At 58.3% G+C, this 115,343-nt stretch carries 97 protein-coding genes (2 of these 97 running past the window's edge); 56 read left to right on the top strand and 41 right to left on the bottom strand.

From position 1 onward, the window contains the following. The 8 genes from HUV30_RS18360 to HUV30_RS04955 form a co-directional block, all read left to right on the top strand. On the top strand, window positions 1-1,191 hold the 3' portion of the coding sequence (locus tag HUV30_RS18360; RefSeq protein ID WP_174404327.1) for an ATP-binding protein. 306 nt of this gene lie to the left of the window's left edge; only the last 1,191 of its 1,497 coding nucleotides appear in the window; the start codon falls outside the window, past its left edge; it ends in the stop codon at window positions 1,189-1,191. Next, window positions 1,176-2,585 carry a sigma-54-dependent transcriptional regulator gene (locus HUV30_RS04985; RefSeq protein WP_174404326.1) on the top strand — a complete coding sequence of 470 codons (1,410 nt, stop codon included), beginning with the start codon at window positions 1,176-1,178 and terminating at the stop codon, window positions 2,583-2,585. The genes HUV30_RS18360 and HUV30_RS04985 overlap by 16 nt, the downstream gene beginning before the upstream one ends. Window positions 2,586-2,966: 381 nt before the next feature. Beyond that, window positions 2,967-3,362, top strand: coding sequence for a response regulator (locus HUV30_RS04980; protein ID WP_174404325.1), 396 nt, complete (start codon window positions 2,967-2,969; stop codon window positions 3,360-3,362). Next, window positions 3,359-4,780 (top strand): sensor histidine kinase, encoded by a 1,422-nt coding sequence (locus tag HUV30_RS04975; protein WP_174404324.1) that lies wholly within the window; start codon window positions 3,359-3,361, stop codon window positions 4,778-4,780. The genes HUV30_RS04980 and HUV30_RS04975 overlap by 4 nt, the downstream gene beginning before the upstream one ends. Next, window positions 4,777-5,160 (top strand): sigma-54-dependent transcriptional regulator, encoded by a 384-nt coding sequence (locus HUV30_RS04970; protein WP_174404323.1) that lies wholly within the window; start codon window positions 4,777-4,779, stop codon window positions 5,158-5,160. Before HUV30_RS04975 ends, HUV30_RS04970 begins: the two co-directional genes overlap by 4 nt. 133 nt (window positions 5,161-5,293) lie before the next feature. Next, entirely contained in the window at window positions 5,294-6,529 is a 1,236-nt protein-coding gene (locus tag HUV30_RS04965; protein WP_243452074.1) for a sulfite exporter TauE/SafE family protein, read from the top strand. A 3-nt stretch (window positions 6,530-6,532) separates the two neighbouring features. Beyond that, window positions 6,533-7,237: a hypothetical protein gene (locus tag HUV30_RS04960; protein WP_174404321.1), complete on the top strand. Its 705-nt coding sequence runs from the start codon at window positions 6,533-6,535 to the stop codon at window positions 7,235-7,237. Window positions 7,238-7,256: 19 nt separating this feature from the next. Further along, window positions 7,257-9,896, top strand: coding sequence for a PEP/pyruvate-binding domain-containing protein (locus tag HUV30_RS04955; protein WP_174404320.1), 2,640 nt, complete (start codon window positions 7,257-7,259; stop codon window positions 9,894-9,896). Here the strand turns inward: HUV30_RS04955 and HUV30_RS04950 are convergent. Beyond that, window positions 9,893-10,525 carry a substrate-binding periplasmic protein gene (locus HUV30_RS04950; RefSeq protein WP_174404319.1) on the bottom strand — a complete coding sequence of 211 codons (633 nt, stop codon included), beginning with the start codon at window positions 10,523-10,525 and terminating at the stop codon, window positions 9,893-9,895. The genes HUV30_RS04955 and HUV30_RS04950 overlap by 4 nt on opposite strands. A 473-nt stretch (window positions 10,526-10,998) precedes the next feature. Between HUV30_RS04950 and HUV30_RS04945 the strand changes: the two genes are divergently transcribed. Next, complete coding sequence (locus tag HUV30_RS04945; protein WP_174404318.1) at window positions 10,999-11,475, top strand: phosphatidylglycerophosphatase A family protein; 477 nt, start codon at window positions 10,999-11,001, stop codon at window positions 11,473-11,475. A gap of 420 nt (window positions 11,476-11,895) precedes the next feature. Here the strand turns inward: HUV30_RS04945 and HUV30_RS04940 are convergent, their stop codons facing one another. The 4 genes from HUV30_RS04940 to HUV30_RS04925 are packed head-to-tail and all read right to left on the bottom strand — an operon-like array spanning window position 11,896 to window position 16,142. Next, window positions 11,896-13,230 (bottom strand): NAD(P)/FAD-dependent oxidoreductase, encoded by a 1,335-nt coding sequence (locus HUV30_RS04940; RefSeq protein WP_174404317.1) that lies wholly within the window; start codon window positions 13,228-13,230, stop codon window positions 11,896-11,898. Continuing rightward, window positions 13,227-14,969, bottom strand: coding sequence for a chemotaxis protein CheA (locus HUV30_RS04935; RefSeq protein ID WP_174404316.1), 1,743 nt, complete (start codon window positions 14,967-14,969; stop codon window positions 13,227-13,229). The genes HUV30_RS04940 and HUV30_RS04935 overlap by 4 nt, the downstream gene beginning before the upstream one ends. After that, the gene (locus HUV30_RS04930; protein ID WP_174404315.1) at window positions 14,966-15,715 is read right to left on the bottom strand and encodes a histidine kinase; all 750 of its coding nucleotides are present in this window, start codon (window positions 15,713-15,715) and stop codon (window positions 14,966-14,968) included. The genes HUV30_RS04935 and HUV30_RS04930 overlap by 4 nt, the downstream gene beginning before the upstream one ends. Window positions 15,716-15,749: 34 nt before the next feature. Further along, a complete protein-coding gene (locus HUV30_RS04925; protein ID WP_174404314.1) occupies window positions 15,750-16,142 on the bottom strand; it encodes a response regulator in 393 nt (130 codons plus the stop codon). Window positions 16,143-16,327: 185 nt separating this feature from the next. Between HUV30_RS04925 and HUV30_RS04920 the strand changes: the two genes are divergently transcribed. From HUV30_RS04920 to HUV30_RS04910, 3 genes are all read left to right on the top strand, one after another. Beyond that, window positions 16,328-17,584 (top strand): HDOD domain-containing protein, encoded by a 1,257-nt coding sequence (locus HUV30_RS04920; RefSeq protein WP_174404313.1) that lies wholly within the window; start codon window positions 16,328-16,330, stop codon window positions 17,582-17,584. A 1-nt stretch (window position 17,585) separates the two neighbouring features. Then, complete coding sequence (locus HUV30_RS04915; protein ID WP_174404312.1) at window positions 17,586-19,721, top strand: sigma 54-interacting transcriptional regulator; 2,136 nt, start codon at window positions 17,586-17,588, stop codon at window positions 19,719-19,721. Window positions 19,722-20,218: 497 nt separating this feature from the next. Continuing rightward, entirely contained in the window at window positions 20,219-20,686 is a 468-nt protein-coding gene (locus tag HUV30_RS04910) for a YbbN family protein (protein ID WP_174404311.1), read from the top strand. Window positions 20,687-20,989: 303 nt separating this feature from the next. Here the strand turns inward: HUV30_RS04910 and HUV30_RS04905 are convergent, their stop codons facing one another. Then, window positions 20,990-23,122: a methyl-accepting chemotaxis protein gene (locus tag HUV30_RS04905; protein WP_174404310.1), complete on the bottom strand. Its 2,133-nt coding sequence runs from the start codon at window positions 23,120-23,122 to the stop codon at window positions 20,990-20,992. Window positions 23,123-23,347: 225 nt separating this feature from the next. Continuing rightward, on the bottom strand, window positions 23,348-25,339 hold the full coding sequence (gene acs / locus HUV30_RS04900; protein ID WP_174404309.1) for an acetate--CoA ligase: 1,992 nt from the start codon (window positions 25,337-25,339) through the stop codon (window positions 23,348-23,350). A 476-nt stretch (window positions 25,340-25,815) separates the two neighbouring features. Here acs and HUV30_RS04895 point away from each other — a divergent pair, with 476 nt between their 5' ends. The 4 genes from HUV30_RS04895 (at window position 25,816) to HUV30_RS04880 (ending at window position 30,692) form a co-directional block, all read left to right on the top strand. Beyond that, window positions 25,816-28,503, top strand: coding sequence for a bifunctional acetate--CoA ligase family protein/GNAT family N-acetyltransferase (locus tag HUV30_RS04895; RefSeq protein WP_174404308.1), 2,688 nt, complete (start codon window positions 25,816-25,818; stop codon window positions 28,501-28,503). Between the two features lie 3 nt (window positions 28,504-28,506). After that, complete coding sequence (locus HUV30_RS04890; protein WP_174404307.1) at window positions 28,507-28,869, top strand: DsrE family protein; 363 nt, start codon at window positions 28,507-28,509, stop codon at window positions 28,867-28,869. Between the two features lie 108 nt (window positions 28,870-28,977). Next, entirely contained in the window at window positions 28,978-29,784 is an 807-nt protein-coding gene (locus HUV30_RS04885; protein WP_174404306.1) for a ZIP family metal transporter, read from the top strand. A 119-nt stretch (window positions 29,785-29,903) separates the two neighbouring features. After that, window positions 29,904-30,692: a substrate-binding periplasmic protein gene (locus HUV30_RS04880; RefSeq protein ID WP_174404305.1), complete on the top strand. Its 789-nt coding sequence runs from the start codon at window positions 29,904-29,906 to the stop codon at window positions 30,690-30,692. A gap of 105 nt (window positions 30,693-30,797) precedes the next feature. Here HUV30_RS04880 and HUV30_RS04875 read toward each other — a convergent pair whose 3' ends face one another. Then, window positions 30,798-34,163: an ATP-binding protein gene (locus HUV30_RS04875; RefSeq protein ID WP_174404304.1), complete on the bottom strand. Its 3,366-nt coding sequence runs from the start codon at window positions 34,161-34,163 to the stop codon at window positions 30,798-30,800. A 588-nt stretch (window positions 34,164-34,751) separates the two neighbouring features. Here HUV30_RS04875 and HUV30_RS04870 point away from each other — a divergent pair. The 9 genes from HUV30_RS04870 to HUV30_RS04830 all read left to right on the top strand — a co-directional run bounded on the left by HUV30_RS04870 (window position 34,752) and on the right by HUV30_RS04830 (window position 48,054). Further along, window positions 34,752-35,903 (top strand): sulfite exporter TauE/SafE family protein, encoded by a 1,152-nt coding sequence (locus HUV30_RS04870; RefSeq protein WP_174404303.1) that lies wholly within the window; start codon window positions 34,752-34,754, stop codon window positions 35,901-35,903. 197 nt (window positions 35,904-36,100) lie between these two features. Further along, window positions 36,101-36,796, top strand: a complete 696-nt coding sequence (locus HUV30_RS04865; protein WP_174404302.1) for a hypothetical protein — start codon at window positions 36,101-36,103, stop codon at window positions 36,794-36,796. A 16-nt stretch (window positions 36,797-36,812) separates the two neighbouring features. After that, the gene (locus tag HUV30_RS04860) at window positions 36,813-37,784 is read left to right on the top strand and encodes a phosphate/phosphite/phosphonate ABC transporter substrate-binding protein (protein ID WP_174404301.1); all 972 of its coding nucleotides are present in this window, start codon (window positions 36,813-36,815) and stop codon (window positions 37,782-37,784) included. Then, window positions 37,784-39,901 carry an ATP-binding protein gene (locus tag HUV30_RS04855; RefSeq protein WP_174404300.1) on the top strand — a complete coding sequence of 706 codons (2,118 nt, stop codon included), beginning with the start codon at window positions 37,784-37,786 and terminating at the stop codon, window positions 39,899-39,901. The genes HUV30_RS04860 and HUV30_RS04855 overlap by 1 nt, the downstream gene beginning before the upstream one ends. A gap of 3 nt (window positions 39,902-39,904) precedes the next feature. Continuing rightward, the gene (locus tag HUV30_RS04850; RefSeq protein ID WP_174404299.1) at window positions 39,905-40,264 is read left to right on the top strand and encodes a response regulator; all 360 of its coding nucleotides are present in this window, start codon (window positions 39,905-39,907) and stop codon (window positions 40,262-40,264) included. Window positions 40,265-40,332: 68 nt separating this feature from the next. Next, entirely contained in the window at window positions 40,333-42,807 is a 2,475-nt protein-coding gene (locus HUV30_RS04845) for a PEP/pyruvate-binding domain-containing protein (protein WP_174404298.1), read from the top strand. Window positions 42,808-42,809: 2 nt separating this feature from the next. Next, window positions 42,810-44,054: a protein-tyrosine phosphatase family protein gene (locus tag HUV30_RS04840; RefSeq protein ID WP_243452073.1), complete on the top strand. Its 1,245-nt coding sequence runs from the start codon at window positions 42,810-42,812 to the stop codon at window positions 44,052-44,054. Between the two features lie 76 nt (window positions 44,055-44,130). Beyond that, window positions 44,131-44,910 carry a DUF4197 domain-containing protein gene (locus HUV30_RS04835; protein ID WP_174404297.1) on the top strand — a complete coding sequence of 260 codons (780 nt, stop codon included), beginning with the start codon at window positions 44,131-44,133 and terminating at the stop codon, window positions 44,908-44,910. Between the two features lie 414 nt (window positions 44,911-45,324). Beyond that, window positions 45,325-48,054 (top strand): methyl-accepting chemotaxis protein, encoded by a 2,730-nt coding sequence (locus HUV30_RS04830; RefSeq protein ID WP_174404296.1) that lies wholly within the window; start codon window positions 45,325-45,327, stop codon window positions 48,052-48,054. Between the two features lie 129 nt (window positions 48,055-48,183). Here the strand turns inward: HUV30_RS04830 and HUV30_RS04825 are convergent, their stop codons facing one another. Then, on the bottom strand, window positions 48,184-48,969 hold the full coding sequence (locus HUV30_RS04825; RefSeq protein WP_174404295.1) for a tetratricopeptide repeat protein: 786 nt from the start codon (window positions 48,967-48,969) through the stop codon (window positions 48,184-48,186). A 343-nt stretch (window positions 48,970-49,312) separates the two neighbouring features. Beyond that, entirely contained in the window at window positions 49,313-50,329 is a 1,017-nt protein-coding gene (locus tag HUV30_RS04820; protein WP_174404294.1) for an elongator complex protein 3, read from the bottom strand. Between the two features lie 339 nt (window positions 50,330-50,668). On the opposite strand from HUV30_RS04820, the gene HUV30_RS04815 reads away from it, so the two are divergent. From HUV30_RS04815 to ald, 3 genes are all read left to right on the top strand, one after another. Next, window positions 50,669-51,097, top strand: a complete 429-nt coding sequence (locus tag HUV30_RS04815) for an HIT family protein (RefSeq protein ID WP_174404293.1) — start codon at window positions 50,669-50,671, stop codon at window positions 51,095-51,097. Between the two features lie 33 nt (window positions 51,098-51,130). After that, complete coding sequence (locus HUV30_RS04810; RefSeq protein WP_174404292.1) at window positions 51,131-51,424, top strand: integration host factor subunit alpha; 294 nt, start codon at window positions 51,131-51,133, stop codon at window positions 51,422-51,424. Between the two features lie 627 nt (window positions 51,425-52,051). After that, a complete protein-coding gene (gene ald, locus HUV30_RS04805) occupies window positions 52,052-53,158 on the top strand; it encodes an alanine dehydrogenase (RefSeq protein ID WP_174404291.1) in 1,107 nt (368 codons plus the stop codon). Between the two features lie 174 nt (window positions 53,159-53,332). Here ald and HUV30_RS04800 read toward each other — a convergent pair whose 3' ends face one another. Continuing rightward, window positions 53,333-53,803, bottom strand: coding sequence for a PACE efflux transporter (locus HUV30_RS04800; protein WP_174404290.1), 471 nt, complete (start codon window positions 53,801-53,803; stop codon window positions 53,333-53,335). A gap of 285 nt (window positions 53,804-54,088) precedes the next feature. On the opposite strand from HUV30_RS04800, the gene HUV30_RS04795 reads away from it, so the two are divergent. The 8 genes from HUV30_RS04795 to HUV30_RS04760 all read left to right on the top strand — a co-directional run bounded on the left by HUV30_RS04795 (window position 54,089) and on the right by HUV30_RS04760 (window position 61,090). Then, window positions 54,089-54,979, top strand: coding sequence for a LysR family transcriptional regulator (locus HUV30_RS04795; RefSeq protein ID WP_174404289.1), 891 nt, complete (start codon window positions 54,089-54,091; stop codon window positions 54,977-54,979). A gap of 377 nt (window positions 54,980-55,356) precedes the next feature. Next, on the top strand, window positions 55,357-56,091 hold the full coding sequence (locus HUV30_RS04790; RefSeq protein WP_174404288.1) for a transporter substrate-binding domain-containing protein: 735 nt from the start codon (window positions 55,357-55,359) through the stop codon (window positions 56,089-56,091). A gap of 112 nt (window positions 56,092-56,203) precedes the next feature. Then, window positions 56,204-56,875: an amino acid ABC transporter permease gene (locus tag HUV30_RS04785; protein WP_174404287.1), complete on the top strand. Its 672-nt coding sequence runs from the start codon at window positions 56,204-56,206 to the stop codon at window positions 56,873-56,875. A gap of 38 nt (window positions 56,876-56,913) precedes the next feature. After that, complete coding sequence (locus HUV30_RS04780; RefSeq protein WP_174404684.1) at window positions 56,914-57,642, top strand: amino acid ABC transporter ATP-binding protein; 729 nt, start codon at window positions 56,914-56,916, stop codon at window positions 57,640-57,642. Between the two features lie 101 nt (window positions 57,643-57,743). Then, window positions 57,744-58,325: a TetR/AcrR family transcriptional regulator gene (locus HUV30_RS04775; protein WP_174404286.1), complete on the top strand. Its 582-nt coding sequence runs from the start codon at window positions 57,744-57,746 to the stop codon at window positions 58,323-58,325. An 81-nt stretch (window positions 58,326-58,406) separates the two neighbouring features. Beyond that, window positions 58,407-58,952: a carboxymuconolactone decarboxylase family protein gene (locus HUV30_RS04770; protein WP_174404285.1), complete on the top strand. Its 546-nt coding sequence runs from the start codon at window positions 58,407-58,409 to the stop codon at window positions 58,950-58,952. Window positions 58,953-59,257: 305 nt separating this feature from the next. Continuing rightward, window positions 59,258-59,959 (top strand): FadR/GntR family transcriptional regulator, encoded by a 702-nt coding sequence (locus HUV30_RS04765; RefSeq protein WP_174404284.1) that lies wholly within the window; start codon window positions 59,258-59,260, stop codon window positions 59,957-59,959. A 108-nt stretch (window positions 59,960-60,067) separates the two neighbouring features. Continuing rightward, window positions 60,068-61,090 (top strand): alpha-hydroxy-acid oxidizing protein, encoded by a 1,023-nt coding sequence (locus HUV30_RS04760; protein ID WP_174404283.1) that lies wholly within the window; start codon window positions 60,068-60,070, stop codon window positions 61,088-61,090. Window positions 61,091-61,250: 160 nt separating this feature from the next. Here the strand turns inward: HUV30_RS04760 and HUV30_RS04755 are convergent, their stop codons facing one another. The 3 genes from HUV30_RS04755 to HUV30_RS04745 form a co-directional block, all read right to left on the bottom strand. Continuing rightward, the gene (locus HUV30_RS04755) at window positions 61,251-61,556 is read right to left on the bottom strand and encodes a hypothetical protein (RefSeq protein WP_174404282.1); all 306 of its coding nucleotides are present in this window, start codon (window positions 61,554-61,556) and stop codon (window positions 61,251-61,253) included. A gap of 63 nt (window positions 61,557-61,619) precedes the next feature. Continuing rightward, window positions 61,620-62,405 (bottom strand): ABC transporter permease, encoded by a 786-nt coding sequence (locus HUV30_RS04750; protein WP_174404683.1) that lies wholly within the window; start codon window positions 62,403-62,405, stop codon window positions 61,620-61,622. Beyond that, entirely contained in the window at window positions 62,405-63,103 is a 699-nt protein-coding gene (locus HUV30_RS04745; protein ID WP_174404281.1) for an ABC transporter ATP-binding protein, read from the bottom strand. Before HUV30_RS04745 ends, HUV30_RS04750 begins: the two co-directional genes overlap by 1 nt. Before the next feature lie 67 nt (window positions 63,104-63,170). Here HUV30_RS04745 and mutL point away from each other — a divergent pair, with 67 nt between their 5' ends. Together mutL and HUV30_RS04735 are read left to right on the top strand one after the other, a co-directional pair. Next, the gene (mutL, locus tag HUV30_RS04740; protein ID WP_174404280.1) at window positions 63,171-65,345 is read left to right on the top strand and encodes a DNA mismatch repair endonuclease MutL; all 2,175 of its coding nucleotides are present in this window, start codon (window positions 63,171-63,173) and stop codon (window positions 65,343-65,345) included. 127 nt (window positions 65,346-65,472) lie between these two features. Continuing rightward, entirely contained in the window at window positions 65,473-66,942 is a 1,470-nt protein-coding gene (locus HUV30_RS04735; protein WP_174404279.1) for a response regulator, read from the top strand. Between the two features lie 67 nt (window positions 66,943-67,009). Here HUV30_RS04735 and rfaD read toward each other — a convergent pair whose 3' ends face one another. The 4 genes from rfaD to HUV30_RS04715 form a co-directional block, all read right to left on the bottom strand. Next, window positions 67,010-67,981: an ADP-glyceromanno-heptose 6-epimerase gene (gene rfaD / locus HUV30_RS04730; RefSeq protein WP_174404278.1), complete on the bottom strand. Its 972-nt coding sequence runs from the start codon at window positions 67,979-67,981 to the stop codon at window positions 67,010-67,012. 59 nt (window positions 67,982-68,040) lie between these two features. After that, window positions 68,041-68,730: a YkgJ family cysteine cluster protein gene (locus tag HUV30_RS04725; protein ID WP_174404277.1), complete on the bottom strand. Its 690-nt coding sequence runs from the start codon at window positions 68,728-68,730 to the stop codon at window positions 68,041-68,043. A gap of 215 nt (window positions 68,731-68,945) precedes the next feature. Beyond that, on the bottom strand, window positions 68,946-70,388 hold the full coding sequence (locus HUV30_RS04720; protein ID WP_174404276.1) for a protein kinase domain-containing protein: 1,443 nt from the start codon (window positions 70,386-70,388) through the stop codon (window positions 68,946-68,948). Window positions 70,389-70,408: 20 nt separating this feature from the next. Then, window positions 70,409-71,140 carry a metallophosphoesterase family protein gene (locus HUV30_RS04715; protein WP_174404275.1) on the bottom strand — a complete coding sequence of 244 codons (732 nt, stop codon included), beginning with the start codon at window positions 71,138-71,140 and terminating at the stop codon, window positions 70,409-70,411. A 166-nt stretch (window positions 71,141-71,306) separates the two neighbouring features. On the opposite strand from HUV30_RS04715, the gene gnd reads away from it, so the two are divergent. The 11 genes from gnd (at window position 71,307) to HUV30_RS04660 (ending at window position 84,150) form a co-directional block, all read left to right on the top strand. Next, window positions 71,307-72,203 (top strand): phosphogluconate dehydrogenase (NAD(+)-dependent, decarboxylating), encoded by an 897-nt coding sequence (gnd, locus tag HUV30_RS04710; RefSeq protein ID WP_174404274.1) that lies wholly within the window; start codon window positions 71,307-71,309, stop codon window positions 72,201-72,203. Window positions 72,204-72,216: 13 nt separating this feature from the next. Then, window positions 72,217-73,824 carry a glucose-6-phosphate dehydrogenase gene (zwf, locus tag HUV30_RS04705; RefSeq protein WP_174404273.1) on the top strand — a complete coding sequence of 536 codons (1,608 nt, stop codon included), beginning with the start codon at window positions 72,217-72,219 and terminating at the stop codon, window positions 73,822-73,824. 268 nt (window positions 73,825-74,092) lie between these two features. Further along, window positions 74,093-74,749, top strand: a complete 657-nt coding sequence (locus tag HUV30_RS04700) for a phosphatidylserine decarboxylase family protein (RefSeq protein ID WP_174404682.1) — start codon at window positions 74,093-74,095, stop codon at window positions 74,747-74,749. A gap of 36 nt (window positions 74,750-74,785) precedes the next feature. After that, complete coding sequence (gene pssA, locus HUV30_RS04695; protein WP_174404272.1) at window positions 74,786-75,550, top strand: CDP-diacylglycerol--serine O-phosphatidyltransferase; 765 nt, start codon at window positions 74,786-74,788, stop codon at window positions 75,548-75,550. A gap of 290 nt (window positions 75,551-75,840) precedes the next feature. After that, complete coding sequence (locus HUV30_RS04690; RefSeq protein ID WP_174404271.1) at window positions 75,841-77,364, top strand: 2-isopropylmalate synthase; 1,524 nt, start codon at window positions 75,841-75,843, stop codon at window positions 77,362-77,364. 1 nt (window position 77,365) lies between these two features. Next, window positions 77,366-78,622, top strand: coding sequence for a 3-isopropylmalate dehydratase large subunit (leuC, locus tag HUV30_RS04685; RefSeq protein ID WP_174404270.1), 1,257 nt, complete (start codon window positions 77,366-77,368; stop codon window positions 78,620-78,622). A gap of 149 nt (window positions 78,623-78,771) precedes the next feature. After that, window positions 78,772-79,266: a 3-isopropylmalate dehydratase small subunit gene (locus HUV30_RS04680; protein ID WP_174404269.1), complete on the top strand. Its 495-nt coding sequence runs from the start codon at window positions 78,772-78,774 to the stop codon at window positions 79,264-79,266. A gap of 315 nt (window positions 79,267-79,581) precedes the next feature. After that, window positions 79,582-80,655 (top strand): 3-isopropylmalate dehydrogenase, encoded by a 1,074-nt coding sequence (gene leuB / locus HUV30_RS04675; RefSeq protein ID WP_174404268.1) that lies wholly within the window; start codon window positions 79,582-79,584, stop codon window positions 80,653-80,655. A 202-nt stretch (window positions 80,656-80,857) separates the two neighbouring features. Next, the gene (locus tag HUV30_RS04670; RefSeq protein WP_174404267.1) at window positions 80,858-81,454 is read left to right on the top strand and encodes a hypothetical protein; all 597 of its coding nucleotides are present in this window, start codon (window positions 80,858-80,860) and stop codon (window positions 81,452-81,454) included. 25 nt (window positions 81,455-81,479) lie between these two features. Continuing rightward, on the top strand, window positions 81,480-82,295 hold the full coding sequence (locus tag HUV30_RS04665) for a substrate-binding periplasmic protein (protein ID WP_174404266.1): 816 nt from the start codon (window positions 81,480-81,482) through the stop codon (window positions 82,293-82,295). A gap of 115 nt (window positions 82,296-82,410) precedes the next feature. Then, the gene (locus HUV30_RS04660) at window positions 82,411-84,150 is read left to right on the top strand and encodes a 6-hydroxymethylpterin diphosphokinase MptE-like protein (RefSeq protein ID WP_174404265.1); all 1,740 of its coding nucleotides are present in this window, start codon (window positions 82,411-82,413) and stop codon (window positions 84,148-84,150) included. Window positions 84,151-84,211: 61 nt separating this feature from the next. Here HUV30_RS04660 and pspC read toward each other — a convergent pair whose 3' ends face one another. The 3 genes from pspC to pspA all read right to left on the bottom strand — a co-directional run bounded on the left by pspC (window position 84,212) and on the right by pspA (window position 85,709). Next, a complete protein-coding gene (gene pspC / locus HUV30_RS04655) occupies window positions 84,212-84,730 on the bottom strand; it encodes an envelope stress response membrane protein PspC (RefSeq protein WP_243452072.1) in 519 nt (172 codons plus the stop codon). Next, a complete protein-coding gene (locus HUV30_RS04650; RefSeq protein WP_174404264.1) occupies window positions 84,723-84,944 on the bottom strand; it encodes a hypothetical protein in 222 nt (73 codons plus the stop codon). The genes pspC and HUV30_RS04650 overlap by 8 nt, the downstream gene beginning before the upstream one ends. Window positions 84,945-85,028: 84 nt before the next feature. Next, window positions 85,029-85,709 (bottom strand): phage shock protein PspA, encoded by a 681-nt coding sequence (pspA, locus tag HUV30_RS04645; RefSeq protein ID WP_174404263.1) that lies wholly within the window; start codon window positions 85,707-85,709, stop codon window positions 85,029-85,031. A 186-nt stretch (window positions 85,710-85,895) separates the two neighbouring features. On the opposite strand from pspA, the gene pspF reads away from it, so the two are divergent. The 7 genes from pspF (at window position 85,896) to HUV30_RS04610 (ending at window position 93,492) form a co-directional block, all read left to right on the top strand. Beyond that, window positions 85,896-86,939: a phage shock protein operon transcriptional activator gene (gene pspF / locus HUV30_RS04640; RefSeq protein WP_243452071.1), complete on the top strand. Its 1,044-nt coding sequence runs from the start codon at window positions 85,896-85,898 to the stop codon at window positions 86,937-86,939. A 70-nt stretch (window positions 86,940-87,009) separates the two neighbouring features. Next, a complete protein-coding gene (locus tag HUV30_RS04635) occupies window positions 87,010-88,956 on the top strand; it encodes a molybdopterin biosynthesis protein (RefSeq protein ID WP_174404261.1) in 1,947 nt (648 codons plus the stop codon). Window position 88,957: 1 nt separating this feature from the next. Then, entirely contained in the window at window positions 88,958-89,413 is a 456-nt protein-coding gene (locus HUV30_RS04630; RefSeq protein WP_174404260.1) for a YbhB/YbcL family Raf kinase inhibitor-like protein, read from the top strand. A 241-nt stretch (window positions 89,414-89,654) separates the two neighbouring features. Then, window positions 89,655-90,269, top strand: a complete 615-nt coding sequence (locus HUV30_RS04625) for a winged helix-turn-helix transcriptional regulator (RefSeq protein WP_174404259.1) — start codon at window positions 89,655-89,657, stop codon at window positions 90,267-90,269. Beyond that, window positions 90,266-91,342, top strand: a complete 1,077-nt coding sequence (locus tag HUV30_RS04620; RefSeq protein ID WP_174404258.1) for an N-acetylneuraminate synthase family protein — start codon at window positions 90,266-90,268, stop codon at window positions 91,340-91,342. The genes HUV30_RS04625 and HUV30_RS04620 overlap by 4 nt, the downstream gene beginning before the upstream one ends. A gap of 12 nt (window positions 91,343-91,354) precedes the next feature. Beyond that, on the top strand, window positions 91,355-92,533 hold the full coding sequence (locus HUV30_RS04615) for a glycosyltransferase (RefSeq protein ID WP_174404257.1): 1,179 nt from the start codon (window positions 91,355-91,357) through the stop codon (window positions 92,531-92,533). Window positions 92,534-92,535: 2 nt separating this feature from the next. Further along, window positions 92,536-93,492 (top strand): UDP-glucuronic acid decarboxylase family protein, encoded by a 957-nt coding sequence (locus HUV30_RS04610; protein WP_174404256.1) that lies wholly within the window; start codon window positions 92,536-92,538, stop codon window positions 93,490-93,492. 55 nt (window positions 93,493-93,547) lie between these two features. Here the strand turns inward: HUV30_RS04610 and HUV30_RS04605 are convergent, their stop codons facing one another. The 20 genes from HUV30_RS04605 to HUV30_RS04510 form a co-directional block, all read right to left on the bottom strand. Further along, a complete protein-coding gene (locus HUV30_RS04605) occupies window positions 93,548-94,582 on the bottom strand; it encodes a GDP-mannose 4,6-dehydratase (RefSeq protein WP_174404255.1) in 1,035 nt (344 codons plus the stop codon). A gap of 3 nt (window positions 94,583-94,585) precedes the next feature. Further along, window positions 94,586-95,818 carry a glycosyltransferase family 4 protein gene (locus tag HUV30_RS04600; protein WP_174404254.1) on the bottom strand — a complete coding sequence of 411 codons (1,233 nt, stop codon included), beginning with the start codon at window positions 95,816-95,818 and terminating at the stop codon, window positions 94,586-94,588. A 3-nt stretch (window positions 95,819-95,821) separates the two neighbouring features. Then, window positions 95,822-96,793 carry a glycosyltransferase gene (locus HUV30_RS04595; RefSeq protein ID WP_174404253.1) on the bottom strand — a complete coding sequence of 324 codons (972 nt, stop codon included), beginning with the start codon at window positions 96,791-96,793 and terminating at the stop codon, window positions 95,822-95,824. Next, complete coding sequence (locus HUV30_RS04590; protein WP_174404252.1) at window positions 96,790-97,836, bottom strand: radical SAM protein; 1,047 nt, start codon at window positions 97,834-97,836, stop codon at window positions 96,790-96,792. Before HUV30_RS04590 ends, HUV30_RS04595 begins: the two co-directional genes overlap by 4 nt. Beyond that, complete coding sequence (locus HUV30_RS04585; protein WP_174404251.1) at window positions 97,833-99,749, bottom strand: glycosyltransferase; 1,917 nt, start codon at window positions 99,747-99,749, stop codon at window positions 97,833-97,835. The genes HUV30_RS04590 and HUV30_RS04585 overlap by 4 nt, the downstream gene beginning before the upstream one ends. 12 nt (window positions 99,750-99,761) lie before the next feature. Next, window positions 99,762-100,802 (bottom strand): polysaccharide pyruvyl transferase family protein, encoded by a 1,041-nt coding sequence (locus HUV30_RS04580; protein WP_174404250.1) that lies wholly within the window; start codon window positions 100,800-100,802, stop codon window positions 99,762-99,764. A 1-nt stretch (window position 100,803) separates the two neighbouring features. Next, the gene (locus HUV30_RS04575) at window positions 100,804-102,174 is read right to left on the bottom strand and encodes a Coenzyme F420 hydrogenase/dehydrogenase, beta subunit C-terminal domain (protein ID WP_174404249.1); all 1,371 of its coding nucleotides are present in this window, start codon (window positions 102,172-102,174) and stop codon (window positions 100,804-100,806) included. A 9-nt stretch (window positions 102,175-102,183) separates the two neighbouring features. Beyond that, entirely contained in the window at window positions 102,184-103,047 is an 864-nt protein-coding gene (locus HUV30_RS04570; RefSeq protein ID WP_174404248.1) for a methyltransferase domain-containing protein, read from the bottom strand. Window positions 103,048-103,068: 21 nt separating this feature from the next. Continuing rightward, on the bottom strand, window positions 103,069-104,085 hold the full coding sequence (locus HUV30_RS04565; RefSeq protein ID WP_174404247.1) for a radical SAM/SPASM domain-containing protein: 1,017 nt from the start codon (window positions 104,083-104,085) through the stop codon (window positions 103,069-103,071). Further along, entirely contained in the window at window positions 104,078-104,758 is a 681-nt protein-coding gene (locus HUV30_RS04560) for an acyltransferase (protein ID WP_205245191.1), read from the bottom strand. The genes HUV30_RS04565 and HUV30_RS04560 overlap by 8 nt, the downstream gene beginning before the upstream one ends. Beyond that, window positions 104,749-106,503 carry a hypothetical protein gene (locus tag HUV30_RS04555; protein ID WP_174404246.1) on the bottom strand — a complete coding sequence of 585 codons (1,755 nt, stop codon included), beginning with the start codon at window positions 106,501-106,503 and terminating at the stop codon, window positions 104,749-104,751. Before HUV30_RS04555 ends, HUV30_RS04560 begins: the two co-directional genes overlap by 10 nt. 106 nt (window positions 106,504-106,609) lie before the next feature. Continuing rightward, complete coding sequence (locus HUV30_RS04550; RefSeq protein WP_243452070.1) at window positions 106,610-107,440, bottom strand: glycosyltransferase family 2 protein; 831 nt, start codon at window positions 107,438-107,440, stop codon at window positions 106,610-106,612. A 1-nt stretch (window position 107,441) separates the two neighbouring features. Next, window positions 107,442-107,879, bottom strand: coding sequence for a hypothetical protein (locus HUV30_RS04545; RefSeq protein WP_174404245.1), 438 nt, complete (start codon window positions 107,877-107,879; stop codon window positions 107,442-107,444). Beyond that, window positions 107,879-109,003 (bottom strand): N-acetyl sugar amidotransferase, encoded by a 1,125-nt coding sequence (locus HUV30_RS04540; RefSeq protein ID WP_174404244.1) that lies wholly within the window; start codon window positions 109,001-109,003, stop codon window positions 107,879-107,881. The genes HUV30_RS04545 and HUV30_RS04540 overlap by 1 nt, the downstream gene beginning before the upstream one ends. 12 nt (window positions 109,004-109,015) lie before the next feature. Then, window positions 109,016-109,642: an acyltransferase gene (locus HUV30_RS04535; RefSeq protein WP_174404243.1), complete on the bottom strand. Its 627-nt coding sequence runs from the start codon at window positions 109,640-109,642 to the stop codon at window positions 109,016-109,018. Continuing rightward, window positions 109,635-111,479: an asparagine synthase (glutamine-hydrolyzing) gene (gene asnB, locus HUV30_RS04530; RefSeq protein ID WP_174404242.1), complete on the bottom strand. Its 1,845-nt coding sequence runs from the start codon at window positions 111,477-111,479 to the stop codon at window positions 109,635-109,637. Before asnB ends, HUV30_RS04535 begins: the two co-directional genes overlap by 8 nt. Window positions 111,480-111,482: 3 nt before the next feature. Then, window positions 111,483-112,790 (bottom strand): DUF4910 domain-containing protein, encoded by a 1,308-nt coding sequence (locus HUV30_RS04525; protein ID WP_174404241.1) that lies wholly within the window; start codon window positions 112,788-112,790, stop codon window positions 111,483-111,485. Continuing rightward, window positions 112,787-113,698, bottom strand: coding sequence for a class I SAM-dependent methyltransferase (locus HUV30_RS04520; RefSeq protein WP_174404240.1), 912 nt, complete (start codon window positions 113,696-113,698; stop codon window positions 112,787-112,789). The genes HUV30_RS04525 and HUV30_RS04520 overlap by 4 nt, the downstream gene beginning before the upstream one ends. 28 nt (window positions 113,699-113,726) lie before the next feature. Next, the gene (locus HUV30_RS04515; RefSeq protein WP_174404239.1) at window positions 113,727-114,743 is read right to left on the bottom strand and encodes an N-acetylneuraminate synthase family protein; all 1,017 of its coding nucleotides are present in this window, start codon (window positions 114,741-114,743) and stop codon (window positions 113,727-113,729) included. After that, a protein-coding gene (locus tag HUV30_RS04510; protein ID WP_174404238.1) for a GNAT family N-acetyltransferase crosses the window boundary here: on the bottom strand, window positions 114,740-115,343 show its 3' portion. The gene runs 167 nt beyond the window's last position; 604 of the gene's 771 nt are visible here — the last part of the coding sequence; the start codon falls outside the window, past its right edge; it ends in the stop codon at window positions 114,740-114,742. The genes HUV30_RS04515 and HUV30_RS04510 overlap by 4 nt, the downstream gene beginning before the upstream one ends.

The following is a 115,343-nucleotide window of genomic DNA, read 5'->3' as shown; positions in this document are numbered from 1 at the left end:
GGCGGACGCGACATTCTCAACGAGATTGAATCGCAATACATCCGTTACGTGTACGCGCGTGAGCAGGTCATAGAACACTACAAGAACAACCGCCGCGACGACGGCGCACGCCTGCACTGGACCATCCGCGAGCGTTTCCACAATATTCTCACTCTGTGCGATGAATTTCGCGCGCTGCATGAACAGAGCATCCAGAAGCAGCGTGCATCCTACCTCAGAGAATCCGCAATGCTCGTGGCACTTGCTGTCACGGGCATTTTGCTTTCCGCCTTTGCGGGTGCATGGCTTGCTTCGGTGCTGGTGCAGCGTGTGCTCAATCCCATACGTGATATGGCCGTACACACGCTTGAGGTCATGGACCCGGGCCACAAGAAATCCGGCACCAAAGTCGATAACGAGGTGGAAGCACTGGGCGAAAAGCTGCGCACCCTCATATCCGACGTGGGCGATGTGCAAAAACAGCTTGATGCCAGCCGCGAATCACTCATGCAGTCGGAAAAGCTCGCGCTGGTGGGCAAACTGGCCGCAGGCGTTGCGCACTCCATCCGCAATCCGCTTACATCCGTAAAAATGCGCCTTTTCTCGCTGGAGCGCTCGCTCGTGCTGGATGAACACCAACGCGAAGACTTTGAGGTGGTCAGCGAAGAGATTTCCCACGTGGAAAGCATTGTGAAGAATTTTCTGGAATTCGCCCGCCGCCCCAAGCTGCGGCCACGCAAGCAGAGCCCATCAGACGTAGTGGACATGGCGCTCAAGCTGCTGCGCCACAGGCTGGAATCCAGCGGAACTGAAATTGTGCTCAAGCGCACCAGCAGGCTGCCCGAACTGCCCCTTGATGCGGATCAGCTCAAGGAAGTTTTTGTCAACCTGATCATAAACGCCTGCGATGCGCTTGTGACCGGCGGCACCATAACAGTGACCGAAGAAACCGGGCTCATGGAGCCCATGGGTGAAGTGGTTGTCATCCGCATTGCGGACAACGGACCGGGCATTCCGCCCGACATACTGGACAGGGTTTTTGATCCGTTCTTCAGCACCAAGGAAGAAGGGTCGGGCCTCGGACTCGCCATCGCCCGACGTGTAGTGGAAGAGCACGGCGGCTGGCTGCATGTGCGTGCCGGCGACGAGGGTGGCGCAGTATTTGTCATTGCCCTACCGGGCAGCAGGAGGTCTACATGGCTACGATCCTAGTGGTGGACGACGATCCGCAGCTCCGCCAGAGCTTCGAGCGTCTCCTGAAGGCCGAGGGGCACACCGTGCTCACGGCACCGAGCGGAGAAAAAGGGGTGGAAATCGCCTCAGAGTCAGAACCGGACATGGCCGTACTTGATGTACGCCTGCCCGGTATGAACGGACTGGAAACATTCAAGGTGCTGCGGGGTATGTATCCCTCACTGCCGGTTCTCGTCATGACGGCTTACGGCACCACCGAAACAGCCATCGAAGCCACCAAGATGGGGGCCTTCGATTATGTCATGAAACCCTTCAACGTTCCGAATGTTCTTTCCCTTATCGGCCGTGCCGTTGAGGTGCGCGCCCCGAGGCCGGTTTCAAACGACTCGGTCGCCACCTCAGACGCCCTGCTCGGGCGCAGCGTGGCCATGCAGGAAGTCTGCAAGCAGATAGGCCGCGCCGCTCCCACGCAGGCCACAGTTCTTATCCGCGGGGAATCCGGCACCGGCAAGGAACTTGTGGCCCACGCCATACACAAGCACAGCAACCGGTCTGACCACCCCTTCTGTGTCATCAACTGCGTTGCCATTCCCGAAACCCTGCTGGAAAGTGAACTCTTCGGGTACGAAAAAGGCGCCTTCACCGGAGCCAGCAACCGCAAGGCAGGCAAGATTGAACAGGCCAACCGCGGCACGGTGTTTCTCGACGAAATAGGCGACATGCCGCCCCCCATTCAGGCAAAGATTCTGCGCCTGCTGCAGGAACGCCAGATAGAACGCCTCGGGGGCAAGCTCCCCATTCCCGTGGACGTGCGCATCATCGCCGCCACCAACCGTGATCTTGAAAAGGCTGTGGCTTCCGGCGAGTTCCGCGAAGACCTCTACTACCGGCTGAACGTGGTTTCGCTCACGCTGCCCCCCCTGCGGGAGCGGCGTGAAGACATTTCCCTGCTGGGCGCCCATTTTCTGGAAAAGTTCGCCAAGGAACTCAACATGCCCAACCCCGGGCTCACGGACCGGGCCAAGGCCGCCCTGCAGGACTTTCCCTGGCCGGGCAACGTGCGCGAGCTTGGCAACATGATGCAGAAGGCCCTTATCTTCAGCCGCGGCCTGGCCATAGATGCAGAAGACATAGCCGCCCTGCTCGGCGGTGCCGTTTCAACGTCCGGCGGACTGGACGAGAACACGGAAGAATCCGTGGTGCGCTGGGTGCGCCATGCACTGCTTGCGGAACCCGGCGACGGGCTTTTCGAATCGCTGGGCGACAGGTTCTGCGCCATAGTCATACGCGAGGCACTCACGCTTACCGGAGGCAACCGGACAAGGGCATCCAAGCTGCTGGGGATGTCACGCCCCACGCTCATAGCACGCATTGAAAAATACGGACTCAAGGTAGAAGCCTCTGTCAGCTGAGGCAGCTTCCTGCAATAACGCTCTGCTCTTCACTATCATATACCCCGTCGGGCACTCATTATGCGTGAACAGTCGTGATCACTGATCCTGTTCCGCTGCAAGTTCCCGGCACCGTATGCACCAAAATCCGGTTGTGTACCTAACAACCGGTGCGGCGGCCCGCGCCCCTCTGACAGGCTTGCACCGTCAGCCTGCATGACACCTCTCTCCTGCTGTCCATATCCGGACAGACAAATCGTAAAAAAGACTGACACCACAGGCGGCCCCTTATCAGGGCCGCCTTGCTCGTGAAAAAGATAACATGCTGTTATTTCGTATTTTTATTTTCTTCTCTCAACCCTGTACTTTTGGCACGGCGGTTGCGTTTACAGTGCCATGAACATGTCTCAGGTCATAGACAAGGGTGCCTGCACCATACTCATAGCGGAGCGTAACAGCCGTATAGGCTCGCTGCTGGAGAAAGCCTTTCAGAACAGGGGCTATCCGGTATTGCTTGCATCTAACGGTTACGAAGCCGCAGAGATTTTGCGCAGGGAAAACCCCGCCCTGCTGGTGCTGGACCCTGACCTGCCGTACCTGTTCGCCCTTCTGGAAGCCGGCAAGGGCATTCTGACAGAAAGAGTGCCTGTCATCCTGCATCCGCTCTCCGCCGGACAGGATACCGGAATTACCATGCCGACTTCCGGAACAGTGTATAAGGAAGCAGACCCTGAAGGATTGCTTCTGGCTGTTGAATCCACACTGTCCGGCCAGGCCACGCGGGAGGTTCAGCGATGACCCTAACCCAAAACCCACATGACTCCTTCCGCTGGCTGGCCGCTAGGGTGGTTCTTCTTTCTGCTACACCAGTTGTGCTGCTGGCCCTTGTGGTCGCGAGCCTGCTGTTCTCAGCATATGGCAACGATGCGCAGCGTCCCTTCGGCGCATTGGCCCATGCCGCCATCAGGCAGTCCGAATCCGTGCCGGAAGCGATGCGCAACGCACGCAGCGTATTTCCTGCGGCTACCCTTATCTATATTGAGAACGGCGCCATCGTGCAGTCTGACGGCGAAGTCATAGAGGCTCCCGTCGCCGAAGAAGCCACACAGCTCGCCGCCTCGCTGGGCGGTACAAAGGAATGGGAGATCAAGACCGTCACGCCTCCCTTCCCCGGCAGCATTGCCATGGCGGCTGTCGCCCTGCACTTCACCGCACCTGAGGCACTGACCAGAGCCGTGGTTGTAGCCACTCCGCTCGGGCACCTCTTCCCGCAGATGGAATTTGCATGGGGCATGACCCTCATCGTTTCCGGGGTGCTGGCCATGCTGCTCGCCTACAACTCGCTGGTCTTCTCCGGATACGTGCAGCAGAAGCTGTCTTCCGAAGAACTGCGCCGCCGCGCCCTTGAACGCCGCATGGTTGAGGCAAACCGCCTCTCCTCGCTCGGCACACTGGCTGCGGGCATAGCGCACGAAATCAATAATCCGGTTTCCATCATGACGCAGGAAGCCGGCTGGATAGAAGATCTTACCGAAGACGACCTGCCCCGCGAAGAACTTGCGGAAAAGGTGCGCGCTTCCGCCCAGACCATCCGCACGCAGGGTGCACGATGCCGCGATATAACCCACAACCTGCTGCGTCTTTCCAGACAGGGTGCTGTGGAAGCCGCCCCCGTGGACCTGAACAGCATTGCGGAAGAAGTGGCAGCACTGAGCAGACATCGCAGCACACGGCAGGGTGTAACGCTCACCGTCCGCCCGCAGCCCGGCCTTTCCATGGCCTTTGCGGCACAGGCGCACGTGCAGCAGATTCTCATGAACCTTGTGGGCAATGCGCTGGACGCCATGCAGGAACAGGAACGCGGCATGCTCTCTCTGTTCACCTGGGAAGAAGCGGACCACGTCTGCGTGGCAGTGGCTGATACCGGCCCCGGCATGAGCGAATCGGTACGATCCAGAATTTTTGAACCCTTCTTCACCACCAAGCCTCCCGGCAAGGGAACCGGACTTGGGCTGGCAATCTGCTACGGACTTGCAAGACGCAACAAAGGTTCGCTGACAGTACGCAGCACGGAAGGAGAGGGAACCATATTCGTCCTGACCCTGCCCCGCATGGAGACCGACGAGGACATGCTGACAGAACAGGACACCGAGGATGAAATCAATGCTCCCGCAGAACCGGAGCAGAACCGCCGACATGAAGGAGACCTGACATGACAACCGAATCCATGACCGTATTGCTGGTGGACGACGAACCCGACTTCCTGTCCGTCGTGGCCCGCAGGCTGGAGCGGCGCGAAATGAAGGTGCACTCCGTAGGGTCAGGTGAAGAAGCTCTGGCGCTGCTGGAAACGCATCCGGTCGATGCTGTTGTACTGGATGTGAAAATGCCCGGAATGGACGGAATAGAAACTCTCAAGCGCATCAAGGCGGCGCACCCCGAGGTGGAAGTGATTATGCTCACAGGCCACGCCGACCTTGAAGTTGCCATAAGCGGCATGGCGCTTGGGGCTTTCGACTACCTGCTCAAGCCGGCAGACATTGACGAGTTGATGTTCAAGCTGCGGGACGCCTCCCGCACAAGGCCGCGTGTCTGACAGACCACCTGTTCTACCGTGCGGTACGGCAACGTGTGGCACGCCCCCGGCACGCTGAACCGGGAAGGTGCAGGCACCCTTGAAACGAACGTTCTTACTGAGGAAGGTTAACGCGATGAGGAAATTGTATTCAATGATGATGGCGGCATCTGCCGCACATGCGCGGTGGGACTACGAGCAGTCCATGAGCATTCTCAAGAGCCGCAAGAAGATGCTGATTCTTATGCTTCTGGCGCTGCCCGCTCTGCTGGTTTCCCTGGCCGTTGCAGGCGACGTCATGCCCCAGATGCTGGGCGGCAAGTCTGCATACAGCCCGGCGTATTACACGCCTTCGGTATTTCTCGTATCCATTCTCATCGGCCTGTGTGCCGGTCTGATCACCGGCTGCATCGGTGCGGGTGGCGGCTTCATCATCACCCCCGCGCTCATGAGCGCCGGTATCAAGGGTATTCTGGCAGTGGGTACCGACCTGTTCCACATCTTCGCCAAGGCGATCATGGGTACCGCGGTACACAAGAAGCTGGGTAACGTTAACACCAAGCTTGCCGTGGCCTTCCTTGTGGGTTCCGGCGTGGGTGTTACCGGCGGCGGTCTTATCAACCGCGCCCTGTACGAACTGAACCCCGTTCTGAGCGATACCTTCATCAGCGCCATCTACGTGGTTCTGCTCGGCTTCCTCGGCTTCTACTCCATGGCCGACTTCCTGAAGCTGCGCAAGGCTGGCGACGGCGGCTGCGCACACGGCGGCCCTGCTCCGACCGAAGGTACCGGCCTGCCTGCAAAGCTGCAGTCCATCAATCTTCCGCCCATGATTACCTTTGACGAAGACCTCGTACCCGGCGGCAAGAAGATCTCCGGCGTCATGGTTGCCGTCAGCGGCGTATTCGTAGGCTTCCTCGCTGCCATCATGGGTGTGGGCGGCGGGTTCGTAACCTTCCCCATCTTCGTATATGTTCTCGGCGTATCCAGCTTCACCACCGTGGGCACGGACATCCTGCAGATCATCTTCACCGCAGGCTATGCTTCCATCACCCAGTACGCCATCTACGGCTTCATCTTCTACACGCTGGCAATGGGCATGCTGCTCGGCTCCCTGCTGGGCATCCAGCTCGGCGCACTGACCACCCGCGTGGTCAAGGGCATCTACATCCGCGGTTTCTACGCCATCGCAATTCTTGCCGGCTTCGTGAACCGTCTGTTCGACCTGCCCTCCAAGCTGGTATCCATGGAGATCATTGACCTTCCCGCTTCGCTGGTTTCAACCCTCTCAACCGTGGGCAGCTACCTGTTCTTCGCAGTAGTAGCCGCGTTCGGCCTCTGGGTTATCTCCACCTTCATCACCAAGATTCCCGCACTCAGGGAGGGTTAAACCATGTTGATAATGAACAAGAAATCGTTCTCTCTGGGCGGCATAATGCTCCTTGGGTTCTCCGTGGTGTTCATCGCCATGTTCACCCCCAACTTCGGTGACGGCAACAACGCCTTCCACGCTGCGGACAAGCTGTTCAACTCCATCTCCAAGGGTTCCACCTACTACATCCCCGCCATCCGCGAAGCGGCCAAGGGCGGAGACAAGCAGGTAACCCTGAAGCTGCACATGAGCAGCGAAGCAGAAGCCGCCAAGGTGGCAACCATCTTCGGTTCCGTGGCTGACGCAGCCGTCAGCGGCGTGGATGTGAACGTAGCCGGCAACCTTGCCACCATCCTCAACCGTGCCATTGACGACAGCGACGCCATGTTCGCCAACAATGAACAGCCCCTGCAGTCCGCCTACAACCTCGGCGGCAAGGAAGGCATGTACATGTGGTGGAAGGGCCTGAAGGCCGCTGAAAGGAATCTGAAGAAGCAGGAACTGTTCAAGGAAGCCGCTCTGGTGAACAACATCATCAACCGCGGCGTGGAAGTGGGCTACAACTACTTCGGCGTACAGCCTGAAAGCGCATCTTCCCGTACCGGCATCCTTGCTTTCTCCCTGATCTTCTATGTAATATACACCCTGTGGTTCGGTTATTCGATCTTCTACCTGTTCGAAGGCTTCGGCCTCGCCATGAAGGGTGGGAAGAAGAAGGAAGTATAAGGACACAGGTATATACCCGATGACGTCCCCTGACAGCGCGCTGGCTCGAGCATGGGCCGTCATAGCAACAACAGCCCGGCGGCTTTCCGGTTCCGCACCCTACTCGAGTGCGGAAGAGGAGAGCCTCCGGGCTTCCTTTCGTGAAGCCTGCGGGCGTTTCAAGCGCCTTATCAGCGCCAACAACAAGGCGCTGGAGGCCATGTCCCACATGGAGCAGGCGCTGGAGGGCACGGCCCCCTACGACCTTTCCTACGTGCGCACCCAGAGCACCCGCATTGTCTCTTCCGTCTATCAGATGATCGAGGCCATGGAGACAATTGCCCCTGGCCGCTATGGGGCGCTCAGGGAACGATTTGAAGCCATCCGCGCAGAAATTTCTCCCCATCTGGAAACCACGCCCGAACCAGCCGATGGTCCGCTGGTGCTGCCGTTTTCCTCCCTTGGCTGCGAGCACGCCCCGCAGGTGGGAGGCAAAGCGGCCAACCTTGGCGAACTGCGCAACAAGGCCAACCTGCCTGTGCCGGACGGTTTTGCCGTTACAGCACACGGATTCTGGGCCTTCATGCGCCACAGCGGCCTTGATGAAGAAGCCGACAGGCAGCTCAGGCTTGCAGACCCGGACAGGCTGGACAACCTGTATGCCATGTGCTCACGCATACAGCAGCAGATTATACGATCCCCCCTGCCTGACGAGCTTGTGCAGGCCCTGACCCGTGCCGAGGCCGAACTGCGGGAACGCACAGGCTACACCGGCAACCTCGCCGTGCGCAGCAGCGCGCTGGGCGAAGATATGCCCGGGCAGGCGTTTGCGGGCCAATACCGTTCACTGCTCAACGTGCCTTCCGAAACGCTTGCCGAGGCATGGCGAGAAGTGGCAGCTTCCAAATACGGCGCAGAAGCCGTGGCCTACCGCCTGCGCTGCGGCCTGAGCGACAGGGACACGGCCGTGAGCGTTGCCGTTATGCCCATGCTGGGCTCTGTTGCCGGTGGCGTCCTGTACACCCGCGATCCCGTGGACGTGCGCAGCGAGGCCATTATCATCCACGCCGTGCAGGGCCTGCCCAGAGGCGTGGTGGACGGCAGGCTGCCCACCGACCGCTTTGCCGTGCAGCGCACCGCCCCTTTTGCTATTGTGGAACGCCATGTAGCCTTTAAAAAAGAACGCTATGTCACCGCCCCCGGTGAAGGTGTGGCCAAGGTGGATTCCCCGCCGGAAGAGGCAGCACTGCCCAGTCTGACGGACGAGCAGTTGCAGCAGCTGGCGGCGCTGGCCGAACGGGTGGAACAACACTACGGCACCCCGCAGGATGTTGAGTGGGCCATGCTGCCGGATACCAGCTTCATGCTGCTGCAGTCGCGCCCCCTGACCATGCCCTCGGCGGACGCCATTGCACGGCGCCTCACCCCGCCCACCTTGCCGGAGGGGACTGTCGTTCTTGTTCAGGGGGGCGAAACCGCCTCTCCCGGAACAGGAGCAGGCCCCATAGTCCAGATCCGCAAGCAGGCCGAGGCACTTGCCTTTCCCGAAGGCGGAGTTCTGGTCGTCCCCTACGCCGCCCCCCGCTGGGCTCCCCTGCTCTCGCGCGCTTCCGCCGTCATAGCAGGTACGGGGTCATCCGCAGGCCATCTTGCCAATGTCGCCCGCGAATTTGGTGTGCCGGCTCTCTTCGGGACAGGCTGGAAGGCAGATTCGCTTGAAACTGGCACGCTCGTCACAGTGGACGCCGACGCAGGGCTGGTGCTTGAAGGGCGTGTGGAATCGCTGCTCACGGCCCCCAAGCCGCGCAACGTCATGCAGGGCACCTCTGTCCATGCAACGCTGAAGCAGGTGCTCTCGCACATAGCCCCGCTCTCGCTCACCGATCCCGACTGCCCCGACTTTCGGGCTGTGAACTGCAAAACAATGCACGACATCACCCGCTTCTGCCATCAGAAGGCGGTTGAAGAGATGTTCCGCGACGGCAAGGATGCCCGCTTTCCCAAACACCTTGCACGGCAGCTCTATCACGGCAGGCCGCTGCAGTTCTGGGTTGTTGATCTGGACGACGCCTTCCGCTCGCCGCCCGCAGGCAAGCTGATTCCGCTCGAAAACATAGCCTCGCCGCCCATGCATGCCCTGTGGCACGGCATGATGCATATACCGTGGCAGGGGCCGCCTCCGGTGCATGCGCGCGGGTTCCTTTCCGTGCTGGCAGAGTCGGCGCTGGACCCCGGTTTCGAGCCTTCCAGCGCGTCCATCTACAGCATGAAAAACTATTTTCTGGTCAGCAGCCGGTTCTGCACGCTGCAATCGCGCTTCGGCTACCATTTCTGCACAGTGGAAACCCTTGCAGGCGATGTGGATGCAGAGAACTTTGCGGCGTTCCGCTTCAAGGGCGGGGCAGCCGATGCCGACAGGCGGCTCATGCGCGTGCGGCTCATTGCGGATATTCTGGAAGAGAACAACTTCCGTGTGCAGGTAATACGCGACAGCCTTGCCGCGCGCATGGAAGGCTTGCCGCTTGAGCACATGCTGCGCGCCTTGCAGGTGCTCGGCTATCTCGCCATGCACACACGCCAGCTGGACATGGTCATGTCCAGTCCGGAAGCCGTGCAGCACTACCGGGACAAGATTGCAACGGAACTGCAGGAAGTGCTGGGCTCTCACACCACGTTCTAGAAATCTGCCCGGGCCAGCTTTCCCCTTCCTGAACCGTAAAGGCTGGCGCCTTTTCGCACGTCTTCTGCGGGGCAGAAAGATTCATTCCAGATGCTGTCAAACTCGCCGTTCCGCTTCAATTCAGCCAGCCCCGCATTAAAGATATCCAGCAGCCTTCCGGCATCGGGATAGCTGCGGGAGACTGCCAGGGCGTATTCCATTGTGATGACGGTATTCCGGCTCATCTGAAACAACGATTCCTGCTGCGGAAAATATTTGTGGATAAGGTACCACCCCACATTTCTATCCGTCAGCAGAATATCCGATCTTGCCGAGTACAGCTTCTTGAAGGAGCATTCCTCATCCGGTGCCAGATCCACATCCACCGCCGCCGTGTACAGGCGGTCAGTCAGAAAATCACCGAGCGATCCGGCCACGGTGTAGCCCCTGAGCGACTTGATGCCGTGGTATTCAAAACCGGGAAAACGCTGTTCCATGAAAAAGGCATGTGTTTCACCCCTGAACAGGGGCTGCGAAAAATTCCAGCGTCGCTTGTGGCGCTCGGAAATGGGGTAAGGGAATGAGGCAAAGGCGATTCCGCCATCCAGCATGGCCTCGCATCGTTTCCACGGAAAAAAGCGAAACTGCACGGTTATGCCGCCCAGTTCAAAAGCCCGGTGTATAATGCGCGCTGCAGGGCCGAACTCCTGCATATGCTCAGATACGTATGGAGGCCGCTCACCCGTTACGATGACCAAAGGCTTCGTGACCAAAGGCGTTGCGCCGGGCGGCGTTGCCAGGGCCGGACTTCCGGATACCAGAGAAAGGCTGGCCAATAAAAGCCACAGAGAGGTCAACCAGATGCGGGTGCTATCCAAGCCACGCCTCCACCGCTTTGCTGTTCTCTTGAAAATGCAACTGACTCCAGTAAGTACTCAGTACAACAAGTCAGACGACACAACAAGAGATCATACCAACACTCGCACGATCAAGAGCAAGAACACCTGCCCGCACTCACCTTGAGCATGTGCCGGATTGACTTTCCGCCCGCCATCTGTAGCATACGGATCATAGACGTTTTTTCTCTACCGATACTCACGCTTACAGGATAGCAAACACTCCCATGAATGAACGTACTTTTTCGGACGAACTCTGCCTGCAGGCCAGCAGGCTCGGTCCCTGCGGGCTTTCGCCCAAGGCTCCCGGCACTGTCGGCTCTGCCGCAGCCGCACTTACTGCCCCGTTGTTCTTTCTGCCGCTTTCTTTTGAATGGCGGGTGCTCATTCTCGGGCTTATCTTCATTTTCGGCAGCCTGATCGTTACCCGTGCTGAAAAAATGCTCGGTAAAAAAGACCCCGGCGAGATTGTCATAGACGAACTGCTCGGCATGTGGCTGACCATGCTGCCCTTCGCCAGCCTCGGCTGGGAGTGGATTATTGCGGCATTCGCCCTGTTCCGCTTCTTTGACATTTTCAAGCCCTATCCCATCCGCGATGCCGAACACTGGCTCCCCGACGGCTGGGGTGTCATGGTCGACGACGCCATTGCAGGCCTGTACGCCATGATGACCCTGTGGGGAGTGCGGCTCGTTCTTCTATAGTGTTCGCAACATAGCTATTCATCTGCATTCACAAGGTAAAAGCCCTGAAATTACTTCAGGGCTTTCTCTTTTTTCCACAGCCTGCACCGGTCAATCTGCATTCAGCAACCGTATATGCCAGAAGACTGTTCGCTTCTGCCTGTGGAAAATGTTCATAACACAACAACTCGCTAAATTATTGGCATTAGTTTCAAACAACATATGTGCGCTTCATGAACGCAAAAGTCTGAAACAGGGATACCATGCACCTGTTTTTGGCCTGTTTTCTGCCTGTTCCGCATCAAATCCGCACATTGGGAACAGAAATGTTCCCCAATTTGTTCCTATCAAACATAATAGTCTGAATTAAAACAAAAAAGGCAGGAACATATCCTGCCTTTGGCGATGCCTTTTTCTCTGACCGACCCTGCTACGCTCCGTTCATTTGCCGGAGCCTTGTGACCTGTTCTCATCATCTCCCACACAGGAAGCCGGAGAGTGCCTTTGCCGTTCAATCCACGGAATACGAGGAAGAATAAGCCGCACGGACCGCTCGAAGAACAGATAGTCCCATGCCCAGTTGACCATGACGAACAGTCTGTTGCGGAACCCGATAAGGTAGGCCAGATGGACAAACAGCCACAGCCCCCAGGCCACAAAGCCCGTTGCCGTGTGCGTACCTATGCGCACCACCGCGCTGGATCTGCCGATGGTCGCCATGGCTCCCTTGTCGCGATACTTGAAGGGCCGGACTTCTTCCCCTCGTATATGACGCAGAATATTCTCCGCCGCCAATGCGCCCTGCTGTGTGGCATTGGGAGCTATCATGGGTGATTCACCGGAAGACGGAAGCGCAAGGTCTCCCGCTGCGAACACATGCGGATGCTCCGCAATTTGCAACGATGGCAGCACAGTCACACGCCTGCCCCGCCCGAGCGGAAGCTTCATGGCGTCTGCCGTTCTGTTGCCCCGTATGCCAGCCGACCAGACCACCGTTTCCGTTGCCACAGGCGATGCCCCCTTGAGCAGCACCTGATACGGCTCCACGCTGGCAACCGTGCTTTCAAGCCGTACATCCACCCCCATACGCGACAGTCGGCGGAAGGTGTATTGGCGTAACTTTTCAGGATACCCCGCCAGCAGGCCGCTGCCTGCCTCAAGCAGCACCACGCGGGCCTGACCGGTATTGAAGTCGGGAAAATCCTTGGCAATGGGGTTGCGGATCAGTTCTGCCAGCGCTCCGGCATATTCCACACCGGTAGGGCCGCCGCCCACAACCGTGAACGTAAGCATGCGCCGCTGGATATCCGGGTCCGGCTCATGGGCCGCCATCTCGAACCGTGTGAGAATGTGGTTGCGCAGCCCTATGGCCTGCTCCAGCGACTTGAGCCGGAAGGCGTGTTCATCCGCCCCCGGCACGCCGAAAAACTCGGTATTGCTGCCCATGGCGAGCAGCAGATAATCGTAGGGAACATCGCCCCCGTCCGTATGCACGATGCGGGCATGAAAATCCGCTCCGGTAACGCAGCAGAGACGAAAGTCCACATTGTCCAGCGAACGGAACACCCCTCGCAACGGATAGGAAATCTGCTCCGGTTCAAGCTCCGCCGCTGCCACCTGATACAGCAGCGGCAAAAAGGTGTGGTAGTTGTTCCTGTCCAGCACCAGCACGTCCACCGCAGCCGAGCGGGAAAGGGCACGGGCTGCCCACAATCCTGCGAATCCGCCTCCGGCTATGACGACCCGTTTGCGGTCGGGAGAACGATAGGCACTCATGAAACCCTCCGTACCTTGGAGGAAAGCCCTCCGTCCGATGCCTTGAGGCGGTCTATGAGATTTTCCACATCCACCACAAGGGCATCCGTTTCGCCCAGCATACCGAACCCGAGGATGGGAATCTGGTAGATGCTCTGCAACGGTATGGTGAAGCCTGTCACCACGGCCTGTTGCTGGGTGATGACCTCGTCTATGAGCAGGGCCGCGCTGGCATCGCCCACCCGCACCACAATGGTGTGCAGGTAGCCGTCCGCATTGGGACGGGCAATCAGGCCGAAATAGTCTGCCAACGGAATGATGGGGAAGGTTTCGCCCCGCACGCTCACGGCTCTGGAGCCATCCGGCAGTTCCACGGTATCCGACTTTTTCGCCGCAAACACTTCGAGCACGTCACGGCTGGGAATGATGAAGATTTCCGTACCCACGCGGGTTATAAGGGCATCCACAATACCTTCGTTCACCGAGCGGGCCAGCGGAATGGAGATGAGAAAGGTAGTTCCCTTGCCCAGTTCGCTGTCCACGCGCACCTCGCCGTTCAACTGTTCCTTCACCGCGTTGAGCACGGCATCCATGCCCACGCCACGCCCGGAAATATCCGTCACCGTCTCGGCTGTGGAAAAACCCGACGCCATGATGAACTGATAGAGTTCTTCATTCGTGTACGTTTTGCCCTCTTCCAGCAGGCCCTTTTCTCTGGCCTTGTTGCGAATGCGTTCGGGGTTCAGGCCGCGTCCGTCGTCGCGGATGGAAATATAGGCATGGTCTCCCTTGCGGTAGGCGTGCAGGCGTATCACGCCTGTGGCGGGCTTGCCTATGCCTGTGCGCTCTTCCGGCGGTTCCACACCGTGGTCCACGGCGTTGCGCAGCATGTGTACCAACGGCTCGTTCAGGTTCTCCACGATCATCTTATCCAGTTCCAGATCGTCGCCTTCCACCACCATCTCGATTTTCTTGTTCACCTTCTGCGCCGTGCTGGTCACAAGACGGTGCAGGGGAATGAAGATCTGCTTGAGCGGCACGAGCCGGATATGGTCCACCTCGGACTTTATGCGGTCGATAACAAGGTCCATCTCGCGCAGGCCGGAAATGGTGGCCGAATCAAGATTCTTGTTCTGGGAAATGACCGCATAGCTCACCATGAGCTTGCCCACCCAGTCTATGAGGTTATCCAGCTTTTCCGTGTTCACGCGGACAGAGAATATGCCTTCGCGCTTGCCGCGTGCTGGGGCGTTGCCGTTGGAGCCATCCTGCGCCTTGCCCGGAGCTTCTGCAGCCTGGGCCTGTGCCGCTGCGGCGTCATCAGCCCCTGCAGCACTTTCGTCCCGTTCCGCATCTGCGAAGGAATCTGCAGGGGAATCGGCTTCATCAACACTTTCGCACGGGTCTTCACCCACGCATTCAGGCACCACAACAACAGCAGGCCCTGCGGCAGCCAGCGCCGCAGCCTTGGCCTCTATTTCTTCCGCCCGTTTGGAGACGAACCCGCCAAGGGCATACAAAAGGCGCTTATGCGCTTCGCATATACCCAGCAGCGAAGTAACAAGCTCAGGCGTGACCGGCTGAATGCCGTCCTTCAGCATATCGAAAAGTGTTATGAGCTGGGCAGAAGGCAGCTTGAGGTGCGAAAGCCCGAGCATGCTCAGCACATTGGACACGTTTTCCGGCCCGGAGGCCGGTTCCTCAAGTGCCACAACGGCAGCTTCCATCTGCTCTATGCTGGCTTGAATCACGTCTTTCATGCGTTACCTCCGCTGCCGGTTTCCCGTTCGAAGAACGCTTCCAGACTGGGATGGGCCGTAAAGATGGCTCCGTATCCCCAGCTGTGGAACAGCCCGTTCACAAAGGGCTGCATGCCTGCCACGTGCACAGGAAATTTTTCCGCAAACGGTTCAAGCACATCCCAGACAGATGTGCTCACCGACAGCACCGTCGAGAGATCCAGCACAATGGGAACCCCCGCGCTCTGCTTCTTCATCACATCAAGCAGCAACTGTTTCTGCGCGGGCAGATGCACACGTTGCATGGCCACAGTCGCAACGATAACACCGCCCACAACGGAAAGACGCACACCGTCTTCAACGACAACCTTGTTCTGTTCGCCTGATTCGCTCAGTTCACGGATACGGGCCAGCACACCGTCCATCTCGCCCTGCGGGCCACTGCCGGTATCCCGTATCTGTTCAATGACCTGGAATATCATGTTCACGGAGGTAATGGCTGCGGTTGTCACCGCATCGTCCAGCTCCACATCTCCGGCCTGAATTTTCTTGAGAAAACTCTCCACTTTGTGCGTGAAAGTAGACGCGACTTCAAAGCCCCCCATGAAGCCGGTCACCCCCTTGATGGTATGCAGCGGACGGGAAAGATTTTCTATACCGGCATGAACATCTCCTTCCTTCATGCGGTCCAGTCCGTCCATGACCTGCGGGTAGAACTTGTCGTACAGTTCCCCCATGAATTCTTCAATCTGGTCGTCGTCATGCATGATGTGCGATTCCTCCGGCCCGGTTCGGGAGCGATCAATCGTCGATGAGTCCCAGCGTCTTCAGTTCCCTGAACAGTTTGTCCTTGTCGATGGGCTTTACTATGTAGGCGGACGCCTGCCCGGAATCGAAGGCCCTCACCACGGTTTTGATATCGGCAAGGGCAGTGGTCATGATGACCTTGGCCCTCGGCAGCGTGCGGTCATCCTCCCGCTGCCGGATGACCTCAAGAGCCTCCAGACCGTTTTTCACCGGCATCATGATATCCATGAGAATAAGTCGGTAGGGCCGCTCCTCGCTGTGTGCCAGTTCGAACGCTTCCAGCGCCTCGGCACCGTTGACCACCACATCCACCTCGAAAATTGGAGCCAGCATCTTCTCAAGTACGATTCTGCTTATGAATTCATCTTCCACCACTAGCGCGCGCATAGCTTCTCCAAACGGTTATCCGGTTCAACATCACCTTCCGGCTTCATGACGAGACTATTTCAGGCGTAACTGTTGTTACACCATGCCACCATCGGCAGGAAGTATTTTTTATCCAGCAGCGATACTTTGAAAACAGGCATCCTTCCTGTATCATCGACACACACGATTTTGACAAGGAGTCTCCTGTGGGCACACTGCATATCGACGAACTGCTCCCCGGCATGAAGCTGGAAGCCGAAGTACGTGGCGTGCACAACCGCAGACTGTTCCCTGCGGGCATTGTGCTTGAACAAGAGCAGATCGCCATTATGAAGGCATGGGGTGTGACGGAAGCCACAGTCGCAGGTGTAAGCCGCAAGGAAATTTCCGGCCAGTCGCCGGAGAAGATTGCCCCCGAAATCATGGAACAGGCAGTTCGCGTGGTGGATGCTTCCTTTCAGGACAAACACCGGGATAACCCGTTTCTGGAAGAGTTCCGCCGCCTGTGCATTATCCGCACGGCCAGACGGATGCGGGATAACACCTATGTTCCCATGTCGGAAGAACGCCTGCGCGACCTGCGCACGCAGTGCGATGCCACCCAGCCGGACAACAACGGCCACACGGCCGCATCGCTTGTGCAGAGCGAGGTGAAGCTGCTCTCCTTCCCCTCCGTATACACCCAGATTCTCAAAGAACTGCAATCGCCCGCCTGCTCCGCCCGCCGCATGGGCGACGTAGTGAGCCGCGATCCCGGCCTTACTGCCAAGATTCTGCGTCTGGTCAACAGCCCGTTCTACGGTTTTCCTTCCCGCATAGACACCATTGAACGTGCCATCACCATTCTCGGCATAAACGAGCTGACCACCCTTGCCATAGGCATTTCCGCCATAAACACGTTTTCCAGCATTCCTTCTGCGGTGCTCAACATGCAGCACTTCTGGGAACATTCCGTTTCCTGCGGCACGCTGGCGCGGCTGATAGCCGGCACAAAACCCGGTCTTTCGGAAGAGCGGTTCTTCGTGGCGGGCCTGCTGCACGACATAGGCATGCTGCTCATTCTGCGCGCCATGCCCCATTCGTTCTGCAAGGCCATACTTGTATCACGCGAAAACAGCATTCCGCTGGAACAGGCCGAACAACAGGTCTGCGGTTTCGACCACAGCGAAGTGGGCGGCCTGCTGCTTGAGGCATGGGGTATTCCCGAAAGCCTTACCCACATGGTACGCCACCACCATGCACCACTGAACGGGCAGCCGCTGCTGGATGCGGCCATTGTCCAGCTGGGCGATACGCTGGCTCTGGGGCTGAGAAACGAGGATTACGGCGCGTTCTACACCCCCACCATTACCCCGCAGGTACTGGACGCCATAGGCCTGCCACCGAGCTCACTGGAATCCATTATCTTGCAGCACGGACGACAGATGTCCGAAATGATGAATATTTTCATCAGAGAAGCCTAGCATGACCGATACTCCGGACCCGTTGCACACTCTGCCAGCCGAAAGAAGGGCCGCCTTGCGCGCACTGGAACTGGCGGCCACACTTGGCCATTACGGCGCAACGCTCGACGCCGTGGAAAGCGAACATGCCATTCTGCGTGATGCCGCAAGCAAGCTGGAAAGCTTGATGGCTTTTTCCTGCCAGAGCTTCTTCATGGTGGATGAGCAAAGCTTCGCCTTTTCCCCCGTGTGGACGTCGGCGCCGGATTCTGCAGAGCACATGGCGCATGAAGTGGGCATTCTCATTGAAGACCGTTCTTTTGCCTGGGCGCTGGGACGCAACAAGCCCACCGTGGTTTCCGCGAGCAACGGCGAACGGCTCCTGCTGCACCCGCTGACCACCGCCACAGGTCCCATAGGCATGTTCGTGGGGTTGCTGCGAAAAAATGCGGAAGAACCGAGCGCGGATATCGGCTACTATCTCATCACGGTCATTCTCTTTGCCACGGCAACGCTGGTGGAAAATTTCAGACTGTTCCAGCGTCTGGAACAATCCAACGTCACTCTTGAGCAGCAGGTAACAGAGCGTACCAAGGAGCTGACGGCATCCAATACGCAGCTCACCGGAGCGCTGGATGAAAACCGCCACTACCGGCGGTATCTGGAAACAGTTTTTTCATCCATGCTCGACCCGCTGATCACCGTGGACAGAGAACTGAACATCATAAGCCTGAACACGGCGGCAGAACGCTTTTTCGACAGGCGTGCCGACTCCCTGATGGGCATGCCCTTCAGCAGTGCCTTTCCCCACGCCATTGACGCCTTCGGGCAGGTTTTTGCCAGTGCCATAGGTCTTGGGCAGTCCGTGCGGGAATTCCGCACCCAGTACCGTGCCGAAGGCATGGAGAAGGTGCTGGTTCTGAGCTGCGCCCCGCTCAGGTCGCAGGCAGACAGCAGTCAGGAAGCAGCCGAGGGTGCCGTGCTGCTCATCCGCGACATCACACGCATAGTCTCACTTGAAAAACAGCTGCAGGCCCGGCATTCCTTCCGAAGCATCGTGGGCAAGAGTGAGCGCATGCAAAAGCTCTACACCCTGCTGGAAAGCCTTGCCGAGGTGGACACCACCGTGCTGGTCACGGGTGAATCCGGCACGGGCAAGGAGCTTATTGCCGATGCCCTGCACCACAACGGAGCCCGCGCCCACGGTCCCCTCATCAAGGTGAACTGCACAGCCCTTTCCGAGAGCCTGCTGGAAAGCGAGCTCTTCGGTCATGTGCGCGGCGCATTCACCGGCGCGGTGGCAGACAAGGCCGGACGGTTCGAGGCTGCCGAGGGCGGCACCATATTTCTGGATGAAATCGGCGATGTCTCTCAGCGCATACAGATTCTGCTGCTGCGTTTTCTCGAATCAAAGGAATTCGAACGGGTCGGCGACACCACCACCCGCAAGGCGGACGTGCGCATTGTTGCCGCCACCAACGCCAACCTTGCACAGAAGATACAGGAAGGCAGCTTCAGGGCCGACCTGTATTACCGGCTCAATGTCATGCATGTGAAGCTGCCTTCGCTCAGGGAACGCCGTGACGACATTCCCCCTCTGGCCAGCCACTTCATCACCCTGTGCAACAAGGAGCTGGGTACACGCATCACGGGTATCTCCGAAGATGCCATGCATTATTTCATGCGCCACCAGTGGCCGGGCAACGTGCGCGAACTCAAGCATGTCATCGAGCATGGCAGCATCCTCGCCCGTCAGGGGCTTATAAGCACGGAACACCTCACACCGGAGATGCTTGAGCTGTCTTCACCGTTTGCCCAGCAACATCAGGCTCCCATATCGGCTCACATGCCCGCCCCCATGTCGGCACCAGCGTCCTTCCCTATGCAGGGTCAACCAGCCGCACCGGCAGGCAACAGCGCAAACAGCATGGCCGGCGGAACACCACAACACGCTGTCCCCCCCCACATGTCCACGGGGTATCATCCCCATGCAGCCTACCCCATGCCACCCAGACCGGCCTTTCATGACCTGTCGCCGGAGACTATCCGCGAAGCGATACTGGCCGCCCGCGGCAACAAGGCACTGGCAGCACGGCAGTTGGGCATAGGTCGGGCCACCCTGTACCGGAAAATGCACGAACTGGGCATTTCGGTCTGAACCAGCCCACTCTTGTCTGGTCTGGACTGATCCGGTCTGCTTCGTTCTGAACAGGTCTACGCTGGCCTGAACAGGGCGGGAACGGCCTGACACGTCCGGCACGTCTGGCACGTCCGGGCAAGCTCGAGCCAGTCCGGGCAGGTCCGAACCGGCCCGCTCTGGCCTGATCCTCTCTGGTCCACTCACTCAGGCCCGATCCTCTCTGGCCCGTCCTATCTGGCCCGTCCTATCTGGCCCGCCCACTCTGGTCAGGTCTTGTCCGGCCGATCCGATCTTTTCCCAATCGTACCTCCCCTTGTCTGATGGCATCCGGTCATAGCGGTCTTACAGGCCCCGTCCGGTCCTTTCCAGACAGTTACTCCTCCCCACACACTGTCTCACGATACACATTAGAGATGTCTCTTGATACATACTTGAGACACTAGCGAGACACATTTATACACCCTATCTTTCTCACAAAGCACACTAACTACTTGTTTTAAGAGCAAAAACAAAACATGGCATCACCCTTGCCTATGTCTTTTCAGACGACAGCAAAGGACACGGCCATGATACACACAATTACACCTACAGAATTTGCCAGCTTGCTCAGAACTGAGAAGCGCCCAGTACTCGCCGGATGTCTGCAGAACGACCCTTTGCATGCAGAGCAGATTGAAACGCTCCAGTATGTCGCCGAAAAATTTACAAATCAGTTTTCGGTCTGTCTGTTGGATCCGGAGTATTTCTCCGAATTCTCCAGAACCTACGCCATCGCAGGGACTCCGTCGTACCTTCTCTTCTATTTGGGGGAAGAGAAGACCAGATTCATCGGTTTTGCGGATGAGCTCAATCTCATGAACATCCTGCTCATCGATGAATACAGCGATCTGGACAAGCTGGAACCGGCCTTCGGCCAGTACTGCACCCCGGTTCATCCCGTACCGGGTCTGTCCGGACTCTTCCGCAGCTGGAAACGACAGTAACCTGCACCAGTGTCCGTAAGGACGCTACGGGGGAAGAAGCGGCTAGAGCGCGGGGGCGCTCCAAACCGCGATCAGGTCGACGCACGCCGCACACGTTTGGGGACGGGGCGGCAGCAAGGGCGAAAGACGCTGCACAAAGATACAGCTTCAGGCTGTAGCAACCGGACACGAGTTGCACACTCATCGAGCTCCGCTTTTGGGGAAAAGTGGAAAAACCCCGCCTTCCAGAGACAGGAAGGCGGGGTTCTTTTTTTGCAGAAAAGGCTGCCCGCGCGGTGTACGGGCAGCCTCTATACCATACTTTTAGTAACGCTCGAAATCGGTATCGTCGTCCTCAAGGGCAAGACGCACACCGGCAACGGGCTTTCTGCCGGAAGCGGGTCTGGCCGTCTGAACCCGCCGTGCGGGGGAAGAGGCAGCCACCTTTCGCCGGGGTTCCTGCGCCACCATGGCGCTCCCGTTCACCTTGAAGAAGGCAATGGCCTGCTGCAGCTGTTCTGCCTGTGCAGAAAACTCTTCGGCAGTGGACGCCAGCTCTTCGGACGCAGAGGCATTCTGCTGGATAACCGTATCAAGCTGTCCGATGGCGGAATTGATCTGCCCTGCGCCCACCTCCTGCTCGGAGCAGGCTGCGGCAATTTCACGCACCATGTCTGCAGTACGGCGAATATCGGGAACCACCGAGTTCAGCATGCGTCCGGCCTCTTCGGCCACACCCACGCTGGAAACAGCCAGTTCGGTAATTTCGCCCGCCGCCTCGCGCGAGCGCTCGGCAAGCTTGCGCACTTCTGCGGCCACCACGGCAAATCCCTTGCCGTGTTCACCGGCGCGGGCAGCCTCAATGGCGGCGTTCAGGGCCAGCAGGTTGGTCTGGCGGGCAATTTCTTCAATGAATGTGATCTTGTCCGATATCTGGTGCATCACCTGCACCGTGCGCTGCAGCGCCTCGCTGGAACGCTGGGTCTCGTCCGACGCCTTGGTGGCGAGTGTTTCGGTGTGGCGTGCGTTTTCCGCATTCTGGCGCACTCCGGCCAGCATCTCCGTCATGGAGGCAGAAACCTGCTCAACGGACGAAGCCTGCATGGTGGCCCCCTGCGACATGCTTTCCGAAGAGGCGGCCAGTTCTTCCGAACCGGATGCCACCTGCTCCGTTGCCGCCTGAATATCCTGCACCACACCGGTCAGCCTTTCGACCATGGCTTTGAGTGATGCGTACACACCACGCGCATCCCTGTGGCCGAAGCCGATGGTCAGGTCCCCCTGCGACACGGTACCCGCAATGGATGCCATTTCATCCGGCTCGCCGCCCAGCGTATTGGTGATGCTGCGCGTGAACAGTATGCTCACGGCCACGATACCTGCGAGAATGCCCGCAGAAAGCAACGCCACCAGCCGCACCATGCCGTAAATGGTGTCCTGCATATCCTGCTGGCGGGCCACTATGGCCTTTTCCACTCCGTCAACATAGATGCCCATGCCGACGACCCAGTTCCAGTCCCTGATGAGACGAACGTAAGACAGCTTTGGTTCCGGCTTGTCCGACCCGGCCTTGGGCCACACGTAATCAACGGTTCCTTCACCATTGGCCTTTGCCACATCCACCATGGCCTTGAAGAAGGGCTTGCCGTTCTTGTCACGCAGGTCGAGCACGGTCTTGCCCACAAGAGATTCTGTGGGATGGCTGACCATCAGACCGTCCGTATCGTTTATCCAGAAATAGTTGCCGTCTCCGAGTCGCATTCGGGAGAGCTGTACCATGGCCTCGCGCTTCATTTCTCCGGTGATATCGTCCAGCCAGGCACCGGAACCGATGATCCAGTCCAGCCCCGGAATCAGGCGGACATAGGAAATCTTGAGCGAGGCTTCTTTTTCGCCGGGTTTCGCCCAGTAGTAGGAAACAACGCCTTCACCGTCAGCACGGCACACCCGCACCATCTCGCGGAACATGGCAGAGCCCTTTGCATCGCGATAATCACTGAGGTCCGCCCCGTTCATGGAAGCATCTACCGGATGCACGATCATTCGGGGAGTCGTATCGTTGATCCAGAGATAGTTGTCTCCGTCAAAACGAATGGAGCGGACAAGCTCTGCCACTTCCTGCTTCAGCTGCTCCGCAGGCAGATTTGCCCTGCTTTTGCGCAGCTCCATGATCTGGCTGTATACAGTGTCCACAACCCGTTTCAGGTCATCTTTCTTGACCATCTTGAGCTGTTCCACATCCTTGGAGCGCTGCACATATGATTCAATGGCCCCCGCAGCCATGGTCACATAGTCCTTGAGCCGCTCCTCTTCCTTTGCCAGCGCTTCAGTCCGGTACGCTGCCGACTCCTTCGCACTGTATCCCAGCATCTGCATTATGCATACTGCACCCAGCAGGGATACGGTCAACAAGGTTGCCAGAACCTGAAAACCGGTCATTTTAGTACGTAACTTCATTATGCTACTCCATCCACTATCGAGTGTGTCTATCCCCTGATGACAAACCATCAGGATAATTCCCTCCCAAGCCTCTTCGCACCTAGGGCAAAGAGATACCGCACACCAATAGTGCACTACACCAAACGATATCCGTCTTCCACCACTTTTGCAGTACATGAAAAAGAGGCGGCCTGATTATCATCAGGACGCCTCTTCCGTTAACGCTTGTCTTATGGAGAGTTGCTATCTGCCGGTAAGATCCATCTTGCCTTCGATCAGGTCGGAAATCACGCCCGGATCAGCCAGAGTGGAGGTATCACCGAAGTCACTGGTGCTTGTGCTGCCACCGGCAATCTTGCGCAGAATGCGGCGCATGATCTTCCCGCTTCGGGTCTTGGGCAACCCGTCGGCAAACTGCAGCACCTCCGGCGAGGCAATGGGGCCTATTTCCTTGCGGACCCAGGTTCTGAGTTCGGCGCGCAGCTCTTCCGTCTCATCCGCATCGGCATTCAGTGTCACATAGGCATAGATGGCCTCGCCCTTGATGGCGTGAGGCATGCCCACAACGGCGGCCTCCGCAACAGCGGGGTGCGAAACCAGCGCGGATTCTATTTCCGCCGTGCCCATGCGGTGTCCTGATACGTTGATGACGTCATCAAGGCGGCCCATGATCCAGAAATAGCCGTCACTGTCCACCCGTGCTCCGTCGCCGGCCTCATAGCAGCCGGGGAAGCGTTCAAAATACGTACTCTTGTAGCGTGCGGGATCGCCGAATACACCGCGCAGCATGCCGGGCCACGGCCTGCGGATGACCAGATGGCCCCCCTCGTTGGGTTCGGCATCGGTGCCGTCGGGCCGCACGATGCGCGCATCCACACCGGGCAGCGGACGCGTTGCCGAGCCGGGCTTCAGCGGTGTGGCGTAGGGCAAAGCCGAGATCATGATGCCGCCGGTTTCCGTCTGCCACCATGTATCCACAATGGGCAGCTTACCGCCGCCGATATTTTCGTGGTACCACATCCATGCTTCCGGATTGATGGGCTCACCCACGGAACCGAGCACGCGCAAACTGCTCAGATCGTGCTTCTGGGTCCATTCCGCCCCTTCGCGCATCAGGGCGCGGATAACGGTGGGAGCGGTGTAGAATATGTTCACGCGGAACTTTTCCACTACCTGCCAGAAGCGGTCGGGACCGGGGTAGCTGGGAACGCCCTCGAACATCAGTGACGTGGCACCCAGAGCAAGCGGGCCGTACACGATGTAGGAATGGCCGGTGATCCAGCCCACGTCTGCCGTGCACCAGTAAACGTCACTGTCCTTCACGTCGAACACCCACTGGGTGGTATGGGCGGCATAGGTCAGGTACCCGCCGGTGGTGTGCACCACGCCCTTGGGCTTGCCGGTGGACCCGCTTGTATAGAGAATGAAGAGCGGATCTTCAGAATCCATGGGTTCACAGGGGCAGCTTGCCTTGAGATCAGGAGCCTTCATCAGCTCGTGCCACCACAGATCGCGGCCTTCCTGCCATTCCACTGCGGCGTTGGCGCGGTTCACCACAACAACCTTATGCACGCTGGGGCACAGGCGCAGAGCTTCGTCGACATTCTTCTTGAGCGGAATGCTGCGGCCGGCACGGATAACAGCATCCGAAGTCACCACCACCTTGGCCTCGCAGTCCTGAATACGGTTCTGCAGGCTCACTGCGGAGAACCCTGCAAAAACGATGGAATGCACAGCCCCGATGCGCACGCAGGCCAGCATGGCAATGGCCAGTTCGGGAATCATGGGCATATACAGCGCCACGCGGTCGCCCTTGTGCACGCCCTGTGCCTTGAGCACGTTGGCAAACTTGCACACCTCGTCATACAGCATCTGGTAGGTGTAGACCTTCACGTCTTCGTCGGGTTCACCCTGCCAGATGATGGCGGCCTTGTTGCGACGGCCGTTGGCGATGTGCTTGTCGAGACAGTTGTAGGCAACGTTCAGCTGGCCGCCCACAAACCACTTGATCGAGGGAGTCTCCATGTCGGCATCCAGCACCTTGGTAAAAGGCGTGAACCACTCCACAAGCTCATTGGCCCGCTCGGCCCAGAATCCCTCGTTATCGTCCATGGAGCGCCTGTAAAGGGCTTCGTACTCTTCCATGGAGGTTACGCGAGCCGAATTCCGTCCTTCCATCGGCGGTTCAAACAACCGCTTTTCATCCATCATGCTCTCTATGCGTGCCTGACTCATGCTACACTCCTTATCGATTTGGACGGGTCGGTGCCTGATTCCACTCTTGGCCCGTGCGTATTAAGGCTGGTTCGTGTCCGCTCCTGCCGCCGGGTATCCCCTTTCGGAAAAAATACGCGCACGCGGCCGGATGCCCAGTTTCATGTATACATGGGCATGCAGCATGTTTGAACCCCAAGGCCATCTCTTTTCGGTGAGTGGTCGAAATCGGCAGATAAAGGACCAGACTTCCGGTGAACGGCAGAACAAGGCCGACGAAATGCAGCCGCCACCGGCCAGCCCGCGTGCATGGCAAACCGCGCATTTGCGCAAAAGTCGAATGCCATTCCGTAATCAGCATGAAAAATCCATGCAACCTCTCGGCATTTCTTTGTCATTTGTAAATTGACTTTGACGCGGATGACGTGGAAATATGAAAACTCCAAAACAGGGAATCCAAGCAAACCTGCGCCCGTGGCATCGACAAGGGAGTCGCCGTGAGTCCGGTAAAACTAGAGCAGATGTTCAAGCCCACCTCAGTTGCCGTCATAGGTGCAACCGACGAGCCGGGCGACCCCGGCAACACCATTCTCAAGAACCTGCTGGGCGGCAAGTTTCTCGGCCCGGTACTGCCGGTCAACCCCGACGTGGACAGCGTGATGGGCATGCCTTCCTATTCGGCCATAGACACCCTGCCGCTCACGCCCGACCTTGCCATTCTCTGTTCACCGCCGGAAACCATTCCCTACTATATTGAAGAACTGGGCAAACGCGGCACCCAGCATGCCGTCATCATGTCGCGCGGTTACTTCCGCTTCAACCGTGACAAGCTGGAAGTGCAGAAGAAAGCCCTGCTCAGCGTGGCCAGAAAGTTCAACGTGCGCGTGCTCGGCCCCAACTGTCTCGGCTACATCAACCCTTCCGTGGGTATAAACGCCAGCCTTGCCTCGCGTGACGCCCTGCCCGGCAAGGTGGCCTTTGTCACCCAGTCCGACTCGCTGTTCACCACGGTGCTCGACTGGGCCGCCTCCAAGAACATCGGCTTTTCACATTTCATCTCGCTGGGCGACCGGTACGACATCCACTTCGAGGATGTTCTCAACTACCTGAACAACGATTTTTCCACCCGCGCCATCCTGCTCTACATAGAGACCATCGAGAACGCGCGGCAGTTTCTTTCAGCCGTGCGCGCACTGGCGCGCAACAAACCCGTGCTGGTCATCAAGGCCGGCCGTTCCGAAGCGGGTGCTGCGGCCGCGGCCGCGCATTCGGGCATGCTGCTCGGCTCGGACGATGTGTACGACACGGCATTCCGGCGTGCGGGCATGCTGCGCGTGTTCGACATAGACACCCTGTTTGACACCGTGGAAACCATTGCCCTTGCCCGCCCGCTCAAAGGCGAGCGCCTTGCCATTATCACCAACGGCGGCGGCCCCGGCTTTCTTGCCACCGACATGCTGCTGGAAGGCGGCGGACGGCTGGCGGATATCTCCGATACAACCTGCCAGGCGCTTGACGACGAACTGGGCAACGCGTGGTCTTACTGGAATCCGCTGATCCTCAAGAGCGATGCGGACGGCGAAATGTATGCCGCGACCATCCGGCAGTTGCTGCTGGACTCGGAAGTGGACGCCCTGCTCATCATGCATGTTCCCACAACAGGTACAGACAGCGCCGCCATTGCGGAGCATGTCATCAAGGCCTGCAAGAAGACCAAAAAGCTGGTGCTGACAAGCTGGATGGGCATAGACGACGCAGAAGAGGCCCGCAAACGCTTCACCGGAGCAGGCTTTCCCTCTTTCTTCACGCCGGACAAGGCCGTGCGCGCCTTCCTTAACCTTGTGCAGTACCGCCGCAACCAGGAAATGCTGGTGGAAGCGCCCGCCTCGCTGCCGGACGACTACCACCCGGACACTTTCATGGTGCGCAACATCATCGTGGAGGCACTGGAAGACAAGCGACAGATGCTCACGGAGCAGGAAGCACGGGCCATTCTCACAGCCTACGGCATTCCCATTGTGGAAACCCGTACCACAACCACAGCCGATGAGGCGGCGGATGCGGCAGAGGCCATCGGTTTTCCTGTGGCACTCAAGGTCATCTCGCCCGATATCTATCGCAAATCTCTGGCCGGCGGTGTGGCACTGGACCTTGAAACCCGCGATCAGGTGCAGGCTGCCGTTCACACCGTGACGAACCGCGTGCGGCAGAACCAGCCGGACGCCCGCATCAGCGGCTACAGCATCCAGCGCATGAGCCGCCGTGCACGAGCACGGGAGCTGGCCGTGGAAACCGCAACCGACCCCGTGTTCGGCCCCATTATCCGCTTCGGCCAGGGCGGCTCGCTCGCCTCCATCACGCACGACCGCCAGACAGCGCTGCCGCCGCTCAACATGTCCCTTGCCAACGAGCTCATCTCACGGACAAAAATCGTTACACTGCTGCGCGGCAACCGCGACATTCCGGCTGCCAACCTCGATGCCGTGCGCTCCACGCTGGTCAAGATATCCCAGCTCATCATCGACATTCCGGAAATATTCGAGCTTGAGATAGACCCCCTTTTCGCGGACGAAGAAGGCGTGGTGGCACTGGATGCGAACATACGTGTGGCGTGGAGCACTTCTTCCGGCACCGACCAGCTGGCCATACGCCCCTATCCGAAAGAGCTTGAGGAATGCGTCCAGCTGCGCAACGGCGCCAAGGTGGACCTGCGCCCCATCCGCCCCGAAGACGAGCCGGACCACTGGGATTTTCTGGAGCATATGTCGCCGGAGGACAAGCGCTTCCGCTTCTTCGGCAACGTGGCCACCCTGCCGCGGTCCGAGATGATAAAACTCACGCAGATAGACTACGACCGCGAAATGGCCTTTATCGCCAAGGGCGAGGCGCCGGACGGTTCATACAAGACCCTCGGGGTGGCGCGGGCCATGATCCAGCCGGACAACTCCAGTGCAGAGTTTGCTGTTGCTGTCCGTTCCGACCTCAAACGGCTGGGGCTTGGCAGGCTGCTCATGGAAAAGATCATCCGCTACCTGCAGTTGCGAAAGACCAGACAGATTACCGGTGCGGCTCTCAGTGACAATAAGAACATGATAGAGCTGGCGCGCAACCTTGGTTTTGATGTAACCAAGGATCTGGACGATGATGTCCACCATTTTGAAATGACCATGGAAGAGGAGGCGTAACCCATGCAGCCCGATACGGAACGACAGCCGGAAAAGCTGTGCATCATCTGGAGCAGCCGCGACCCCGAAGTGGCCCGCAACCTTGTCTTCATGTACGGTGGCAATGCCCTGCCCAAAGGCTGGTGGAAAGAAGTTACGCTTGTCGTATGGGGGCCGTCGCAGCAGATGCTGGCCTTTGACGCCGCAACCCGCAAGGAACTTTCCCTGCTGCAGGAACGCGGCGTGCACATAATCGCCTGCCGTGCCTGCGCAGAACGCTATAACCTTACCGCCGTACTGGAAGAAATGGGGCTGGAGGTGGACTACGTGGGCGCCTTTTTCACCTCCGTACTCAAATCACCGGAATGGTCGTCGGTCACCTTCTAGGCCGCCCCTCTCACCCGAGTCACCAGATTTTCCCGATTCGCCCTATTCACCCGATTCGCCCGATTTACTGGGCACCCGCAGAACACCGTCCTTACCGGAGACAGATGAATGACCTTCGCAGAACTGCATCCCGCGCTTCAGGCCCTCATAGCCACCTGCTTCACGTGGGGCATGACCGCCCTTGGTGCAGCTGTTGTTTTCCTCACCAAAAACATCACCAAGAAGACGCTCGACATCATGCTCGGCTTTGCTGCCGGAGTCATGATTGCGGCCAGCTACTGGTCGCTGCTGGCTCCTGCCATTGAAATGAGCGAAGGGCTCGGCTCCCTGAAATGGGTACCCGCGCTGGTCGGCTTTCTAAGCGGCGCGTTCTTTCTCCGCCTTGTGGACATGTTTCTGCCCCACCTGCACATTCACGCAAAGATGGATGAAGCCGAGGGTGTTTCCACCTCATGGAAACGCTCAACCCTGCTGGTACTTGCCATAACCCTGCACAACATTCCCGAGGGACTGGCCGTGGGCGTGGCCTTCGGCGCTGTGGCCGCCGGGTATCCTTCCGCCACTCTGGCAGGAGCCATAGCCCTTGCCATAGGCATAGGCATTCAGAACTTTCCCGAAGGTACGGCCGTATCCGTTCCCCTGCGCAGAGATGGCATGTCGCGGGCCAAGAGCTTCTGGTACGGTCAACTTTCCGGCATTGTGGAACCCATAGCCGGTGTGCTTGGCGCCCTTGCCGTAGTCGTGGCCCAGCCCATTCTGCCATATGCGCTGGCCTTTGCCGCCGGAGCCATGATCTTTGTGGTGGTGGAAGAGGTCATCCCCGAATCGCAGGCGTCCGGTTACGGCGACCTTGCGACCATGGGCTGCATTGTAGGGTTCGGTGTCATGATGACGCTTGATGTTGCGCTCGGATAACGCGCCCCTCAGCAACCGCATACAATCCTTTGCAATAGCAGATAATTATCCAAAAATTATCTGCAGGCGGCGTATTGCAGCCCGACACGATTCCCCGTAAGGTGGCGCTCGAGGAATCTATGACTTCATGCCCAATTCTTAAATACCTTTTGCTGCTCACGGCCTTTTCTGTCGCCCTTTGTGCTGATATTCCGGCTCACGCCAACGCCGCTCAGCAACCGCTGGTTGTTACGGAAGATCTGGCCCCCTACAACTACCAGCAGGGACGGGAGCTCAAAGGCCCGTGCAACGAGATTGTGCTTGAAATCCTCCGTCGAACCACCAAGGGGATTCCACGGGGAGTAAGAGTGCTGCCATGGTCACGGGCGTATGCACTTGCCCGCCAGGTGCCGAATGTGGCCTTGTATTCCACCGTGCGCTCACCGGAACGGGAGCATCTCTTTCATTGGGTGGGCCCCATCTATCATGATGATCTCGTAATGATGCGACGCAGGGGGAGCGCGGTCAAAGCCGCCAACCTTGAAGAAGCCAAAAAATACACCATCGGCGTCATGCAGGACTACGCAGGGGAAGACCTGCTGCGAAGGAACAACTTTCCCAAGGTGCACAGCCTGCCCGGAGCTCCCGAACAGATGGTCTACATGCTGGCCCACGACCGCGTGGACCTGTGGCTGGAATCGTGGCCCAGCGGCATGTACTACGCCGCCCGTGCAGGCAAGCCGACAGGCTGGATAGAACCGCTGTTCACCGTGGCCCGCGAAGATCTGTATGTGGCCTTTTCTCTCTTCTCCGATCAGGAAACGATACGCCGGTGGTCCGATACTCTGCAAAGCATGAAAGAGGACGGCACCTACCGCAAACTCATCGACCGGTTCGAGGAACGACTGGCCAACAACCAGTTGCAGTAATTCACCGAGCCGCATGCGCCCCCCCCGCGCCCGGACGTCCAAGCGCTCACACAGACTTCACACCCGGTTCGCCTGCATGCTGCAGCGCCGCTCGCTCTCTGACGGCTATGCTTCCGCCTCGCTCAGTACCGTGCGGAGAAGATCAAGCAATTCAGCCTTTCTCACCGGCTTTGCCAGATATTCCGAGCATCCTGCATCAAGGCACCGTCGCCTGTCGTCCGCCATGGCGTTGGCAGTCAGGGCGATAATGGGCAGATGTTCGCTTTCTTCCATATTGCGCAGGTTCCGGGCAACGGTATAGCCATCCATGCCCGGCAGTTCCATATCCAGCAGCATCACATCGTACTTGCCGGCCGTAGCCATTTCGATACCCTGCATGCCGTCCTCGGCAAGATCCAGCTCCACACCGGTATTCTTCAGGTACAGGCTTATCAAAAGGCGGTTGCTCTCGGAGTCATCCACATACAGCACTTTCTTTCCTATGCTCCATCCGCCGCTCTCGCCTGCATGCCCGGTTTCGGACTGCAATGCCGGATCAGCATGGTTCGGAGGCTCTGCCTCATCAAGCACAATGGAGAACGAGAAGCGGCTCCCCTCGCCGGGCGTGCTCTCCGCGGAAATGGTTCCGCCCATGAGCGCCACAAGCCGTTTGCTGATGGCAAGCCCGAGGCCGGACCCCCCGAATTTTCGCGTTGAAGAGTTATCTCCCTGAACAAACGCATCAAACAGCGTGGCAGCCTTTTCAGGCGGGAAACCGCTTCCCGTATCCTGCACCATGCAATTGAGCACAACCTGCTTGCCGGCCCTTTCCGCCATTCCCACACGGATGACCACGCTGCCCGCATCGGTGAATTTGACCGCGTTGCCGACAAGGTTGAGCATAATCTGCCTGAACCGTGCTGCATCTCCCCTCACGAAAGCCGGAAGCCCCTGCTCGACATGGTACTTCAGCTGAATGCCTTTCTCTTTCGCCTTCACGGACATAATGCTCGCAACTCCGCGAACCTGATCGTGAATACTGAAGGGTTCGCGGGCAAGGTGCGCTTTGCCCGCCTCTATCTGCGAAATATCCAGAATATCATTTATGAGCACCAGCAAATGCTCACCGGAGGTCTGCAACAAAGAGACGAGCGCCTTGCCGTTGTCGTCCAGCGGGCTTTCCTGCAGCAGCTCCGCCACTCCAAGGATGGCGTTCATGGGCGTGCGGATCTCATGGCTCATGTTTGCCAGAAACACGCTCTTCGCCTGATCGCGCGCCTCTGCAGCCTCCCTGCTCCGCTCGGCTTCTTCCATATTCTTGCGGCTCGTTATGTCGCCGACCATGCCTTCAATGTACTCTATCTCCCCGTTCTTGCCACGCACGGCCCGTACGTTGGTAGAAAGCCATACCGGAGATCCGTCCTTTCTGCGGGCCCTGAATTCGTAGTTGCTCACAGAACCGCTGGCTTCAAGAATCTCCAGCAGATTCTCACGATCGGCCGGATCATCATACAACTGCGTGCCGATATTGCTCACCGAACACAACAGTTCTTCCTTGCTCTCATACCCGAGAATTTGCACAAGAGCCGGGTTCACATCCAGATACCTGCCGTCCGGAGTGCTCTGGTAAATACCTTCCACAGCATTCTGGATAACGGTTCTGTACTGCTCCTCCGCTCCCTTGAGGTCCGCAACAAGAGCACTTATGGTTCCCGCGGTGTCGTTGAACGCATGACACAACTGACCGATTTCGTCCGTTCCCTTTTCCTCAAGCCGGTACCCAAGCTCACCGGACTGGAAGCGCCGTATTCCACGGATTATCCGCGTGATCTTGCCTGTCAGTGTTGTAGCCATCCAGACGGCGATAACAATCACGATAAAGATCATGGCCGCTGTGGACATGGATATTTCGAGCGAAGTCTTCCTGAGCGATTTCTGGAGCATCGTCTGGGTCTTTTCATCCTGCTCGCCCAGATAATCGGTAAACGTGGAAACCAGCATCTCGAGGCGGTTCGCCATTCTTGTGGCTGCCTCGTGGAATTCATCCACATTGGCACCAATTGTCACATAGCCGAACCCGCGGGGGGAATCACCATATTGTCCGGTGTAGTAGGGAATGGCCGCCGCAGTGGTCAGCTTCCACAGGCCGCTCCAGAAAATGACAAACGAACCGGAACCGCCGTGCTGAGTGAGGTTATGCCACCCCGTACACTGAGGCGCAAAATTGAGATAGCGTCCGTCGAGCCCCACCAGTCCCTGTCTCATCATTTCCTTGGAAGGCTTGTTGCCCAGAGACTGGTGATTAAAGAACGGCACAGTCTTCAAGAATTCCGTTGCGTTAAGGCCGCTTGCCTGCCACTTTCGGTAGGTATCTTCATCAAGCCACGGCACCGCAGGTTCACCGGTCTTCGGGTCGTATCCGGCAATGGAATAATCACGCGGGTGAGATATGCTGCGCCCCTGATAGTCCCACATGAAGGCATAGTTTCCGCTGGATGCATCGGAAATGTCCGTGTACCGCTCTTCCGTCGGCAGTATGTGGTCAGTGAATTCCATGACATGGGTGTGATCAAGTGCCAGCGTAACCCATCCGATCTGTTTTCCTTCGCGTACGACCGGTGTCGCCCACCGCACAAGCCCCTCGAACCGCTTGCCCACGGGATTCTCTTTACCGGCATATCCCGCCTTTTCCGGTTCAAAGGGTATCCCCAAAGCTTTGGCACGCTCTTTGGTAAACGGGCCTATGACGGGACTCGGAAGATATGCGCCTATGACATCTGATACATATATCTCGCCCGGCTTCAGCTTTTTGAGTTGCGCAAAATACCCTTCCGCCCTGCAGTATGTGTTGGCCCGCTTGCTCACATCACGCAGCTCGGGCGACATGCGGGGCGAGGTGACAACCTTCACGCGCTCCATGCCGGACATGTCCACAAAGGTCATTTCCAGATACAGCGGTCTGTCCTCCTGCCGGAATACCGACGGAGGACGGGAGTGAAAATCTTTGGAGTTGTTGATATTGACCGGAGCAACCAGAGGGCCGCTTTCAGGACGGGGTATTGCGGGTACCCATGCAGAGCCTTCGGAATTCAGCACCCACTCGTCATGCAGGATAACAGGCCTGTTGCGGGGGGCCAGAAACTGCCTGTAGAGACGTTCGTCAGGCCGCAGGACGGCAGCCTGCCCCAGATCGTCGTCTCTTTCATACAGAAAGGCGGCCACGCGTGAAGCCGTATCTGTGGTGAGCCTTTCAATAGCTTCTCTGGATTTTATATCCAACGCACGGATGGAACTTTCCGTGGCAATGGAGCCGACCTCGCCGACCGTGCGCTTGGTTTCGAAGACAAGCTGCTCAAGACGCTCGCGCACCGTCCAGCCCAGTGTGGATATCTCACTCCATGCGAACCATGCCAGAAGAATAAGTGGCAGCACTTTTATCAGCACGAAAATGCCGACTAATTTTTCCCGAATGCCCCAACTAGGCTTCATCATGCACAAACAATCTCCAATACTCCCAGTGTTACACAATTTCTGTACAATGTCAGAAGTAGCACTTCTTGAAAAGAGTGCGGTGCACAAAACAAACCCTGAACGCAGATATTATCAAGCAATCGGCACTACACGTACAGAGCACCAAAACATGCGTGCTGCGAGCGTACATATTTTTCAACAAATCTAATTTATGTATGCGGTTTTATTATATTTTATAATTATATTGTGATTTTTTTAACAAACAAGACAGAAAAATGGTCACATTTTGACGCCCTATTTGTGAAAAAAAGTGATACTTTTCCCATGAAGAATTATCCTTGCGAATGCTGTGCCCCAACGCTACACGGCATTTACTGGAAAAAGCCGTCCAGTGAAAGGGAAGAAGGCCATTCTCCTGCGGCAACAGGAGAAATAAACGTTCCGGAAGCAATGCGCCACTACGGGCTGCCCCCGCAGAATGCTGCAGCCGGAACGGGCAAGACCACAGGTATATAGTAGGTTCGGGCGAACAGGCTGAGCATCCGGCGCGTAAGGAAGCAAAGCCCCCCTGTATCACAACCGATTTGCTGCATTTGCAAGGAGTACAACGTGTTCAAATCCAAAAAGACCATCATGGTGCTGGCGCTCACAGTTCTGACCGTCTTCCTCTGCATGGAGCCCGCATGGGCAGACCGTCTGCAGGACGCCATCAACGCAGCCCCCAAGGGTGCCGAAGCAGGGCAGATCAATCCTGAATCCCCCCTCGGCTTCCTCAATATTCCCGGCGCACCTGATATCAGCCTGATTCTCGGCTTCGGCTGGGCGGTGTGGGTAGGCTGGATCTTCTCCACCGTCGGCGCATTCGGCGGCATCATGGCCGGTGTCGGCCACATCACCATCTTCGGCCTGGGCAACTATGCTTCCGGTTTCAAGAAGACCGCTCCCGACCTGAACAAGCTGATCACCGACTCCATCCGCGTGTCCAACCAGTGGCTCGTGGGTACCTCTGCCGGTATCTCTTCTTACAACTACTACCGCATGGGCCGTCTGGTACTGCCCCTGGCACTGGCACTGGGCCTCGGCTCCATCGCCGGTTCCACGCTGGTTCCCTGGCTCACCGCGGGCAAGATTTCGCTGAAGTCCTACATCGGCTACTTCGGCCTTTTTGTTCTCTTCCTCGGCTGCTACCTGCTGTATGAAACCACCCCCAGGGGTCAGGCTTCCAAGAAGAAGGCCAAGGAAGCCGCCAAGGCATTCGAATCCTCCATCAAGGGCGAATCCAAGGTTGATACCTCCGCCATGGGCGTTAAGGTAAAGAGCTTCTCCCCCAGCAACTGCACCTTCACCTTCTACGGTGTCGAGTTCTCCTTCAATCCCGTCATCCCCCTGGTCGGCGGCTTCTTCATCGCAGCCATGGCCTCCTTCCTCGGTGTCGGCGGCGGCTTCCTGCTCGTGCCCTTCCTGACCAGCGTTGCCGGTCTGCCCATGTACCTCGTGGCAGGCACCTCCGCTCTGGCAGTTCTGATCGGCATGATCACCTCCATCTTCACCTACATGTTCGTTTCCGGCACGCCCATCTTCTGGCCCCTCATCGGTGCTGAACTGGTCGGTATCTTCGTGGGTTCCGTCATCGGCCCCCGTACCTCCAAGTACATCCCCGAAATCTGGCTGAAGCGCATCTTCATCGTGCTGGCCTTCTACGTTGGTATCCGTTACGCCTCCAAGGGTCTGTTCGACCTGAACCTGCTGCCCCCCTACTAGCAGCCGGTTTCCGGTACCATACCGATCAAATCCGGCGGTCCGCACCTGGTGCGGACCGCCGGTCACAAATTTCCGGTCCGTATCCCGTGCAATCGCGCTGCACCCGATACGAAAAACGCTTCTCGAACCACCCCGGGCGGATCTTCCGCAAGGAATTTCCGCCCGCCGGTGTGTATGTACACGGCAAGGAGTACTGAATGGATTTCACCTCTCTCTATCTCGCGGCTGACGCCTTTTTCATAGCCCCCTACCGCTGGTTCTCTTCGGCCGGGCTTGGCATGTGGGTCGGCACATCCATTCTTTCCGTGTGGACCATCATTGCCGGTGAACTGGCGCTCACGCTTATCTACCTGACCAACCGCGCCTACTATGCCTCGTTGAACACCAAAATGGTCAGAATGCACAACCTGTCCATCGCGGCCATACAGTGCAAGGACAAAGAAAGCTTCAAAGCCACGAACAAGTGGGCCAACGAGTATTTCGGCAAAATGTTCTTCTCGCATGCGGCGCTCTTTGCCGTTTCCATCTGGCCGCTCCCCTTTGCACTGGGTTGGATGCAGATCCGCTTTGAAGGCATAACCATTCACACCGTGCCCTATTTTGAGACCCCGCTGGGCTATCAATTTGTGATGCTTACGTGTTATATTGTGCTCCGCCTCGCGTTCAGCAAGGTGCGCAAACACGTGCCCCTGCTCAAACGCATTGACCGGATGCGCAAAGAGGATTCCGAATCCGCCGGCAAAATGCGCTCATGGGCCGAACTCGGCGCACCGGCCAGAAAGGAAGGCGCACAGATGACGCTGGTGCTTTCTTCTGCAGGCAATACCGTTATTGAGACCGCCAGTCCCGCCCTTGCCGCCGATGCTTCACAGGTAGCGGGAGGAACCGCGTAACCTTACGGAGCAACACATGTTCATACGCCGCACCGCTGCCCTTATGGGCTTTATTCTGCTTGCCCTTTTCGGGCTGCAAGGGTGTGGCGAGGACGAGCCGGTTGTCTACGTGGACATGACAAAACGGCAGGAAGTCAGAGTACCCGAACTCCAGCCCGCAATAACCTACGCCTATCTTCCGCAATATTCCCACACGGTATCCTATCGCCGCCACAACCCGCTGATCGAATACATTTCCAGTGAAACCGGCCTTACCCTGAGGCAGGTTTTTCCAGACACATTTGAAGAACACCGCAGAATGGTGGAGCGCGGAGACATCGACATTTCCTTTTCCAACCCCTTCACCTATGTGAGCATTGCCAAATCGGGCGCACGCGCCTTTGCCCGCATAGTGGAACCTTCCGGCAGCACCAACTTTCGCGGCCAGATAATCGCCCGCACTGATAACAGGCAGATTCAAACCCTGCAGGACTGCCGCGGCAAACGATGGATAGCCGTGGACCCTCTTTCTGCCGGCGGCTACCTTTTCGCCCTCGGGCACTTTCTCGACCACGGCATCCATGCCGAAGATTTTTCTGAAATCGCCTTTGCTCCCGGACCGGGCGGCAAGCAGGAAAAGGCCGTGCTTGCCGTGTATGCAGGCAAGTATGACCTTGCCTCCATCCGTGAAGGCACGCTGGAAATCGTGAAAGACAAAATCGATCCCGGCCGCCTGCGCGTCATAGCCACCACCCGCGCCTATCCCGGCTGGGTGTATGCCGCCCGCAAGGGGCTGCCGCAGGAAACCATAACAGCCATTGCCGGGGCGCTGTTCAAACTTTCCATGAAAAACCCGGGTCAGGCTGCCATTCTGTCCGGTGCAGGCATGAGCCGCATCATTCCGGCCACCGACAGCGACTACGACCCCATACGCGAACTTGTGGCCAAAACCCGCTTTAATGAAGCCGTGTACGACGGCAGACAGGATGCTCCGGAGGGAACGCAGTAATGTCTTCCCTTCCCTTTGCCTTTTCCCGCATGCGCTTTCGCAACAAGCTCAATCTGGGCATCACACTTATCGTGATGTTCACATCCATTCTGCTGGCCACCTTTGTGACCCGCCTCTCGGCTGATGCGCTTCTGCAGGAATCCAAGCGCCGCGGGCAGGTGCTCGCGGGCAACCTTGCCCTGCGCGCCGCCGACCCCATGCTTTCTCTCGATCTGCTGGTGCTCAAGAACATAGTGGATGAACTGCACACAGTGGATGAAGACATTGCCTACGCCTTCATTCTGGACGACCACAACCGCATTCTCGTGCACAGCTTCAATTACGGTTTCCCTGTGGAACTGCGCCTTGCCAACCTCGTCAAATACGGAGAAAACCGCAGCGTGCGGCTCATCGACACGGGCAAAGAGCGCATCTACGACTTTGCGGTTCCCGTCATCGTTGCCAAGCATACCGTCGGCACCGCCCGCATAGGTCTGTCACGCACCAAGGCGCAGGCTGTCGTGCAGGGACTCATCTTCACCATTTCCGGCCTTACGGGCATTGCCCTGCTGGTGGGCATTGTCATTTCCACCCAGTTCGCACGCCGCATATCCTCGCGGCTCGGCCAGTTGCGCGAACATGCGGAAGACATGGTGCGCGGCAATCTCGACCTGCGCACGGGCAAGAACCTCACCCGCAACTGCTGGGAAATACAGAACTGCACCGGCCACGACTGCCCTGCTTACGGCGATACGGAACGCCGGTGCTGGTATCTGGCAGGCACCATGTGTGCCAACTGCAACCCCGAAGACTATCCCGGCAAGATGGATAACTGCCGCGACTGCCCCGTATTCATCGAAAACGCGGGCGACGAAATTCAGGAACTTTCCGAGACATTTGATGTCATGGCGCTTTCCCTGCGCAAGCACATTGACGATCTGCAAAACGCCCAGAAAGACCTGACGCGCCAGCAGGAACTGATGCGCACCATTCTTTCCGTCAGCCCCGACCATGTTTCGCTGGTGGACCGCGACCTGCGCTACCTTGCCGTGAACACGGCCTTTGCCCGCTTTGTGGGCCTTTCGGAAAACGACCTCATCGGCATGCCCGAATCCATGGTCTTTTCCGGCGATGCTGACCCCACCCGCAGAAATGAAACCCTGTCCATCCTGAGCACGGGCATGCCGGTCAACCGCGAGGCATTCATCACATCCGCCTCCGGCACCAAACGCTGGCTGCACATTCTGCGGGTACCCGTGCACGACGAGCGCCAGCGCATCATCGGCGTGCTGACCACGGCGCGCGACATCACCGACCTGAAAAGCTATCAGGACCAGCTCATCCACTCCCAGAAAATGGAATCCGTGGGCAAGCTCGCGGGCGGTGTGGCGCATGAAATCAACACTCCCCTCGGCATCATCCTCGGCTATGCGCAGTTGCTGCAGGAAGATGTGCCGGAAGAAAGCCAGATACATTCCGACCTTGCCATCATAGAAAAGCAGGCCAAGTTCTGCCGCAAGATCGTGGCCGACCTGCTGGGCTTTTCCCGCCAGACAGGCAGCGAAAAGAAAGAGATGTGCTTCAACAACTCCATCATGGAAGTGGTGCAGCTCATCAGGCACGCATTCAAGCTGGACAATGTGGAGATCATAACCGACCTTGACGACAGGTTCCCCATCATCTTCGGTGATCCGGAAAAGTTGAAGCAGGTCTGGATAAACCTGCTCTCCAACGCGACCGAAGCCATGGAGGAAGGTGGCGGGCTCATACGCATAGTCACGCGGCTTGACGTGAAGAGTTTTACCATCACGGCCATGTTCATGGATACCGGCAGCGGCATACGGCCCGAGAACCTTTCCACCATCTTCGATCCCTTCTTCAGCACCAAACCGGTGGGCAAGGGAACGGGGCTGGGGCTTTCCGTGTCCTTCGGCATCATCGAGGATCATCAGGGCACCATTGAAGTGCTGAGTCCCCTGCCCGAAGGCATGATCGAAAAAGGACAGCTGGAATCCGTGCCGCGCGGCCCCGGCACCGCATTCATAGTAACCCTGCCGCTGGAATCTTCGGACGGTGAGGCCCCCAAAACCTGCCACGACAAGAACCGGCCCGCAGAGGCCACCAACGATACGGAGTAAACCATGGCATCCATAATGGTATTGGACGACGTTATCGACGCCGGCGTACTGATCAAGCGCATTCTCGAACGCAAGGGACACACCGTTTCCGTATTCACCGACGAGGACGAGGCCATCAACCACGCGGCTTCTGCCACGCCCGACCTCGCCATTCTGGATATCAAACTGCGCAAGATGACCGGCGTGCAGGTGCTCGACGAACTCAAAAAGCGGTGCCCCGACATCCGCGTCATCATGCTTACCGGCTACCCCACGCTGGAAACCGCGCGCGAATCCCTGCGCCTCGGTGCCAACGAATACTGCGTGAAGCCCATCGACAAGGATGAGCTGGAAGGCAAGGTGGACGACGTTCTCGGGCTCTAGCCCCGCCACCCCGTACCGGTGCCGCAGCACCGGACACCTTACGCAACCGATTTTTCCGAGGGAACGGCATGTCTTTTCGCGAACTATTTCTGCACTGGACCTATCAGGCTTTTGCACCTGGTACCCTGCTGCGCAACAAATACAACGCCTTCAAGGAGCTGCTGCGCCTTGATGACCAATGCCTTGAGCGCATTGCCGATCTGGAAGAGATTCACTACGGGCGAGAGCAGGCGGACTGGGCCCGCGTCACATGGCTGTGCGAGGAACTGGGCACCACGCTGCGCAGCCTCATAGAGCAGCTGCAGTCCATGGGTCCCACCCGCTACATGGACCTGCTGGACTACTTTTCCAAGATCAACTTCTATGTCCGCATGGCCGTGACCGTGCCGGATGCCGAAATAGTGCCGCCCTTCGTGTTTCCGCTGACAGATGCCATGCAGCATTCCAGGCAGGCGGGCGGCAAGGCACTGCACCTCGCCCAGATAGCCCATGCCACTGACCTGCCCCTGCCCCCCGGCATGGTGATTTCCGCCAGCGCCTTTCACTACTTCATAGAAGCCAACGAACTGCGCCCCCTGCTTGACGAACGCCTGCGGCAGGTGCGGCTTACCGACCCTGCCGAGCTCGCCGCCCTTGCGGACGAGATGCAGCTGCTCATTCATGAAGCGGAAATGCCCGACCCCATTGCCAACGAGATTGAAATCGCCGCGCTGGAACTGGGCTCCGGCGGCAAGTTGCTGGCCGTGCGCTCCAGCGCCGTCGCCGAAGACGGTGAGGCTTCCTTTGCAGGGCAATACACTTCCAAACTCAATGTTGCTGCCTCGGATATCATGGAGGCGTGGAAGGAAGTGGTGGCCTCCAAGTACACCCCGCGCGCCATTGCCTACCGCATCATGCACGGGCTTGCGGATTCCGAAACGCCCATGGGCGTGCTCATCATGCCCATGATCGAGCCTGCCTGCGCCGGTGTCGTCTACACCCGCGATCCGGAAATGCACGCCAACCTGCCCGTGCCGGACAGAGAGCACGGTGCTCTTGCCGTGTTTGCCGTGGAAGGGCTGGGCGAAGCACTGGTGGACGGCAGCACCTCGCCCCATACGGCCCTGCTCTCCCGCCGCCCCAGCCACAGACTTATCGATAAGCCTGCGGATTTTCCCGTTCCCACGCCCACGCTCAAACGCCTTGCCGAACACGCCATGCAGCTCGAAGACCTGTTCGGCGCGCCGCAGGACGTGGAATGGGCCATGGACGGTCGCAACCGCCTGCACATTCTGCAAAGCCGCGCCATTCAGGCGGACAGAACGGCAGAGGCCATGCTGCATCACGCCCCGCCGGACCTGCCGGTACTCATCAGTGCCACGCCTGCGGGTGCATCGGCCGTTGCCGCAGGGCGCACCACCATCATTCCCCAGTGCAGCGACATTCAGGACATGCCGCGCGGCTCGGTGCTGGTTACCCGCAATCTCGGCCCTGCGCTTTCCCGCGTCATAGACAGGGTGGCCGCCGTCATCGCACTCAAGGGCAGCCGCGCCAGCCATTTTGCCTCTGTCGCCCGCGAGTTCGGCGTTCCCGTCATCGTGGATGCGGCAGGCTGCCTTGAATCGCTGGAAAACGGCATCATCGTCACCGTGGACGGCATCACCGGCACAGTGCACGCGGGCCGCCCCGATTTTCTGCCGGAAAAGCCGCCCGTCATGCACCGCCAGCTCGGTGCCATGCGCAGGCTTGGCATGGCCATGCCCCGCATAGCCAAGCTCAACCTGACAGACCCCATGGCAGACAACTTTGCCCCGGAATTCTGCCGGTCCATGCACGACCTTGTGCGCTTTGCCCACGAACGGGGCGTGGAAGAGATGTTCACCCTTGTGGGCCGCTCCGGTCGCGGGCTTTCCGGCGCGCGCAAGCTGAAATCGGATATTCCCATTTCCCTGTACCTGCTCAATCTGGAAGACGGCCTCTTCCACTCCGCCGCAGGCAAGCCCGATGTCACGCCGGACGATATCCGCTCCGTCCCCATGTGGGCGCTCTGGTTCGGCCTTTCCTGCAATCGCGTACAGTGGCCCACGAACCTCAAGCATGTGGACTGGAACGAACTGGACCGCGTAAGCGCGGGCATCATCAACCCGGATTCCCCGCAGCTTGCAAGCTATGCCGTGCTCTCGCACACCTACCTGCACATGATGGTGCGGTTCGGCTACCATTTCTCGGTCATAGACACCCTGTGCGGACCGGAAGCACGCCAGAACTACATCAAATTCCGTTTCAAGGGCGGCGGCGGCAGACCGGAACAACGGATTCTGCGGCTGCAGTTCATAGAACGCGTTCTTTCCCGTTTCGGCTTCTTCGTCACCACGCGCGGCGACCTGCTGGACGCCCGCCACCCTGCAGAAGAGGACTCCGAAATTCAGAAAAGGCTGGCCATGCTGGGACTGCTGCTGGCCCGCACCCGCATGATGGACATGGGCCTCACCCGGTACGAACAGATTGACGAGACGGAACAGGCCTTTCTGCAGGATCTGGAAGCGTTGGAAAAGCGGGAATGATCATGGACGGTTCAGCCGATAAGAAGGATAACGCGACGCCCAATCTGCTGCAGCGGCTCGGCTGCACCATACGACGCTGCCTCACGGATTTCATGCGGGCTGAGCCGCCATCCGACGCGCCCCCGCCGCATCCCCTTTTTCCTGTGCACTGGGTCACGGCACACCTTGGCGCAGGTCCCGCACCACACAGGCGGGCGCACCTCATGGCACTGCGCGAACAGGGCATTCAGTGCATTCTCAACCTGTGCGATGAGCTGGCGGAGCTGGCCCACATAGAACGCGAGTTCGGCTTTGAGGTCTATCACCTGCCGGTCATAGATGAAGAAGCCCCGGAACTCGAAGCGCTTGATCAGGCGCTGGAGTGGGTAGATGAGGCCCTGTTCCTCGGCAAGCATGTCTACATCCACTGCCGCCACGGCATCGGCAGAACCGGCACCGTGCTGAACGCTTACCTGCTCCGCAAGGGCATGGGGCAGCAGCTCGCAACCCGCACCCTCAGACGCCTGCGCTCGCAGCCTGCCAACTACGACCAGTGGCGCACGGTCCGGCAATACGGCAAGCAGAACCCGCCGCTCACGATTCGAGAACCATCTCTTGAATTCGGCAAGACTGTGGACCTTGCTCCCTTCATCGCCAACTACCTCTCCCTCGAAGCGCAGATTGAGCGCGAGCTGACGAATCTGCCTCCCGCACCCCGCTGCGGGCGCGACCACGGGCAATGCTGCAGCTCGCCTGTTTCGCTCACGCTCATTGAAGCGCTGGTGCTCAGCAGCCGCATAAACACGCTCATTCCCGGTGCGGAACGGGCAGAGATCATCCGCCGCGCCGTGGAGGCATCCCGCAAGGAACGCAAGGTCCGCCAGGCCCTGCAGGGCGAATACTGCCTTTCAGACGCCGACACCATGTGTCCCCTCAACAGGACAAACCCGTTGTGCGCCCCTGCCGTCGAACCGGATGACACCATCATCTGTCAGGACCTGTGCATTCTGTATGAATACCGCCCGCTCAAGTGCCGCATTTTCGGCCAGAGCGAAGAACAGAGCACGCACCTGTGGCAGAATACGCTCATCGAACCGCTCAAGGAACTCTCCGAACAGGTATTTCTCACCCTTTCCGGCTCCCTGCCACCGGAAGAAGGACTCCGCTTTTCGTTGCCTGATGTTCTTTCCGGCAAATATGTCGAAGCCGTGTTCCGCCTCATGCTGTTCTCATCCGGTGAGAATGCTGCAGAACAGGCCGGTGACTAACCCACTTTTTTCTACGGCATTTCCGTTCCTGTAAAAGTCTGGTACCTTGGCCGCAACGAACGCAGGAGGAACCACCATGCGCAACAGCAATTTCAGACGAAACACTCTCTGGGCTCTCATATTCACCCTTGCCGCCTTTCATGCCCTGCCCGCCCGGGCGGGTCTGCTTGATGCGGTCAAAGAACAGATTTTCAGCGGTTCTTCCGGTACATCCGGCACATCCGCCACTTCGTCCTCCTCCCTCACGGACCGCGAAGTCATCAACGGCCTGAAGGAAGCGCTCAATACCACAGTAAAGAAATCCGTATCCACGCTCAGCGCGGAAGGCGGCTTTCTCAATACTCCCTCTGTCCGCATTCCCATGCCGGATTCGCTGACCGCAGCGGAAAAGATCGCCCGCTCGCTGGGGCAGGACAAGCTGGCCGACGAGTTCATCGCCACCATGAACCATGCAGCGGAACAGGCTGCGGGCGAAACGGCTTCCATATTCCTGAACGCCATCAAATCCATGAGCTTTGACGATGCACGGGCCATATTGAACGGCTCAAATGATGCCGCCACCGCGTATCTGCGCAAGACAAGCACCGGCGACCTGACCGAACGCATCCGCCCCATCGTGGAAAAGGCGACCAAGGCTGCGCATGTCACAGATACCTACAAAAATTTCGCGGACTCGCTGCACCAGCTCACCCCCCTGATGAGTACCAAAGCATCCGACCTTGACGGATACGTCACTGACAAGACCATCGAGGGTATTTTCACCGTCATGGCCAAGGAAGAGGCGTCCATCAGGGCCAACCCTGCGGCGCGAACCACCGACCTGCTGAAAAAGGTTTTCGGCAGCACCACCCGTTAGCCCTTTCAGCCATTTGCACCCGCCAGCTGCGTCCCGCGGCTCCCTGTGACCAAACCGACCTATACGCACCATGAACGCGCCCAGCTGTTTTCATCAGCTTGGCGCGTTCGGGTGTCGCCTTTTTCATGGGAACCAGGCGGGGGAAACGCGTTTCTTTCTGGTGACGATGGTCTTTCGGCCTGCTTGGTCTTCCGGTCTGTGATGTCCTGCCCGTCCCCTGAAACTGGGGAGAACACAGGGCAAAAATACTGTTCACCGCACCTGCTGAGTGCAACAATGTAGACAATTGAAACAACCTACATTTATGTATGTTACACTGCATTTTGTTGACAGCGCACACCTCCTCATACAAAGTCGGCACTTCAGGCGCGGGTAATTGCGGGGGGCTGCAATGCACAGGCAGGATGGTGAGGCATGACGCTTAAAAAACAGCTTCTTATCAGTTTTCTTTCGGTAATGATCATCGGCATGGTCGGTGTTGCTGCGATCATGTGGAGCATGGGGTCAAGCGGCATGTCCGACCTTGGCGAGACAAGCTCAAACGCTCTCAGGCTGCGGGCGCAGAACCAGCTTGCCACACTGCGCGGCGTAAAATCCGTTCAGGTGCACGATCTGCTGGGCAACATGGCCGACCAGCTTGTTACCTTCAGCAGGGGGCGCACGGTCATTGATGCATCACTCGCCTTTGCCTATGATATCGAGATAGTCCGCCACGAATCAAACACCCCGCCGGACGCCATTGAAGGCATGCGCAGAGAACTTGCAACCTTCCTTGCCGGAGACGCCTTTCTCAGGCAGCAGAATTTCACCACTTACGCCGCAGCCACGCCCGGATACTCGCCCGCACAGCCTGACAAATACGTCCCTAAAGATCCCAACGCCGTGGTGCTGTGGGCGCATTTTCTGCAGCCGCAGGTAACGCCCGCCAAGCGTGCCGACATTGTGGAACCTGAAAACCTGATCGTCGGCTACACCGACAACCACCTGCTCTACCACCCCGTCTTCAGGGATTACGCCCACCGTTTCGGCTATCGCGACATGTACCTTATCCGCCCCGAAACCGGACAGGTGCTCTATAGCATCAACAAGGCGCCGGACTTTGCCACCAGCCTGAAAGACGGACCGTTCAAGTCGTCCGCCCTTGCAAAAGCCTATCGCGAAGCTGAAGAGGCAGGCAAAAACGGCAAGAAGGGCTTCATCGCCCAAACGGATTTTGCCCCCTATGAACCGCTTGGCAACGCGCCCGTGGCCTTCATGGCCACCCCCGTGTTCGACGGCGGGCAATACATAGCAACCCTCGCCTTTGCCATGCCGGTCAAGAAGCTGAACGACATGCTGCTGAACAGCGGCAAATTCGACACCTTCGGCCTTGGCGAGAGCGGCGAAACCTACCTTGTAGGGCCGGACGGCAAACGCCGCACATCTTCGCGCTTCACGGATACTGATCTTGATGTGCTTGTGGAGAACATTGATTCCGCACCGGTCAAAGCAGCCCTTGGCGGCGAGACAGGTGAAGGTTACGCGCAGGATTACCGCGGTGTGGACACCCTTGCCGCGTGGGAACCCATTGATGTTCTCGGCTCCCGCTGGGCGCTGGTTGCCCAGATGGATACGGCGGAGGCCATGAAGGCCAGCGCCGAGGTCAGCTCCATGGCGGACAGCACCCGCGCAGACATGGTCATGGCGGGCGGGCTTGCCCTCGCTGTGTTCATTCTCGTGGGCACGCTCATTGCCTACGCCATCGTCGGGCGCATCGTCGGTCCGGTCAACAGGCTCGGTGCGTATGCCAAAACCGTTGCGGGCGGCGACTTCAAGGCGAGCATAGACGGCACCTTCCCCAACGAGCTTGATCTGCTCAAGATATCCATCCAGCACATGGTCAACGAACTGAAGATCAAGCTCGGATTCTCGCAGGGTATTCTGGATGCGATTTCAGACAGCTTCCCCTGCATGACCCTGAACACGGACAAGCGCATCACCTTCATAGGCAAACGCCTCATGGAAGTGGCAGGGAAAACCGGCAATGCCAACGACTATCTGGGCCAGACCGTGGGCCAATTCTTCTACAACGACGAGAGCAGGCGCACCCGCTCTGACGAGGCACTGGATGCCCGCCGCAAGACCGAAGGCGAGATGACCGTGCAGTCCGGCGGCAAGGAATCCATCCTGCACGTGAACGCAACGCCCATCTTCGATCTGGACAACAGCCAGATCGGCGCGTTCACCCTGTACTTCGACCTGACGACCATCCGCGCGCAGGAAGCGGAAATCCGCGCCAAGAATGAAAAGATCGCATCCGTTGCCCTGCAGGCCATTGCCATTGCCGAACATGTGGCCACCTCTGCCGGAGCACTCTCAAAACAGGTGGAAAACGCGGCGAACGGTGCCGACCGCCAGTCCGCCCGTGCAGCGGAAACCGCCACCGCCATGGAGCAGATGAATGCTACCTCCATGGAAGTGGCCCGCAACGCGGCCAGTGCGGCAGAAAACGCCGACCTTGCACGCAAGCAGGCCAGCGGCGGGCAGGCAGAGGTGGAAAGCCTCATCCGTTCCATTGCCGTCATGCGGCAGCAGGCCGGCGAACTCAAAGGCTTCATGGATAACCTCGGCGCCCAGACAGTGGATGTGGGCAATGTCATCAACGTCATTCAGGACATTGCCGACCAGACCAACCTGCTTGCTCTAAACGCCGCCATCGAAGCTGCCCGTGCCGGTGAAGCAGGACGCGGATTTGCCGTGGTTGCCGACGAAGTGCGCAAGCTGGCGGAAAAAACCATGCAGGCGACCGGCGAAGTGGGCCGCGCCATCAAGGCCATTCAGGAGGGCGCTTCGCAGTCCATCGAGGGTGTGGAGCGGGCTGCCAATGCCGTGAAAACATCCACGGAACAGGCCACCAACTCAGGCAAGACCCTGCAGGATATTGTTGCCGCGGTGAACAACACGGCCGATCAGGTGCAGGCCATTGCCGCTGCCGCAGAGGAGCAGTCCGCCACCAGCGAAGAGGTCAATCGCGCGGTTGAAGATGTCACTGCCATTGCCGCCAGCACGGCGGACGGCATGAACGAAGCCAAGGAAGCCATACTGGAACTGGCAGGCAGGGCCGAAGAGCTGCAGCAGCTCATCCGCATCATGCGCTCGGAATAATCCGCCACGGGCATTACCCCGCCTGCTGCCCCATACACGACAAAAAGCCCCGCCGGTATACACCGGCGGGGCTTCAATTGTATCCCCACTGGAACAGCATGTTCCATGTAAATGCGGAATAACGGGGGGTTACAACGACACCTTGAACGAGCTATCCACCACCAGCCCCTTCTTGGGTGCCTGAGAGGCAGCCTTTTTCTGGGCCAGCATTTTCACCAGCTTATCCCTGAACTGCCGCGCCACCGCCAGATGCGGATTGATCTGCAGACAGCGTTCCAGATGATGCAGACAGTCCTTGAGCCTGCGCATATCCCACAGCGTTCTGGCTATGTTGAAATGCAGGTGCTCGTCTTCGCCATAATATTTCTCGACCGAGGCATAACAATCCAGCGCGGACTCGCACTTGCCCTCGCGGCGCAGTTCAACAGCCACACGGTTGAGCAGCTTCTTCTGCTTCTCGCACATGGGCACGCTGCGGGCCACGAGAAAGTCGATAACCGTCTCGGCTTTGGCGCGCTGCCCCGTGGCAAGATAGACCAGAACCAGCGGCAGAGAAGCCTTGACGAGTTCCTTGAGTGTCTGGGGGTAGCCTATCAGATCTCCACGCGCCGCAAACTGCGTCATGGCTTCCTGAAAAAAGAGTTCCGGTTCAGGCCAATATTGTTCAAGAAACTTGGGACGCTCTATCTTCTTGTGCATCCGCATGTTCGCCGGGGCAGGAAAACCGGCCACCAGCGGAGAAATTTCCACAGCCCCGTTATCCAACGTACGGACCGACCAGAGAATCTGCCGCGGGTTCACGGCAGCCTTGCTCTGATGTGTTGTCGCCTTGCCCGCACTGGAAAAAAAACCAGCAGGTCTGAACCCCTTGAGCAACGTGTCAAGAGTGCTCTCCTGTACCTGTTCCTCGGCCATGTCTCCTCCCGTCTGAAACCGATGAATACGAAGCGGGGAAAGAAACTGCATATGCTTCGTGAACGTAACCGCACCCCCACGGAGCGCCCCCGCGACGCAGTATGTTTCTGGCTCTTTTTATCTCTCAGGTCAACAATCCAGCCGCCCTTGCAGAGGATGAATCCGGCCCCGCACAATCCGGAAACATTGCACTGCCGTTTCTGCCGCAACATGAAGGGATGCTGTTACAGCACTGCGGCGCTCTGCGAATAGACAGCCACAACGGGGACCGGCTGTGACAGGGGATACGGGCAGACGGGGCACAACCGTTCACAGCAGAGGAGCCACCCGCGGGTCTGCACCATCAGCGCAGGCAGAAATGGGATTCGCTCCACCACTGCACCTTGTCCGAAGTCAGGCCAGCCTGTGCATACAGAGGCTTGCATTCCCCCTTGTAGCCCCAGAACTCACCTCTTACGGACTGCGGCGCCATGAGCAATGTCGGTTCCTTTCCAAGCGCCTCTATCCGGTCAAGCACGAATGGAACCAGCGCCCGCCCGCGAACCATGGAGCCGAACGCGGGATGCACCGGCCCTGCCAGCAGTTCCGCATCCAGCCCGGTATCGTGGGCAATGCCCATGCGTATCACCCGCACATCGTTTTCCCACGCTATGCGCAGGCCATCGGCACAGGCATTCGCGGCAGTTTCCAGCGACCACGGGGCATATTCTCCCCGTTCATACAGGCGCGCCAGTCCGGTGCCGCGGAACACCACGCAGGGGTAAAACCGCATGAAAGCGGGACGCAGCGCACAGGCCTGCTGTACATCGCTCAAAAACATCCCGGCAGTATGACCGGGCAGCCCCGGAAGAAGCTGAATGCCCAGCGCCATGCCCGCCTCAAGCACGGTACGGCAGCCTTCACTGGCTATATCGGCGGAATACCCGCGCAGGCTGGCGGCGAGCACGGCGTTATCAAAGGTCTGGATGCCAAGTTCCACAGTGCCGAGTCCAAGCTCGAGCAGGCGGTTCAGCAGCGGCAGTGATACGGCATCGGGGCGGGTGGAACAGCGCACGCCGCTCACCACCCCAAGATCGCGATACTGATGCGCGAGCAGAAGGAAGCGTTCAATCCACTCCAGCGGAAGGGCGGTGAATGTACCGCCGTAGAACCCTATTTCCACAGGCGCGTGGCCCTGCCCGGCACGGGCCGCAAGCAGGGTTTCCAACCGTTTCAGGGCACTATCCAGCTCCTCGCGCACCTGCCCTGTCTGCGCCTGCTGGGCACAGTACAGGCACCGGTTGGGACAACCGGCAAAAGGCATGAATACCGGCAAAATGCGCGAGACAGCGTCATTACGCTGCGGAAGCGAAAAAATCATTCCACTGGTCATTGCCATACCGTATTAAACTATTATCATACATGTAACTACATCAGGACGTTACAGACAAAAACGTTGCTCTCGCAGTTCACGGGCAAAAGCGAAAGCAGCGCAGGCGCATTTGCTGAACCCCCTATAGCAGGGCGCTCCCGAAGAGGGAATGCAATAGCACACTTTACAAAACAGGTGAATGCACTCACTAACCATTAAGAATGATACAAAAAAACTTGAATAAAACTCAGATATTGTGTATATAAACAGCATATGATCTGTAATGCCGCATAAAAAGGTCATTTTTCCTAACAACCGACAAATCTTGGAAAAGTCTAGAAATTGGGAATGACTCTCAACAAAAACGACGACTGTATTTTCTGCCGCATAGCAGAGGGAAAATCTCCCTGTGCGGAACTGTATTCAGACGATCTGGTGATGGCGTTTCTGGACATTGCTCCGGTCAATAAAGGGCACGCCCTTGTCATCCCCAAAGCGCACTACAGAGATATATTTGAAATGCCCCCCACCATGGGCGAGGCACTCATACGCGCCCAGCAGCATGTGGGCAACGCCATTATGGCAGCAACCAAGGCCGAAGGCCTGAATATATATATGAATAACAAGGCAGCAGCAGGACAGGTAGTCTTTCATGCCCACTGGCATCTCATACCGCGCTTCGCAAATGATTCCCTGCGCCTGTGGCCGCAACATGTTTACGATGATACCGAAGAGATGCTGCAACTGGCAGCCGAGATCAGAAAGAAACTACGTTAACCGTGTTTTCACCGGACAACCGGGAGGGAAATTATGAATAGCAAGACGTTGACCAAAGCTGACATCGTGGATTCCATCTACGAGCAGACCGACCGCAACCGTGCTGAAGTCAAGAACATCGTTGAATCGCTGCTCGATATCATGAAGGGGTCCATCAAAAAGGACCATGCACTGCTCATCAGCGGTTTCGGCAAGTTCGAAGCCTATGACAAGAAAGCTCGCAAGGGCCGCAACCCCCAGACTGATGAAACCATCACCCTGCCCCCCCGCAAGGTGGTTGTATTCCGTCTTTCCCGCAAGTTCCGCTCCGAACTGAACGAGGCGTAACCGACGGAAGAACGGGGTGCCTGCGGCATGCCCGACAGATTTCACCGGCCGGCAAAGGCCCTGCGAAAGCGGGGCCTTTTTCTTTTTTTCCCTGCAGGTCGGGACGCCGAGCACAGAACCGTCTCCCCCCACACACTATCCCGCACTGGTTCAGCATGCACCCGCAACGCAATCGCCACCCCACAAACAACTGTGGCCATTAACAGTATAGATTGCAGCACCACCATATTCGCAGCATCCACATGATATTGTGCACGTGTCATCAATTTTTCGCATCATTTTGATCTCAGATGCACACTTTTGACACACGGCTACTTTCTGCGCACATCCGCAGTTTTTTATCCACCCCGGGAACCGCACTGAACGCCATTACAATAACCGAAGAGGCACCCACAGCTGTTGCAGCACCCGCTCACACCCCATGCATATGCATGAATCTTCAAAATAATGTTTATGAAAAGTAAATTTGATTAAATTTACTTGATTTTAAACCCTATTCGTTATTTTTTCTTGTCTAACAAAGGCCAGACATGTTTATACTGATACAAATTGAAGCGTCACATCGAGGTGCGCAGGTGGTCCGTAACGGGTGCGCCCTCGTCAACACTTTCTGTGAAGGAGAGCCCTATGATTATCGGTGTCCCGAAAGAAATTAAAACTCTGGAAAACCGTGTTGCAGCAACCCCCGGCGCAGTAGCTTCCCTCGTCCGCAGAGGCCATACCGTTCTGGTTGAAAACGGAGCAGGTATCGGCAGCGGCTGTACCGACGATGAGTACATTGCCGCCGGCGCCAAGATGGTGGATGCAGCCACCGCCTGGTCCGCCGAAATGGTCTACAAGGTCAAGGAACCCATAGCCTCCGAGTACAAGTACCTGCGCCCCGACCTCATCCTTTTCACCTACCTGCACCTTGCTGCCGACAGACCCCAGACAGACGCCCTGCTTGCGGGCGGGACCACCGGTATTGCCTACGAAACCGTTCAGCTGGCCAACGGCGCACTTCCCCTGCTGACCCCCATGTCCGAAGTGGCCGGCCGCATGGCCACGCAGGAAGGTGCCAAGTATCTTGAAAAGCCCATGGGCGGACGCGGTGTCCTGCTCGGCGGCGTACCCGGCGTTCCTCCGGCGGAAGTGGTAGTTCTGGGCGGCGGTGTTGTGGGCCTTAATGCAGCCAAGATGGCCATGGGTCTGGGTGCCAGCGTAACCCTGCTTGATATCAGCCACGGCCGCCTGCAGTATATCGACGACGTTTTCGGCGGACGCATCAAGACCATCACCTCCACAGAACCCAATATCCGTGACTGGGTGAAGAAGGCCGATCTTGTCATCGGCGCAGTGCTCATTCCCGGTGCCAAGGCTCCCCATCTCATCACCCGCGAAATGCTTTCCACCATGAAGGAAGGCTCCGTCATCGTTGACGTTGCCGTTGACCAGGGCGGTTGCGTTGAGACCATCAAGCCCACCACGCACGATCATCCCACCTATGTGGTAGACGGCGTGGTGCACTATGGCGTTGCCAACATGCCCGGTGCTGTGCCGCGCACGTCCACCTTCGCCCTGTGCAACCAGACCCTGCCCTACGCCATTGCTCTGGCAGACAAGGGCGTCAATGCCCTGCGCCATGACCGCGCTCTGGCGCTCGGCCTTAACACCTACAAGGGCAAGCTCACCTGCCCCGCCGTGGGCGAAGCCTTCGGCCTGCCTTCTTCCACCCCCGAAGCCGCTCTGGCGTAAGGGCAGGACAGACGAAACAAACAGGGGAGGCCGCATTATGCGACCTCCCCTTATATTGATACACCCCGCCGCCGGACATTGCAGAGGCCTGCGGGGGGATGGTATGTGCGGACTGTCTCAGGCCTGTCCGCATGCGATATGCTGCCGGACGACCATCCGGACAACCTGCTCCGGCTATTGCCCTTCCCCGTTTTCGGCCAATACGGACATTTCCTGTGCGGCAGGTTCGGCACCGGGCATGGGAAATATGTAATCGTAGGCCCAGTTGAAGAGATAGGCGTAGACCAGATAAAAGGTCACAAGGCCTATTTCCGCCATCAGCCCTTCCATGAACGTCATGTCCAGCATGAACATGGCAAAGGGCACCGCCACCACGAAAAGCCCCATCTCGAACATGAACGCATGAAACGCGCGCAGGCTTACACTGCGCGGCTGCAGCGGTTTGCCCGCACGAAGCAGGGCGACATCAAATAACCAGTTGTACAGGCCGTTCCAGGCCATGGCGATTACGCACATGCCCACGGCAAAGGCCGCAGTCTGGTCCATTTCCTTTCCCAGCAGGGTCGAGGCCGTGGGAGTGACCAGCCCGAGGGCGATTATTTCAAACAGCACCGCATGGCGCAGTCTATCCAATCCAGATCTCATCGTTGAATCCTTCCTCTCTATTTTGAAAACCCCGGAGCGGTCGCGTGTTCCGATTGATTCGGGTAATCCGATTAGCGCAGGTAGCCCCGCTGGCGCAGGCAATCCGTCACGCGGCATTCCGGCTGGCGCAGGAACCCCACTGACGAAGGTAATCCGGCTGGCGCGACGCATCCTGTCTATTTGTGCACCGGAATCACACGACTTTCCTAGGACACAGGACATCTACGGCATCAAACGAGATAGAGAAAGTTGCATTCTATCTGAAAATCAGATAGACCACGCCCCATGCGATACAGTCTGGATCAGTTGGAAACGCTCGTTACCGTCGCCGAAAGCGGCTCTTTTTCCGCAGCATCGCGGCAACTTGGCCGCGCTCAATCTGCGGTAAGCACCGCCATTGCGAATCTGGAAATTGATCTGGATGTCATCATTTTCGACCGTTCAGGGCATAAACCGCAGCTCACTGCACAAGGTGAAACCATTGTGCAGGAAGCAAGAAACGCCCTTGAAGCCTGCGCCCGCCTTGAAAAACTTGCGGGACGACTTGCCGAAGGCGTTGAAAGCCGCATCACCCTCGCCGCGGACGACCTTATTCCTGAAGACGTGACTGCCGATGTGCTCAGCCATTTCGGCAAGCACTGGCCGGACGTGGAGCTTGAAGTGCTCATGGGCGCGCTGGACGACATAGGCGAGATGGTCCGCTCAGGCAGAGCAGACCTCGGCTACGTTGTTCCCCTGCAGGCGCTGCCCGTAACAGCACCGGCACGGCTTGTCGGCAGCGTACGCTTCATCCCCGTTGCCGCCCCCTACCACCCGCTGGCAGGCAAGGGTGATCTGACCAAGGACGAGGTTTCCCGTCACCGGCAGATCATCGTTTCCAGCAGAAGCGGCCAGCGCGTGCAGGACGAACGGGTGGCGCTGCGCCCCTGGTGGTGCGACGGCAACCCCGCCATCCACTCACTGGTACGCAACGGCACCGGCTGGGCCTTTCTGCCCGAGCATGCTGTGCAGGAAGATCTGGACGACCGGCGGCTCATGCGGCTTGATTTTGCATTCCATCCCAAGCCTCACACGGCACCGGCCTATGTCATGTGGACAACGGCCCGCCATCTGGGACCGGCCGCGCGCTGGCTGTGCGACTCCCTTGCACAGGCACTGACATCACGAGAGAGCTGACGGAGGCATAGACAGAGTATCCGGCCCGCTGTCATCGGTTTTGTCCTTTCATATCCATCAGACAAATCGCATAGACCGGAACGGGGCTTACAAATTTCGCACGCGCTATTTTTGCGCCCGCAGCATAAAAAAGAACGCATTTTCTGCAGAGGGTTACTGTGAAAATGCGCACTTCGCGGCAGGAGCAACCCCTATTTTTCAATTGGTTACGGCTGCAAAATCGCGATGCCGTCAGGGGTTTTAAATTGCGTTTGCAGCACTTTTCTGGCAATAATTGGGTGATTTTACCAAGTGTGGGTTTTTCTCATTAACAGCGGTTCTCGCATATTCCGGCCATGAGACGGCACGTGTGCAGACCGTTCAGAGGAGGTATTACCGTGAAACGTTTTCTTGCTGTTCTGACCGTTCTCATCTCTCTGGCCATGGTTTCCACCGCCTTTGCAGGCAAACTGATCGTTGCGCACGACACCAACTTCAAGCCTTTCGAATACAAGGAAGGGAATGAGTACGTCGGCTTCGACATCGACATGTGGAAGGAAGTGGCAAAACGCCTGAACCTCGACTACGAATTTCAGCCCATGGACTTCAACGGCATCATCCCCGGCCTTCAGGCCGGCACCATTGACGCCGCCGTTGCCGGTATCACCATCAAGCCCGAACGTCAGGAAGTTGTAGACTTCTCCGACGGCTACTACGACTCCGGCCTTTCCCTGCTCGTCAAGTCCGACAGCAAGGTAAAGGGCATTGAAGATCTGAAGGGCGCTATTATCTCCACCAAGCTTGCCACCTCCAGCGTGGACTTTGCCTACACCTTCGCCAAGAAGGAAAACGTGAAGCTCTATCCCAACAACGACGGCATGTTCATGGAACTGATGACCGGCGGCTCTGATGCAGTCATCTTCGACATGCCCGTGGTCATGGACTTTGTGAAGAAGTACGAAGGCCAGGTAAAGGTTGTTGGTCCCATCTATCAGGGTCAGGCTTACGGCATCGGTTTCCCCAAGGGTTCCAAGCTGGTTCCCCAGGTAAACAAGGCGCTGGCAGACATGAAGGCCGACGGCACCTACGAAACCCTGTACGTGAAGTGGTTCGGCTACAAGCCCGCCAAGTAGCGCGCTGCAGCTTCATATCCGAATAATCCGCGCGCGGGAGCGGCAACTCTCCCGCGCGCATTCTCCGCAGCATTCATTTCTGCTTCATTTCCTGCAATAAAGGCACACTTTCATGGCGTTTCAATTCAAAAGCGATGTAATGTGGGAGACTTTGCCCCTGCTTACAGAGGGCATTGAGCTTACCATCTACCTGACTGTCGTCGGCCTGATTTTCGGGTTCATCATCGGTGTCACCACCGGAATTGCGCGCATATCGCGCAACCCTGTGCTGCGATACACCTCTCTTGCCTATATAGAAATCATTCGAGGAACACCCATGGTCGTCCAGGCGCTGTTCCTCTATTTTGGCCTTCCTCTTGCCACGGGCATGCGCATTGCGCCTGTTACCGCAGGTATCATCACCATTGCAGTCAACTCCGGCGCATACATTGCCGAAATCGTGCGGGGAGCCATCGAATCCATCGATGTGGGCCAGAGCGAAGCAGGCCGTTCCATCGGCCTTACCCGCATGCAGACCATGCTCTACGTTATCTGGCCGCAGGCCTTCAAACGCATGATTCCGCCGCTGGGCAACCAGTTCATCATCAGCCTGAAAGACACCTCGCTCCTCACCGTGATCGGCGTGGCCGAACTCACCCGTCAGGGGCAGGAAATTGTAGCGGTGAACTTCCGCTCGTTCGAGGTCTATCTCACCATTGCGGTGGTGTACCTGTGCATGACCATGTCCATTGCCAAGGCGCTGCGCATGTATGAGCGCAAACTGTTCAACCGCAGCCGCCGATAGGAGACAGGACCATGACAGCTACCAAAAACGGCACTCCCATGATCGAAATCCGCGGTCTGCACAAAAAATTTGGTGAGACCGAAGTCATCAAAGGCATTGATCTTTCCGTCCGTCAGGGTGAGGTGGTGGTTATTCTCGGCCCCTCCGGCTCCGGCAAATCCACTGTGCTGCGCTGCATCAACCGGCTCGAGGAGCTGACCTCCGGCACCATCACCGTGGACGGCTATGATCTCTACGATACCAAGACCGACATCAACTATGTGCGCTCCGAAGCAGGCATGGTATTCCAGCAGTTCAATCTGTTCCCGCATCTTTCCGTCCTGCAGAACGTGACCACCGGCCTGACCAAGGTACGCAAAAAAACCAAGGCAGAGGCAGAAGCCATTGCCTTGAAACTGCTCGACAAAGTCGGCCTGCCCGACAAGGCCAACAACTTCCCCGAGCAGCTTTCCGGCGGCCAGAAACAGCGCGTGGCCATTGCGCGCTCGCTTGCCATGTCGCCCAAGGTCATTCTCTTTGACGAGCCCACTTCGGCACTGGACCCCGAACTCGTGGGCGAAGTGCTCGATGTTATGAAAAAGCTGGCCACCGAAGGCATGACCATGGTGGTGGTCACCCACGAAATGGGCTTTGCCCGTGAAGTGGCTGACCGCGTCATATTCATCGATCAGGGCGTGATTCAGGAAGAAGGCACCCCCGACGAGTTTTTCTCTGCCCCCAAGAACCCGCGCCTGCGCGATTTTCTTGGCAAGGTTGTAGGCCACTAGCCTTTCCCCGCCATCAGACAGCATAAGGCCGTACCAGTTTGGGTTACGGCCTTTTTTCTTATCCGTTGACACCACTAGACGAGTGGTCTAATTGTTTGCCCATGAGTGAAGATACACGGCAGAGAATAATTGAAGCAGGCGCCGAGCTTATCCACCTGCAGGGATTTTCCGCCACCGGCCTCAAGGAAATTCTTGATCTTGCGGGCGTGCCCAAAGGCTCGTTCTACCATTATTTCAAGAGCAAGGAAGCGTTTGGTCTGGCCGTAGTGGAGCACTTTGCTGCGCGCTTCGGTATCCTTTTCAAACAAATTGCCGATGACGAGAGCCTTTCGCCGCTCACCCGCCTGAACACCTTTCTCGCCGCTGTGGAAGAACGCTTCGAGCAGGAAGGCTGCCGCAAGGGCTGCCCCATCGGCAATCTTGCACAGGAAATGGGCGGCCTTTCCGACCCGTTCCGGCTGCAACTGCAACAGGTCATAGACCGGCTGGCTGCAAACTTTGCTTCGCTCATCCGCATGGGACAAGAACAGGGCGAAGCCCGCGCAGACCTTGACCCGCTGGAAACCGCCTACTTCATGATTGCAGGCTGGCATGGTGCGCTCATCCGTATGAAGGTTATCCGCTCTACGGAACCGCTCAAGCTCTGCCATCGCTTTTTCGACGAAATGCTTCGCGTTCGCTAGTCTGCCGCATGACTATCCACGTCATGCGGTTTTTTCATATCCACCCTGTAGACGACCAGTCTACTATAAAAGGAGAACCACATGTACACTATTGCGTATGTCACCCCCGAACAGGTAGAAACCGCCCCCGCTTCCGTCCGCAAGATCTATGATGCGTTTCAGGGGAAAGAGGTTCCTGAGCCCTTGCAACTTCTCTCTGCCAGTCCCGGGCTGATGACCAACCGGTTTGAGAACATTCAATATTATATGTCGCACGAAACGCTGAGTTTCCCACTGCTCGCCGCCATACGCTATACCGTGGCCCGAAGCTGCAGCTACAACTGCTGCACCGACTTCAATGACGGCCTGCTCAGGCGCTGCGGCATGCAGCCCGACGATATTGAAACCCTGTACGCCTACGCCAGAGGTGACCGCGCAGAAACAATGGACACCGGCCTTGAGGACCGCGAACAGAAAATGGTCCGCTTTGTCGTGAACGCCGTGCAGCAGCCCAGGCCCGCGACAACGGAGCAGCTTGATGAGCTGCGTGCCGAAGGCTGGTCGGATAAGGACATTTTTGACGCCCTTTCCCACGGAGCGGGCATGGTCGCCACCTCCCTCATCGATACCACCTTCAGAACCCGCTAATCTCCGGTATCGGGCGGCAATCAGGCATGGCTGTCGCCCGATATATCGTTACCGCTCTTTGCTGCCCTCTGTTCGCCATGCACGCAACCGCCACTTTACCCGATCAGAGCAAACCTTGCCCAACGATACAAAACTGCGTAGTTTTGTGGCAAATATCCTCGCAAAGAGGACTGGTCAGGGAAACAGTAGTTGTGCATAATGTGGTCGGACCAGTTGACGACACTCACGGCGGGAGAACCTTGCACCCGCAAACGGTCCGGCGGTTTCACGAGCTCTAACGGGGGGACAACAGATACATGCATCATATGCCTACACAGTCGGACGAAATGCGGCAAACCAAGATATATGAACAGGTGGTCGAGCGAATTCGCGACCTTATCGATTCGGGACAGATACGCCCCGGAGACAGGCTTCCTTCCGAGCGCAATCTCGCAGAAATTTTCAAGGTTTCCAGAAGTTCGCTGCGCGAGGCCATACGCGCCCTGCAGGAAAGTGGTGTGCTCGAAAGCCGCAGAGGCGACGGCACCTATGTTTCCCTGCCTCCCGGCAGTGACCTGCTGGCTCCTTTTGCCGAGGTCATGACGCAACAGCGCATCCGCCTCTGGCAGCTTTTTCAGTTCCGGCAGGCCATAGAGCCGCAGATAGCCCGGCTGGCAGCGGCAGAACGAACCGAAGGCCACCTCGAAGCTCTCCGCCATATGCTGGACCTGCAGGAAAAAGAGATCAACGGCGGCGAAAAAACCGGCTTCGCAGACCTGCATTTTCATCAGCTCATTGCCATGGCCACCGGCAACCCGCTTTTTGTGGATGTGGTGACCCGTGCTGAATCAAAGCTCGCGGAAACCCGCAACGAGCCACTGCAGACCGAAGAACGCCAGATTACGTCCCTGCAGTCACACAAGACCATCATCGAGTGCATCGAGCGTAGGGACCCCGACGCGGCTGAAGAAGCCATGCGCGCCCATCTGCAGATTGTAAGCGATATTATTTTCAGCGAAGGAAAGTGACCGGAAAAGCGGCATTGCCGCTTCCGGTGCAGTCATGACCAAACGGCCCCGAGGCCGCACAGCGCTGCCCGCGACAGGGCAGTATGCAATTATCAGGAGATGACCATCATGAAAGAAGTACGCGCCAACGCACGGGAGCTGATGAAAGGCTTCTGCCGCGTCTGCCCCGTCTGCAACGGCAAAGCCTGCGCCGGAGAAGTCCCCGGCATGGGTGGTCTTGGAACCGGTTCCTCCTTCATGGCAAACGTGGAGGCACTGACGGACTATAAGCTGCGCATGCGCCTTATCCACTCCGTCACCAATCCCGATCCTTCCACCGAAGTTCTGGGCATGCCCCTTGCCATTCCGGTACTTGCAGCGCCCATCGGCGGCGTTTCGTTCAACATGGGCGGCAAGGTCACCGAAGAAGATTACATCACTGCCAAGCTCAAAGCCTGTGTTGCCAATGGCATTGTGGGCTGTACGGGCGATGGCGTGCCCCCCTTCATCTATGAATCCGGCTTCAACGCCATCAAAGCCGTGGGCGGCAAGGGCATTCCCTTCATCAAGCCGTGGGAAGATGCGGAACTTTTCGCCAAGCTGGACAAGGCTGCGGAAACCGGCTGCAGCATTTTCGGCATGGACATTGACGCCGCAGGCCTCGTCACCCTCGCCAAGATGGGACGGCCGGTAACGCCCAAGACGCCTGCCAAGCTCAAGGAAATCATCAGCCATGTACCCGGCAAGTTCATCGTCAAGGGCATCATGTGCGTGGATGACGCCAAGGCGGCAGTGGACGCCGGTGCGGCCGCCATCGTGGTTTCCAACCACGGCGGGCGTGTGCTCGACCAGACCCCCGGCACCGCGCATGTGCTCTTTGACATTGCCGAGGCCGTGGGCAAGGACATCACCATTCTGGTGGACGGCGGCATCCGCTCCGGTTCCGACGTGCTGAAGATGCTCGCTCTGGGTGCAGACGCCGTCATGATCGGGCGTCCCTTCTCCATTGCGACTGTCGGAGGGCTTGAAGAGGGTGCCGGCAAATACATCCAGCAGCTCCAGAGCGAACTGATTTCCGCCATGGTGCTCACCGGCTGTGCCACCATCGCGGACATCACCCCTGAGGTGATCACCGACGTGCTGGGACAGTAGCTCCCATCTCCATTCATAAAAAAAGAAGGCCGCCCCAAGGGGCGGCCTTTCTGTTCTCATCCCGGAATCTGCCGTTCTCTGCGTGTGCGCCTTACAGCGCCATCTTACACGCGTTGCCGAACGGTCTTGCCCACGCCAATTCAAGGGCGTCCGCTATCGCTTATGCGTGGGCTATCAACTGCGTCTGCTGCTCTTCGGCATATACTTCGTCCGCACGTATCACCTGCAGGCGAAACTTGGTAACCCCCGGAGTGCAACGGGGGCAGCCGTGCGTCAGAATCATGCAGCTGGAATCCAGCTCCACACGGACAATATCCACGTCTTGCAGAATCTCGGAAGTACGGCCCTTGTTCCACAGAACAGGGCGGCTGCAGTGCTTGCATTCCACATACATCAGGTCCGGATCGAATCCGGTGACATCGGGGATAAAACGGGGTCTGTGCAATTCATTGATCGGCTGATGCATAGCACACCTCTTTTCCGGACTGGCGTACACGTTACCCTTGCGGGATAGCCTTTCCCCTCCGCGTCAGTTCTTCAGCAGAAGGTTCATGGCGGGGCCGAAACAACGCCTTCTTACCAGATGGAGCACTATAAGCGAAGACAGAGCCGTGGCGGCAACGATCATGAGCATGACCACTATCTGATACCGAACCGCATCGGCAGGGTCGGCACCCGCCAGTATCTGCCCTGTCATCATACCGGGAATGGACACAATGCCCACCCCCATCATCGAATTGATCGACGGAATCATACCCGCCTTAAGGGCATTGCGGAACATTTCCTTGCTGGCCTCACGGAAGTCTGCGCCGAGACATAACATCATCTCGACCTGATCCTTCCTGTTCCGCAACTCTGAAAAGAACCTTTCAAGACCTATTGCCAGCGCGTTCATGGAATTTCCAGCCACCATCCCTCCTATAGGAATGAAGTACTGGGGTGTCCACCACGGTTTTGCACCAATGATGATGCCGGTCACTATGAAGGTTACAAGGGTATAGCTTACCATTACTGATACCATGGTAGGGGCGTAATAGTCTATGCTCTTTTCCTTGACCCTTCCTTTTATAATACGCACAGAAAACCAGGTCATGACCATATACACGCCCATGACAAGCAACATACTATGAAGATTGAAAATTATCTTGAGCAGATACCCCATGGCGAAAAGCTGCGCAAAGGTTCGGAAGGTGCCTATGGCAAGGTCTTTCTGCAGCCGCAGCTCGTATAACACCGAGGCAGCCCCGGCCACGCCCACCAGAACAAGGGCTATTGCCAGTTGCCAGAGTGAAATCTGAATATATGCTCCGCCCATCATACCACCTCCACAGATGCATCGCACACCGTCATACGGCCTTCGCCTTGGGCCACACGGCCATCTTTCACGGTCACGCACACATGCGCGACCTGCGGCCTGTAATCGGAATGGCTCACCAGAATGATGGTCATGCCTTCTCTATTGAGCTCTTCCGTCAGCTGTTCGACGATGTGCCTGCTCTCACGGTCCAGTGCGCTGGTGGGTTCGTCCATGAGCAGCAATTCGGGCCGCAGAAGCAACGAGCGGATAATGCACAGACGCTGCTTCTGTCCCACGGAAAGCGCGGCGGCCACATCATCAAGCCCCACCCGCGCAAGCGCCACTCTGTTCAGCCAGTCCTGCAGCACAGTGTCTGAAGGAGGCACCTCTTCCCTGTTCACCGCAAAGGAATAGGGGAGCAGCAGATTTTCGCGCACGGAACCTTCCATGACCACCGGAGTCTGCTGTATATAGCCTATGCGCCTTCTGAGCTTTGGCGGATCAAGGTCCGCAAGCGGCACACCGGCAAATCGTACGGTACCGGAATCAGGCTCCTCAAGCCGCGCCGCCAGCCGGAGCAGTGTGGACTTGCCGGAACCGGATGGTCCGGACACGAGCACAAAGTCCCCGCCGGACACTGCCAGACGAACGTCTTGCAGCCCCTTGCCCCCCGGCCACGTATATGAGACGGTATCGAAATCGATTATTGTTTCCATAATTTCATTATATGCATACACCGCCCCGCTGTCATGACGATTTGCAGGCGAAAATACAGAATATACAATGACTACCGAGCATACGACGCCCCCGGCCCAACGACGCAAGATAAAGGCCCTGCCTCCGGAACTGAAGAACCAGATAGCTGCAGGCGAAGTGGTTGAGCGCCCCGCATCCGTCATCAAGGAGCTGGTGGAAAACAGCATCGACGCCGGTGCCACCCACGTAGACGTGACCATTGAAGACGGCGGCCAGACCCTCATCATGGTCCGCGACAACGGTTCCGGCATTCCGCAGGAAGAACTGGAACTGGCCGTAACCCGCCACGCCACCAGCAAGGTCTATGACCTTGACGAACTCATGCGCATTGGCAGCTACGGTTTTCGTGGCGAGGCACTGCCCTCCATCGCTTCGGTTTCCAGCTTCCGCATTACCTCCGCACCGGATTCCGGCGTTGCCGGCGTACCTTCCGACGCTTACCAGATATCCGTGCTGCATGGCGTGGTGCAGGAACAGGGCCCCGCAGCCCTGCACCGCGGAACGCTGGTGGAAATTCGCAACCTCTTCGGCAACGTGCCCGCGCGCCTCAAATTTCTCAAAACGCAGAGCACGGAGGCAAAGCGTTGTCAGGACCTGCTTGCCCGCCTTGCCCTCGCACGCCCCGATGTGGGCATGACGTTTTCCATAGGCAAGCGTGAGGTATGGCGTTTTCCTGCCAACCAGACGCTGCGCGACCGGCTTGCCGTACTGTGGCCGCCTGCCATCACTGACGAGATGCTCCCCTTTGACCACATCCGACAGGGCTACCGCGCCTATGGTCTGGCAGGCCATCCGCAAAAGGCCCAGCCCCGCGCGGACCGCATGCTCTTCTGGGTGAACGGCCGCGCCGTGAACGACAGGCTCATGCTGCGCGCCACGCGCGATGCCTACAAGGGACGCCTGCTCAGCAAGGAATATCCACAGGTGGCCCTGTTCCTTGAACTCGACCCCGAGTGGGTGGATGCCAACGTACACCCCGCCAAGAACGAAGTGCGCTTCCGCGATGAAAATGCTGTGTACATGGCTGTTCGCCGCGCCGTGGAACAGGCTCTGGAAACCCTGACCACGCTGGAGCCCGTACAGGCGGGTCAGGACCCTTTTGTGGGCGATCCTGCACAGAGTGCAGACGACATGGGCGCACCTTCTTCCGCGTTCGCACAGCGGCAGTCGCATGGTCCGGAACGGGATCAGGCTCATGCCCGAACACAGGGATCGCAGGGGACGCAGGAAACGGGTCGCGGCCCGGCCACCAAGCCTATCGGTTTCTGGGGCAGCATGGACGATCGCTCCGTCATGCCGCAACGCGGCACCCCTTCACCCGCAACGCACACGGAATTTGTCCAGACGCCGGGAGTGCGCCGAGACATGGCCCCTGCCGCCATGCCCGTACGGGAACCGATGGCCGCCCCTGCCGCACACCATATGCAGGGCGAAGCATCTGAGGCCAGCCAACACAATTTACATCAGGCCGCGCCGCAAGACGGACAGCAGGCCGGACAACAGGCAGGACAACAGGCAGGACATCAGGCCGGGCATGGGGCCGAGTATCGAGCCGGACATGAGACAGACGAACCAGCATACGCACAGCACGATCCAGACTCTCCGGCGCAGACTGATACCTCGTTCACCGAAGGCGAAACCGCCATGCGCATCGGCGACCTGACCTACATGGGCCAGATCGGCGATACCTATCTTGTGGTCCGGCAGGGCCGCGACAAGCTGGTGCTGCTGGACCAGCACGCCGTGCATGAGCGCATCCTGTATCAACGCATTCTGCGCGATGCCTCGCAGGGGCTTTCGCAGCTGCTGGCCATTCCCATGAGCCTGCCGCTGCATTCGTCCGAATTGGCGCGCCTGCAGGAAATGTGGACAGAACTGGGCGAAATGGGCTTTTCTCTGCAGACGGAAGGCGGCGGCTCGCTGCGCGTCAAAGGTATTCCCGCATCCCTCAGCCAGTCAGAGGCACGCGAGTTTCTGCGCGAGGTGCTCTCGGGTCAGGTGCAGTCCATGGAAGACATGTGGGCGCTCATGGCCTGCAAGAGCGCCATCAAGGCCCGGCAGAAGCTCACTCCGGACGAGGCCGCAGGACTTATTGCCCAGTGGCTCAAGACGCCTGACCGTACCTACTGCCCGCACGGAAGACCCGCCGTAGTGCAATTCGACATTGATGCGCTGGAGAAGCTTTTCAAGCGCAAGGGCTAAATAAACGGTAGCAGCATGCAGATTATCAAGCGAAGCATCCCCTGATCATTGGCGGCCATGCCGTATTGTGCTACTGTTGCAGAATAGCCGCCCGGTGCGGCACCATTCGAGTGTAAAGAGGCCCTTCATGCAGTCGGAATCGCAGGCGATACATCTTCCGGAAAACGGAACCACCACTCACAGTGTGCTCACAGTGGAAGACGATCCGGTCGTGCGTGATTCCATTGCCTATTGGCTGGAAGACGCCGGATTCAACGTGCTGCAGACGGACAACGGGCTCACGGGCCTGCAGATTTTCCGCGAGGAAGCACCGGATGTGGTGCTGCTTGATCTCGGCATACCGGGCATAGAAGGCAACAAACTGCTGGAAATGATGACCGGAGAATCGCCCAACACGCCCGTGATCATCGTTTCCGGCCGGGCCGAGATAGATGATGCCATTGCCGCGTTCAAATCAGGCGCGTGGGATTACATCACCAAACCCATCGTCAACATGGACATGCTGGAAAAGACAGTGCGCAACTGTCTGGAGCTGAAGTCCCTGAAGGAACGTGTGACCATTGCAGAAAGCCGCTACTACAATCTGGTGCAGAGCCTGCCCGTTGTGGTCTTTTCCCTGAATGGCAGGCTGGAGCTGGAGTTCATGAACACTACCAGCGCGTCCGTACTGGGCTACCCGCCCGAGATAGCCCTTTCCGAACCGGACTGGCTGCTCGGCAATGTGCATGCAGCCGAGCGGACCGCCGTGCAGAACGCCTTTGCAAACGCCTTTTCCAACCCCGGCACACCCTTTTTTCAGGAATTCCGCTTCCAGCACAAGAACGGCTACCCCGTGCAGCTGCAGGCAAAATCCATCAGCATTCTCCCGCCCGATGAAGAGACTGGGTTTGCAGGACGCATGGAAGGCGTACTCACGGACGTGACCGAACGCGCCTTTCTGGACAAAATGCTGGTGCAGCGGGCCAAACTGCACACACTCGGGGCCATGGCCGACGAAATAGCACACGAATTTCGCAATCCCATCTTTGCGCTCGGCGGATTTGCCCGACGCATGCAGGCAAAGTATCCGGACATTCAGGAGACAGGGATCATCCTGCAGGAAGCCGCACGCCTTGAGCAGCAGCTTGACCGCGTGAAGGAATACCTGACTCCGGTCACGGTGACCGTGGCGGAATGCTCCCTGAACGGCATCCTGAAATTCTGCGCCGACATGATGCGCCCCAAGCTGGCACGGGACCGCATTGTTCCGCAGATGGACCTGTGCACAGAACTCTCTCCGCTGCTGTCAGACCATGACCTGCTCACCCAGATAGGCATAAACCTCATCACCAACGCGGCGCTGCAGATGGCCGCAGGCGAAATCATAACCCTGCGCAGCTTCGAAACCCCCGGGCACCAGCACCTTGCGGTCAGCGCGCCGCTGCACACCAGCATCACCCTTGACCGTGAACAGATGCTCATGCCCTTTGAAGAGGCCGGTCCTTCGCGCGGCCTTGCCGTAGCCTACCGGCTGGCCAAGGACGTGGGGGGCCTGCTCAGTGTGGCGCAGGAAGAAGGCATTCTCACCCTTACGCTCAGCCTGCCGCTACCGCAGTAGCAGACAATATCAATAAAAAAGGCCGTTCACATGAACGGCCTTTTGCTTTCACAATGGACAACCCATTTTACAGGTACGGGTCGGCCTGTGCCAGATAGTTCTGCACATAGTCGCGTGCGCCGTCTTCAAGACTGCGGAAGGTTACAGGGCATCCGGCAGCCTTCAGGCGCTGCATGGGCGCTTCGGTGAAATACTGGTACTTGCCGCGCAGTTCTTCGGGCATCTCGGTGTATTCGATGACCGGCTCCTTGCCCATGGCGGCGAACACCGAACGCGCAAGGTCGTTCCATTCGCGGGCAGTGCCGGTGCCGATGTTGAACAGCCCGTTGGCCTGCGGGTTCTCAAGCAGCCACCACATGGCGTCCACGCAGTCCTTCACGTACACGAAGTCGCGCTTCTGGCCGCCGTCCGTGTAATCGGGATGGTAAGACTTGAAGAGCTTCATCTTGCCGGTTTCGCCGATCTGCGAAAACGCCTTGCAGACAACGCTCATCATGTTGCCCTTGTGGTATTCGTTCGGGCCGTAAACGTTGAAGAACTTCAGGCTGGCCAGACGGTCCAGCACGCCCTCGCGGTGCGCCCAGAGATCAAAGAGCTGCTTGGAGTATCCGTACATGTTCAAAGGCTTGAGTCGGAACATGGAATCCACGGAATCTTCAAATCCCAGTGCGCCGTCACCATAGGTGGCAGCCGAGCTGGCATTGATGAAGCGGGCATCGTGCTCAAGCGCGTATTCGCACATGGCCTTGGTGTAGCGCAGGTTGTTGTCCATCAGGAAGTCGGCATCCCGCTCCGTGGTGGAGGAACACGCGCCCATGTGGATGATGGCGGTTACGTCCCAGGGCATCTCATCGTGCAGCACCAGATCGAGAAAGGCATCGCGGTGCAGGTAGTCCACGTAGGTGCGGTTGACGAGGTTCTTCCACTTTTCCGTGCTGGCGAGATTGTCCACCACCACGATGTCGGTGATGCCCATCTCGTTGAGCTTCCATACCATGGCGCTGCCGATGAATCCTGCGCCTCCGGTTACGATATACATAGTCACTCCTTGTCGGGGCCGCCTCTCCTTGCGGGGAACAGCCGGGGATTCATGCGGGCCTAGGCTGCCGCGCAACCTGTTTCACAACCGGCCTCGCGCTCAACGAGCGGACCTTCGTCAGTGACGGTCACCTTCAGACCGAACATGTGGGCGGTATCCGCCAGCGTGCGGCCAAAGAAAAATTCCAGCTCCTCGTGCGGAATGCCTGCCTTGTCGCAGACCACGGCGCGGAACGCCATGTCAAAGCGCACGGCTTCCGCAAAGGCTTCGCGGGTTTCTGCGCTGTCGTCAAAGGCGGCTGCGTGGCGCTCAAGCTTGTCGTAGGCGCACTTTTCCTCATGCACCCGGATAAGCTCTGCCACGCCGGATTCCTCACCCACAATGTCCATACGGGTCAGACGCCCCTTGTCGTACATGGCAGTGATTTCTTCGGGATTCCAGCAGTCCAGTGCGCGGCATTCCGCAGGACGATCATTATATATGAAGCACAGATGATCCACGATATTCAGAAAACGGCAGGTCCAGGTCTTGCTGTCGCGGCCGCGCAGCTTGACGATTTCCTGCTCAAGGGGCTTGAGCTCGCCGGAAATCTGGTCGCGCATCAGTTCGCCGCGACGGAAGGTGATAAGATCCTTGCGGCCGAAAGCGCCCTTTTCCAGACGGGGCAGGTCTTCCGCGTGCAGGGCGGGGCCGCCCTTGGCACAACAGGTGCCGCAACGTGTGCATTCTCTCTGTATGGTATGACCCATGACGGTCTCCTTTCTTCTCTGATCCGTCCGCTCTTGGCGAAACGGAGTGACCCGCAGAGCCTTTTCCGGCATCACCGGCCTTCTGCCCGACATATCGGTGCCAACTGAAATGAACCGACATGCACTGCGAAAAACCGGTTGAACCGGAACAGGTCGTGGCCTCAAATACTTGCAGGCCGGACCGGAACAGGCGTGAACGGGAAAAATGGGGTGCGTCACGCCACGGTTCGCACCGCGCGCACGCCAAAGCGGCAGGTATCGTCCTGCCACCCGACAAAGCCCATTGTCGTACTTACGAACCATGCCGCCATATACGACTTCCGGTCACACGTCCAGAGCGAGTCGCGTGAGGCATCGTACACGGAACCGGATCCCGAGGCATTCTCTGCCCCGTCGCGGAACACCGAAGCCATGCAGTAACCGCCGAGCATGGGCGGCTCTTCCATGATGGTGGCTAGCTCATCAACCGTGGGCAGGCGCCAGTCGCTGTGTCCGGCATAGGCAGTTTCGTTGAGCCATGCCACATAGTCTCCGGCTTCCGGCCACGTAAGGGGATAATCGCTGCCCTGCTTCTGCCACATACGGCGCGATGCGGCATCCAGCACGGTGCCATCTCCTTTATCCGCTAGCTGCCCGACAACCTGAGAAGGCCGGCCCATGCAACGGGGCCGCCACAGCTCATCCAGCCCGAAGCGCTCCCGCGCGCTGCCCACCCCTGCCTTGCAGGGTTCGGCACGCAGAGCATCTGCCACGCACGGGGGGGAAACAATGCCCTCATCATCCAGCAGGCTGCATACGCTGCGGATTCTGGCCCGCCATCTGTCACGCAGGCGGGCAAGTTCCGCCGCCATGGCGCGGGCATCGGCAAATCTGTCGGCGGGGTCCGGTGCTGTGGCGCGGATGAAAAAGGCATCCCACGCATCGTCAAGGTCTTCGCTGTAGCTGCTCGCTGCAGGAATGGTCCCGCCGTGCTGCGCAAGAAGTTCTTCATCGTTGGGCAGTACACCGGTCAGCATGCGGTAGAGCATGATGCCCACGGGGTACAGGTCCGCCCTGCCGTCCACGCCGTCAGGGTCGTGCTCCTGCTCGGGCGGGGCATAATATGGCGAGCCCACCTTCACATTGCCCGGTTCCATGCCCGGCGTCTCACCCCGCAGCCGGGACAGGCCGAAATCTATGAGTTTCACCTCGTCATGGCCCGTGATCATGATGTTGAAGGGCTTCACATCACGGTGCACCACACCCGCATGATGCATGCGGTCGAGCGCATCAAGGGTCTGCAGCGCATACGATACGGCCCGCTCCAGCGGCAGCCTTCGGGTGGGAGCTTCCACCCTGTAAATTTCGCCCATGAGCATGCCGAGGTTCAGGCAATAATATTCCATGACGAAAAAGGGCCGTGTGGCCCCTGCCACATACGCCGTATCATAATCCCACACCGAGGCGATGTTGGGATGATCCAGCGAGGCCATCATGGTCGCTTCCTTCTCGAACTTGGCGGCAAGGGATTCCAGCCCCACATGGTCTTCGAGAATATCTGCGGGCCGCAGCAACTTGAGCGCCGCAATGCGGCCCGTCACAGGCTGCGCAACCTTGTAAACCGCGCCCATGCCGCCCCTGCCGAGCAGCCCGCGCACTTCGTACCGGCCAATTTTCATGAGAGTACCGACAATATGGATTACAGAAGCCGTTCGGCATAGCGCTGCGGCATGCCGGCTTCCTTGAATTTCTTGACCGTGGTCTGCACGTCGTACTTGATAAAGCGTACTTGCAGTTCCCACGTTTCCGTATCCCAGAGCACGTATTTGGCCCTGCGGTCGCCGTCACGCGGCTGTCCCACCGCCCCGATGTTCACAATATAGCGTGTGTTCCTGTCCAGACAATGCAGTCCTTCAACCAGAGGACGACGGAAAATACCGTCCGGCTCCAGTTCCACAAGCTCAAGCTCGTGCGTGTGCCCGATAAAGGCGATGGATTCGTTGAAAGTGCCGAAAAGCGCCTGAATCTGCTTTGAATCCAGCTCGTACAGATACTTGAGCGCGGAATCCGGCGGCAGGCCATGCACAAACAGGGCATCATGCTTTGACAGCGCCATGGGCAGACCCGCAATGTAATCCACTGTTTCCGGGCTCACCAGCTCGCATGTGCGCTGCAAAGCCTCACGTGACTGGGAATTGAACCAGCTGCGGTATTTCGAACGGGCAACGCCGAGCTCATGATTGCCCATGACGGAATGAATGCCCCGCTCGCGCACGAGCTGCACACAGGCTTCCGGGTCAGGACCATAGCCGAGATTGTCGCCGAGCGATAAGATCTCCGCAGGCGGCGGCACCTGTGCGTCCATATCCGCAAGCACGCTTTGAAAGGCTTCAAGATTGCCATGAATATCGGAGAGTACTGCAATGACCATACGGGGCAAGGTAGCAGGAAATTCCGAGCAGGAAAACGACGGATTTGCGCCCCATGAAAACACGCCACGTTGCCACGTTTCTGCGCCTGTTGTACCATGTATTCTGAATTCTCCCGCCGCGGCTGCAACCCGCTGCGGAACCAACAGCTAACACAGGAAGTAATTCATGCAGATAGCCATGGTAGGACTCGGAAGAATGGGCATGAACATGGCCCGCCGCCTGCTCAAGGGCGGGCACGATGTGGTGGTATGGAACCGCTCGGCCGACAAGGTGCGGCAGATGCAGGACGAAGGCGCACGGGGCGCGGAATCGCTCGAGGCCCTGTGCGACATGCTCAAGGCTCCGAGGGTGGTCTGGTGCATGCTGCCCGCCGGAGATGTCACAAAAAGCATGATTGAGGAGCTTTCCACCATTCTCGCCCCCGGAGACCTTGTGGTGGAAGGCGGCAACTCCTACTGGCGGGATGATGCCGCCAACGCCGCGCTGCTGGCGGCCAAGGATATCGGCTACGTGGACGCAGGGGTTTCCGGCGGCATCTGGGGGCTTGAGATTGGCTATTGCACCATGGTGGGCGGCGAGGCAGAACACATCATGCGCATTGCCCCCGCGCTCAACGCTCTGGCACCGGAACAAGGCTGGAAGCATGTAGGGCCGGTCGGATCCGGCCACTTCGTCAAGATGGTGCACAACGGCATTGAATATGCTCTGATGGAAGCCTACGGTGAAGGGTTTGAACTGATGAAGAGCGGTCCCTTTGAAAATCTGGATCTGCAGGGCATAGCCGCCCTGTGGAACAGAGGCAGCGTGGTCCGCTCGTGGCTGCTGGAACTGCTGGACAGCGCCCTTGCCAAGGACCCTGACCTTGCCGGACTCAAGGGATATGTGGAAGATTCCGGCGAAGGCCGCTGGACCGTGCTGGAAACCGTGCATCACGGTGTAGCCGCGCCCGTGCTGGCGCAAGCGCTTTACCGCCGGTTTGCCTCACGGCAGGACAATGCCTTTTCCAACCGCGTGCTCGCGGCCCTGCGCAACGAGTTCGGCGGACACGCCGTAAAGAAATAACAAGGATCGCTCCATGAATCTGGAATACGCTCTCAACCATCCCAACGTCTGCGCCGAACAGCCCGTTGAGGATTGCGGCATCATCGTGTTCGGCGCATCCGGCGATCTTGTGCACCGCAAACTCATTCCCGCCCTGTATGGTCTTGCCTTGCGCCGCCTGCTGCCGCCACGGTTCTACATTCTCGGCTTTGCCCGCTCTGAAATGACCGACGAAGTATTCAGGGAACGCATGCGGGAGGCCATTACAGACGCCCACGGCGAACAACCGGCGGACACGCTGAACGCCTTTCTCGCCATGTGCCGCTACACATCGGGCAGCTATGATGACCCTGCCGCCTATGAAAAGCTGGCCGGTCGTTGTTCCGTATGCGATCTCGATTTCGATTCTTCGGGCAACCGCCTTTTCTATCTGGCGCTGCCGCCCGAACTGCACCCCGAGGTGGTGGAACGGCTCGCACAGGCGGGCATGACATCAGAAGGTCAGGACCATAAACCCTGGGCGCGCGTGGTCTTTGAAAAACCCTTCGGACACGACCTGCAATCCGCTCTGCGGCTGGACGCCCGACTCGGCAAGGTGCTTGCCCCGCACCAGATTTTCCGCATGGACCATTATCTCGGCAAGGAGACCGTGCAGTCCGTGCTCATGTTCCGCTTTGCCAATGCCATATTCGAGCCGCTCTGGAACCGAAGCTACATCGATCACATCCAGATTTCCGCGCTGGAATCCATAGGCGTGGAACACCGCGGCGGCTATTACGACAAGGCGGGATGCCTGCGCGACATGTTCCAGAATCACATGCTGCAGATGCTGGCCATAACCGCCATGGAGCCGCCCATATCCTTTCAGGCGGAAAGGGTGCGGGAAGAGCGCACCAAACTGCTGCGCTCCATCCGCCCGTGGCCGGAGGATGACCCTGCCAACTGGATCGTCCGCGGGCAATACATGGCTGGTCCGCCCAATATCCTGCCCAATACCCAGACCGGCACCCGCACGGCACATTCTGCCCTGCCCGATTACCGCAGAGAGCGCGGCGTGGCACAGGATTCCGAAACGGAAACCTATGTGGCGGCACGGCTGCTTATCGATAACTGGCGATGGCAGGGGGTGCCTTTCTACCTGCGCTCCGGCAAAGGGCTGCAGCGCAAGGTTTCTGAAATCGCGGTCACGTTCAAACGCGTGCCCTACTCCATGTTCGGCATGACATCAAAAGCGCAGATGCCCGCCAATGTGCTGGTCCTGAAAATCCAGCCTGACGAAGGCATTGACCTGACCATTCAGACCAAACAGCCCGGTCCCAAGTCGTGCATGTCGTCCATGTCACTCTCCTTCAAGTATCAGGAAGTGTTCGGCGTTACCCCGCCCAATGCGTATGAACGGCTGCTGCTCGACTGCATGCAGGGTGACCGCACACTCTTCTGGTCGTCAGAAGGCGTTGAAGCGGCATGGCGGCTCATAGACCCCGTGCTGGACATGTGGCGGCGCAGGCCGGAACGCTGTCCCCTGCACCGGTACCCCGCCGGAAGCTGGGGACCGGAAGCGGCTGACGCACTTCTCGTGAACGCGGGTCACCGCTGGCGCAGGCCGCCGGAAATGGCAGGTACCCACACGGCGTTTTTTTAACAGGGAAGTACACACCGGCTGGCAGAGGATACCCCTGCTTACGGCAATGGGCCGACTGCGTGCAGCCGCCCTCTTTTCGGCACGGGCGGTAACACGAAATAACGGCACTCCCCCCCCCGGCCCCTTCCAGCCGGAAGGAGAACCGGGCGAAAGGATTGCCTTTCGGGTTGATTTCGTCTATCCATAGCGACACTGGAAGCATGACCCTTACAAAAACAACGGCATTTTCCGCAAACAAAGACCGGATCAACCCGGCATGCAATACACAATGCGCAAGGCATCCATAGGACTTACCCCCGAGGGAGTACCCTCGCTGGCACTGACCGGTCTCGCCACGCTTACCTTCGCTCTGCTTGGCTGGTGGCCCCTTACCATCGTGTTTCTTGTTCTGTTCTGGTTCTGCCTCCACTTCTTCCGCGATCCGGAACGCGTGGTACCTTCGGCCCCCGGTCTGGCAGTCAGCCCCGCAGACGGCAAGATCATCAAGATTCAGCACATGCCCGACCCGTTCACCGGCGAACCCCGCCAGTGCATCTGCGTTTTCATGAACGTGTTCAGCGTGCATGTGAACCGCTCCCCCGTGGAAGCCACGGTGGCCGGAATCAAGTACCACCCCGGCAAATACCTGAACGCCGCATGGGATAAGGCAAGCACCGACAACGAACGCTGCGCCTACAATCTGCAGGACGCTGAAGGCAGACACTGGACCATGGTGCAGATAGCCGGTCTTATCGCCCGCCGCATTGTGTGCCGCGTTGAAGAAGGCGAAGGCCTCGGCCGCGGAGAACGTTTCGGAATGATCAAATTCGGTTCACGGGTTGACCTTTATCTGCCGGACGACTATGTTTCCACTGTGCGCATCGGCGAACAAGTGTTTGCAGGCCAGTCCGTTCTGGCGCAGCGCAAGACCGAAAACGGCAATTAAACAGAGCAACTTCTTACGGATATTTTGGCAAACGGCATGAGCGAACAGCGCAAAACTCCTCGAAAGAGCGTTTACATCCTCCCGAATCTCTTCACCACTGCAAGCCTTTTCTCCGGCTTCATGGGAATGATTTGGGCGGCTGATGGCAATTTCGAGATGTGCGCCGTAGCCATTCTGTTCTCCGCCCTCATGGACGGACTGGACGGAAAGGTAGCCCGCCTGACCAATACCGCCAGTGAATTCGGGGTGCAGTACGACTCTTTGGCCGACTGCTCCGCCTTCTGCGTTATTCCCGCATTCATGATGTATCAGTGGCAGTTGCACGCCTTCGGTCGCCTCGGCATTGCCGTGGCATTCCTTTTCGCCGCCTGCGGCGCTCTGCGGCTTGCGCGGTTCAACGTTTCCACCGCTGTAACGCCCAAAAAATTCTTTATCGGCCTGCCCTCTCCCGCAGGGGGCTGTACTCTGGCCACCATGGTGTTCTTTGCACCATACCTGCCCGAAGGCTTTGCGCCCTACTTCCCCGCGTTTGCCCTCGGCACCACGTTCGTAGCCGCTTTCCTCATGGTCAGCCGCGTGCGCTACGCCTCCTTCAAGGAATACGGGTTCCTCAAGGCCCATCCATTCAGCTCGATGGTTTCTGCCATCCTCCTCTTCGTGCTCATTATCAGTGAGCCCAAGCTGCTGGGATTTTTGGTGATCGCCGGTTACATCATTTCCGGTCCGATTTACACCTTCCTCTTCCTATCCCGGCGCTCCTCCAAGCTACTAGGTGACCTATCCACAGGTCATAGCGAGTAGTCGCTCTCCACTTCTCCATTTACCATTTTTGTGTATACTCCGTCGGCCCCTAGGCTAACGGAGCACCGACAGAACGCGGAACAGGTCCGCACAAGGCCATAGGAGCAACCTCATGGCACACGCAGTCGTAACTATCGATTTCAGACAACTGCATCATCTGTCGTTCGTCAGGCAATTCGCGAACCTGCGACTATCCTGATCTTCCGGCCCACGCCGGATGAAGGATCGTCTCAAATTCCCGAATCCACGAACAGCAGACGCGGCGCGCGCCGCATAACAGGAGCATAATCATGTCTGACAAGGTTTTCATCTTCGATACCACCCTGCGTGATGGCGAGCAGTCCCCCGGTGCAACCATGAACATCCGCGAGAAGATCCGTCTCGCACGCCAGTTGGAAATTCTTGGCGTAGACATCATGGAAGCCGGATTCCCTGCCGCCAGCCAGGGCGATTTTGAAGCCGTAAAGGCCATTGCAGAGACCATCAAGGACGTGCAGGTGGCGGGCCTTTGCCGTGCCATCCAGCCGGACATCGACCGCTGCTGGGAAGCCATCAAAGGCGCGGCCGATCCCCGCATTCACACTTTTGTCGCCACCAGCCCCGTGCACATGCAGTACAAGCTGCGCAAGTCGCCGGAGCAGGTGATCGAAATGGCCCGCGAGGCAGTCAAGCGCGCGGCCAACTACACCTCGAACGTGGAATTCTCGGCCGAAGACGCCTCGCGCTCCGACTGGGATTTTCTCGCCCGCGTGGTGGAAACCGCCATTGATGCAGGTGCCACCACCATCAATATTCCCGATACCGTGGGCTATGCCCAGCCTCAGGAATTCGGCGAGATGATCTCCTACGTCATGAACAAGGCTTCCAACAGCCACAAGGCCATCTTCAGCGTGCACTGCCACAACGACCTCGGCCTTGCCGTTGCCAACACGCTGGCCGCGCTCAAGGCAGGCGCACGGCAGGCAGAGGTGACCATCAGCGGCATAGGCGAACGTGCAGGCAACGCCTCGCTGGAAGAAGTGATCATGGCCATGCGCACCCGCTCCGGCTACTACCAGCTGGAAAACCGCATCCAGACCGAGCAGCTCTTCCCCACCTGCCGCCTGCTCTCCATGATCATCGGCCAGCCCATTCCGCCCTACAAGGCCATCGTGGGCCCCAACGCCTTCGCGCATGAATCCGGCATCCATCAGGACGGCATGCTCAAGAACCGCGAAACCTACGAGATCATGACGCCCGAATCCGTCGGCCGCCTGAAAACCGAGATCGTGCTCGGCAAGCACTCCGGCCGCAACGCCATCAAGGGCAAGGTGGAAGAGCTCGGCTACAGGCTGGATGACGAACAGATTCAGGTCGTGTTCGAAGCCATCAAGGGCCTCGCAGACAAGAAGGAAAAGGTATACGATGAGGATGTGGAAGCCATCATCCTCGAAGAGGTTTTCCGCATTCCGGACAACTACCGCCTGAAGCACCTTTCCGTGCAGGCCAGCGACGTGGGCGTGCCGCCCTCCTCTGCCGTGGTCATGGAAGTGAACGGTGAAGACAGGCAGCACACCACCTTCGGTGTCGGCCCCATTGATGCGGTGTTCAACGCCATTGCCCAGATTGTGGGACGCAATCCGCAACTCAAGCGCTACTCGGTGAACGCCATTACCGGCGGCAGCGATGCGCAGGGCGAAGTAACCGTACGCCTTGAAGAAAATGGCAAGGAAACCGTGGGACGCGGTTCCGCCCCCGATATTATCGTAGCCAGTGCGCGCGCCTATCTGAACGCGCTCAACCGGCTCGCCAAGAAGGAACAGGAGGACAAATAGGATGGCTCATACCCTCGTGCAGAAGGTTCTGCAGAAGCATACCGACCAGCAGATCACCGAGGCAGGACAGATTGTCCAGTGCAATATCTCGCTGGCCCTGGCCAACGACATCACCGCACCGCTGGCCATCAAGTCCTTCCGCGCCATGGGCGCAAAGAAGGTATTTGACAAAGACCGCGTGGCACTGGTCATGGACCACTTCACCCCCCAGAAGGACATCGAGTCCGCCATTCAGGTGAAGGGCGTACGCGAGTTCGCCGAAGAGCAGAACATTACCCACTACTACGAAGGCGGCGACTGTGGCGTGGAACACGCCCTGCTGCCTGAACTGGGCCTTGTGGGTCCCGGCGACATCGTGGTGGGCGCAGACTCCCACACCTGCACCTACGGCGGCCTCGGCGCATTTGCGACCGGTCTCGGCTCCACCGACGTTGCAGGTGCCATGGCGCTTGGCAGCACCTGGTTCAAGGTGCCCCCGACCATCAAGGTGGAATACAGCGGCACCATGCCCGCCTATGTGGGCGCAAAAGACCTTATCCTCAAGCTCATCGGCGAAATCGGCGTTGCCGGCGCGCTCTACAAGGCCCTCGAATTCGGCGGCCCCGTGGTGGACGCTCTCGACGTTGAAGGCCGCATGTGCATTGCCAACATGGCCATTGAAGCAGGCGGCAAGTGCGGCCTGTTCCCCGTGGATGAAAAGACCATCGCCTACACCTCTGCCCGCGGCCGCAACGACAGCCCCATGACCGCAGACGCCGGTGCCGTGTATGAACGCGTGGTGCGCTTCGATGTTTCCGGCATGTCTCCGCAGATTGCCTGCCCGCACCTGCCCGAAAACGTGAAGCCCGTTGAAGACGTGAAGAACGTGCGCGTCAATCAGGTGGTTGTGGGCTCGTGCACCAACGGCCGCATCAGCGACCTGCGTGAAGCCGCCGCCATCTTCAAGGGCCGCAAGGTTGCCAAGCATGTGCGCGCCATCATCCTGCCCGCCACCCCCGGCATCTGGAAGCAGGCACTGAAGGAAGGCCTCATCGAAACCTTCATGGATGCAGGCTGCATTGTCGGCCCAGCCACCTGCGGTCCCTGCCTCGGCGGCCACATGGGCATTCTGGCGGACGGTGAAGTGGCCATTGCCACCACCAACCGCAACTTCAGAGGCCGCATGGGCAGCCTTGAGTCGGAAGTGTACCTCTCCAGCCCCTGCGTGGCTGCGGCATCCGCCATTGCCGGCGAAATCGCCGACCCGCGCAAGCTGTAGGAACCACCGGCGGGAGTGCCCCTTGGCCTACGGCGGAGAGAAATCTGCCCTCAGCCCGGCACGGCACCCCGCGTTAGCGATGTATCATCCGTTGTTTCGCCCGCACCGCACAATACGGGAACGGCGAAACACCAAGAGGAGTTTATATCATGATTTATCAGGGTACTGCCCACAAGGTCGGTGACCATATCGACACCGACGCCATCATCCCCGCCCGCTTCCTCGTCACCACCGATGTGAAGGAGCTGGGAGCCAACTGCATGGAAGGTCTCGAAGCAGGCTGGGTCAAGCGCGTGAAAGAAGGCGACATCATGGTCGGCGGCGTGAACTTCGGCTGCGGCTCTTCACGCGAACATGCCCCGCTCTCCATTCTGGGCGCCGGCATTCCCGTGGTTGTTGCACATTCCTTTGCGCGCATCTTCTACCGCAACAGCTTCAACATGGGCCTGCTGCTCATTGAAGTGGGCGACGACATCAGCAAGATCAGCGACCGCGACGAGATTGCCCTCGACGTGGAAAAGGGCGTTATCAGCAACAAGACCACGGGTGCCGAGATCAAGTATCCTCCGCTGCCCGAGTTCATGCGCGAGTTCCTCACCAAGGGCGGCCTTATTCCCTATGTGAAGGAAAAGCTGAACGCGTAGGTTGATGAAGAAGCGGTTGTGATTTTACGTGTTTTTTTGCCTTCGACGAGCAGGGGGATAATCCCCCTGCACCCCTGACAGCGAGATGCGCCGTACCTGCGATGCCAAGCACGGCTTTGCAGAATGCTGAAGAGGACAACAGGATGGGGGGCTGCCCCCCGCACATGCCCCCTCTTCCCATGTACCGCAGATAAATACTCCGCGGATGTCGCGTCAGTACGTGAAAGGGTTTCCAAAGGGGCGGTTGCCCCTTTGGCCGCCGGAGGCAGACAAAACACCCCATTACAAACAAATTTCCCATTACGGAAGAAGACCATGAACATGAATATATGCCTGATGCCGGGCGACGGCATAGGCCCCGAAATAGTGGAACAGGCGGTGGCGGTACTGAACAAGGTAGCTGCCAAGTTCGGGCACACGGTTGAATACTCCGAAGCGCTGATCGGCGGTGTGGCCATCGACGCCACGGGCAATCCCCTGCCTGACGAAACCGTTGCCAAGTGCAAGGCTGCCGATGCAATTCTGCTCGGCGCCGTGGGCGGCCCCAAGTGGGACACCCTGCCCGGCAACCAGCGCCCCGAAAAGGGCCTGCTGGGTATCCGCAAGGCGCTGGGCCTGTTTGCGAACCTGCGCCCTGCCAAGCTGTTCCCCGAGCTTTCCAAGGCCTGCTTCCTGCGTCCCGACATCGTGAAGGACGGCATTGACGTGATGGTGGTGCGCGAACTGACCGGCGGCATTTACTTCGGCCAGCCTGTGGGCCGCGAAATGCGAGATGGCAAGATGACCGCCTTCAACACCATGGTGTACGACGAGGAAGAAGTGCGCCGCATTGCGCGTCTGGCCTTTGACGCAGCCATGAAGCGCGACAAGCGCCTGTGCTCCGTGGACAAGGCCAACGTACTGGAAGTTTCCCGCCTGTGGCGCGAAGTGGTGGAAGAAGTGGCCAAGGAATACCCCGAGGTCGAACTTTCCCACATGTACGTGGACAACGCAGCCATGCAGCTGGTGCGCAATCCCAACCAGTTTGACGTGATCGTCACCGGCAACCTGTTCGGCGACATTCTTTCCGACGAGGCTGCGGTCATCACCGGTTCCATCGGCATGCTGCCTTCCGCCTCTCTCGGCTCGGAAGGTCCCGGTCTGTACGAACCCATCCACGGTTCCGCTCCCGACATCGCCGGCCAGAACAAGGCCAACCCGCTGGCGACCATTCTGTCTATAGCCATGATGCTGCGTTACGCCTTCAACCTTTCCAAGGAAGCGCAAGCCATTGAAGATGCCGTGCAGCGCGTGCTGCAGGAAGGCTACCGCACCGGCGACATCATGGAAGAAGGCAAGAGCCTGGTCGGCTGCAACACCATGGGCAACCTTGTGGTGGAACGCCTGTAACAGATTGCTTTGAAATCAGTGATTACGCATGCAAAACAGAGCGCCGTTCTTCAGGGAACGGCGCTTTTTTCAACTCCTGACCTATACCTCATCTACCTCATCGCGGCTTGGCGTTTTTATGTTTTTGCGCTAGTCTCACGCCGATTTATCAATTTGCCATTTCTGGAGCCTTACAATGTTTACTTCCGGCCGGTTTCCCCGAATGATCACAATCCGGGCTGTTGTCGTTTCTGCCTTTCTCATTGGCGCAAGCCTGCTTGCCGGATGCATGGGAGCCTCTTCCAACGGCGCGGTGGCTGATGACGATTCTGCCACCTTCACGGTGCAGGGCAACACGGCTGTCATGCGGGGCATGATAGACAGGAGCACGTCCAACGCCATTATCGACCTGATGTCGGAAAACGACCATGTGCGCACCATTGTCATGCAGCGCGTGACAGGCTCCACCGGCTACCGGGAACTGCGGGATGCGGCAAGGCTGATACGAGATTACCGCCTTACCGTGCACGTGCCGGACGGCGGCTACGTTGCCCCCGCCGCCATGGACTTCTTCATTGCCGGATGGAAACGCAGCGCCGATGCAGGTGCCAACATCGCAGTGGGTTCATGGTTCGACGGCGACAACTACGGCGTGGACCTGCCGCGGCACAACAGCCTGCATTACGGGTATCTGACATGGATGCGCGAAAACGGCATTCCCGAAGACTTTTACTGGTTCTCACTGACTGCCGCCCCCAAAGGTGACGAGCGTCCTCTCACCCGCGAAGAATTGATCCGTTTCCGGCTTGTTACCCAGTAACTGCCATGTGCACGGAGCACCTGATATGAAAAGAACATCCGAGGGTACGCGCCATATCCTCCGGCTTTACGGCCTGTTCTGCTGCGCCCTATTGCTGATTGCGCTTTTCACTCCGCAGGCAGTTCACGCACGGCAGCGTCAGCTGCACATCGTCATGACCGAGTGGGTTCCCTATACATCCAGCAACATGGTCGGCAAGGGAGCCCTGGCAGAGATGGCGGAAATAGCTTTCAAACTGCAGGGACTTGCCGTGCAGTTTTCCATCGTCCCGTGGCAACGGGCCGTTGACATGATGGACAGACATGAAGCCGATGCCCTTCTGCCGGTCTACACTTCCCCCCGCAACAAGGGCCGCTACTACCTGAGCGATTCCATGCTCTCTGTCGATTCTGTGTTTGTCCGCCTGAAGGATATGCAGATACCCTATAAACAGCTGGATGACCTCATTGCGTGGCGCATAGGCGTGGTCAAGGACACATCCTATGCCGCCACACTGGGCAAGCAGGGCCCCTTCATCGTGGAGGAGGCGCCCCACGAACTGATGAACTACCGTAAGCTTGTCACGGGGCGCATAGAATTGATGCTTGATACACGGGAAACCATCGAGCGGATGATGGACTCCCTGCCCGCATCCGAACGAAAACCGCTGGAATACATGGAACCGCCCTACCAGACCAGCACGCTGCACCTTGCCTTCCATCCCACAGACACGGGCAAGAAGCTGCGCGATATGTTCAACGACGGCCTTGCCATGCTGCACGACAAGGGCATTTATGCCGCCATACTGGAAAAGCACAGCATTGCGCGATCTACGGGGCATCCGGTCAGACACATAGAATAGTACTCGTGGCAACACATGGTGGAACCATATCCGCTTCTCTTCAATACTGAACTTTTCGTAACCCGAACTTTCGAGTAGCTATTACGGGCGGGATTCACAACGAAAGAGGATTCAAATGCACCTTCGCACTTTCATTAATACCCTTAGCGGAAGCCCAGCCACAGACTACATCATTTCCATTGGCCCACTTCCTGCCGATAGCCGACGGGAGGGTGACAGGTGCCTTGTCATTTATGAACCGACTCCTCAGCACATCCTCAAAATCAAGGATATCCCCGCTGCAGAACTTGGAACGGGAATCTCCCTGCATATCGACTCGGTCACCTACCATGCTCACAGCCGTAATGTAAAAGTTCTGCAAGGGTTTCTGGCTTTCTGGTTCATGAAGTACATCTGGCTCCCTTTGCATTCAGTACAAATCCCTGACCATCTCGGCCTTCGAAAAGAAAGCAAAGAAGATTTCATCCATGAAATCAACAAGCTCAGGAATCAGGATTTACTACTTACACATCCCTTGACGGACAAGATCCGCAAAGCGGGAAAAGGATTTCCCGCAATCCTGCTTATGCCTGGCCCCTCGCTCAGCAATATCACCGGAAAGCTCAAGGCTCTTGCAGAAAAAGCCATAATCATCTGCATTTCAAGAACCGTCGGATTCGCTCTGCAGGAAGGGGTAGAGCCTGACCTTGTAATCCAGCTTGACTGCCACTGCCTGCAGCAACGCTTATTCCCTGAGCAGCATTTCCAGGATACGACACTCCTGTCACTTTCTCTGGCCCCGATTTCCGGATTTGCCAAAAATTTCCGGCAAGTATTCTTTACAGACAGCTTTGATCTGGAAGTTCTTCCTAACAGCTATAGACCGAAAGAATCATGGCTGAGTACGTTTCTACTGTGCCTTGGCGCAGCAGAAACTCTTGACCTTGAAAGTCTTTACGTTTTCGGGAGCGACCTGTCCTACCAGAACAAAGATGCCTGCTATTATAACACCACAGATGGTGCAATTGATAACGCCACACATGTTGAACAAGAGTTCATTACAGCAATAAAAAATGGCGAGTTCATAACATGCGACATCAACAACACCCCTGTATCTACGACATTACAATATTTTGCCACAGCCTTTGAAGCAGAGATGTTCGCACAGGAGATAATGCAATCTGCGGGAACGCGTTTTTACAACGCCTCAAGCTCAGGTATTCTTTCACCGGAAATGTTCATTCCTGTAAACGAAGACCACATCCTTCAACGCCAGGACTTTAACAGGGAGCGTTTCCGCAAACGTCTTGATGCAATGGCAAATCACAGGGAAACTATCAACTACAACCTGCTAAAGCACAAAATCCGGTTACGCATCCAGCAGCTGCGTGAAGCGCTCAAGGTTGCGCGTGAAGTTGACCCTTCCTCACACCCCGAAGAGCGCTATCCCCTGTTTCAAATAGTGCATGAGCTGACTCTTGATAATCCGGGGGTCATGTCATCCCAGGGGAAAGCGCAATTCACCTGCGGCCTTCTGGATGTATGGCTGACAGAAGCCAGGCGTGCATTGAACATTGTCACCCTCCATCAGCAAGCGCCTGAAACTCCGGTCACACTGCTCTGCTGCCCCGAAGAATTTGAGGTTTGTGGCGAGCCTATTCTCAAGCAGCACCCGAACTGGCAAATAGCTCCTCTTGCAGTGACCGATATCTTTTCGCCGTCAGCCACCATGCCTTCAGTGCCTTTTCACCGGCTGCATGCAGACGCGGTTGAAGGAAAGCCGATAGTCCTTATCACCCGGGCGCTCCTTGATCGTTACGGCTATCTGATCCAGGCCATGCCATCGGACAACATACTTGAATATCCTGCACAGTAATAAAAAAGCGCCGTTGGCAATCAACGGCGCTTTTTGCATTTTCTGATACAAACATTATCAATCAGGCATGGTCCCGGAACCGTCGTTCCCAGTCATATTCCTTGCTGGTCACCACGTTTTCCATACGGCGGATGCGTTTTTCGATGCGGTCAAACTTGTCACGAAGTCGTGAAATAGCCTCGGACCGTGATCCAACGTATGCGGAGTAGAAATCTTTCTCCGCATTATCCTGCGGCATATATACGGGCTCAGGCTTCACGATGAGGCCGAGCATCACGTAGATGATCGCCACGGGCCAGAAGGCGGTGAATATGGCTGCAAAGATGAATGCCAGCCGGACGTAGCGCACGCGCACGTCGAAATAACGGGCCAGCCCCTTGCACACGCCCATGACCTTGCCATCACGCGCGCGGTAGAGCGTCTTGCGGCCTTCATGATCGTGCCACTCACCTTCGCCGCGGGTATCGTGCCGATATCCGCCGGGCCCCGGATCGGAGCAGAACCTGTCTGTACAACGGCGGCTTCGGGAGCCGTGTCCCTGTCCGTGATCCGAACGGTTGCCGTACATATATCTACCCATCCTTCCGTTCCTTTTCCTGCAGCAGGGATTCCAGCACCTCAATGCGTTCCTCCATGCGGGCGAGGGAGCGATACATTTCCTGAATCATGCGCGCTTCGTCCATGGCCTGCGGTTCACTCTCCGGCCTGCGCCTCTCGCGCAGCAGCTTGAAGACAAGAAACACGCACAGCGTGGGGATGATAAGCCAGAATAAAAAGAATGGACCGTGAGGCATGCCAGCTCCGAATATATGCATTGATTACCTTCCAGATATCGCCACTTTCTGTTGTGTACCCCACCTGCGCACTGCGGACAAGCGCTAGCTGTTTTCGCGGGGGTCCTTGCCTACACGTTCCTTCAGAGCTGCAAGTTCACGCTCAACCTGTTCGGAACCTTCCAGTTCACTGAAACGGGAATCGAGTGAACTCTTGCGCAGTGGAAGACCGGCCACGTCTGCCTCGGCTTCCATACGTTCGACACGCTGTTCCAGTTCCTCGAAACGGCGCACGGCGTCGTAGCCCTCGGCGCGGGTGGCATCCATGCGTGCCTGCTTGCGCACAACAGCATGCACCTGACGCTGCACAAGAAGGCTCTGCTTTTCCTTGGTGGTCTTCAGCTTGGATTCCAGCACGGCCAGATCTTCCTGCGCCTGCGCCACAAGCGCTTCGCATCCGGCCAGTTCGCGATCAAGGGCTTCAATCCTGTCCGTTTCGCGGTGCTTTTCGATAAGCGCCTCGCGGGCAAGTTCTTCGCGCCCCTTGGCAATAGCCAATTCGGCACGCTGTTCCCACTTCGCCACGAGCTCGAGAATACTATCCCGTTCACGGCGGATACGCTTGCACTCCGCCATGGTACCGGCGCAGTTGGCCTTCAGTTCAACCAGAGTCTCTTCCATTTCACGGATCATCATACGGATCATCTTTTCCGGATTCTCCGCCTTGTCCAGCATGGCACCGACGTTGGAAGCGATAATATCCTGAAAACGGGTGAAAACGCCCATAACGGCCTCCTGTTTGTTTACGTGAGATACCTTGCTATAGGCAGAAACCGTGCCAGAAGTTGCTATCCCCATAACATACTGATTATACTATACTTATAGAACAAAAACGGATTTTCTTGGTGGCATAAAATACTAATCAGTGGCAAATAACCTCACTTTATGCCATTCAAAGCCATGAACGACAGCATGACCTCTCCGGCCCTCACAGAGGCACTGGGCACCTCGGACGCCTTCCTCTCCTTTCAGGAAACGCTCTCCAGAGCCGCCACCGTTGAGCGCCCCATTCTCATCATCGGCGAACGCGGCACCGGCAAGGAACTGGCAGCATCACGCCTGCACTATCTCTCGGCGCGCTGGCAAAAGCCCATGATCACGGTCAACTGCGCCTCGCTGACGGAATCTTTGCTGGAATCGGAACTGTTCGGCCATGAGGCCGGTGCTTTTACGGGTGCGACAGGGCGCAGGACGGGGCGCTTTGAACAGGCAGACGGCGGCACCCTCTTTCTGGATGAAATAGGCGCCATGCCATTGCGCATGCAGGAGGCCATTCTGCGTGTTGTGGAATATGGCACCATGCAACGTGTGGGCGGCTCGCGGCCCGTGCAGATTGATGTGCGCATCATTGCCGCCACCAATGCCGACCTGCCCGCCATGGCAGCACAAGGCACTTTCAAGCCCGACCTGCTGGACAGGCTGAGCTTCGAAGTGCTCACCCTGCCGCCATTGCGCGAACGGGGAGAGGATATTCAGCTGCTTGCAGAACGCTTTGCCGCCTCCATGTGCGTAGAACTGGGACTTTCCGGCATGCCGGAACTCTCGGACAAATTCATCGCCGCCCTGCACCGGCACCCGTGGCCGGGGAATATCCGTGAGCTCAAGAACACCGTGGAACGCGCTGTTTTCAGGCAGGGAACACAGCTTTCAGATCTGCCGCTTTCGCCCTTTGCCTCACCATGGGCACAACCGGCAGAACGCACAAGCGCCCCCGCGGGCGTTTCCCGTGCACACGACAGCCCCGCGCCGGTTCCGTCCGAGAGTCGGCAGGCCACCCTCTCTCAACCCCTGCACCAGGCGGTGGAAGCCGTTGAGGTTCGCTACCTTGCCGAGGCCATGCGGCGGGCAAAACATAACCAGAGACAGGCTGCCGCTCTGCTGGGGCTTCGCTATCATCAATTTCGCGGGTTGTACCGAAAGCACAAGCAGGCTATAGAAGGCCCAGACAATACATAATGAACCGGAACCGGCCGCCATCAGTTCCTGCTGCAAACTCTGCCGCCTACCGCACCTTTTCGAGGATCATATGAGCAGTCACAAACGCAACGTCTATCTCAAGACCATTCCCATTCCGGAAGCCGTTGAAAAGGCCCGCACCGCACTCGACCGTGACATGCTGATACGGTCGGTCTTCGTTCCTGTGCACGAAGCGGCCGGCAGAGTGCTGTCCGAAGCGGTATTTGCCCGTTTTTCCTCTCCCACATTTCACAGCGCAGCCATGGACGGCTATGCGGTAAACGCAAAAACCACGTTCGGTGCGCGCGAGGGTTCGCCCTTTGAACTGATCGAGGGCAGAGACTGCTTTGCCGTGAACACCGGCAATCCTCTCCCTGACGGATGCGACGCCGTCATCATGATCGAGAATGTAACCCGTGCGGGCGACAATGCCATTGCCATAGAGGCTCCGGCCTTTCCGTGGCAGCATGTGCGCCGCATAGGGGAAGACATCGTGGCCACGGAACTGCTTTTTCCGCAGAACCACCGCATATCCCCCTACGACATCGGCGCGCTGCTCAGTGCAGGCATATGGGATGTGTATGTGTGGGAACCTGTCCGGATTGCCATCATTCCCACGGGCGACGAAGTGCTCGACTTCACCAAGCGTCCCACGCCCAAGGCAGGGCAGGTGGTGGAAAGCAACTCACAGGTACTTGCCGCCCTTGCAAGGCAGCACGGCTGCGAAGTGCGCCGCATTCCCCCGGTAGCCGACAAGCCCGAAGAACTGCAGAACGCCGTGAGCGACTGCCTTGCCTCGGATGCGCACATCGTCATCATCTGCGCAGGCTCATCCGCCGGTTCCAAGGACTTTACCCGCTCCACCATGGAAGCCTTCGGCGAGGTACTGGTGCACGGCATTTCCGCCATGCCCGGCAAGCCCTCCCTGCTGGGAGTATGCAAAGGCAAGCTGGTGGCCGGTGCCCCCGGTTATCCGGTCAGCGCAGTGGTCTGCTTTGAAGAACTGCTGGCTCCCCTCATCTGCTGGCTGGGCCGGCAGGATCATCAGGCACGCAAAACCGTGCCGGTGGAACTGACCCGCAAAGCCCCGTCAAAGCTGGGCGTGGAAGAATTTCTGCGCCTCTCCGTGGGCAAGGTGGATGACAAATACGTGGCAACACCGCTTGCACGCGGTGCAGGCTGCATAACCTCCGTCTCTAAGGCGCAGGCCCTCACCCGCATTCCGGTGCAGTCCGAAGGGCTGGAGCAGGGCGGCACGGTCCCGGCGGAACTCATGGTCCCCGAAGCGGAGCTGGATAATATTCTCGTCTGCGTGGGCAGCCACGACAACACGCTGGACATATTGGCGGACGAGCTCATGGGCTTTACGCCCCCCATCCGCCTCACATCCAGCCACGTGGGTTCCATGGGCGGCATTCTCGCCATCAAGAGCGGCTCATGCCATTTTGCCGGGGCGCACCTCTTCGACCCGGATACCGGCGACTACAATTTCCCCTTCCTACAGCGCTATCTGCCGGACGCAGAAATCACCCTCGTGAACCTTGCCATCCGCCATCAGGGATTCATCGTTCCCAAGGGCAACCCCAAGGGCATACGGTCCATCCATGACCTTGCGGACGGTTCCATACGGTTCCTGAACAGGCAACGCGGTGCAGGCACCCGAATACTGTTCGACCACCACCTGCGTGATGCCGGAATCAATCCGACGCAGGTGGCGGGATACGACAAGGAAGAATTCACCCACATGGCCGTTGCCGTGAACGTGCTCACCGGAGCAGCGGACACGGGGCTCGGCATCTATGCCGCAGCCAAGGCGCTCGGGCTCGACTTCGTGCCGCTGGCGCGTGAACGGTACGATTTGATCATCCCCAACCGCTTCATGGATACCGCAGGAGCGCAGGCCGTGATGCGCCTGCTGGCATCGCCCACCTTCCACGCCCGCATCGAGGCACTGGGCGGCTACGAAACAACGCTTACCGGCCGCACCATGCAGCCCGGAACAGGACTGGGAGACTAGCATGCGCATATTCAGCCCCGCATTCGAAGACGGCGGAGTCATCCCCGCAGAACACACCTGCGACGGCGAAAACACCTCGCCCCCGCTGCAATGGACAGATGTTCCCGCCGGGGCCAAATTCCTGACACTTATCTGCGACGATCCCGATGCCCCCATGGGCGTATGGGACCACTGGCTGCTCTTTAACCTGCCCGCTGTGCATGAAGGGCTGGATGCGGGAATATCCCGCGAATTCGATCCGTTTCCCGGCGTAGCGCACGGCCTGAACAGCTGGAAAAGGGCCTGTTACGACGGCCCCTGCCCGCCTTCCGGCACCCACCGCTACTATTTCAAGCTGTACGCGCTGGACGCCCGCATCAACCTGAAGCCCGGTGCCACCAAGGGTGAGATTCTGCGCGCCATGGATGGCCACATTCTTGCGGAATGCCGCATCATGGGGCGCTACGCCAGAATATAACAACAATGCGGAGAACCTCTGCATTGTTATAATGCCTGCGCGTGTTTTTTGGAACACGACTTGCAAACCATCATTCACGGTTTCCATGAAGGAAATTTTGACTCCCATGGGAGCCGCGCGAATCCTTTCACATCTTTTCCGTTGAGAAAGCTGTATTTTCTCGGGGTATTGTTGACAGGATTTTGTGGCTTAACTAATATCAGTTACAAATCTACTAAACGTTTTCAAAAAGAGTCCGATAGTGTTCTTCATAGGGAAAGAATTCATAAAGCCGACCAAGAAGCTACGCATTTTGGCATTGCTGCAAGCTTTGTCCGAGAACAGCCGCCTGAGCCAGAGCCGCCTCGGAAAATTCAGCCATACCAGCAGCGCCATGGTGCACCAATACCTTTCCGACATGCAGAAGGCCGGACAGATAGAATTTCAGCCCGTGGACAAGAAAAGCTTCATGTACAGCCTTACGGAAAAAGGCTCCACGGGCAGACGGGAACTGATGGAAGCATACTGTACCGAAATGGTGCAGGCATATGCCTCTATCAAAGGACTTATCCGGCGAAGACTGGAACCACTCATGGAAAGAGGCATCAGCCGTGTTGCCCTTTTCGGAGCCGCGGAAACCTGCGAGCTGGTGCTCTCCGCCCTGCAGGGTTCGCATTTTGTGATAGCAGGCATTCTGGACAATGCTCCCCATAAGCAAGGCAAGACTTTTCACGATCACATCATTCTCGCACCGGCCGCTCTTGCAGATCTTGAAGTGGAAGCAATAGTCATCACATCGTTCGCCCAGCAGGACGACATTTACAAGCAACTCGTTTCCATGCCGTCTGCGGCCAACAGGGAGATTATCAGATTATGAAACCCGCACAGCACATCCGGCTCCGTTCCGGGCGAATCATCGGGGAAGGCCACCCTTGCTTCATCGTTGCCGAAGTGGGCAACAATCATCAGGGCGACATCTCCCTTGCCCGCCAGATGGTGGAAGAGGTTGCCCGCGCCGGTGCCGACGCCGTCAAGTTCCAGAAGCGTGACAACTCGGCCCTTCTGACCGCCGACGGGTTAAAGGCCCCCTACACCGGCCCTAACAGCTTTGGTCCCACTTATGGCGAGCACCGCGATGCTCTGGAACTTTCCATGGAAGAGATGGCCGAACTCAAGGCCCTTTCGGAATCTCTCGGCCTGGTCTTTTTCGCCTCCGCATGGGACATGAACAGCCTTGAGGCCATGCACACCCTCAATCCCGAGCTGATCAAGATCTGCTCTGCCGATCTTGTGAACACCCCCTATCTGCGCCGCTGCGGCGAAATGGGGCAGCCCATCGTCATTTCCACTGGCATGAGCGACTACGAACAGATCGACAAGGCCGTGGCGGAACTGCGCCGGTATCACAACGACATCGTCATTCTGCACTGCAACTCGTCCTACCCCTGCCCCGAAGACCAGATATGCCTGCCGGTCATGCACGACATCCGCGCACGCTACGGCCTGCCCACAGGCTACTCCGGCCACGAACGCGGCCTTGCCCCCACTCTGGCGGCTGTTGCACTCGGCGCAGTCATGGTGGAACGCCACTTCACGCTGGACAAGACCATGCGCGGCACGGACCATCAGGTTTCGCTCGAACCGGCAGAACTGGCCATGCTCGTGCGTATGACCCGCGAAATTGAAAGCTCCCTCAGGGGCAGTGAAAAACGCGTCTTCCCCGGCGAGGCCTCTGCCGCGCTCAAGCTGCGCAAGTCCATTGTTGCAGCGCGCGACCTGCCCGCAGGCTCGGTCATCACCGCGGCCGACCTCACGGTCAAAAGCCCGGGAACCGGCCTTTCTCCTGATTGCTGGGACGATGTCATCGGCAACACCCTGACCAGGGATGCCCGCCGCGACGAACAAATCAAATCCGAAATGCTGGCTGTTGCACTGAACGGCGCTGCCTAGCACGAGACTCCTATGCGCATAGTCCACTTTGCCGTCACGCCGCTCGCAGGGGCTCCCCTGCGCATCGTGCAGATGCTGAATGCCCACACCGGACATTCCGCACGGCTGGTGGACCTGTGCCGTTACGGAACGGAAGATTTCGGTCAGGACGTGGTGTTCAGCGAGACTCCCGAACTGGCCATGGAGCTTGCCGCGCAGGCGGACATAATCCACTTCCACAACTATCTGGATCTGGACAACACCCAGTTTGCGCCCATCGACTTCAGGGCGCTGCAGCGCAAGGGCACACTCTTCATCCGCCATTTCCACAGCCATCCTGATCTGGTGGCTTCCCGCATGGGCATCACGGCAAACGCTCTGCTCGCGCAGGATATTCCGGCTCTCGTCATCGCGCAGTTTCAGGAACGGTATTACCCTAAGGCACATGTCGTTCCCAACTTCGTGCCGGAACATGACCCGCTCTACCTGCCCGCGACGGTCCCGCTGCGGCACGACGTGTTTTACAGCCCCACCAATTTCAGAGACGCATGGGACTGCCGCTGGAACACCAAAGCAGCCCCGCAGACCCACTGCGCCATCATGGCGGCCTGCAAAAAGGCCGATGCATCGTGGGTGCTTGTGCACAAAACCCCGCTGCGCCGGACGCTGGCCCTGAAGCAGGCATCGCGCATCGTGGTGGATGACCTGACCACCGGTAGCTACCACCTGACAGGACTGGAAGCGCTGAGTCAGGGCAAGCCCGTGCTCGCGTATCTGGATGAACGCACCCGCAGCATCATGCAGCATTTTTCCGGCACTGCGGAGAATCCGTTCATCAATATCAAGCTGGAAGACGCCCTGCCCGTGCTGAACTATCTGCTTGCCGCTCCGGACGAAGCAGCCGAGATAGGCATGGCCTCCCGCGAATTCATGCTGACCCGCTGGAGATCGGACGAAATGGTGCAGCGCATAAGCGAAGCCTACGCCATGCTGGCGCACGATCCGGCATCCGTAACCCGTCAGCCGGAACTGCAATTGGACTGCTGTTCACGTCGCTTCTTCGCCCTGACTCTGCCGGACATCATACACACCAGCAGAAAGGCGCGGGATAAAGCGCAGATCCGCCCCCAGAATCCCCCTATGCATCTCATGGATGAGGAAACCGCGGATGCTGCCGACACGACGGTGGCTCTGAACAAGCAGGTGGCCTGATCATGACCAGAAAGCGCATTCTCGTAACCGGCGGCGCAGGCTTTCTCGGGTCGCACCTCTGCGAACGACTGCTCGCAGCCGGACACGACGTGCTGTGCGTGGACAATTTCTTCACCGGCAACAAGCCCAACATTGTCCACCTGCTGCAAGACCCGTATTTCGAGGTACTGCGGCACGACGTGACCTTTCCGCTCTATGTGGAGGTGGACGAGATATACAATCTGGCCTGCCCCGCTTCCCCCGTGCATTACCAGTATGACCCCGTGCAGACCGTCAAGACATCGGTGCATGGTGCCATCAACATGCTCGGGCTGGCAAAGCGCACCGGAGCACGCATTTTTCAGGCTTCCACGTCGGAAGTGTATGGAGACCCCACGGTGCATCCCCAGCCGGAATCGTACTGGGGCAACGTAAATCCCATCGGCCCGCGCGCCTGCTACGACGAGGGCAAGCGTTGCGCGGAAACCCTGCTCTTCGACTACCACCGGCAGTACGGTCTGGATATCAAGGTGGCCCGCATCTTCAACACCTACGGCCCCCGCATGCATCCCGACGACGGCAGGGTTGTCTCCAACTTCATCGTGCAGGCGCTGCAGGGCAAGGACCTGACCGTCTACGGAGACGGCAGCCAGACCCGCTCGTTCTGCTACGTTGATGACATGGTGGAAGGATTCATCCGCATGATGGACAACACGCCCGAAGGCTTCACCGGACCGGTGAACCTTGGCAACCCGCGCGAATTCACCATTCTGGAACTGGCGGAAAAGATCATCGCCAAGACCGGCAGCAGCTCGCGCATTCAGTTCAAGCCCCTGCCTGTGAACGACCCCATGCAGCGCAAACCTGATATTGCGCTGGCCAGAGAAAAACTGGAATGGGACCCGGCCATACAGCTGGATGCCGGGCTGGACCGGACCATCGCCTATTTCGAGAATCTGCTGGCCGGCAAACTCCCCTGAATTCCCGCATAATCGCCTTGCGCACTGCGAACGCACAGGCGCACGCCCTGCAAGATTACTCCCCCGACAGGCCTGCCTGCTCGTGGCGTATCATTTCCTTCACCACATCAGGCATATGCATGGTGGCCTTCCATCCCAGTTCCCGCTCCGCCACGGCCGGATCGCCGACACTGCTCGCAATGTCTGAAGGACGAAGCAGCGAAGGGTCCGCATGCACATGCGCGCGCCAGTCAAGGCCCACGCAGGCAAAGGCTTCGTGCACAAAATCGCGCAGGCTGGACTGAACACCCGTGGCAATCACATAGTCGCGGGGCTCCGGCTGCTGCAGCATGCGCCACATGGCCTCCACATATTCCTCGGCCCAGCCCCAGTCACGTTGCACGTCCATATTGCCGAGATGCAGGGTTTCCCCGCTGCCAGCGGCGATGCGGCACGCGGCTGATACGATCTTGCGGGTCACAAAGCGCGGACTGCGCAGCGGCGATTCATGGTTGAACAGCACTCCGGAGCAGGCATACAGCCCGTACGCCTCGCGGTAATTCGCCACTTCCCAGAAGGCGGTAGCCTTGGCAACGGCATAGGGGCTGCGGGGGTTGAAGGGCTTGCCGATGGTTGCGGGCACGCCCCCCACATCGCCGAAACTCTCGCTTGAGCCCGCGTTGTAGAGCCGCACCCCGACACCGAGAAAACGGATGGCCTCCAGCAGGTTCAACGTCCCGATGATGTTGCTGGTCATGGTTTCCAGCGGCTGCTCAAAGGAAAGGCTCACGGAGCTTTGCCCTGCAAGATTGTATATCTCGTCGGGCTGCACCTGCCTGAGAACGTGCAGCACACTGTGCAGTTCGGTGGCGGACATGGAGTGGATGACCACATTACCGCGCACGCCAAGATGCTCGAGCCGCCAGAAGCTGGTTGTTTCACTGTCGCGTGAGGTGCCGTGCACCTCGTAGCCTCTGGCCAGCAGATTCTTCGCGAGATAGGCGCCGTCCTGCCCGCTGATGCCGGTGATGAGCGCACGTTTCTTAGCCGATTGCTTCTCAATGGCAGAATCCTGCTCCGTCCGCTTCTGAACCGTTTCTTCCGGTGCCATATGTCACCTGCCCGCGTTCTTTCGGTTATCAGCCACCAAGGTCAGGTAAATATCACTAAAGACGGGATAAAGCGCCTCCCAGTCATATTCCAGCGCCCTGTTCCGCCCTTTGGCCCCCATGGTGGCGCGCAGCTGCGCATCGCCGAGCAGCAGGCTGGTCTTATCCGCCAGCGCCTGCACATCATCTTCCACAAAATACTCTGTTCCGCGTTCAAGGGTAAGCCCTTCCGCACCTATGCCGGTTGTCACAACCGGCAGGCCGCAGGCAGCCGCCTCGATGATCTTGGCCTTGATGCCGGAACCGAAGCGGATGGGCGCGAGTGCCACCTTCTCCCGACGGTAATAGGGGCGCAGATCATCCACCCAGCCGGGAACCTCTATATCGTCACCGGCCAGCGCCAGCAGCTCCGGCGGGGGGCTGCCCCCGAGCAGGGTCAGCGTGGCATCCGGCACCTGCTTTTTTACAAGAGGCCAGATGTCGTTTGCCAGATACAGGGCCGCATCCACATTGGGGTTATGGCGATAATCACCACAGAAGACCACACCGTGGGCTCTGTCTGCACCGGCGACTGATCTGGAAGCTGGCCTGACGTCCGACACAACGTCTGGCACAACGTCTGGTAATGTCGCGTTCAGCCATGCCACATCCTGCCCCGTGGGAATGACCACGATATGCAGGTCCGGCAGCTCGGCAAGCAGGGTCTGCCTGTCTGCCTCCGTCACTGCAATCACGGTGCTGGCCCTGCGGCAGGTTTCCAGTTCCTGCCTGCGTTCGCGCTCCCATGTTTCCCGCGCAGCCGGATCAGCTCCCTGCACCGAGAAACGGCGTTCCTCACGCTTGTATTCCACATCCATCTCATCGAGCACCACGGGAATGCCAAGCGAATCCCACATCCCTTCAAGGCAGATATGCATCCAGAACCGTTCCAGATGGATGATATCAAACCGGCCGTTGCCAAGCAGCGCCTGCACCCTGTCCGGCAGCTTGCGCGAGAACCTGTCCGATCCTTCGTGCGGGTAATTGAAAGGCACTGCCTCCACCCGCGCGCCAAGAGCCTCAAGTGCGGCCACATCTTCCGATTTGTCGAATGCGGGCATGAAATAGGTGGCAACGACCACGTCAAAATCCCTGCACAGCATTTTGACAAAGAAATACAGGCGGGTCACGCCGCTGGAAGCAAAGCGCTTGGGCAGGTTCTGCGAAACGAACAGAAGGGATGGTTTGCCGGATAGCATGGCTTACGCACCTGCCGTGGCTGTGAATTCTTCGTACACGGCACCATAACGCGTCAGAAACGCCGCCCTGTCATCGGGGCTCAGAGCCGTACACTGTGCGGCCTGTTCCTGCACGGCAGCATGGTTCTGTTCCAGCGTTCCGGCCTTGTCCCAGTTACGCACGAAATGCAGCATGAGTTTGGCAAATCCCTTTTCCGCCTCTGCGGTGTTCATGCTGTCGCGGTAGCGGCTGAACAGAATCTGGTTTTCCACCAGCAGGCGGGGCAGAAACCTGCGCCATGCCCGCAGCGTCTTACAGTCATCATGCCAGCGGAAGAAGGCCAGTGTTTCTTCCACCTTTTCCCACCGGCAGCCGGACAGGATAAGATGGTGCCAGAGATCCACATCCATGAAGTAATCAAGATCAAGGTCAAAACGGAAACGCTCTATGGCGCTGCGCCGGAAAAAAACCTCCGGAGTGACCAGCAGCCATTCCACGCCTCCCGTGAACGGGGATACCTTTTCGGGCGCGTTAACGAATGAACGCTGCGGCGCTCCGGCAAGCGGGGTATCGTCCGATACCATCTGCAGGCAGTTGCCGAGCACGACATCCGTTGAACTGCTCTGCGAAAAACGCCCCAGCGCACAGGCAAAGGCCCCCGGTGCAAACCAGTCGTCAGCGTTGAGCCAGACCACCACATCACCCGTGGTGCGGCCCAGCGTCTTGTTCAGGGCGTCGGACTGCCCCTTGTCCGGCTCGCTCACCCAGTCGAGGTCAATACCGAGGCAGCCACCGCCCAGCGTGCCTGCCGCCACTTCCTGCTGCAGGCGTGCCAGAATCTCCGGCGTGCCGTCAGTGGAACCGGCATCCCTGAGCACGGACTGAATGCGGAAGTTGCCCTGCTGTTCAAGAGCGCTGCGCAGTGATTTTTCCAGATACTGGCCTGCATTGAGGCAGGGCGTGATTACGGAGATTGTCAACGGACGTTCGGTCATGCTTTGTCTCCTGCCGTTGCTGCTTCTTCCATCGCAAGCAGACGCAGCGAATTTTCGAAATGGCAGGAAAGCAGGCAGCGCCTGCATCCGGCAAGCTCCCTGCGCGCCTTGGCAAATTCTTCGGAACGCCACAGGGTGGTCAGGTCGGCATCACGCAACGAGCCTATTTTTCTGTCCATTCCCCAGCAGGTCACAAGATTCAGCGCCTCGTCAATGCAGATTTCACGCTGCGGACCAAGGCACCGCCCAAGCCCCAGCCACGCGCCTTCGCGCACAAAAGCGGCCATGCTGCGCAGGTATTCCGGCGAATTGGTCACCGGAGCGCCCTGTTCCTTCAGCGTTATCAGCCGTTCTGCCGCCGCTTCCAGAGACTGCCATTCCGGCATCTGCGATGCGTCGGCATTGGCCAGATGCACATCGTCCGCATACAGCTGGAAAGATACCAGCAGGCCGTGCATACCGGCGAACTCCACAAGCGAATCCAGCGAATGCACGTTGCGGGCGGATACGGTGACAGAGATGCCCATGGGCATGAGCTTAAGCGCCGCCGCAGCCAGCAGATGCTCCATGGGCTGCTTCAGCGGAATGCCCCGTATGGCCTGATACAGGTCGGCATCCAGCGTATCAAGCGACATGCTCAGGCTGCCTATACCCGCTGCCGCAAGGCTGCGCACGCGCTTTTCCGTCAGCAGCACACCGTTGGTAACCAGCGCAGGATACATGCCAAGGCTTTTCACATGGCGGATAATATCCTCAAGGTCGCCGCGCAGCAGCGGCTCGCCACCGGAAAAGCCCACCGCCTTGCATCCCAGCTTTGCCGCGTGTTCCACAATATGCAGCAGTTCCTCAAGGGTGGGTTCGCCTGCCGTTCTGTCTTCACGCCACGCCATGCAATAGGAACAGCGCGAATTGCACCGCCCTGTCACGTTCACCATGGCTCTGTCTGGTGTCATGGCAGTTACCATGCCATTTGTCGTAGCGGGCGTCGTGCCGTTGGCCGCATCGGGCCTCGTGCCCTTTGTCGTATCGGAAATATCGCTCATCGCTTTCTCAACCATACGCTGCTGCATCCCTCTACCCACGGATTCGCGGCATCACGCCGCGTGAATATGGGTACATCGCGCGTGACCCGTTCCGTGAACGCCTGCGCGAGGTAGCTGTTGAACAACATGATTTCATACCGCCCGTTATCCTGCAGGAAGGCCCGCAGCATATAGCACTCGTTCCAGAACCTGCCGCCCATGACCCATGAACGGGGATATTCGAAGGGATAAAAGATGTCGTGAAAATGCACGATCACACCGGAGGCCAGCACGGGCAGGACATTGAAGAGCAGATGGTTCAGATCGCTCCCCACCTTGCTGACGTGGCTGGAATCCACAAATAGCACGTCTCCCGGCTGCAGTGCGCGGAACACATCCATATCCACCTGCTGCACGGGCTGGCGCAGCACCTCGGCCTGCTGTCCGTCTTCCTTCCGCAGCAGGGAATCGAGCCGCTCGGGATGCGGGTCAATAAAGGTCATGTGCAGGCTGCCGCCGAGGAACCTGTCGTTAATGTCCAGAATGGCGGCTGAAGAATGGCCCGACCCCACCTCGACAAGCCGGCGCGGGCGGAATGTGCGGAGCATGCCGTACAGCGACCATGCGTCGCCGTGACCGAAGAAGCCGTTGGAAAGCCCGTAGCGCAGACTGCCCGCCTCCTCTGCGAAGGGGAACTCGTCACGATATTCCAGCATGGTATCCCAGAGGGCGAGCTGGGCGTCGGTGCGCAGGTCTACATCGACGATGGCGTCTGCATCAGGCGCAGTGAACACAGTGTCCTGCCGCCGCGCAATGTCCTCAAGGTCGGGAACCGGACTGTAGTAGTGACCGGCAGGAAACGCGCAGCAGTCGTAGCGGCCCATGTCCGCAAGCAGATCACGATAAACACCCAGCGTTTGCGCTGCGGTCTTTTCCCACGAAAACGCGGTGACTGCCTCAAGGCCTTTGCGGGTTCGCTCCGAACCGCGCCCGTCATTAAGTATCGCAGGGAATATGGCAGCCAGTTCATCGGGTTGAGACGGATCAAATAGATATGGCACATCGCCCGCCACTTCGCGGGACGAGGGAATATCCGAGGCAATCACGGGGCACCCGCAAGCCATGGCTTCCAACAGAGGAATGCCGAAGCCTTCACCGTATGACGGATACACAAAACCGGCAGCGGTGTTGTAGTAGACGCACAACTCCTCGTCCGAAACCATGCCCTTGGCCTGCACTCTGTCCTGCAGGCCGAACGAGGCCACAAGCTGCGTCTCCTTTTCAGACAGCGGCTTGCCCACCACATACAGATCCGCTTCCGCATTCTGCTTCCAGCGGGCAAAGCCCTTGAGCAGACCGTCGAAATTCTTGTAGTGGTTACGGTCGCCCACATACAGGAAGAAGGGCCTGCCCCCCCCAACACCAGCGATTGCATCAGACGCAAGCGGACGGAAAAGGGGGTTGTAGCTCAGGTGCACCACGCAGACTTTGGCCGGGTCGACATCCAGAATATCCAGCACGTCCTGCCGCGTGTTTTCCGAAATGGCTATAACCTTGTCCGCATCGAGAATGGCATTTTTGCGGCGCTCGCGCAGGGCATCATCCCACGGGTCGCAGAAGAAGTTGCTGAACCGTTCGGGAACCATGTCGTAGAGCGACACCACTTTGGGGCCAGCCCACTCGCGGGGCGGAGTGAAATAGGTGCTGTGCCATATGGCGCTGCGCGACTGACGCAGGCGCGGATCGCACTCCCCGTGCTGGTACGAGATGAACGGGTGCCTCGGAAGCGGCTGCATGCTTGTGCCGTCGGTCAGCATGGTAACCCGCAGATTATTGTCCATCCCGCACATGCGGGGCAGGGTTTCGTTGAAAATCCGCGAGATGCCGCCCTTGGCCTGCACCTGATAGATGAATCCTTCTATGACAAGCTGCATATCCGTATCCGATTACAACGGCAGCCCGAGAGCCTGCGCAAGATATTGTCGGGAAAACGCCCGCTTGGCGTCTATGCTCGCATACGCTGCGGCATAGTCGAAGTGCCCGCTCAGCACGGCAGCAGGGTCATCGTGCTCACCGGCTATGGCATGGGCAAGGCCCGCATCATCCAGCAGCGTACCCACCTTGTTGCGCCGGTAATCCGTCATGAACATGCAGAAGGGCTTGCGGTTCAGAATGGAGTAGATCATGCCGTGGAACATGGTGGTGACCACGCAGTCGCTCTGCATGAAATACCCCAGCCACTCGAAAGGCGTAATGATGTCGCGGTTCACATCGCACCACTCGCGGTAATAGCCCAGCGCGACGGTCTTCTTGCCTGTCTTGCGGGCATAGGCGCGGATGCTCTCGACCATGGGCGGCGTGAAGAACCCGTACACGAGAATGTAGTCCTTTTCCTCCGGCAGCACTGCCTGTGCGGAAAGGTCGGTGAGAAAGGTGGGATCAAGCACAATGGGAGCCGCCGTGCCGGTAATGCCCTGCACCACGCGCGAGGCATTGGCATCCCGCACCGAGATGGACGAAAAACGCCTGATTCCTTCACAGACTGCATCGGGAATGGCATCACCCGCGTTCACCGTGCCGAAGCTGGGGGCGTAGGAAACAAGCCTTTCTGCCTGCACGCCGTGCGAAAAATAGACAGGGTCAAACCCGATAAGCTCCGTGGAAAAATTCCAGACCTCATCGCTACCCACCACCACCGCATCAAAGGCATGGCGGGCAAGGTCTTCCTGCGAGCGCAGGCGCGGTGTCATGTTCAGCAGGGAATGCGCCTCTTCAAAAAGGGCCATCTTGCGCATATTGCGGGCAGTGAGTTCGGCATTGCCGGGCAGTATGAAGCACTGGCGCTCGCGTTCCTCGAATCCGGGATTCTTGTAGTTGAGCACCTGCACATCAAGCCCCTGCGACCGCAGATAGGAATAAAGCGAATACACCTGACAGAAGGCACCGTAATTAATACCGTCGTGGAACGTCAGAATACCCGTGGTCATGTTATGCCTTCCTTGTGTCCTTCTGTTTCCTGCGTGCAAGCACGTCCTGAATGGCCTCTTCTACACGCGCGCCTGCATCGGGAGCATGCCTGTGGGCGGCATAGACTGAGGTGGTGGCCTGCCGCAGACAGTCGCGCAGCTCCATCCACTCGTTCTTTTCAGCATCGTCCCGCCGCTGCGGCTGCTGGCGCAGCACTGGCGGTTCCATGCCCGCCTCACGCATGAGGTGCAGCCTGTGCCGCAGGTCGTGCCGCTTGATGAGCTCAACCCCTTCCATGCGTTTACGCACGGGCTCCGCCGTCACATCCTCAAGAAAAATATCGCCGCGATCACGGCCCGCAGCCAGCAACCGCCCTGCCGCCTCAGACCGCACCATCACGAAATTCGCTCCGCCGTTGCCGTGGCAATGGGGTTCTTCCACCGCATCCGCAAAGCTCACGTCGGCCAGTTCCGAGGTAATGTCGTCGCAGAAATTACATCCTGCCACCTTGAAGCAATCATGCCCCCACAACCAGCCCATGCCTTCCGTCTGATAAATCTGGCCCTGCCGCGCCCCTTTGCCCGCACCCGAACGGCATTCGAAACGGTGATCCAGCTGATGCCGCTGCGCATCCTTGATACGGAAGCGCACCCTGTCCACCGCTCCGGCATCCAGCCCGCAGCGAAGACACAGGTATTCCGCAAAATACCGGCTGCGTGCCTGACCGCAGGTGAGCCCCACAGTCATGACAAGCCGTGATGCAAGTGCAGGAATGTGCTGGGCGGCCAGCCGGAACCCGCGAATGACGCAGGGAAGCCCCACCAGCGCGTAGCGGGCCTCATGCGCAGCCATTTCCGCCAGCATGTCTGCGGCGTGCACGGGATAGTATGCGGACCGCGAAGCCGCCCGCACTGCCTGCGCCGAATCGAGCAGCGCAAAACGGAAAAAGGTGTCCGGCCCCTTGGCGGGCACCACACAGGCCACACGGTCGACAAGGCCCTGTGCCAGCAATTCTTCCAGAAACCACGTGGTCAGGCCGCCGCCTGCGCCGTTTTCCCTGTGCTTGTGAACCAGTGAATATCCGGCATGGAGCGAACGGTAGCAGCCCAGCAGGTCGTCCTCGACAGGAGCGCACTCTTTTTCTGACAAAGAGAAAAGGCTGCGGCCCACAGTGGTGGTATCGTCGTTCCCTTCGCAGAGCGGGCAGACGGAAAGGCAGGTACCGCACTGCACGCAGACATCCGCGTTCAGCACGGGAGCGGGAATGCCGGAGTCATGCCATGCCATGCGCAGCGCTCCGGTTCCGGTGGCAGCCATGCAGGCACCGGCGCAGGTGCCGCACCCGACACAACGCCCCTGCATGACTATGCGCTCATACACCGTTTCCATCATGCACTCCGGCTACTTCACCGCTTCGATAAAGGCCACGGCCCGTGCGGCTGCGGCGTTATCCGCATCATAGCCTTCGGCCACGTGGATGTTGTAATATTCCACATGGGCGCTCTGCTCCAGACTGCTGACATTCCAGCCATTCTGCGTGTATCCGTAGATGGACACCTTGACGGATGAGCAGCCCTTGAAGGCGCGCACAAGGTCCTGCAGCAGGGCTGCGTCGAACTGCTCGGCAAACACCGAGCCGCTGCGCCATTCGATGAGCTGATGTACGCCGTAGACCACGGAAACAAGCAGCTTGCCGCCGGGACGCAGAATGCGCACAAGTTCGCCCACGGCCTGTTCCGCCTCCAGCCCGACCTTTCCTTCCTCATGCCCCTTGGTGTAGAGGCGGTTGTCCATGCCCACATGACCGAGGGTGGAAATGGAGATGACCTCATCGAACCAGTTGTCGCGGAAGGGCATATTGCGCAGGTCGCCGTAATGGTAGGAAATCTTCTTGTCCCAGAAGCAATTGTCCTCGGGAGCGAGCGTGAAGATGGTGAAATCCTTCCCCTCTATTTCAGGCCGCCCGATGATCTCGGGATAGTTGAAGCAGGACCCGGCATCCAGCAGCCGCCCCTGCCCATGAGAAAGACGCGACAGCACCCATGGATACTCCACCACACGTTCATCGTACCCATGCCCGAACCCTGCGGGCAACGGCGCTTCCTTTTCGAACAGTTTCATCGTGTCCGCATCGGCAAGAGATTGCTCCACAAAGGCGAACCGGCTTGCCAGATAGCCGCGCGACCACGGCCTTCTGCCGTTCTGCTCATACAGGGCAATTTCCTCGGCACGCCTTTCCGGTATCAGAATCTGAGGTTCAAGCATTTCGATCACTCTCCGTATTGTCTAGCAGCCCTTCATTCCGCCGTTAGTCCACGATCCCTTTTCGTCATCGTATTCTCCGAGCTCCAGAATACGGTCATATACGCGCTGATAGCTCTCCGGTAAGGGTGGCAACGTATCTGATTTCTTCCAGCATGTGGGGGCAATATCCGTCACCACATGGTCGGCCATGCAGGCGCGGCAGGCCGGCAGGTCATGCCATTCGCCCGCAAGTATCTTTCTGCGCAGGCGCATGGCCTTGGGGCCTTCCCAGCTGTAGGAAATGGAGTTCTTCTTCAGGTCTCCGGTTACAAGCTCGCCCTCCGCATCAAGACAACACAGTACGGTGGTTCCGTCCCACAGCACATCCACGCGTTCAAAGGGCTTGTCGCAGAGTCGCTTGTCCACGTCTCCCGGCTTGTGGAACAGATCCTTGGTCAGATTGTCCGCCTCGATCATTCGATGAATGAACCAAGGCTGCACCTGAAAGTTCCTGTGCCTGCCGAACTCGTTGTAAAAGTCCTCTTCTGTTTCCCCTTCGTTGTGCTTTGTGGGCATCATCTGGGGACGGATAAGCAAATCCGGCGCGGCAGCTATGGCATCGTGGATGTTTCTTCTGACGGTTTCAAAGTCTCCACCCGCACGGATAATATTGTACGCTTCGGGCCGCAGAGTATCGATGGTGACCATGATCTCCTTCATGCCCGCATCCTGCAGACGACGGGCCATGTCTCCCGTAAGCAGCATTCCGTTGGTACTCAGTCTGGGGTGCATGCCAAACTTGGAGAGAAGCGCCACCCCGTCCACAATATGCGGCCAGAGCAACGGCTCACCAAAGAAATGCAGAGACACGATTCCGTGGCCGTTATCCGCAGCATCCTCGGCTATTCTGGTGAATAACCCGAAATCCATCATGCCCTTCTTGCGCTTCAGACGCGGATAGGAGCACATGGGACAACGCAGATTGCATACGCCGCACACCTCAATGGCCAGAGTGGCCTGTTCCGGCCATTTCAATTCTCTCTTCAACTGGCTACTCATGCTCTTCCCCATTCCTTCCAGGTATGGCTTTCACCATTTTTGCAGGATTTCCTGCCACTATGGTAAAGGGAGCCACATCATTTACCACGACGGAACCGGCCGCAACAATGGCGCCTTCGCCCACGGTGACACCGCGCATTATGGTGGAATTGAACCCGACCCAGACACGCGGTCCTATCACTATGGGGGCTGAGGAAACTGCAGGTCTGGGGCCGGGATCCGTTCCCATGACCACCCGCCAATCCCGGGCCCGCTCATCAGGATCGACAGGATGCCCGATAGTGTCGAAAATTTGCACGCCGTGCGAAATAAGCGTGAGGCTCCCGATAGTCACTCTGCTTTCAGAGCTGATAATCGTATCATCGCCGATATACACTTCATCGCCGATCTCTATATGTCCGCCTCTTCCGCCACAACGCAGCAATCCGCGCAGATACACCCTGTTGCCCAAGGTAATATCTTCGCGGCGTCCAAGATTGGTGCACCATGCGTTCGGCCCGAGAAAACAATCATTCCCCATGACACAGCGGCCATCAAAGGCGTCCCAAGTTTCGGCTATCCTTGCATTCTCAATGTACCGCAGCAGCTTTCCGGCCAGGCGAGACACGAAAGAAGGTTTGGGGCGACCATAAATATTGCCCTTCGCATACGCATGACTTCTGTTTACCGGCATTCTGCCCCCTCGTGCGGGTTCTTAAAGGCTAATGAGGCTGCTGCCATGTCGTCCAGCCCCACATAGTCATAGTTCAGCAGGTGCCGTCTTTTTCCGGCAACCTGAACATGCAGCATGGCTGCAAGCTTTTCATCCATGGGAGCAAACCGTTCAAGCAATGCTGCGGCATCATGCAGGTATTTATTGTCGTTGTAGTCGGCATACACACTCACGTCCGGCAGAATGCGCGATTCCACCCGTGACAGAACCATGTAGATGTAGGTGAACACCTTTGCACGCTCCACCTGCTCCGGGGTCAGACGGCCAAGGGAGTGGATGCTTTGCAGCGTCCTGAAATACTCTTCCGGCGTTTCAGGTTCATGCGTGAAGCCGAGACCGGAATATAGAGATTCGCCCCCCAGTATGCAGGGAATGCCGAAGCTCGAATATTCCATTCCGGCGCTGCCGTGCGCGGTGAGAACGGCATCCACGATATGCGGGAGCGAACGGTTGCCCCACTCGTTGGGATAAAACGCCACATGCGGACAGGAACCGGCCCATTTTTCGTAGACCTGTCTGCCCGTTATCTTGACCGCATTCTTCTGATCCGAAGGGTGCGCCTTGACGAACCAGTTCACGGAGTCAATCTTGGCAATGGCCTGCACGGTCTGATCAAGCCATGTGAAATTATCGCGGAAAACCGACCAGCGGTTGGTGAAAACGCCATCATTGAGCATGTTGGACATGACAGCCACTATGGGCTTGGCAGGATCCCATCCAAAACGCTCGCACAGCTGCGCACGGTCCATTTCCGAGCTTGCGGCATAGGCCAGACTGGCATCCGGCACGTCGTTGCGTCGCACATTGCCCGAAAAACGGTCGGCCATGAATCTGCCACCCGCCTCCGCAGCCATTTCCCTGTGGTTGTTCCACACGTATTCGAAAAGTTCCTTCCCGTAACGGTGCGTATTGCAGTAGGCCTGCGCCGGATCATCGAAACGAAAGATGGTAAAACTGGTGGGTCCACCGCCACGGCTGTAGACAACACTGTCGCTCGCAAGCGCGGTCTGAAAAAGCGGGCCTTCCGGCACGAACTGGCGCTCTGCCTGCACCACAACGGGAAACCGCCCGTCCGAGAACAACCGGGAAAGATATTCGCCGTAGCCTATGGTTGTGGAGATCATGGCAAAAAACAGCACGGAGCAGGATTCCACTGTCCCCGCCCCCTGCCCGCGCAGATACCAGTCGTACACGCATTTGCCTACGTGCACGCCGTTTCGCGTGGCCTTCAGCAGATCATCCATATCCGGATTGGCAGCCACCAGCTGCAGCGCCGACACACCGGCTCGCAGACGTCCTGCAACGGAAAGGCCGCGATCACTCAGGTAATGAAATTCATATATGCCGTACGCACGGAACATCGCCTCTATTTCGGCGTCCGGTTCATGCAGAAGCGCCGCTCCCGCAAGCCCGTGTTCGCGCATGAGATAGCTGCCAATCACAAGGTTGGCCATCAGATAGGCCTTGTGGGAACTCAGCCCCTCAATAAGCACCCGCTGTGATGATGATTGCACCTTCTGCGCATCGACCTGCCACGCGGCAGCGTTGGCCTTGGCAAAGGTCTGCAGCGCCTGCGAAACCGGCCGGTCAACCTTCAGCCGCTTCTGCCTGCGCTCCGCTGCCATCTTGAAAGGCAGACGGCACAGCCAGAGAAGGAAAATGCTTCCCGCCCTCAAATACCCGAAGAGAGTTCCGTGCCGCTCCATATCCGCCTACTCCATCTGCATCAGAATTGCTGAACCGCCCGTTGGCAGTTTGACATGAAAATCGATCATTAAGTCATTTAGCAATATCCATTCCAGATACAAACTGTCACTTCCCACCCTGCTCAGCCCCGCCATTGGCGCGGTTCCACGCCCGTGCCTTGAGTGTCAGCTTCTTGGAATAGTCCAGCAGAGCGGAAAATCTGTCCTTCGAATGCAGGCCAACTTCACGCTGATCATGGCTGCGCACGCTGTAGAGCGTTTTGGGAACATGCAGAAACCGCGCCCCGCCCATGGCAAACCGCAGGTAGCACTCATGATCGTCCGCCATGGCGGACTCATCATAAAATCCGAAACGCTCATGCAACGAGCGCCGGTACAATGTGGACACACCGCACAGATACCAGTCGCCGAAGCTTCTGGAAAAATCGTATTCCGGCAGGCGGAATTCGCGCATGATGCGCCCCCGATCGTCCACGATGAACATGTCGGAATAGACGAAATCCGCCTTATCTTCCCGAAGGGGGGCCGCCAGCGTGGAGAGCATCTGCGGATGGCACATGTCGTCCGAAACAACAAAGGAACAGAATTCGCCGGTGGTCATGCGGAATCCGCGGTTGTATGTGGCCGTGGAGCCCATGTTCCGTTCGTTGGACACAAAGGTGATGCTGCGCCCGTCGCGCTCATAGCGTTTGTGCCATGTGCGCTCCACTTCGTCCGTGGCCTCGTTGAAGCGCGACGCATACGAAACCTGCTGCGCATCAACGTTAGAAAGCCAGCCGCGGATGACCTCGCGCGAATCATCCGGCGAGCAGTCATCCACGATGATGATTTCCAGCCTGCCGTAATCCTGAAAATAGATGGAATCGAGGCAGGCCTCGATGTACTGCGCGTGATTGTAGCTCGGCACGACGATGGAGATGGTTTCCATATCTGCCATATCAATCCCTCTCCGGTCTGACGGCATCGGTATCCTGAGCTACCGGCTCCGCAGGCGTAGCAGAACCACGAAGCTTCTCCGCGCTCTTTTCCGGCATGCAAATACCTTCGACCTCGTCAAACCATGTGACAACGGCACTTTCCTGCGCTTCGAGATAGGCAAGAAAGGCATCCATGCGATGCTTCAGAACGGCATTCAAGAAAAGCCGCCCCTGCGGATTGCGCACAAGGGCCACGCGGTACCCGTTGTCCCTGAGCCGGTGATTCAGCGACGGGGCAAGATAGAGCCCCCAGTCCGTGGCGGTTACGTCGCATTCATGCCCGCCTTCCCGCACGATGGAGACCATGTCCCACGGGTTCAGATGCACTTTGCCGTGGTCGGCTATCTGCACATCGCCCACCCCGAACATGCGCGGGGGATTCTTGAAGTCATGCCGCATCACGCCTCCTCAAGATGGCCGGGAATGTACCACCGCCCGTAGTCGTCCTTTTTCCAGATATCACTGTTACGGTAGCGCTCCATGACCTGCTCGTACCAGTCTCTGTCCCGGTCAAGAAAGGCGCAAAAGGCGTCCACATATTCATCGGACACGGGCTGCAGGTCATATCGTCTGACCAGTTCCCTTGCTTCGTCACGGGTCAGCCTGCCTGCGCGTATATCCTCGCAGGCATGGTCCGTAGCCCTGCCGTAGCCGAACTTGAGCACCTTGAAATACTGATGAATCCTGTTGATAATCTCATCTATGCCCACATAGGTTCTGTAGGTGCCTTCGCGCGGTTCATCCAGCGCCCTGAACCCATATGTCTGGGCAATGCGGAAATGCTCTTCGGAATCCCAGCGGAAGAAATACCCTGAGAACACGGCTTTGGTGCCGGAACCTTCCAGCGCATCGGGGAAGGCGTACATGGTGAGCCGGTCCATGGAAATGCCGTGGGTGCGGGAGACAAACTCCGCGTCCCTGCCGCCGTTGGCCGCATACTTCATGAACCACGCCTTATTGATACCGCTCAGGCTGGAAAGGGAGGCATCGCCGCCGTATTCAAACGCCGAGTTCTCTCCCAGCAGAATGAGCGGCACCTTGAACATGAGACCCGTATGCAGCGGTGCCGCATGCAGCATGGTATGGCTCATCAGATCCGGGTCGCCGTACAGCTCGAACCCGATGCGGATAAGCTCCTTGTGCAGTTGCAGCTCGGGCCGGTAGGTGAACAGGTTTGCGCCCATGGCGGGAATGCACTGCAGGTTGTAATGCCCGATCTCGGTCTTGATGCCGTAATCCACATTCACGGTCAGAATGCGCAGCCCGTGGCCGAGCAACCGGTGCACCTGCGTTATGCTGTCCTTGCCGCCGCTCACGGGCACAAGCACGTCATAATAAGGGGCTTTTTGGGCCTTCACCTCTTCAAGCAGGCGGACAAACTGCTGTTCCCGTGCTTCCCAGTCTATGGCCCTGTCACCTTCATACTTAGTCGCATGAGCCTGACAGGCCGCACACACACCCTTTTCATCAAAGGTGAGGTAAGGTTTGGTATCCGGCATGACACACTGTGTGCAATAACGCATGGAGCTTCCTCTCTATTCTCTCTCGCCCATCTTTCGGGCGGGAATACCGACATAAATGCCGTACGGGTCCGTATCCTTCGTCACAACGGCACCGGCACCGACCACGGTACCTTCGCCAAGGTGCACGCCCTTCATGAGCACCACATTGGCCGCAAGCCAGCAGTCATCACCGAGAATCACATCCGCATGCACAAACCCCGCATCACGGATGGGCACATCCCGCCTGAAGACATGCTCGTTGGCGTTGATACTGCACCGGGGACCGATGACACACTTCTTGCCGATACGAACGCTGCCGCCGCCGTTGATGATGGCATATGCGGTCACGACGGAATCTTCTCCCACCTCGATGATGCCGTCCCGCGCGGAGACAAACCGGCAGTCGTGGTCAATGGTGACCCTGTCGCAAAAGCGGATAACGCCGTTTTCCCGGTTCCGCAGGTCAATGGTACCCAGAATGGTCACATCGTCGCCGATGATGATATTCTCTGCCCTGCCGCGAATTTTCAGGCGCGGCACACCGCGAACATGCAGACGCCTGCCCACGCGGATACCGTACAGGCGCAGAATCCAGCCGATTACAAGGCTATGCAGCTTCCAATAAACGCCGCCCGTGATGAGTGCCAGAAAATCAAACATCCGTTCCGAACTCCTCAAGGAAAAATTTGGTGCTGAGCACACCGAACAGGAACTTGCTGTCGTTACCACTCAACCGTCCTGAACCGAGCATGTCCCCGAAGGCCTTGCGGTCAACCAACGAAAAGACGGGACTGTCCGCCAGCAACGAACGCCGCACCGACTCGTCACCCAGATCAAGAAATTCCGCGAGCGAACCGTTGAATCCCACCTTGCGCCGCGCATCAAGCACGCAGTCCGGTGCTATGCCGCGCACGGCATCCCGGAGAACAGCCTTGTTGTATCCATTACGCATGAGGTGCCGTGTGGGAATGCGCAGGCAGAATTCCAGCAGCGCACGATCCAGAAACGGAGAACGGTTTTCCACGGAAAAGGCCATGGCATTATGATCATCTTCCCGCAATATGGCCGGAACCACCTCGCGGAAGAGTTCGTTCATCATCCTGTTCCGCAGCAGTTCCCCATGAAAATTCTCTTCGGCAAACGCCTCGTGAAACGGCACGGCCATGCGGCTTTCCGCCTCGCACGCATCGGCAAACACATGGTCGCGCATGGCGGGGCTATCCACAAAAAGGCGGGGATTGCGGTACAACGGGTTCATGACCACCGGCAGCACATGGGTGCTCCAGTCATCCAGCGCCTGCCCGTACTGCGGAGTGCCGTGCACCGCCGCAAGGTACATGAGATAATGGTCGTAATAGCCTGAAAACAGCTCGTCCGCGCCCGTACCGCTGATGGAAACCTTGAACCCCGCCGCAGCAAGCTGTTCCATGAGCAGGTGGTGGGCAAAATAGGAAATGGTGCACACAGGCGCATCATGCTCCCCCACCATGCGGGTAAGGCGGCCCAGAAAATCATGCCCGCCCACAGGTACCGGCGTATGCTCCAGCCCAAGTTCGCGCACCGAACGCGCAACAGATTCCCATTCATTATAGCGGCCGTCGCTGTTCACCACGGTGAACCCGTGCACGCGGTAGCCGAATTCACGGCGGGCAATGCTGATGAGCGCATTGGAATCCACCCCGCCGCTCATGCAGAAGGCAAGGGGAACGTCCGAGCGCAGCCGCAGTTCCACGGCTTTCAGCAGGTGTGCGCGTGCGCCGGATACGGCCTCTTCATACGTCATGGCCTCGTCGGGTTCGATGCGGGGCGTCCAGTACCGCACGGGAGAGCACGCCTCATCCAGCCGCAGCCAGCAGGCATTGGGCAGCTCTTCCACGCCTTCGAAAAAGGTATCCGTGCTCTTGTAGATGGATTTGTAGCCGTTCACCAGATACCGCAGAATCTTGGTGCGGTTCACCGGCAGACGCCTGCCGAGCAGGGCAAACAGCGCCTTGACCTCTGACGCGAAATACACGCCATGGTCGCAGCGGTACAGGAACAGGGGCTTCTCGCCGAACCTGTCGCGGCACAGGGCCAGCGTGCCGTGCTGCATGTCGTACATGGCAAAGGCCCACATGCCTTCCATGCCGTCCAGCACCGGAAGCACATCGGCAGAATCGACCCCGCAACGGGCAAGGGAACGCAGCAGCACTTCCGTATCGCTGTCCGTTCCGAAGACCACGCCCTCTGCCTGCATGTTTCTGCGCAGCTCAAGATAATTGTAGAGTTCGCCGTTGAAGGCCAGCACGTGGTTTCCGTACCGCATGGGCTGTGCCGATCGTTCATCAAGGTCGATGATGCTGAGACGGGTATGCAGCAACAATACATGCCTGCCGCCACGTTCATGCCGGAACTCGCCGCACCCGTCCGGCCCGCGATGGCGCAGGCAGGCAAGGGCCGCGGCAGCCCTGTCGTCGGCGATTCGCCTGTCGCCCCAGTAACCGGCAATTCCGCACATAGACTACTGGACCTCCGCCAACTTGATCAGTCCGGCCTGTTCCGCCCTTTGCGCCTGAATACGGAACTCGGCAAGGGGCAGGCCCGAACGCTCTGCCATGGACACGAGATCATGCCCGCCGTCCGCAAGGTTCAGCAACCATTGCAGGGTCTTTTTCGCGACGTCCTTGCTGCGCTGGGCGCCGATGGTGTCGTGCAGGTCATAGCGGCTGAGAAACGGTTCACAGTGCGGGTTGGTACGCACATATACCCTGTTCGCCTCAAGAGCCTGCACCACATCGCGGCACAGTTCCACGGCCTCGGCCATGGCAGTGAAGGAAACCGCGCTCTTGTCATCATCCGAGGTGTGATACTCGGGATATTCGCCGAACACCGCACGGCACAGCACGCCCACGGGCAGATCGAATCCGGGGGAACAATACTGCCGCTCGTCGCTGCCGCCTGGCCAGAAATCTCGCATGACATGCTCTGCCCCGCGTTCGCGCAGCAGGCAGGCAATAATGCGGTCGACAAGGGCGTTGCCCTGTCGTGAACGCTTGCAGGTGAACGGCACGTCGCCGCCGATGCAGGTGAGCACCAGCCCCGCATCAAGCTTCTCCCTGAAATGCGTTCCGAGGCGGGAAAGATAGGCTATGGCCCCGATGGTCTCCGGCCCGAAATGGAACCGGTAGGTATACCTCCGGCAGGGCATGGCTGCCAGTTCCCGATACAGAAAGGCGGCCACCAGCGGGCCGGAAAGCTCGTTGTTGGCCATGGACGGATGGCAGGTGTAGGTTGAAAAGAGTACCTCCCTGTCCGTCTGCCCCGGCAGCACGGCTTGTGACATGGTCATGCTGCCCGCAAAATGCCGGGCGTCGATATGCACGGTATACTGCCCCGGCTGCAGCGCCATGCGCACTGCATGCGGAATGCAGAAACCCCAGTCGCGGGCATAATAACTGGTGACATACGGAATGGCATGCGGCCGTTCCGGAATGCTGTGCAGATGCGGCTGCAACGCCTCAAGGCTGAGCGTTCCCTGAAACCCGCAGGAATAGTTCACCAGATGCAGGGTGTTGTCCCGTATGTCGGCTATGCGCCTGCCGTCTGGCCCCTGCAGCCACGCCTCGCGCACCTCCCACTCTTCCGGCACCGTCCAGTCGAAAACGGACGTACCGCTCGGAACCTCCGTTCTTTCCAGCGGCAGCAGTTCGGCCAGAATATCGTGCGTCTGGCGCACCCCCTCTCCGGTAATGCTGCGCATTATCGGCCAGAGTCTGTCGAAATACTGCTCCATCAGCAGGGCGGTGGAAGAACGGGGGGCTTCACTCATGCACTGTCTCCGGATCGGGATGGGCATCGCACGGCCTCGACCACAAAGGCCGAGCACAGGAAATAGCCTTTCCAGCCGCTCGGTTCGCCCTCAAGGCGGATGGCCTCTTCACGGAAGGTCTGCTTATCTCTGCCTTCCAGCCATGGAAACGCGGGATGGTAGTGATACCAGAGCAGGCGGATGTCGGAGAATCCTTCCTGCGCGAACAGCTCAGGCACCTCGAAGGGATTATGGAATTTCGAAAGAATGGCATCGTAACCGGGGGCCTTGCCTTCCACCGTGGCCCGCACGGGGGGCATATCCATGCGCACCCGCTGCTGCAGCTCTGCCGAAACAGCATTGCGCAGGGAATCATCCACGCCTTCCAGCAGGCGGTTGCAGATGAAGTCGTGCGTGTAGCGGTTCTGGGTAAACAGCGAGAACAGCTCGTTGCGGAACTCGATGAACACCGAACCGCCCGGTTTGACCATGTCGCGCATGTTGCGCAGCACGGCGCGTTCATCCTCCACATGGGGCATGACCCCCATGGCCATGAGCCCGTCAAAGGGCTCGCCTTCCAGCAGGCGGGCATAGGACTGCCGGTCCTGCACATCGGCAAGGAAGACGCAATCGGGGTCGAGACCATGTTTTTGCATGGTTTCACGGCTGCGGCGCACCATCTCGGACGAGATGTCGAACCCGCAGACCTCCATCCCCGCCTCGGCCATTTTGGCCAGCGGTGTGCCTTCGCCCACGCCCACTTCCACCACTCTTCTGATGCCCTTGCGGGAGAAGGAGTCGACGATCATCTGCAGCCGGAAATAGTTGGCCGGATATTTGCGTGTGGTATCGCGAAGATGGGCTTCTTCATACTGCAAGTGATAGTCACCGGAAACCGCATCGTAGAATTGGGATATGTCTTTGGACATGAATGAGGCGCTCCTTGAAATTGCAATGCTAACCGGAAACAAGGTGTTCAGGCAGAACCATTTCGCCGTGTCTGAGAGCCTGCTTCAGCCTGCCGCCCACAAGAACATGCTCCATGCCTGGTGCAAGGCCGCCGCCCGGACGGGTCCAGTCCAGATGCTCGCGCCCGAGCACAGTTCCTTCGGCAAGGTCCGCCGCAGCCACGATGGACCGCCGCAGGGGTACCTTGTTTGCGGCCTCGCATTCGGTGCACACGATCTCTTCAACCCCGAGCATCTGCTCGGCCATGCGGATACGGTCCACCATGGTCCGCAGTTCCGCAGGGTCTGCGGAAAGCTGATGATCGCGGAATGCGGACAGGTTCTTGTCCAGCGTGAAGTGCTTTTCCACCACCCGCGCACCGCAAGCCACAGAAAGAACCGCGGCCTCTATGCCAAGGGTATGGTCTGAATAGCCGGGGGTGACGCCAAGTCCTGCAATGCCCCGTATGGCTCCAAGGCCGGCCTGTTCAGGTGGCGTGGGATAGGCGCTCACGCAGTGCAGAACCACGAGCCGCTCCTTTGCGGGCGCTCCGTTCCAGCAGGATTCCATATACTGCACCGTCTCGCGCAGCTCTGCCGCGTTGCACAGGCCGGAAGACAGCAGCACCGGCTTGCCGGTGGAAGCAACAAATTCCAGCAGGGGCCGGAAGGTGTTATCTGAAGAGGCAATCTTGAACGCCGGAACCAGCCCGTCGAGAAATGCTGCGGACTCCACATCAAAGGGGGTGGAGAGGAATTCCAGTCCACGCCCGCGCGCCACTCCGGCCAATGCTGCAAACTGGTCATGGCTGAAGCGGAAACGGCCCAACTGGGCAATGCGCTCCGTCTGGGTGGCGGAAACCAGCCGCTCGGGAACGATGGTCTGAAACTTCACCGCATCCGCTCCGGCATCCGCCGCAGCATGCACCATTTCCACCGCGCGGCCGTAGTCGCCTTCGTGGTTGTTGCCTATCTCGGCAATGATGAACACCCGTTCAGAAAGGGCGTGGTCACCGATTTTCATCATTCTTTCTCCGCATGGTAATGCATGACGTACTGCGCCCCGCTGACCCGGAACCCGAGACCTTCATACAGGCGCATGGATGCCGTGTTGACCACCTGCGTCCCCACGCGCATCTCGGCGCGGGGTTCCATATTGTGCAGGGCAAACGCAATCATGGCAGAGGCGCGTCCGCTGCGACGGGCGCGTTCGGCCACGGCAATCAGGTCAATGACCAGAGCCTCAGGCGTGACCAGCAATTGCAGAAAACCGGCTATGCCGTCTGCATCTTCGCACACCACCATGGCATCGCCGCGTTTGCCGCAGAAATAGTTGCCCGCCCAGACGGCTTTCAGCTCACAGGCCACAGCCTGCGGAATGGCCGGATCAAGATGAAAGCGCGAATACCTGAAACTTGTCCGCGCCACATGCGCCACGGCCTCTGCATCGTCCGGAGATGCAGGACGGGCAAACCGTATGCCGTTCAGATCGCCGCCCGCAAGCGGCAGCATGGCACCGGCCGGTCTTGTGAACGCCACGTTGGTATCCACAAGCCGGAAGCCCGCCCCTTCAAGGGCGTGGATGCTCCCCACCGCCTGCGGTGCCACCTTCACATAGGCGAACATG

This window comes from Desulfovibrio subterraneus (genome assembly GCF_013340285.1).
In the GTDB taxonomy this organism is placed as follows: domain Bacteria; phylum Desulfobacterota; class Desulfovibrionia; order Desulfovibrionales; family Desulfovibrionaceae; genus Halodesulfovibrio; species Halodesulfovibrio subterraneus.
This window is presented reverse-complemented; position numbering and strand designations above follow the sequence as displayed.

Bases quoted from the DNA above. Each gene is read 5' to 3' on its own strand.
- HUV30_RS04715 (WP_174404275.1), bottom strand. From the start codon at position 71,140: ATGGTCATTGCAGTACTCTCCGATATTCATGGCAATCTTGAAGCCTTT.
- HUV30_RS04890 (WP_174404307.1), top strand. From the start codon at position 28,507: ATGCAGCCCGATACGGAACGACAGCCGGAAAAGCTGTGCATCATCTGG.
- HUV30_RS04940 (WP_174404317.1), bottom strand. From the start codon at position 13,230: ATGAGTGCCTATCGTTCTCCCGACCGCAAACGGGTCGTCATAGCCGGA.
- HUV30_RS04865 (WP_174404302.1), top strand. From the start codon at position 36,101: ATGGATTTCACCTCTCTCTATCTCGCGGCTGACGCCTTTTTCATAGCC.
- HUV30_RS04670 (WP_174404267.1), top strand. From the start codon at position 80,858: ATGATCACAATCCGGGCTGTTGTCGTTTCTGCCTTTCTCATTGGCGCA.
- HUV30_RS04690 (WP_174404271.1), top strand. From the start codon at position 75,841: ATGTCTGACAAGGTTTTCATCTTCGATACCACCCTGCGTGATGGCGAG.
- HUV30_RS04930 (WP_174404315.1), bottom strand. From the start codon at position 15,715: ATGCATGACGACGACCAGATTGAAGAATTCATGGGGGAACTGTACGAC.
- HUV30_RS04520 (WP_174404240.1), bottom strand. From the start codon at position 113,698: ATGTCCAAAGACATATCCCAATTCTACGATGCGGTTTCCGGTGACTAT.
- pssA (WP_174404272.1), top strand. From the start codon at position 74,786: ATGAGCGAACAGCGCAAAACTCCTCGAAAGAGCGTTTACATCCTCCCG.
- HUV30_RS04540 (WP_174404244.1), bottom strand. From the start codon at position 109,003: ATGCGTTATTGCACACAGTGTGTCATGCCGGATACCAAACCTTACCTC.
- HUV30_RS04595 (WP_174404253.1), bottom strand. From the start codon at position 96,793: ATGACCGAACGTCCGTTGACAATCTCCGTAATCACGCCCTGCCTCAAT.
- HUV30_RS04580 (WP_174404250.1), bottom strand. From the start codon at position 100,802: ATGACCACGGGTATTCTGACGTTCCACGACGGTATTAATTACGGTGCC.
- HUV30_RS04845 (WP_174404298.1), top strand. From the start codon at position 40,333: ATGTCTTTTCGCGAACTATTTCTGCACTGGACCTATCAGGCTTTTGCA.
- HUV30_RS04825 (WP_174404295.1), bottom strand. From the start codon at position 48,969: ATGGCCGAGGAACAGGTACAGGAGAGCACTCTTGACACGTTGCTCAAG.
- HUV30_RS04960 (WP_174404321.1), top strand. From the start codon at position 6,533: ATGTTGATAATGAACAAGAAATCGTTCTCTCTGGGCGGCATAATGCTC.
- HUV30_RS04980 (WP_174404325.1), top strand. From the start codon at position 2,967: ATGTCTCAGGTCATAGACAAGGGTGCCTGCACCATACTCATAGCGGAG.
- HUV30_RS04605 (WP_174404255.1), bottom strand. From the start codon at position 94,582: ATGGCACCGGAAGAAACGGTTCAGAAGCGGACGGAGCAGGATTCTGCC.
- HUV30_RS04925 (WP_174404314.1), bottom strand. From the start codon at position 16,142: ATGCGCGCGCTAGTGGTGGAAGATGAATTCATAAGCAGAATCGTACTT.
- HUV30_RS04915 (WP_174404312.1), top strand. From the start codon at position 17,586: ATGACCGATACTCCGGACCCGTTGCACACTCTGCCAGCCGAAAGAAGG.
- HUV30_RS04535 (WP_174404243.1), bottom strand. From the start codon at position 109,642: ATGTTTGATTTTCTGGCACTCATCACGGGCGGCGTTTATTGGAAGCTG.
- HUV30_RS04860 (WP_174404301.1), top strand. From the start codon at position 36,813: ATGTTCATACGCCGCACCGCTGCCCTTATGGGCTTTATTCTGCTTGCC.
- leuC (WP_174404270.1), top strand. From the start codon at position 77,366: ATGGCTCATACCCTCGTGCAGAAGGTTCTGCAGAAGCATACCGACCAG.
- HUV30_RS04680 (WP_174404269.1), top strand. From the start codon at position 78,772: ATGATTTATCAGGGTACTGCCCACAAGGTCGGTGACCATATCGACACC.
- HUV30_RS04570 (WP_174404248.1), bottom strand. From the start codon at position 103,047: ATGCTTGAACCTCAGATTCTGATACCGGAAAGGCGTGCCGAGGAAATT.
- HUV30_RS04600 (WP_174404254.1), bottom strand. From the start codon at position 95,818: ATGCTATCCGGCAAACCATCCCTTCTGTTCGTTTCGCAGAACCTGCCC.
- HUV30_RS04750 (WP_174404683.1), bottom strand. From the start codon at position 62,405: ATGGGCGGAGCATATATTCAGATTTCACTCTGGCAACTGGCAATAGCC.
- HUV30_RS04835 (WP_174404297.1), top strand. From the start codon at position 44,131: ATGCGCAACAGCAATTTCAGACGAAACACTCTCTGGGCTCTCATATTC.
- HUV30_RS04905 (WP_174404310.1), bottom strand. From the start codon at position 23,122: ATGAAGTTACGTACTAAAATGACCGGTTTTCAGGTTCTGGCAACCTTG.
- pspA (WP_174404263.1), bottom strand. From the start codon at position 85,709: ATGGGCGTTTTCACCCGTTTTCAGGATATTATCGCTTCCAACGTCGGT.
- HUV30_RS04780 (WP_174404684.1), top strand. From the start codon at position 56,914: ATGATCGAAATCCGCGGTCTGCACAAAAAATTTGGTGAGACCGAAGTC.
- acs (WP_174404309.1), bottom strand. From the start codon at position 25,339: ATGAGTCAGGCACGCATAGAGAGCATGATGGATGAAAAGCGGTTGTTT.
- HUV30_RS04525 (WP_174404241.1), bottom strand. From the start codon at position 112,790: ATGAGTGAAGCCCCCCGTTCTTCCACCGCCCTGCTGATGGAGCAGTAT.
- HUV30_RS04965 (WP_243452074.1), top strand. From the start codon at position 5,294: ATGATGATGGCGGCATCTGCCGCACATGCGCGGTGGGACTACGAGCAG.
- HUV30_RS04935 (WP_174404316.1), bottom strand. From the start codon at position 14,969: ATGAAAGACGTGATTCAAGCCAGCATAGAGCAGATGGAAGCTGCCGTT.
- HUV30_RS04855 (WP_174404300.1), top strand. From the start codon at position 37,784: ATGTCTTCCCTTCCCTTTGCCTTTTCCCGCATGCGCTTTCGCAACAAG.
- ald (WP_174404291.1), top strand. From the start codon at position 52,052: ATGATTATCGGTGTCCCGAAAGAAATTAAAACTCTGGAAAACCGTGTT.
- HUV30_RS04615 (WP_174404257.1), top strand. From the start codon at position 91,355: ATGCGCATAGTCCACTTTGCCGTCACGCCGCTCGCAGGGGCTCCCCTG.
- HUV30_RS04760 (WP_174404283.1), top strand. From the start codon at position 60,068: ATGAAAGAAGTACGCGCCAACGCACGGGAGCTGATGAAAGGCTTCTGC.
- HUV30_RS04515 (WP_174404239.1), bottom strand. From the start codon at position 114,743: ATGATGAAAATCGGTGACCACGCCCTTTCTGAACGGGTGTTCATCATT.
- HUV30_RS04910 (WP_174404311.1), top strand. From the start codon at position 20,219: ATGGCATCACCCTTGCCTATGTCTTTTCAGACGACAGCAAAGGACACG.
- HUV30_RS04970 (WP_174404323.1), top strand. From the start codon at position 4,777: ATGACAACCGAATCCATGACCGTATTGCTGGTGGACGACGAACCCGAC.
- rfaD (WP_174404278.1), bottom strand. From the start codon at position 67,981: ATGTATATCGTAACCGGAGGCGCAGGATTCATCGGCAGCGCCATGGTA.
- HUV30_RS04830 (WP_174404296.1), top strand. From the start codon at position 45,325: ATGACGCTTAAAAAACAGCTTCTTATCAGTTTTCTTTCGGTAATGATC.
- HUV30_RS04885 (WP_174404306.1), top strand. From the start codon at position 28,978: ATGACCTTCGCAGAACTGCATCCCGCGCTTCAGGCCCTCATAGCCACC.
- mutL (WP_174404280.1), top strand. From the start codon at position 63,171: ATGACTACCGAGCATACGACGCCCCCGGCCCAACGACGCAAGATAAAG.
- pspF (WP_243452071.1), top strand. From the start codon at position 85,896: ATGACCTCTCCGGCCCTCACAGAGGCACTGGGCACCTCGGACGCCTTC.
- HUV30_RS04945 (WP_174404318.1), top strand. From the start codon at position 10,999: ATGAATGAACGTACTTTTTCGGACGAACTCTGCCTGCAGGCCAGCAGG.
- HUV30_RS04985 (WP_174404326.1), top strand. From the start codon at position 1,176: ATGGCTACGATCCTAGTGGTGGACGACGATCCGCAGCTCCGCCAGAGC.
- HUV30_RS04840 (WP_243452073.1), top strand. From the start codon at position 42,810: ATGGACGGTTCAGCCGATAAGAAGGATAACGCGACGCCCAATCTGCTG.
- HUV30_RS04585 (WP_174404251.1), bottom strand. From the start codon at position 99,749: ATGCAGCTTGTCATAGAAGGATTCATCTATCAGGTGCAGGCCAAGGGC.
- pspC (WP_243452072.1), bottom strand. From the start codon at position 84,730: ATGGGTAGATATATGTACGGCAACCGTTCGGATCACGGACAGGGACAC.
- HUV30_RS04815 (WP_174404293.1), top strand. From the start codon at position 50,669: ATGACTCTCAACAAAAACGACGACTGTATTTTCTGCCGCATAGCAGAG.
- HUV30_RS04770 (WP_174404285.1), top strand. From the start codon at position 58,407: ATGTACACTATTGCGTATGTCACCCCCGAACAGGTAGAAACCGCCCCC.
- HUV30_RS04795 (WP_174404289.1), top strand. From the start codon at position 54,089: ATGCGATACAGTCTGGATCAGTTGGAAACGCTCGTTACCGTCGCCGAA.
- HUV30_RS04785 (WP_174404287.1), top strand. From the start codon at position 56,204: ATGGCGTTTCAATTCAAAAGCGATGTAATGTGGGAGACTTTGCCCCTG.
- HUV30_RS04725 (WP_174404277.1), bottom strand. From the start codon at position 68,730: ATGGGTCATACCATACAGAGAGAATGCACACGTTGCGGCACCTGTTGT.
- HUV30_RS04810 (WP_174404292.1), top strand. From the start codon at position 51,131: ATGAATAGCAAGACGTTGACCAAAGCTGACATCGTGGATTCCATCTAC.
- HUV30_RS04800 (WP_174404290.1), bottom strand. From the start codon at position 53,803: ATGAGATCTGGATTGGATAGACTGCGCCATGCGGTGCTGTTTGAAATA.
- HUV30_RS04765 (WP_174404284.1), top strand. From the start codon at position 59,258: ATGCCTACACAGTCGGACGAAATGCGGCAAACCAAGATATATGAACAG.
- zwf (WP_174404273.1), top strand. From the start codon at position 72,217: ATGAATCTGGAATACGCTCTCAACCATCCCAACGTCTGCGCCGAACAG.
- HUV30_RS04555 (WP_174404246.1), bottom strand. From the start codon at position 106,503: ATGGAGCGGCACGGAACTCTCTTCGGGTATTTGAGGGCGGGAAGCATT.
- HUV30_RS04735 (WP_174404279.1), top strand. From the start codon at position 65,473: ATGCAGTCGGAATCGCAGGCGATACATCTTCCGGAAAACGGAACCACC.
- HUV30_RS04875 (WP_174404304.1), bottom strand. From the start codon at position 34,163: ATGATGAAGCCTAGTTGGGGCATTCGGGAAAAATTAGTCGGCATTTTC.
- HUV30_RS04650 (WP_174404264.1), bottom strand. From the start codon at position 84,944: ATGCCTCACGGTCCATTCTTTTTATTCTGGCTTATCATCCCCACGCTG.
- leuB (WP_174404268.1), top strand. From the start codon at position 79,582: ATGAACATGAATATATGCCTGATGCCGGGCGACGGCATAGGCCCCGAA.
- HUV30_RS04660 (WP_174404265.1), top strand. From the start codon at position 82,411: ATGCACCTTCGCACTTTCATTAATACCCTTAGCGGAAGCCCAGCCACA.
- HUV30_RS04565 (WP_174404247.1), bottom strand. From the start codon at position 104,085: ATGAGTAGCCAGTTGAAGAGAGAATTGAAATGGCCGGAACAGGCCACT.
- HUV30_RS04850 (WP_174404299.1), top strand. From the start codon at position 39,905: ATGGCATCCATAATGGTATTGGACGACGTTATCGACGCCGGCGTACTG.
- HUV30_RS04630 (WP_174404260.1), top strand. From the start codon at position 88,958: ATGCGCATATTCAGCCCCGCATTCGAAGACGGCGGAGTCATCCCCGCA.
- HUV30_RS04575 (WP_174404249.1), bottom strand. From the start codon at position 102,174: ATGATGGAAACGGTGTATGAGCGCATAGTCATGCAGGGGCGTTGTGTC.
- HUV30_RS04820 (WP_174404294.1), bottom strand. From the start codon at position 50,329: ATGATTTTTTCGCTTCCGCAGCGTAATGACGCTGTCTCGCGCATTTTG.
- HUV30_RS04545 (WP_174404245.1), bottom strand. From the start codon at position 107,879: ATGCGGCATGACTTCAAGAATCCCCCGCGCATGTTCGGGGTGGGCGAT.
- HUV30_RS04610 (WP_174404256.1), top strand. From the start codon at position 92,536: ATGACCAGAAAGCGCATTCTCGTAACCGGCGGCGCAGGCTTTCTCGGG.
- HUV30_RS04755 (WP_174404282.1), bottom strand. From the start codon at position 61,556: ATGCATCAGCCGATCAATGAATTGCACAGACCCCGTTTTATCCCCGAT.
- HUV30_RS04665 (WP_174404266.1), top strand. From the start codon at position 81,480: ATGAAAAGAACATCCGAGGGTACGCGCCATATCCTCCGGCTTTACGGC.
- HUV30_RS04700 (WP_174404682.1), top strand. From the start codon at position 74,093: ATGCGCAAGGCATCCATAGGACTTACCCCCGAGGGAGTACCCTCGCTG.
- HUV30_RS04560 (WP_205245191.1), bottom strand. From the start codon at position 104,758: ATGCCGGTAAACAGAAGTCATGCGTATGCGAAGGGCAATATTTATGGT.
- HUV30_RS04975 (WP_174404324.1), top strand. From the start codon at position 3,359: ATGACCCTAACCCAAAACCCACATGACTCCTTCCGCTGGCTGGCCGCT.
- HUV30_RS04775 (WP_174404286.1), top strand. From the start codon at position 57,744: ATGAGTGAAGATACACGGCAGAGAATAATTGAAGCAGGCGCCGAGCTT.
- HUV30_RS04880 (WP_174404305.1), top strand. From the start codon at position 29,904: ATGACTTCATGCCCAATTCTTAAATACCTTTTGCTGCTCACGGCCTTT.
- HUV30_RS04590 (WP_174404252.1), bottom strand. From the start codon at position 97,836: ATGAGCGATATTTCCGATACGACAAAGGGCACGAGGCCCGATGCGGCC.
- HUV30_RS04745 (WP_174404281.1), bottom strand. From the start codon at position 63,103: ATGGAAACAATAATCGATTTCGATACCGTCTCATATACGTGGCCGGGG.
- HUV30_RS04635 (WP_174404261.1), top strand. From the start codon at position 87,010: ATGAGCAGTCACAAACGCAACGTCTATCTCAAGACCATTCCCATTCCG.
- HUV30_RS04955 (WP_174404320.1), top strand. From the start codon at position 7,257: ATGACGTCCCCTGACAGCGCGCTGGCTCGAGCATGGGCCGTCATAGCA.
- HUV30_RS04620 (WP_174404258.1), top strand. From the start codon at position 90,266: ATGAAACCCGCACAGCACATCCGGCTCCGTTCCGGGCGAATCATCGGG.
- asnB (WP_174404242.1), bottom strand. From the start codon at position 111,479: ATGTGCGGAATTGCCGGTTACTGGGGCGACAGGCGAATCGCCGACGAC.
- HUV30_RS04550 (WP_243452070.1), bottom strand. From the start codon at position 107,440: ATGGCAGATATGGAAACCATCTCCATCGTCGTGCCGAGCTACAATCAC.
- gnd (WP_174404274.1), top strand. From the start codon at position 71,307: ATGCAGATAGCCATGGTAGGACTCGGAAGAATGGGCATGAACATGGCC.
- HUV30_RS04720 (WP_174404276.1), bottom strand. From the start codon at position 70,388: ATGAAAATTGGCCGGTACGAAGTGCGCGGGCTGCTCGGCAGGGGCGGC.